Raw genomic sequence first — 115062 nt, forward strand, 5'->3', positions numbered from 1 at the left:
ATGACGAGCGAGATCCCGCCGAGCTTCACCGTCGTCCAGATGACGGAGCCGATGTCGGGGCGGGAGTACTGCGCGTCGTAGCCGCGGGCGCCGTCCTCGAAGGCGAGCGCCTGCAGCCGGTAGAGCGGCAGCACGACGAGGTAGCCGAGGAACAGGACCAGCGCGAGGTAGCCCAGCCGGGCTCCCCAGCCGCGCCGGTCGGTGAGGCGGTCGATCGAGGTGCGCAGGCGACCGGGCACCGGCGGCGGTGCCGGGCGGGACGCGGTGGGCGGCGGGGGCGCGACGGTGGTCGACATGGCTCAGACCCCCGTCGTCACGGCGCGCGCGCCGTCGGTCGTCGTGGGTCCGGTGGACCCGGGCGCGCCGGCCGCACCGGCGCCGGCGAGCGCCAGTCCCGTGCGGGGCCGGTCGTCCAGGTCGGGCGCGAAGAGGCGCACGTCGGACGGCGCGAAGCCGACCTGCACCGGGGCACCCTCCGCGGCGTCGCGGAGCCAGGCACCGTGCTCCCGCGTGTCGGCCTCCAGGCTGAGCTGCTGGCCGGCGACGTCGACGAGGACGTCGTAGTGCCGACCGCCGAACTCGGTGGTGACGAGCGTGGCGCCCAGCACCACGTGGTGGGCGGGGGCGTGGTCGGCCGACCGGAGGAGGTGCAGGTCCTGCTTGCGCAGCCGGGCCACCACCCGGTCGCCCGCGCCGCGCTCCGGGGTGCGGTCGCCGAGGGCGACGACCTCGCCCGAGGAGGTGCTCCAGCCGGCCTCGCCGCGGGTCAGCTCGAGGCGGTTGCCCATGCCGATGAAGGCCGCGACGTACTCGGAGCCGGGCTCGTCGAAGACCCGCTGGGGCGTGTCGAGCTGCTCCAGCCGGCCGGCCTTCATGATGGCCAGGCGGTCGCCGAGCGCGAACGCCTCGGACTGGTCGTGGGTCACGAAGACCGCGCTGAAGCCGAGGCGCTGGTGCAGCTGGTGGATCTGCGTGCGCACCTGGTCGCGCAGGCGCGCGTCGAGGTTGCTGAGGGGCTCGTCGAAGAGCACCAGGTCGGGTTCCGCGACGAGGCCGCGGGCCACGGCGACGCGCTGCTGCTGCCCACCGCTCAGCTGGGCCGGGTAGCGGTCGAGCAGCATCTGCGTGTCCACCATCTCGGCCGCGCGCTCGACGGCGCCGCCCTTGAGGGCGTCCTTGCGGCCCCGCACCTTGAGCGGGTAGCCGATGTTCTTGCGCACCGTCAGGTGCGGCCACAGCGCGTAGGACTGGAACACCATCCCGATGTTGCGCTTGTGGGTGGCCACGTCGACGTGCTTGCCGCTGTCGAACACGGTGCGGTCACCGAAGGAGATGTGGCCCGCCTCGGGGCGCTCGAGACCCGCGAGGCAGCGGAGCGTCGTCGTCTTGCCGCAGCCGCTCGGCCCGAGCAGCACGACGAACTCGCCGTCCTCCACGCTCAGGTCGAGGTCGTCGACGACCGTGGTCGCGCCGAAGCGCTTCGTCAGGCCCTGCACGTTGAATCCGGACACGGGGGGTCACCTCATCGTCGGGGTCGGGCGGTCGGCCCGCTGGTCGGGGGTGTCGTCGCGGCCGAGCCGCGGCGTGGTGCGGCCGGCGGCGGTGCCGCCGTCCACCAGGAGGTCGGTGCCGGTGACGTACGACGCGTCGTCACCGACGAGGAAGGCGATGGCGCGGGCGACCTCGTCGGGGTCCCCCTGGCGCTGCATCGGGATGCTGCTGAGGTAGGCGTCCACGTCGACCTCGTCGAAGCCGCCGCCCCGGGTGATGCCGGTGGCGATGCTCCCGGGGCAGACCGAGTTGCAGCGCACGCCGCGCTCGGCCAGCTCGAGGGCCGCCACGCGCGTCAGCGCGCGGACGCCGAACTTCGACGCGCCGTACGCCCCGAGGCCGGCCGTGGCGAGCACACCGCGCAGGGACGACACGGTGACGACCGCGCCGCCCCGGCCCATCGTCCGGGCGGCCGCACGCAGGGCGAGGAAGGTGCCGACGAGGTTGACGTCGACGATGCGTCGGAAGTCGTCCAGCGTCGCCGACGCCAGCTCCGCGCGCTGCGCGATCCCGGCGGAGTGGACGAGCACGTCGAGCCCGTCGGGCGCCCAACGCTCGGTCAGGCGGTCCCATGCCGTCTCGTCGGCGACGTCGAGGGGGACGGCGGACGCCCCCGCGCCCAGCGCGGCGGCCAGCGCGGCGGCGCCGTCGACGTCCACGTCCCCGAGCACGACTGTCGCGCCCCGGGCGTGGAGCAGCCGCGCGGTCGCGGCACCGATGCCGCTGGCGGCACCGGTGACGAGCGCGGTGCGGCCTTCGAGGACGCCGGCGCCGGCGAGCCCGGTGTGCCCGGTGCGCCCGGTGTGCTGAGCCTCGTTCATGGGCGGGTCACCTCGCTCTCGGGTCGGGCGGGTCGGGACGGGGGTCGGGGGAGCGGGAACGCGACGGGGCGGCGACCGGCCGGAGCCGGTCGCCGCCGTCGCTCACTGCAGGAAGAGGGACTCCCACTCCTGCTGGTAGGCCTGCACCTGCTCGGGCGTCAGCGCGTCCGGGTCGGGCAGCTCGATGCTGCTGGCGTCCGCCACCGCGCCGTCGCCCTCACCGAGGACGGAGGCGTAGCCGGTGTTGAGCGCGGCCTGGCCCTCGGCGCTGACCATGAAGTCGGCGAGCACCTGCGCGGCGTTGGGGTGCGGCGCGACCTTGAGGATGTGGGAGTACCAGGGGGTGCCCCACGCCGGGTCGGGCAGCTTCCAGTCGACCGGCGCGCCGGCCTCGACCTCGGCGACGAGCGGCTGCACGCCCGGCGCGGCGACGATCTCGCCGGAGGTCAGCGCCTGGGCGATGCCCAGCGCGCTCGGGTAGATGCGGGGCTCGAGCTCGGCGAGCTGCTCGACGAAGTCGGGGCCGAAGTTCTCCTCGTAGAACGAGTAGAAGTCGACGTAGGCGGCGATGCCCTGCGGGTTGACGATGCCGATCTTGCCGGCGTACTCGTCGTCGAGCATGTCCTGCGGCTCCTCGAAGCCGTCCGGCACCGCGTCGGTGTTCCAGCCCATCGCGAAGACGGCGGCGCTGGTGAGGAAGAACGAGTCCGCGATGACGTTCTCGTCGCGGTTGAACGCCGGGTCGTCGAACGACGGCCCCCGCAGGTCGGCGACGGAGTACTGACCGGACTCGGACACCGTCGTGATCCAGGCCGCGTCCGTGACCATGTGGACGTCCGCGGTGCCGCGCCCGGTCTGGTTCTCCACCTCGACCTTGGGGTTCATCTCGGCGTCCGTGCCGCGCACGAACTTCATGTCGATGTCGGGGTAGGCGTCCTCGAAGGCGGCCTCGAGGGCCTCGAGGCGCGTGGGGTTCTGGCTCGAGTAGAGCAGCACCTCGCCCTCCTCGTTCGCCGCGGTCACGACGGCGTCCCAGTCGCCCTCGACGGCCTCGCCGCCGCTGCTGCCGCCGTCGCTGCCGCACCCGGCGAGCACGACTGCCAACGCCGACACCACCACGCCGGTCCGGATCACTGTGGTCCTCATGCCGTTCCTCCAGCTGAAGTTGAACTGATATCGGTTCAAGGTAGTGGGGCGAGCCTGTGGCGTCAATCACTAGATCGACCTGACTGGACATGGGCCCGCGACCGGTCGCGTGCAGCGCTCCGGGCATGCACGGGCACGCCGAACCACCCCGTCCGCGCGAGCGGACGGGGTGGGGGGAGGACGGTCAGGCGGTGGCGTCCGCCGCGGCCACCATGGCGCGCTCCTCGCCCATCACGGCGATCCGGCGACCACGCATCTTCCCGACGTGCCGCACGGCGGCCTTCCACTCGTCGCTGGCCAGCGCGGCCTCGAGTGCGGCGCGGTCGTCGAAGCTGAGGATGGAGATGCCGTCCCACCCCTCGGAGCGCTCCTCGAAGGCGCCCTGGACGTCGGTGTGGAGCCAGCGACGCAGGCCGGGCAGGCCGTAGGTGACCTCGGCGTGCTCGCCGCGCCACCAGTCGATGAACTGCTCGTGGGTCCAGTCGTCGGGCTTCGAGGCCATCAGGACGAGGTTGTACATGGGGTCACTCCTGGTCGGTGTCGGGGTCGGGGCCCACCAGGCGCACGCAGGCGCCGGTGATGAACTCCGCGATGTCGTCGAGGCTCTGCCGACCGCCGGGGCGGTACCAGCGCCAGACGCTGACGATGAGGGCGAGCAGGGCGAGGCCGGTCTGCCGCGGGTCACGCGCCACGAACGCACCGGACTCCATGCCCTGCTCGATGAGACGGGACCACTCGTCCTCGATCGCACGCACGAGGACGCGGGCCCGCTGCCGCTCCGCCTCCTCGCGCTCCGAGGCGCGGGCGGTGGTGAGCAGGTCCATGTGCGCGAGCAGGATCCGCGCCGAGAGCGTCTCCCGCTCGGTGAGGTCGTAGGCGCTGCCGACCGCGGCGCGCAACCGCGCTAGGTCGTCCGGCTGGTCGGCCACCGCCTCCTGGAACTGCTCCAGCGAGCGCTCCAGCTCGGCGCTCATGATGGTGAGCAGGCAGTGCACCTTCGACTCGAAGTAGTGGTAGAGGGCGGTCTGCCCGATGCCCACCTGGTCGGCGATCGAGGCCCACTTGGTCTGCTCGAAGCCGTCCTGCCCGAAGCTGTCGACGGCGGCCTGCAGGATCACGCCGCGCTTCGAGCGCGGCCCGTCCTTGCGGCGGGGGACGACCGGCTCCGTCCCGGGGTCGGACACGGCGGCTGCGCTGGTGCTGGTCATGGTGGACCTTCCTCGACCGGTGGCGACGTCCGCACAGCGTACTGAAGTGAAGTCGGGTTCATCGCGGTACCGCCTGGTCCGCGACCAGCCGCGCCGCGAGCGCGACCGCCTCGGTGCGGTTCAGCTTGCCCACGCGGTTCTGCGGGAGGTCGGGCACGACGTGGACGACCTCGGGCCACTTGGCCTTGGGGAAGCCGGCGGCCGCCAGGCCCTGCTGCACCCCGGCGAGGTCGAGCGGCTCCAGCGTCACCAGCAGCGCGGCGACGCGCTCCCCGAGCAGGTCGTCCGGCACGGGCACGACGCAGACCTGCGCGACCTGCGGCAGGTCGGCGAGCGCCGCCTCGACCTCGTTGACGTCGATGTTGCGGCCTCCGCGGATGATCACCTGCTTCTCGCGCCCGGAGACCAGGAGGAACCCGTCGGCGTCGATCCGGCCGAGGTCGCCGGTCGGCAGGAACCCGTCGTCGGTGAGGTCGGGCCGCTGCGGCCGCCCCTCCCGTGCGTACCCCAGGAACAGCGACGGTCCGCTGACCTGGAGCCGCCCCTCCCGGCCGGACGCCACCGGTCGCCCGTCCTGGTCGACGACGCGCACCTCGGTTCCCGGGAACGGGCGACCGTCACGCCCGAGCCGCACCGTCGCGTCGTCCTCGGGACGGGGCGAGGTGTGGCCGAGGCACTCGGACATCCCGAACACGCGGAGGAACCGGGTGCCCAGCGCGCGCTCGGCGCGCTCGAGGGCCACGGCGTTCATGGGTCCGCCGCCGACCGTCATCGCCCGCAGGGAGGACAGGCGCCCGTCGCTGCCGGGGACGAGGGAGAGCTGCAGCGCCATCGTCGGCACGAGCATCGTCCACGCGACGCGCCGCGACTCCATGAGGTCGAGCGCCTCGGCGGGGTTCCACTTCTCGAGGCAGACCTGGCTGCCCCCCAGCATCGCGGGCAGGTAGAGACCGAAGCAGAAGGCGGCGACCGAGGAGAGCGGCACGAGCGCCGCGACCGGGTCGCCCGGGCGCAGGCCGACGAGGTCGATGGTGGTCTGCGCGGCGTACCGCAGCGCGTCCTCGGACTGCACGACGCACTTCGGTCGCCCGGTGGAGCCCGACGTCATCGCGATCGCGACGCCGCCGCCCCAGCGCTCGACCCCGGCCGTCGCGCCCGGGCGGGCCCGCAGGACCCACCCCCCGAGCACCTCCCGGTACGCCGCGAGGTCGCCCCCGTCGACCTCCCAGCGCTCGATGATCTCGGGCGATGCGACGACCGCGTCGGGCGCGACGTCCTCGAGCGCCAGCTCGAACTCGCCCGGGGTCGCGTGGTGGCTCATCACGGTGACGAGCCCGCCCCGCATGCCGACCGCGAGCGCGGTGGCCATCGTGCGCCAGGTGTTGTCGGCCTGCAGCAGCACCGTGGGCGCGCCGTCGACGACCTCGGCGAGGGCGTCCGCGAGCCGGCGGGCGGCGGTGACGACCTCGCCGAGGGTGTGCGCGCCCGCGCCGTCGACGACGAGCACCGCGTCCGGATCGGTCGCCGCGCGGTCCTCGAGCTCCTGCGCCAGCTTCCTCATGGCGACTGCCTCCTGGGGGTGGTGGGTGGTGCGGACGGATGGGGGTCGTGCGTCACGTGTCTCCGGGGACGACGACGGCCCGCCCCTGCACCCGACCGGCCCGGAGGTCGTCGAGGGCCGTGAGGGCGTCCGCGAGCGGATAGGTGTGCACCTCGGCCGTCACGGTGCCCCGCTGGGCGAGCGCGACGACGTCGACGAGGTCGGAGTGGTGGCCCCAGAAGGGCGCGTCGACGGTCCAACCGTTGGCGAGGCGGCCCTTGGCCACCCCGACCTGGCCGCCGCCGCTGCCGACGACCACGACGGTGCCGCCGGGGGCGAGCAGCTCGGGTGCCGCCGCGAGCGTGGTCGGCGACCCGACGAAGTCGAGCACGAGGTCGGCGCCGGGGCCCCGCCCCAGGGCGGGCAGCTCGGCGGCGACGTCCGCGACGTCGGCCACCGCGGCCCGGGCGCCCAGGCGGAGCGCGAGGTCCCGCGCCGCCGGCCGGGGCTCGACGGCGACGACCGCGGTGTCGGGCAGGGCCCGGAGGACCTGCAGCGCGAGGTGCCCGAGACCGCCCACGCCGATGAGGACGGTCGTGCCGCCCTCGGCCTGCGCGCGGTGGCGGCGCACGGCGTGCTGGGCCGTCAGGCCCGCGTCGGTGAGGGGCGCGGCGGCCGTGGCGGCCAGCCCGTCGGTCGGCACCAGGTGGCGGACGTCCGGCACCAGCACGAAGTCGGCCAGCCCCCCGTCGCGCCCCAGGCCCCCGCCGACGGGGCCGTCAGCGAGCTCGAGGCAGTAGCTCTCGCGGCCGCGCCGGCAGTTGCGGCAGGTCCCGCAGCCCCAGACGCCGTGGACGACGACCGTCGTGCCGAGCACCGCGGGGTCCACGTCGTCCCCCGCCGCCGCGACGGTGCCGGCGATCTCGTGGCCCAGCGTGAACGGCGCCTCGTAGGGCAGCGCACCGGCGGGCGCGTCCACGATGTGGAGGTCGGACTGGCAGAGGCCGGCGGCCTCGACCCGCACGAGCACCTCGCGGCCCTCGGGGACGGGCACGTCGACCTCGACGAGCTGCGGCCGCGCGGCCCACTCGACCAGTCGCAGCGCGCGCATCCGCGCGGGCAGCTCGGCGGTGCCGGCGCTCATCGCGCCGTCCACCCGCCGTCGACGACCAGGCACTGGCCGGTGACGTACGTCGACGCGTCGGACGCCAGGAACAGCAGGGCCCCGTCGACCTCGCCCTCGCGGCCGCCCCGGCCGAGCATCGTGCCGCGGCGCACCCAGTTGGCCGACGCCTCGTTCGTGAACAGCCCGTCCGTCATCTCGGTATCGAACCAGCCGGGGACGAGGGTGTTGACCCGCACCCCACGACGCCCCCACTGGCCGGCCAGCTCGCGCGAGAGTCCCGTGATGGCCGCCTTCGACGCGGCGTAGCTCGCTCCGCCGACCGGGGCCGTGGAGACGAGGCCGATGACGGAGCCGATGTTGACCACCGACAGGGGCGTGCCCTCGGGCACGGCGCCGACGACGGCGACGGCGAGGTGGAAGCCGGCGGTGAGGTTGAGGCCGAGCACGCTGTCGAAGACCTCGGGCGTGTCGTCGGTCGCGGCGGGCGGGCCGGGCCGGCCCGCGTTGTTGACGAGCACGTCGATGCGCCCGGAGCCGGCGACCACCCGCTCCACGAGGGCGTCGCGGTCGGCGGCGACCGTGACGTCGCAGCGCACGGGGACGATGCGGGGCACCTCCCGGGCGAGCTCCTCGAGGCGGTCGAGGCGTCGCGCCGCGGCGTACACGGTCGCGCCGGCCTCGGCGAGCGTGCGCGCGAAGCCGGCGCCGAGCCCGGAGGAGGCGCCGGTGACGACGGCGACGCGGCCCGTGAGGTCGAACAGGTCGAGCGCACCCATCAGTAGACCGCCGTCCGGCCGCCGTCGACGGGGATGAGGGCACCGGTCAGGTAGCCGGGCGCGTCGGAGGCCAGGTGCACCACGAGCGCCGCGAGCTCCTCGGGCTGGCCCAGCCGCCTGGCCGGGAGCCGGTCGGTGACGAGGCCGAGGAACGCGTCGTCCCACGACTCGCTCATGTCGGTCGCGAAGGCGCCCGGCATCAGGCAGTTCACGCGGACCGTCGGGGCGTACTCCTGCGCGAACGCGCGGGTGAGGGCGTTGAGACCGTTCTTCGCGGCCGCGTAGACCGCCTCCGGCGGGCTCGGCCGCTCGGCGCCGATGCTCGAGATGTTGATGATCGACCCGCTGCCCGCGGCGTGCATGTGCGCGCCCGCGGTGGCCATGAGGCGGAACGGGCCCTTGACGTTGACCTCCATGGTCTTGTCGAAGAGGCCCTCGCCCAGCTCCAGCAGCGACGGGGCGAGCGGGGCGATCCCGGCGTTGTTGACGAGCACGTCGATCCGGCCGTGGTCGGCGACGACGGAGTCGACCGCGGGGCCGATCGCGTCCCAGTCGCCGACGTGCAGCCGCAGGGGGTACGCCGCGCGCCCGGTCCGCTCGGTGATCGCGGCGGCCGTCTCCTCGCAGGCCTCGAGCTTGCGGCTCGAGACGACCACGGTGGCGCCCGCCTCGGCCAGGGCGAACGCGATCGCGCGCCCCAGGCCGCGGGTGGCGCCGGTGACGAGGGCGACCTTGCCCTCGAGCAGCAGGTCGCTCACGCCTCCTCCTTGTAGCGCTCGAGCTCGAGGCGCGCCATGGTGCGCAGGTGCACCTCGGTCGGGCCGTCGGCGATCTGGAGGGCACGGGTGATGGCGAAGAGGCGGCTCAGCACGGTGTCGTCGCTGACGCCGGCCGCGCCGAACGTCTGCACCGCGCGGTTGACGACGTCGTGGGCGGTCTCCATCGCGGCGACCTTGATCGCGGCGACCTCGGAGCGCGCCGCGGCGTTGCCGCGGGTGTCCATCAGCCACGCCGCCTTGAAGGTGAGCAGGCGGATCTGGTCGATCTCCATGCGGCTGCGCGCGATCCACTCGCGCACGACGCCGCGCTTGGCCAGGGGCTCCCCGAAGGCGACGCGGCTGGTGGCCCGCCGGCACATCAGCTCGAGGGCCCGCTCCGCCATGCCGATGGCCCGCATCGCGTAGTGCATGCGACCGGGACCGAGGCGACCCTGGGCGATGGCGAAGCCGTCGCCCTCGCTGCCGAGCATGTTCGTGACGGGCACGCGCACGTCGGTGAACTGCACCTCGCCGTGCCCGAGACGGTCGCGGTAGCCGAACATCGGCAGGTCCCGCAGCACCTCGATCCCGGGGGCGTCGGCGGGCACGAGCACCATGCTCTGCTGCCGGTACGTCGGCCCGTCCGGGTCGGACTTGCCCATGAAGATCACCAGGCGGCAGTCGGGGTCGAGGACCCCGGACGTGTACCACTTGCGGCCGTTGAGGACGTACTCGTCCCCGTCCCGCCGGATGGTGGAGGTGATGTTGCGGGCGTCGGAGCTCGCCACGTCCGGCTCGGTCATCGCGAAGGCCGAGCGGATCTCGCAGCGCAGCAGCGGGTCCAGCCACTGCTCCTGCTGCTCGGGCGTGCCGTACATGGCCAGGATCTCCATGTTGCCGGTGTCGGGCGCCGAGCAGTTGGCGGCCTCGTTGCCGATCATGGAGCGACCGAGCTCCTCGGCCAGCGGGGCGTACTCGAGGTTGGTCAGCCCGGCGCCGCGGTCGCCGTGGGTCATGAACAGGTTCCAGACGCCGAGCTCGCGCGCGGTGGCCTGCAGCTCGAGCATGACCGCGGGCTGCTGGTGCGGGTTCTCCGCCGCGGCCACCTGGGCGTCGTAGACCGGCTCGGCCGGGATGACGTGCTCGTCCATGAACGTGCGCACGGTGCCGAGCAGGGCGGTCGTGCGCGGGCTGTGGTCGAAGTCCACGGGGTGCCTTCCTAGTCGCGGGCGATCCGGCTCGGAGCGCCGATCAGAGCCTGTCGAGCCCGGTCTCGATGAGCCGGGCGATGGTCGCGGGGAGCTTCTCCTGGGCGGGGTCGTGGTGCCGGCCCTCGCGGTGGCGACGCAGGTTGTGGCCCATGATCGCGGCCATCTTGAAGCGCCCGAGGGCGTTGAACCACGCCTGGTCGGGACGCTCGGCGCCGCCGGCGAGCGCCAGCAGCTCGTCCTCCCCGGGCAGCCCGGGGACCTCGCGCCCCACACCGGGGAAGTTGCTCCCGTCGGCGAAGACGAGGAACCAGCCGAGCTCGACGCGCGGGTCGCCGAGGCTCCAGATCTCCCAGTCGATGAGCGCCACGGGGTGCTCGCCACGGCTGAGCAGGTTGCCGAGCCGGTAGTCGCCGTGCACGAGCACGGGGTCGAGCGCCGCGGGCACCGCGGCGGCCAGCCGCTCGCCCAGCAGGTCGCCCCGGGGCACGAGCTCCGGCGGGACCGCGCCCATGGTGCGCACCCAGCGGGCGAGCTCGTCCGCCGGCGTCAGCACCGGGCCCGGGTCGGGCACGTCGGCGATCGGCACGCCGTGGAGCGCGGTCAGGGCCGCCGCCGCGTGGCGCATGCGGGTGGCGGCGAGCTCGGCGGGCACCGCCGGGTCGTCGAGCACGGGCTCGAGCGACTCGCCCTCGACCAGCTCCATCGCGAACCACGCCGGCTCCGTGTCGTCGACGGCGCGCACCGCGGGGACGGCGACCGGCGTGTCCGCGAGCGCCTGCAGGATCCGCGCCTGGCGCAGCATGTCGTGGCGCCCGATGGAGCGCTGGCCCGGCGGCACGGCCTTGACGACGAAGGCCCCCTCGCCGGTGTCGAGGCGGTAGGTGAGGCCCGAGTGGCCGCCCGGCATGACCTCGAGCGGGCCGACGTCGAGCCCCGGCGCGGTGGCGCGGAGCACCGCGGCGACGCGGGGTCCGAGGTCGCGGGCGTGCTGCTCCGCCGTGCCGGTCACGCCGGCTCCCGCGGCAGGCCGAGCACGCGCTCGGCGAGGATGTTGTGCTGGATCTCGTCGGTGCCGCCGGCGATGCGGTAGCCCGGGGCCCCGAGCACGTGCTCGAGCCAGGCGTGCTCGCCCCAGCGGCCCGAGTCGACGGTCAGGTCGGCTCCGAGCAGCAGCCGTGCCACCTCGGAGGTGCGCGCCATGGTGTCGGTGGCGAGCAGCTTGCCGACGGACGCCTCGGCGCCCGGGTCCTGCCCGGCGACGACCGCGGCCGCGACCCGGATGCCGGTCAGGCGCTGCACGTAGGCCCGCGTGACGAGGTCGGCGACGCGGTCCACCTCGAGGGCGTCGAGCGGGGTCGTGCGGTGGCGCGCCAGCTCGACGGCACGGTCCGCGTTGTCCAGGCCGAGACCGCCGGAGTCGAGGCGCTCGGAGGCGAGCACGGTCAGCGCGACCTTCCAGCCCTGCCCCTCCGGGCCGAGCCGCTGCTCGTCGCCGACGACGACGCCGTCGAGGTAGACCTCGTTGAACGAGGCGCCGCCCGTCATCTGCCGGATGGGCCGCACGGTCACGCCGGGGGCGTCCATCGGCACGAGGAACACGGTGAGCCCGCGGTGCTTGGGGGCCGACGGGTCGGTGCGGCAGACCGCGATGCCCACGTCGGAGACGGTGGCCCCCGACGTCCAGACCTTGTGGCCGTCGATGCGCCACCCGCCGTCGTCGGTGCGCACCGCGCGGGTGCGGACCGCCGCGAGGTCGGAACCGGCCTCGGTCTCGGAGAAGAGCTGGCAGGCGATGACGTCCGTGCGGAGCATGGCGCGCAGGTAGCGCTCCTTCTGCTCCGGCGTGCCCCACTGGAGCACGGTCGGCGCGACCAGCTGCTGGGTGACGGGGAACATCTCGGTGCGCTTCGGCACCGCGAACTCCTCCTCGACCCGGCGGAACGCGACGGCGTACGACGCGGGGAGCGACCGCCCGCCGTGCTCCGCGGGCCACGTGAGCGGGCCCCAGCCCGCGTCGAAGCGCGCCTGCTCGTAGGCCCGGATGCGGTCCGTCTCGGCGCGCTCCTCCTCCGGGGTCCAGCTCTCGAAGACGGCGACGGAGTCGCTGCTCTCGCCCCACGCCTCCGCGGTGCGGGGCGGGGCGACGGTGGCCAGCCAGGCGCGGGCGTCGGCCACGAAGGTGTCGAAGTCGGGCAGTATCACGGTGGCCTCCCTCAGACGCCGAGGACGGTGCAGGCGCTGATGCCGGGCGCGCCGTACACGTGGGTGAATCCCAGCCGCGGGGCCGGGGCGACCTGGCGCTCCCCCGCCTCGCCGCGGAGCTGGGTGACGATCTCGTGGACCTGGCGGAGGCCCGAGGCACCGATCGGCTCGCCGTTGGCGATGCAACCGCCGTCGGTGTTCACCGGCAGCCGGCCACCGATCTCGGTGAGGCCCTCGGCGAGCCACTTCTCCTGCTCGCCGTGCTCGCAGAAGCCGCACTCGGCGAGGTGCATGATCTCGGCGCCGCTCTCGGTGTCCTGCAGCTGCGCCACGTCGATGTCGGACGGCGCGACGCCCGCCATCTCGAAGGCGGCGCGGGCCGCGTCGGCGCTGACGCTCGACGGTTCGCCCGTGCCCTGCACCGCGGGGCTGAAGACCTCGAAGGAGCCGAAGGACCGGGTGCGCGCCGCGACGGCCAGCACCCGGACGGGGCGTCCGCCGAGCCGACGGGCGGCGGCCTCGCTGGCGACCACGATCGCGGCGCCACCCTCGCCGGGCGAGCAGAACATGTAGCGCGTCAGCGGGTCGTTGACCATGTCGGCGGAGGCGATGACCTCCTCGTCCATGGCTTCGCGACGCCACGCGTTGGGGTTGAGCGCACCGTTGCGGTAGGCCTTCGCCGCCACCCGCGCGAGCGACTGCCGCGAGATGCCGTGCTGCTCCATGTAGCGCGCGATCTTGATCGCGAAGAACTGGGTGGTGACCATGAGCCCCGCCTCGCCGTAGCCGGCGGGCAGGCCCCACTCCTCGGGGCGCGGGTCGAACGCTCCCCGGGGGTGCTTGTCGAAGCCGACGGCGAGGGCGATCTCGGCGCGACCGGACTCGATGGCGTCGATCGCCGCCACCAGCGCGCTGCCCCCGGTGGCACACCCGTTCTTCACGTTGGTGAAGGGGATGCCGGTGAGGCCGAGGTCGCTGACGAGCGTGTCGGCCAGGCCCGAGCCGTCGCTGCCGCCGAAGGCGACCTGCACGTCGGGCCAGGCGATGCCGGCGTCGGTCAGGGCGGCCCGCACGGCCTGGAGGGCGAGCGCGCGTCCGGACACGCCGGGCTGGCGGCCGAAGCGGGAGAGACCCGCGCCGATAATCGAGACGGTCATCGGGCACCCCCGTCGACGACGGCGAAGCACGGCACGGGCTCGGTCGCGACGAGGGCGACCTGCGCCCCCGAGAGCGTCGCGAAGTCCGCTCCGCGGGGGTCGAGGACCGCTTCGACCTTGACCCCCTCGGGCAGCTCGACGTACCCCACGGCGAAGGGGCGGAACCCCTCCGCCGGGGGCACGTACGGCGGCGACTTCGGCGCGAACCGCTGCACCGTCCACCCCCAGACCGTGCCCCGGCTCGACAGCGGCAGCACGGCCGTGTCGTCCGATCCGCAGCGCTGGCAGCCGGTGGCGACCGGGAAGGCGACGTTCCCGCAGACGGTGCAGCGGCTGCCCTCGAGGGCGGCGGGTGCGGCTGGTGCGGTGGTCACGGTTCTCCTCGGTCGACGTCGGTGTCGGGCTGGGCTCGGTCTAGGGGGTGGGGGTGGTGACCCGTCGGGTCAGCGACCGACCCACTTGGGCTCGCGCTTGCCGAGGAAGGCCTGCACGCCCTCCTTGGCGTCCTCCGACTGCAGCGCGTTGCCCACGGCGAGGTGCTCCATGACCATGAGCGAGCGGACGTCGGCGTCGAGGCCCTGGTTGATCGTCATCTTGGTGAGACGCATCGCGAAGGGGCTCTTGTCGACGATCGGCGCGATGAAGTCGGCGACGAGCTGGTCGAGCTCCTCGGCGGGGGCCGACGCGTTGATGAGGTCGAAGTCGACGGCCTCGGTGCCCGACAGCAGCTTGCCGGTGAGCATGAGCTCCTTGGTCTTGCGGAGGCCGATCATGCGCGGGAGGCGGTAGATCGGGCCGGCGCCGCCGAAGAGCGCGCGGCGGATGTGGAAGTCGCCGATGTTGGCGTCGTCCGCCGCGACCGCGAAGTCGCACGAGATCATCAGCTCGAAGCCGCCGGCGGTGACGTAGCCCTCGAGCACGGCCACGGAGGGCGTGTTCATCTGGTAGAGGCGGTCACAGACCTGGGCCGAGAGCACCGCGACCTCCATGGCCATGGTGTTGCCGACGTAGTTCTCGAGGAGCTCGTCGAGGTCGAAGCCCGAGCAGAACGTGCCGCCCTTGCCGCGGAGCACCAGGACGTGGAGGTCGGGGTCCGCGTCGACCTCCTTGATGATCTCGTCGAGGCGGTGAAGCAGCTCCACCGTGACGGCGTTCTTCTTGTGCGGCCGGTTGAGCCAGACGCGGGCGACGTTGCCGTCCTTCTCGAGCAGGACGTGGTCGGTGTCGATCACAGTGGGTCCTTTCAGAATGAACTGGATTCACTTCAGTATGCGCATCTGTGGCAGTGCCGGTCAATCCCTGAACTGAAGTTAGTTCAGGAAACTTCGCGTGGAGCGGCACCCGGGACGGCGAGGAGCGCCGCGAGGTGTGCGCGGTGGTCCCGTGCCGAGCCGAACTGGGCCTCGTCCCCGAGCGCCCGCCGCAGGTAGCGGTGCGCCGGGTGCTCCCACGTGAAGCCGATGCCACCGTGCAGCTGGACGGCCTCGTGCGCCGCCGCCAGGACCGCCTCGGTCCCGACGGCGGCGGCGACGGCCGCCGCCACCTCGGCACCGGCCAGGTCCGTCCCGGCCGCGACGTCGTCGTCGAAGCGCGCCGCGGCGTACCGCACCGCGGAGCGGCAGCGCTCCCGGGCGACGAGCACGTCGGCGAGGCGGTGCTTGACGGCCTGGAAGGAACCGATGGGCCGGCCGAACTGGTGGCGGGTCGTCACGTGCGCGACCGTCATGTCGAGCAACCGGGACACCATGCCCGCGTGCTCCGCCGCCACCGCGACCCGACGCAGGACCGCGAGGCGCCGCAGCGCGGCGGACACTCCTGCTCCACCCACGACGACCCGGGCAGGTGCGCCCGCCAGGGCGACGTCGGCCAGCCGGCGCGTCACGTCCACGTGCTCGAGCGGGGCCACGTCCGCGGCGGCGAGGTCGACCAGGACGAGCACCTGCCCGTCGGGACCTGCGGCGGGAGCCACCAGGTGCGTGGCGCCGACGGCGTCGAGCACCCGGTGCAGACGACCGCTGACCGCGTCACCCTCCAGCCGCAGGGACTCGGCAGGACCCCAGGCGTAGGTGACGAGGGCAGACCCCGTCAGGGCGTCGGCGACGACCTCGGCCACGGCCGCCGGGTCGTCGGCCAGGAGCAGGGCCTGCAGGCCGAGCACGGCGGACGACACCACGGGGTCGGGCACGAGCGCGGCGCCCGTCTCCTCGATCACGACGGCCAGCTCGCGCAGGCCGAAGCCGGCGCCACCCCGGTCCTCGGGCACGGCGATCGCGGCGAGGTCGAGCTCGGCAGTGAGCCGTCGCCACACCTCGGTCGGCACCTGGCCGACCTCGACCGCGCCGAGGAGCTGCTCGAGGTCGCCGTGCTTCTCGACGATCGATCGGGCGACGGCGCGCAGGTCCTCGTGCTCGGGCACGGGCGCGAGGACCGCGGGATCCGAGTCGGGCCAGAGCGGGGGCAGACGGTCGGGTGCGCTCACGGTCGTCTCCTAAACTGAAGTGACATCAGTTCAAGATAGGACCGCGGGACCCTCGACGCAACGGTTGGCGCCGGGGCAAACCTGAACTAGGTTCAGTTCATGGCCACACCCCATCACCTCTCGAGCTACTACGCCGACGTCGACGCCGGCGACTTCGACGCCGCCCAGGCCCGTCTCCACCCGGACCTCTCGTTCGCCATCCACCTCCCCGCCGGAGCGAGGCGGGGGACGACGAGCGAGGAGATGGTGGGATACCTCCGCGACCGCGGACCCGTCGACCGCGTCCACCGGCTGCTCCGCACCGGGGTGGACGGCGACCTCGAGTTCGTCTACGGCGCGGTCGTCGAGGACGGCGACACCACGACCGGGCACTTCCTGGGGTCCGCGCGCGTCGTGGACGGGCTCATCACCCGCTACCACGTCTCCTTCGACGTGGAGCTCGCCCTGCTGGAGGTCGACTTATGAGCACGACGCCGTTCCTCCGACAGTGGTTCACCTTCATGGACTCCGACGACCCGGACCGCGTGCTCGGCCTCATCACCGACGACTTCGTGATGTCCGTGCTCTTCTCCCGCGGGACCGACCAGGCGGCGGAGTTCACCGGTGACCGCGCGGGCCTCGTCGGCTACCTCGCCCAGCGCGAGAAGAGCACCCTCGTGCACGAGGTGATCGCCGGCAGCACCGTCGGCGACACCGAGCTCGTCCTCGGCCGCACGACGCGCGCCGGGGCCTTCGAGGCCAGCTTCAACGCGTCGGCCCAGCTCGTCGACGGGAAGGTCCGTCGGCTCCTGATGTCCCGCACCCCCGCCCTGGAGTTCGAGGTCTAGCCCGTCACGACCATGCACTTGCCGCGGGTGCGTCCCGTGAGCAGGTCGACGACGGCCTGGGGCGCCTGCTCCAGGCCGTCGTACGTCGCCGTGTCGAGCCGCATCCGACCCGAGCGCCACAGGGCCGCGAGCTCGACGCGCACCGCGTCGGCGTGCTCGGCGAACGCGCCGGCGCGGAAGCCGCGGAGCGTGAGGTTCTTGCTGGTCGCGAGGAACAGGTTGTCGATCCCGGGGACCGGCGTGCCGTCGTACCCCGCGACGGCGCCGCAGAGCGCCGCCCGGCCGAAGGGCCGCAGGTGGTCGAGCGCCGCCACGAGGTGCCCGCCGCCGACGTTGTCGAAGTAGACGTCGATGCCCTCGGGGGCGGCCGCGGCGAGACCCTCCACGACGCCCGCGCGGTGGTCGAAGGCGGCGTCGAAGCCGAGCTCGACGAGCAGGTACGCCACCTTGTCGGGCCCCCCGGCACTGCCGACCACGCGGCACCCCCGGGCCCGCGCGAGCTGGCCGGCCACGCTGCCGACCGCGCCGGCCGCCGCCGACACCCACACCGTCTCGCCCTCGGCAGCGCGGCCGACGGGCACGATGCCCGACCACGCCGTCAGCCCCGTGCCACCCAGCAGACCGAGGTGGACCTCCGGGGGCGCCAGGTCGGGGTCGAGCCGGGTCAGCGCGCCCGCGCCGCCCAGCGCACCCGCAGCCGCGTCCACGACGGCGATCTCGCGGTAGCCCCGGGCGTGCTGCACGAGGTCGCCGACCGCGAACCCGCGGGCCCGCGACTCCAGCACCGTGCCGACCGCCAGACCCTCGATGCCTTCACCGACACCGAAGGCGGGGAGGTAGCCGGGCGGGCTCACGGGGTCCATCCGCAGCCGCACGGCCGCGTCGACGGAGTGGTGGCTGGTGGCGACGAGCACCTGGCCGTCCGCGAGGGCCGGCACCTCGACCTCGACCACCTCGAGGTCGGTGGGCCGCAGCGTGCCGGAGGGGCGGCGTACCAGGCGCAGCTCGCGGGTCCTCACGCTGCCGCCTCCCCGCCGTAGAAGCGGCACAGGACCGTCGCGATGCAGGCCGGCTTGGCACCGTGCTCGACCTCCACGGTCACGTCGAACCGCGCCTGGACGCCGCCTCCCACCGGCTGGACCTCCGCGAGCACGGCGCCGGCGCGCACGCGGCTGCCCGCGGTGACGGGCGCCGGGAAGCGCACCCGGTCGAGCCCGTAGTTGACACCCATCGCGGCGCCGTCCACGACGACGAGCGCGTCGAGCAGGGGCGCCACGAGGGACAGCGTCAGGTAGCCGTGGGCGACGGTGGCACCGAACGGCCCCTGCGCCGCTCGCTCGGGATCCGTGTGGATCCACTGGTGGTCGTCGGTGGCGTCGGCGAACGTGTCGATCCGGTGCTGGTCGACCTGCAACCACGCTCCGGGGCCCAGCGTGGAGCCGACGGCGTCGGCGAGGGTGGGCAACGGGATGTGGACGGCGGGCATGGAGCGCTCCTCACGGGAAGGGGGTGGCAAACTGACCTGAGTTCACTTCATACTGGACCACGAGGGCTGCCTGCACCAGGCGCCAGACGAGGAGGGCGGGCGATGGAGCTCGCAACGGCGACGCCGCGGTTCGCGGAGCGCACCGTGCTGGTCACGGGGGCCACCGGCGGCCTGGGGACCGAGATCTGCCGACGCATCGCCGGCGAGGCCGGACGGCTCGTCGTCACCGACCTCGACGACGCACCCTGCCACGAGCTCGTCCGCTCCCTGCCCGGCGACGGCCACCGGGCGATCCGTCTGGACGTGGCCGACGAGGGCTCCTGGGTCGCGGCCCTCGACCAGGTCGCCGCCGACCAGGGGCTCCACGCCCTGGTCAACAACGCGGCCCTCGGCAGCCTCGCCACGGTCGAGGACGAGTCGGTCGAGCACTGGGAGGAGGTCGTCCGCGTCGACCAGACCGGCACCTTCCTCGGCATGAAGCACGGCGGCCCGCTCATCGAGGCGTCCGGCGGCGGGGCCATCGTCAACCTCTGCTCGATCCTCGGCACGGTCGGTGGCTTCGGCAACTCGTTCGCCTACCACGCCGCCAAGGGCGCGGTGCGCACCATGACCAAGAATGCGGCACTGCACTGGGCCACCCGGGGCGTGCGGGTCAACTCGCTCCACCCGGGGTTCATCGGCACCCCGCCGCTGCTCGAGCGCTTCGAGGGGACGGAGCGGCACGCGGCGATGCTCGCGGGCACGCCGATGGGGCGCCTCGGCACGCCCGCGGAGATCGCGGCCGTCGTCGCCTTCCTGGCGAGCGACGACGCGGCGTACATGACCGGCTCGGAGGTCTACGCGGACGGCGGCTGGACCGCCCGCTGACCCGCACCACACCCACTCACTGGTCAAAGGAGACCGCCATGTACGTCCTCGTCCACGGCGCCGGCATGGGCGCCAGCTGCTGGGAGCCGCTGCTCCCCCACCTCGACGGCCCCGCCCTCGCGGTCGACCTGCCCGGCCGCGGCGCGCGGTCCGACGTGCCGCTGACCTCCGTCACCCTCGACGCCTGCGCACAGGCCCTGCTGGACGACGTCGCCGGGATCGAGGGGGACGACCTCGTGCTGGTCGCCCACTCGTTCGCCGGCGTCACGGTGCCCCGCGTCATGGCGACCCTCGCCCCGCGGCTGCGCCACGTCGTCTTCCTGTCGGCGGTCGTGCCGCCCGACGGGTCCGCCGTCCTCGACCAGATCGACCCGGGCGTGCGCGAGGCGGTGCGGGCCTCGACGGGCGACGGCATCTACCACCAGGACCCGGCCGGCGCGCAGGCCATGCTCTGCAACGACATGGACGAGGCGCAGACCGCGTGGACCCTCGCGCAGGTCACCGACGACGCAGCGGCGCTGCTGACGGAGCCGGTCGACCTGTCCGGGCTGGCCGCCGACGTGCCCCGCACCTACGTGCGCCTGACGAACGACGTCTGCTACACGCCGGCCCTGCAGGAGGCCTCCGCGCGGCGCGTGGGTGGCGACGAGGTCTTCCTCGACGCCGGCCACATGGCCATGGTGACGATCCCGGAGCAGGTCGCGGGGGTGCTGCGGGACACGCGCTGACGAGGACGGTCAGCGGCGTCAGCCCAACGGCGACGCGCTCCCGTCGGGAACGTGTCCGCTCGTGACCTCCACGTCGCTCAGGAGGCGTGCCATCGCGGCGAACGCCTCGATGGTGCCGGCGTCCGCGTTGGCGGCCTCCGCGGCCGCCTCGTCCTCGTAGATCCACACGTCGGTCCAGGTCCCCACCTCGTCGCGGCTGATGAGGGGCATTGCGTGGAGCCGGGGGTGGGCGGCCTTCACCGCGAGGATGGCCTCGCGGCGACGGTCGAGGAACGACGGGTCGTCGGCCGTGAAACGGACGAACTCGGCGAACAGGGGCATGGCAGACCTCTCTCGGGTGCTGGATGGGGATGCGCCGGCGGTGCGGGACGGTCGGTGCGGGTCGGTCAGTGCGGGACGGGGACCCGCGGCGGGCGACCGAGCAGCCCGTCGACGCGACGAGCGGCGGTCAGGCCGCTCTCGATGGCGCCGTCGATGAAGCCGGCCCAGCCGTTGGCGTAGCCGGAGCCGGCCAGGTGCACCCGGCCCTCTGGCTCCTGCAGGGCCGCGAGCTGTCCCGTCAGCTGTCCGGGTCGTTGCATCGGCCAGGTCTCGCGCGCCAGGGGGTCGGCCACCCAGTCGTGGGCGGCAACCGCGAGGACCTCGAGGTCGGGCCGGTAGCGGTGCAGGGCCGCCTCGACGGACCGCACGTCGGTGACGTCGAGGGCCGCGGCGCTGGGCCCGAAGGCGACGAGGTGGGAGGTTTTGGCGGCGTACTCGAGCGAACCGAAGGTGAGGGGCTCCGTCGGGTCGCCCAGGAAGACGAAGGGACGGTGCTCGCCGCGCACCTCGATCCAGACCTTGACGCCCGCCGTCGCCTGCCCCTCCCGGGCCGCCTGCTGCTTCGCGGGCGACAAGGGCGGCGCCACGTCCACCGAGCCGAGGACCCCCTGCGGGAGGGTCAGGACGACCTGCCGGGCGTGCACCTCCTCCCCCGACGCGAGGACGACGCGGGCGCCGTCGTCGTCGTGCTCGACGCGCACGACCGTCGCACCGAGGACGATCTCAGCGGTGGTGTCCGCGACGATCGCGTCCACCAGGGCGGCGGTGCCGCCCACCAGCTTGTAGGTCCCGCAGACCTCGAGCAACCGGTTCCAGTCGCCACCGGCTGCGGCCCCCCAGCGGAGGGCCTGGGTGAGGGCGCCGTGCTCGATCGGGCCGTGGAAGTTGACGGCCCACATGCCCCGCACCAGGGCGTCCTCGACCTCCGGGAGGGTCAGCTCGTCGATGCGGTCGGCGATGGAGCGGCGGTCGAGCTCCGCCACCGCGTCCACGCCGGAGCCCAGCGGTCGCCACGGCAGGGGGAAGTGTGCGGTGGCGTCGGCGATGGTGCGCTGCATGCCCGGGTCGAGGAGTCCCCGGAACTCCTCGACCGAGCCGTGGTGGCGCTCCCCGCCGGCACGCCAGACGGCGGACTCCGGTGCCGGGCTGGCCACGACCTCCAGGCCGTAGCGCTGCATCTCCGCCCACACCATCGGCTGGGCCCAGTGCACCCACGTGCCACCGAGCTCGAGGCACCGGCCGAGGCGCGGCTCCACCAGGGTGCGTCCGCCCAGCCGGTCCCGTGCCTCTAGCACCGTGACGCCGTGGCCCCGCTGGCTCAGCTCCCGCGCTGCCGTCAGGCCGGCGAAGCCGCCGCCCACCACGACCACGTCACGCACGTCGTCCACCTGCTGCCACCTCGCTGCTCCGCCCGCCGACCGACCCACCTCGGGTGGTCCGTGCCGGGCACAGGACGATTCTGGGGCCGCCGGCCGGCGCCGGTGTGGCATCCTGTGCACCAGGTGCCGCCATCGCGTGCACCACGCCCGGCGTCCGTCCCGAGGTGCCCCCATGCAGACGATCTCGACCCAGCACGTGGACGAGCCGGCACGCTTCGACTTCTGGGTCTCCGAGATCGACCGGATCATGCCGATGTCCCTGGACACCCGGCCCGGCGTGACGCGGTCGTTCCACGGGCGGGCCAGCGTCCACGAGCTGGGTCCGATGCAGCTCAGCCGTCTGAGCGCCGGGCCGATGCGGGTCCGTCACAGCCGGCCCACCGACGACGGGTCCGACTGCTACAAGCTCATGCTCCAGCTCGCGGGCGAGGCGCGCGTCGACCACGCCGGCGCCACGAGGCGGCTCGCCGCGGGCAACCTCGTCCTGTGCGACACGTCCCGGCCCTACACCCTCACCTACGACGACGACTTCCTGGCCGCGGTCGTGCTCCTGCCGCGCCCCACCATCCACCTGCCGGCGCCGTCCCTGCAGCCCCTCATCGGTCGCCCCCTCACGGCCGACTCGATCACCGGCGCGGCCGTCGCCTCCCTGGTGCGCTCCCTCACCGAGGACGACCGGGGCGACGTCGGCGACCCCGCGGCCGCCCGGCTGGTCGACGGCACGCTCTCGCTGGTCACGGCGCTCCTCCTCGAGGAGATCGAGGCGGCGGGCCCACCGTCGGGTCCGGCGATGCTGCTGCGGGCCCGGGAGCACGTCGAGCGTCACCTCGCCGACCCGCGGCTCGCGCCCGACACGCTCGCGTCGGCGCTCGGCATCTCGCGCCGCTACCTCTTCAAGGTCTTCGCGGAGGAGGGCACGACGGTGGCGGGCTGGATCCGCGACCGGCGGCTGGAGCGGTGCGCCCGCGACCTCGCCGACCCCGCGCTGGCCGGCCAGCCCATCGCGCTCGTCGGCGCCCGGTGGGGTCTCGGCGACCCGCGGCACCTGGCGCGCGTCTTCCGGGCGAGGTACGGCTGCACCCCGACGGAGTACCGCCGCGGCGTGCGCTGACACCCCACCACGCAGAACGACGCCGGCACCCGGTCCCGAGGGGGACGGGGCGCCGACGCCGGGGTCGGTACGACCGGGGTTCAGTACAGCTCGATGACCAGCCGGTCCGTCTTCGCCCGCGACACGCACAGGGCGATCTCGGTGCCCGCGGCCTTGTCCGCCGCGGAGATGCACTGGTCGCGGTGGTCGGCGACGCCCTCGAGCAGGCCCGAGACGCAGGACCCGCAGATCCCCTCGGTGCACGACTTGAAGACCTCGATGCCGTTGTCCTCGAGCACCGAGAGGATCGACCGGTCGGCCGGCACCTCGAACTCCTCGCCGGTGTCGAGGGCGACGGTGAACGCGGTGTCGGCGCTCGTGTCGACCGCCTCGGCCACGAAGTGCTCGACGTGGACGGCGTCGGCGCCGACGACCGGGGACGCCACCGCGACGACCTGGTCCATGAACGGCGCGGGACCGCACGTGTAGACGTGCGCCCCGGCGGGGGCCTCCGCCACCGCCGCGCGCAGGACCTGCTCCTGCGTCGCCAGGTCGACCCCGACGTGCAGGCGCACGCGGTCGCGGAACCCGGCGCGCTCCTCCAGCAGCTCGCGGAACGCCATCTCCTCGCGCGAGCGCGCGAAGTAGTGCAGCGTGAACTCGCCACCCCGCTTGTCGAGGGCGTAGGCCATCGACAGCAGCGGCGTCACCCCGATCCCCCCGGCGACGAGCACGTGGTGGGTGGCGTCGGCCGCCAGGCCCAGGAGGTTGCGGGGCCGGCCGACCTGCAGGACGTCCCCGACCTGCAGCTCGTGCAGCGCCACCGAGCCGCCCCGCGAGGCGGGCTCGCGCTTGACCGCGATGAGGATGCTCGTGGACTCCTCCGGCGGGCTGCACAGCGAGTACTGCCGCAGGATCCCGGTGGGGCCCGTCACGTCGACGTGGGCACCCGCCTCGTAGCCCGCGAACGGCGCACCGTCGAGCTTCTCCAGGCGGAGCGTGCGCACCGCCGGCGTCTCGGCCACGATCTCCGCGACGCGCACCTCCTGGGTGCCGTCGGTCCGGGTGTCGGTCATCGTCATCACCTCACGTAGAGCCCGCCGTTGGCGTCCCAGCAGGCACCCGTCACCGAGGCCGCGCCCGGCGAGGCGAGCAGCGCGACCATCTCGGCGACGAAGCCCATGTCCCCGAGGCGCCCCACGGGGATCGCCTTCAGGTAGGAGTCGAGGTCGTCCCCGACGATCGACCGCACCATCGGCGAGTCGAGCGGCCCCGGCGACACGGCGTTGACCGTGACTCCCCGACCGGCGAGCTCCCGGGCGAACACCTTCGTCGCCGAGAGGATCGCGCCCTTCGACGACGCGTAGTGCCCGCCCGTGGCGGTGCCGCCGTTCTGTGCGGCGAGGGACCCCATGTTGACGATGCGGCCGTAGCCGTTCGCCGCCATGTGCGCGCCGAACACCTGGCACGCCTGGAACGTGCCGCCGACGTTGACGGCCAGCACGGACTCGAGCTCCGCGGCCGTGATGTCCATGACGGGCCGCGCCTGGGTGCGGGCGGCGTTGTTGACGAGCACCCGTACGTCGCCGAGCTCGTCCACCACAGCCGTGAGCAGCCGCTCGAGCGCGGCGCGGTCGGTGACGTCCACGGCGTAGGCGCGGGCCGTGGCGCCGTCGGTGTCCAGGTCCTCCGCGACCTGCTGCGCGGCCGCCGCGTCGACGTCGACGACCGCCACCGCGTGGCCCTGGGCGTGCAGGTGCCGCACGATGACCTCGCCGAGGCCGTGCCCGGCGCCGGTCACCACGGCACTCACAGCAGGAACCCGGCGGCCGGGGTGGCCGCGTCGGCGTCGACGAGCCGCACGACCTTGCGCACGAAGCGGTCCTCGGCGCGGTCGGCGCCGAGGCGGATGCGGTAGTCGACGTCGCCGGCCCACAGGTCGTGGGTGCCGCGCTTGAACGCCACGAGCACCTGCGCCGCGCGGAGGGAGACGACGGAGTCCTCGACACCGGTCACCACGAAGCGCGAGACCGTGCGAACCGTGACGGCGGCATCCACGGCGGCGATGGCGTGGCCCTCCGTCATGCGGGTGACCCGCATGGCCCGCATCCGCTGGTCGTCGTAGACCATGTTGAGGATGTCGTCGAAGTCCTCGGCGTCACGCTCGATCGGGATCACGTAGATCGCGTCGTCGGCGTAGAGCGCCTGCCACGCGTCGTACTCCTTGCGGTCCAGCAGGTCCGCCTCGTGCCAGACGAGCTCGATCGCGCGGCGTACCCGCGGGTCGTCGATCGCCACGGCCGACCGGGCGGGTGCGGGGGTCAGGGTGTCAGTCATCGCTCATCATCTGCTTCCAGTGGGCGTACGCCGCGCGCATGCCCGTCTCGTCGGTGATGTGGGAGGTGGCCCAGCCCTCGGGGCTCGGCTTCTCGCGGGCGAGACCGCGGTTGACCATGATCGGGAGCTCCGGGGCGCCGGCGGCACCGCGCTGCACGCGGTCCCAGCCCTCGGCGTCGTCGGGGGTGCCGAACCCGAAGGGGCCCTGGAAGTGCTCGTGCACCCGGAGCCGCTCGCGGTTCACCTCGTCGACGATCTCCGGCGGCCCGTCGGGGCCGATGGCGACGTGCTCGATCACGGTCTCGTCGACGCTGATCGGGCGCAGCGTGCGGAAGAACGCGCTCGAGAGCGAGACGTTGGGGAACAGGTTGAGGTTGAACCCCGTGCCGTGCATCGAGCGCACCAGCTTCCGGATCGCGGCGTCGTCGAGGCCGTGGCCGCGCAGGCGCTCCACGAGCGGGGCGAAGCGCGCCTGCAGCGGCTCGGTGCCGTCGTCGTCGTCGAGGTCGGAGTGCTCGGGCACCATCTGGCCCACACTGTGGCCGTTGCCCAGGTCGTGGGTGACCGCCTCGGGGTCGGTCATGAACGACATCATGTCGGCCGTCTCGGCGTCGACGGAGGCCATCCACGAGCGGTGCACGATCGGGAAGTGGTAGCCGTCGGTGGTGTTCTCCAGCTGGATCTTCCAGTTGCCCTTGAAGCGGAACTGGTGGGTGCCGAGCACCTTGATCGGGTAGCCGCCGCCCTGCTTCATGAAGCGGTCGATCCACGTCTTCACGTCACCGAGGAAGTCCTCCAGCGGCTCGATGTCGTCGGCCAGGGTCGCGAAGATCATCCCGCCGTAGGACTCGGTGCGGAGCTTCTTCAGCCCCATGCCCTCCTTCGACATGACACCCTCGTAGCCGTCGGGGTACGGGATGCCGCGCAGCTTGCCGTCCAGCCCGTAGGACCACGCGTGGTAGGGACACGTGAAGCCGTTGGCCTCCCCCGTCCGCTTCTCGCACACGCTCGCACCACGGTGGCGGCACCGGTTGACGAGGGTGTGCACCACGCCCTTGCGGTCGCGGCTGACGATCACGGGGTGGCGGCCGACGAAGGTCGACTTGAAGGAGCCCGGCTTGGGCAGCTCGGAGTCGTGGGCGACCCAGATCCACGTGGACTCGAAGATCTTGACCATCTCGAGCTCAAAGATCGCGGGGTCGGTGTAGACCCGGCCGGCGACGCGGTCCTCCTGGACGAGGTCGGCCGGCGCCACGTCGTACACGTTCTGCGGGGTCAGCTCAATGGTCATCGCGGTCGTGCTCCTCGTTCGTGGCGCGGTGGGCGCGGGGCTCGTCGGGGTGCAGGAAGTCGGGGTAGATGCCGTCGTCCGCGAGGGTCTCCCGCAGGTACGACGCGGTCTCGGCGATGCGGCCCATCAGTAGCTCCGCGGGGTCAGCGGCCGACCCATGCGGGCCTCCACCTTCATGAAGCGCCACAGCTGGTGGGTGCCGCCGACCCGGATCGTGCGCAGCAGGTTGCAGGCCGCCTTGACGACACCCTGGTCCGCGGCGTCGGCGAGCACGTAGAAGGTCCACGGCCAGCCGTCGGACGGACCGACCATGTGGGCGTCGTCGTCGATGTCGGCGATGACGTCCAGGCCGGGGAGGTCGCGGAGCCCCGCGAGGAGCTCCAGCGTCGCCGTCCACACGTCACCGCTGGTCAGCTCGCCCGTGGGCAGGTCGAAGAAGTTCTGGTTGATGCCGAAGCAGAAGAGCACGCGGAGCGGCTCGGCGGGCGGGGACGAGGTCGTCATCGGGGTCTCCTCGGAGGGGGCGGCTCGGTCGGGGCTCGGTCGGGCTCAGGCGAAGCCGGGGACGGTCGGGGGCTGGCCGAGCAGCACGGAGCCGCCCGCGTCGTACCAGGACTGCCCGAGGAAGGCGTGCAGCTGCGGGACGCTCACGTCCTGGCGCATGACCTGGAGCGGGTGCTGGTTGTTGGAGGTCGCCGAGCCCGAGATGGCGCAGAGGTCGGCGACGACCCGCGCCGCGACGTCGGCCATGTGGGCCGCCGAGACGCGGATGTCGGCGTGCTGCTCCGGGGACACCTCGTCCCCGGCGAGGACCGTCTGCCAGACCTGGTCGGCGACCTCGAGGAACCAGGCGCGGGCGGAGCGCAGCGCGGCGGTCGCGTGCGCGAACTGCGTGCGGTAGTAGGCCCGGGTGGCGAGCGGCGGAGCGCCGGTGATGCCGGTGCGGGACCCGGCCTCGCGCACGTACTCCAGCGCGGCCCCGGCGACACCGAGGGCGACGGCGGCGAAGACCTGGGCCTGGTAGCCGATCGCGGGGTAGCGGTGCAGGGGCTCGTCGATGTGGGAGGCGCCGCCGCGCACGAAGGTCCACTCGCGCGGCACCTCGACGTCCTCCACCACGACGTCGAACGACCCGGAGGCCTTCAGCCCCGTGACGTCCCACTCCTGGATGATCCGGACCTGCTCGGGGCGCAGCACCACGGCCCGCGGCTTGCCGCCGCTCGACTCGTCACCGGGGATGCCGACGCCGATCCAGTCGGCGCCCATGCAGCCGCTCGCGAACTTCCACCGGCCGTTGACGATGTAGCCGTCGGCGGTCTCCTTCACGGGGTGGACCGGGAAGAGCCCGCCGGCGTAGGCCACGTCCGGGCCGTCGCGGTAGATCTCTGCCTGCGTCTCGAGGGGGAGGCTGCCGAGGTAGGTCAGCGCCGACCCGAAGGTGGCGACCCAGCCGGTCGAGCCGTCGACCGCCGCGATGCGCTCGATCATCTGGAGGAACTCGGCCGGCGGGACCGGCTCGCCACCGAACTGCTGGGGCGCCGAGGCCCGGTAGATGCCGAGCTCCTTGAGGCGGGCGACGAAGTCGCGCGGCACGTAGGACTGCGCGTGGAACTCGCCCCGGCGCTCGGCCAGCTCCGCGAGCACGGTGTCCCACGTGGCGGTGGGTCGGGCTGCGGTGAGGGTCATGGTCATCTCCCTGCGGTCGAGGCGGCCGTCGTCGGCCGTGGGATCCGCCGTCCGGAGGGCCGGACGACGAGAACGACGTTAGGAACGTCACCCGGCCCGGCGACATTGGGAATGACCGGCCTCGCCTAGGGGAATCCCTCAGCGGCTCCTGTCGACCCTCCGCCAGCGCTTACCGTGGGCGGATGGTCGTCGACCCGCAGGCCCCCGAGCTCACCCTGGGCGACTTCCGCTCGCTGGCGATGGCGACGAACACCTGCCTGCTGCTGCACGACGCGGAGACGAAACGCATCCTGTGGGCCAACCCGGCGGCCAGCGAACTGCTCGGCTGGAGCGTCACCGAGCTCCGCCCGCTGACGGCCTCCGACATGAGCAGCTCGGCGCAGCAGTACGACCGCGTCCTCGGCCGCGCCTGGCTCCAGGTCGCCGCCGAGACCGGCGTCAACCGCATCGAGTGGCACTACCGCACCCGCGACGGGCGTGTGATCCCGACGGAGGCCGTCGCCGTGCGCGTGGAGCTCGACCAGGGCCCCGCCCTCCTCGTGCACTTCCGCGACATCGAGCGCGAGCAGGCGATCGAGCGCCAGCTGCGGCTCACCACGTCGTACGTCGAGTCCCTGGCCCAGCACACGTCCACGATCGCCGTCATGCTCGATCCCGACGGCGTCGTGCGGTTCGCGACGGACACGGCGCTCGCGGCGCTCGGGGCACCGGCCGAGCGGGAGCCGGGCCGGATCGAGGAGCTGGCCCGGATCACGGTGGGGGGCACCACCGACAGCCCGGTCGGCTGGGTCGAGGCGGCGGCCGCGGCCGTTCCCGTGACCCACGTGCAGCTCGACGTCACGCGGCCGGGCGGCGAGCGGGCGTGGCTCGAGGGCACGCTCGAGGCGGTGCAGGGCGGCGACGAGCAGGACGGCTTCCTCATGATCCTGCACGACGTCTCCGACCGGGTGCACGGCCAGCTGCGCCGCCAGCGGGAGCTGCACCAGGAGAACTACCTGGCGCGCTACAACGCGATGGGCGACATGGCGATGGCCATCGCGCACGAGCTGGGGCAGCCGCTCGCCGCGGCGTACAACTTCCTCGCCGGCGCCGCCGCCCGGGCGAGGGCTGCGGGCGCGCCCGCGGCCACGCCGCAGGAAGACCCGGTCGCCTACGGCATCGCGAGCGCCACGACGCAGATCGAGCGCGCCCGGGCGATCGTCAACGCGCTGCGGTCGTTCGTCGGCCACCTCGAGCAGATCGAGCGCGAGGAGGACCTCAACGAGATCGTCGACGAGTGCCTCCACTTCGTGCAGCTCCGGGCCGCGGACGCCGGCGTCGAGGTGCGGCTCGACCTCGCCCCCGCGCCGGTGCACGTGCGCTGCGAGCGGGTGCTGACCGGCCAGGTCCTGCTCAACCTCTGCTTCAACGCCGTCGACGCGCTCGCCGGGGTGCCGCCCGCGCAGCGCCGGCTCACCATCACGACGCGCGACGAGGGCGGCTCGGGCCTCCTCACCGTGGACGACGCCGGGCCCGGGCTGACGCGCGACCCGTTCGAGGAGTCCTTCACCTCGAAGGAGCACGGCAGCGGCATCGGCCTCGCCCTCAGCTACCGCATCGTCACGCGCCAGCACGGCACCATCTGGGCCGAGCGGAGTCCCGACGGGGGCTCGCGCTTCGCCGTACGGCTGCCGCGGACGGCGCCGCCGCGGTGAGGGGGCGGAGCCCTGGTCACGACCGCCGCGGGGCGTCAGACTAAAGAAATCCCTACAGGTGGGCCGGGGAATCAGTGATACGACCGGCTGAGAACCTTCCCTAGCATCGCTGCTCACTGGCCCGCCCGCACCTCAGCCGGCGGACGCGACCGTGACGCACCCGGCATCGGAGGCCCTCACCGTGACCGAGACCCGCAAGATGACGCTGACCTGCTACAACGACACGCACGGCTACGGCTGGCGTCACGTCGACCTCTTCACGCACGACGAGGAGGGCCGGGAGCTCAACTGGGTCCACTGGCAGGTGCCGGGCGACGGTCCCGAGGTCGCCGACGACGTGACCGCCCGCGTGGAGCCGCTGCTCCGCCGCACCTCCGACTGGCGCCACGACGTGAGCGCGAGCGGCATGGACTACTGGGTCGCCGACGCCGCCTGGGCCGATCCCACCGGGGCCGACGCGTGAACGAGCACGACGCTCTCGGCGCGTGGCGACCCTGGTCGCTGCGCGACCACCTGGCCGCGGGCGATCCTGCGGCGTCCCGCGCGCGGGCCGAGCAGCGCTACCGCGAGGTCGATCCCCAGGTGCTGGCCTGGGTGGAGCGCACGCCCGTCACCGAGCCCGAGCCCGCCGGCCCCCTCGCCGGCGCTCCCCTCGGCGTCAAGGACGTCGTCGACCTCGCCGGGGTGCCGACGCGCTGCGGCTCGGCCCTGCGGGCGGACGCCCCGCCCGCCACCGAGGACGCCGCGATCGTCGCCGCGTGGCGCAAGGCCGGCGCCGTCCCCGTCGGCAAGACCGTCACGACCGAGTTCGCCTACTTCTCCCCCGGCCCGACCCGCAACCCCGCCCGCCTCGGCCACACGCCCGGCGGCTCGTCGAGCGGGTCCGCAGCAGCGGTCGCGTCCGGGCAGGTGCCCGTCGCCATCGGCGCGCAGACGGCGGGCTCGGTGACCCGGCCCGCGGCGTACTGCGGCGTCGCCTCGCTCGTCATGACCCCCGGGCGGTTCCCCACCCGCGGCGTCGTCGGCCTCAGCCCGACGCTCGACGCCCATGGCGTCTTCACCGCCACGGTCGCCGACCTCGCCCACGCCTTCGCCGCCCTCGACGGCCGGCCTGACGGCCCCCCGGTCCCCGCCCTGCCGCGGCGGGTGCTGCTGTGGCACCCGCACGGCATCGGCGACGTCGACGTCGAGATGACCGCCGCGGTGGACCGCGTGGCACACCTCCTCACCGAGCGCGGCGTCGAGGTCGACGCGCTGCACGCCGGCGACCGCGACCGCGAGCTCGTCGCGGCCCACCTCACGGTGATGGCCTTCGAGGCCGCCCGTGAGCGCCCGGCCGAGGTCGCGGCGACCGACCGCCTGAGCGAACCGCTCGCGGCGCTCCTGCGCCGCGGTGCCGGCCTGCACGACGAGGAGCACCTCGCCGCCCTTGCCGCGGCCGACCGGCACCGGAGGGACCTGCTGGACCTGCTCGCGACGTACGACGCGGTCATCGGCCCGGCCGCCCTGGGCCCCGCGCCCGCCGGGCTCCGTGCCACCGGCGACCCCGTCCTCAGCCGCCCCTGGCAGGTGCTCGGGCTGCCGACGGTCGGGATCCCCGGCCTGCGCAGCGCCGAGGGCCTACCGCTGGGCCTGCAGGCGGTGGGCGCCCCCGGTCGCGAGGAGCGGCTGCTCGCGACCGCCGGCGGCGTGGAGTCCGTCGTTCAGGCGCACGCCCGTCCCGCCCACCCCGAACCGGCCCGAGGCGGCGCGCGATGACGTCCGTCGTGGTCCACATCGTCGACGACGACGAAGACCTGCGCCGCTCGCTCGTCTTCCTGCTCGAGTCGATCGGGCTCCAGGCGCTGACCTACCCCGACGCGGCGTCCTTCCTCGACGAGCACGACCCCGAGGAGCCCGCCGTGCTCATCGTCGACGTGCGCATGCCGACGATGAACGGCTTCCAGCTGCTCGAGCGCCTGCTCGCCGACGGCTACCCGGCGCCGGTCGTCTTCTGCTCCGCCCACGGCGACATCGCGATGTCGGTGCGTGCCCTGCGCGGCGGGGCGGTGCACTTCCTCGAGAAGCCCTACGACCCCCAGCAGATGATCGACGTCGTGCAGGAGAACCTCGTCGAGGCGGAGGAACGCTTCGCCGCCCGGGCGTCGCGCCGCGACGTCGCCGTGCGACTCGAGCCGCTGACGCCCCGCGAGCGCGACGTGCTCCGCCTCGTCATCGACGGCCTCCCGAGCCAGCTCATCGCCCGCGAGCTGGGCATGAGCGTCAAGACCGTGGACGTGCACCGCGCCCGCATCAAGGCCAAGACCGAGGCCGACAGCCTCGGCGCCCTGGTGCGCGACGTGCTGCAGCACCAGGTCCCCTTCTAGACCCGCTCCCTACCCCCCCACCGACGACGGGTCCGGCCCGTCCCCCGGCACGCCGCGACGAGCCCGCGTGCCGGTCCTCCGCATGCCACCACCACCGGGAAGGACCCCGATGACGACCACCGCCGACCCGTCCGCCGCGCGGGAGGAGGAGCTCACGCAACGCGTGGTCGACTCCTTCTCCGGCTGCCCGGACGACCGCCTGCGCACCGTGATGACCTCCCTGGTGCGCCACCTCCACGCCTTCGTGCGCGACGTGCGCCTCCGTGAGGAGGAGTGGGGCGCCGCCATCGACTTCCTCACCCGCTGCGGCCACATCACCGACGACGAGCGGCAGGAGTTCATCCTGCTCTCCGACGTGCTCGGCGCCTCCATGCAGACCATCACGGTCAACGACACGGCGGAGGCCGGGGCGACGGAGGCGACGGTCTTCGGCCCGTTCTTCGTCGACGGCGCGCCGGAGGTCCCGCACGGCGGCGACATCTCGTTCGGCGCGTCCGGCGAGCCGTGCTGGGTCGAGGGCACCGTCACCGACACCACCGGCCGCCCCGTGCCCGGGGCACGCCTCGAGGTCTGGGAGGCCGACGAGGACGGGTTCTACGACGTCCAGTACGGCGACGGTCGCACCGCCGCCCGGGCCCACCTGTTCACCGACGAGAACGGCCGCTACGCCTTCTGGGGCGTCACCCCGACGCCGTACCCCATCCCCGCCGACGGACCCGTCGGCGAGCTGCTCGCCGCGACGGGGCGCACCCCGATGCGCGCCTCCCACCTGCACTTCATGGTCACGGCGCCCGGCCTGCGGCGCCTCGTGACCCACATCTTCGTGCGCGGCGACGCCCACCTCGCCTCCGACTCCGTCTTCGGCGTCAAGGAGTCGCTCGTCACCGACTTCACGCCCCAGCCCGCCGGCACGCCGACCCCCGACGGCCGTGCCGTCGACAGCACCTGGAGCCGCGCGCGCTTCGACATCGTGCTCGCCCCCACCCACCGAGAGGACCGACCGTGACCACCACCCCGACCACCCCGTCGACCGAGGCGCTGCTGCGCTCCCTGCAGGAGCGCGTCGACGTGCTCGAGGCCGAGGCCGCGGTACGCCGCGTGCAGGCCCGCTACATGTTCCTGTGCGACACCCCGTGCCCGGAGCCGGGCGTGCGGGACGACCAGCACCGCATCGACCTGATCATGGAGCTCTACACCGAGGACGCGGTCTGGGAGGGCGTCGGGGAGTACTACGACAACCAGTTCGGCAGGGCCGTCGGCGCCGACGCCATCCGCAGGCACTTCCAGGGCTTCTGGGGCGAGAAGCAGGACCCCGCGCTGCTGCTCAACGCGCACTACCTGACGTCCGAGCACATCGAGGTCGACGGCGACACCGCCCGCGGCCTGTGGATCCACATGCAGCCCTGGCTGTTCTCCGACGGCCGCTCGCTGCTCCGCTCCAGCCGCCTCAACAACACCTTCCGCCGCACCGCGGACGGCACCTGGAAGATCACCCGCACGCGCACCGAGAACGTGTTCGTGGCGCCCCTGCCGCAGGAGTTCGCCGAGGCCTACCCGTCGACGTCGGTGCTGCTGACGGAGTGAGCCCCGCACACGACGAGGGCGCCGGACCCAGCGGTCCGGCGCCCTCGTCGTACGTGCGGGGGACTCACGTGGGGAGCGGGTGGAAGGTCCGCTGGTAGTAGACGAGCCCGCCGCTGGTCTCGCTGCGCAGGATCTCGTCGACCTCGACGAACATCACCGTGTGGGAGCCGTGCACGGTCTCGCTGACGACCCGGCCGATGATGGACGCGGCCGCGTCGGCGAGCACGGGCTGTCCCCGGTGCTCCGACCAGCCGTTGCGGGCGAAGCGTTCGTCCATCGTGGCGCCGGTGGCACCGGCGAAGTCGAGGGCGACGTCCTCGTGGCCCGCGCCGAGCACGTTGATGCACACGGCCCGGTTCTGCCGGAACACGTCGTGGGTGTAGCTCGACTGGTTGACGCACACCAGGAGCGTGGGCGGGCGGTCCGTGACGGAGCAGACCGCGCTGATGGTCAGGCCGACCCGCCCTCCGGGGCCGTCGGACGTCACCACGTTGACGGCCGCGGAGAGCTGGCTCATCGCGCCGCGGAACTCGACCTGCTGGGTCGTGAGCGAGGTGGTCATGCCCCGACGCTAGGAGCCGGTCGAGCGCCGCGACATCGAGACTTTCTCCGCCGGGGCTGAGGGTTCTCCCTACGCGGGGGCGCCCCAGGCGGCCCGCAGCAGCCCGTCGAGCCGCGCGGCGGTCAGCGGGACGGGGTTGCCCGTGAGCCCGCTCGCCAGCACGGCCTCGACGACGGCGGGCACGGCGTCCGCCGGCATCCCGAGGTCGCGCAGCGCGCGCGTCGGGCGGAGCCGGGCATAGAGCGCCTCCAGCTCGTCGAGGGCACGGCGCGTGGTCGAGCCCCCCGGGACGCCGCCCGCGAGCGCGGTCGCCAGGCGAGCGTCCAGCTCGGGCACCGCGGGCGCGTTGAACGCGAGCACGTGCGGCAGCACCGCCGCGTGGGTCTCCGCGTGGGGCAGGTCGAGGAGCCCGCCCAGCACGTGGCAGATCTTGTGGTGCAGGCCCGAGCCGGCGTCGGCGAACACGGCACCCGCGAGGTGCGTGGCCCGCAGCAGGTCCTCGCGGGCCGGCAGGTCGGTGCCGTCCTCCGCGACGCGCGGCAGGGTCCGGGCGAGGAGGGCGGCACCCTCGAGCGCCCGCGTCGTGGTCTCCGGCGTCGCGCGGGGGGCCCACAGGCTGTCGACGCAGTGGGCGAGGGCGTTGAGGCCCGAGGCCACGCCGTAGGCGGCGGGCAGCGTGAGGGTCAGGGCCGCGTCGTACACCACGGTGCGCGGCAGCGCGCGCGGGTCGCTGGCCGTGTGCTTGCCCCCGGCGTCGGTGATGCCCCAGACGGGGGTGGCCTCCGAGCCGGCGTACGTCGTGGGCACCGCCACGATCGGCAGCCCGGTGCGCACCGCCACGGCCTTGGCGAGGCCCGTCGCGGAGCCGCCGCCGATGCAGACGATGCCGTCGACGGAGCGCCGGAGCGCCAGGGCCTCGGCCCGGTCGACGACCCCGGCGGGCACGTGCATCGCCACGTCGTGGAAGCAGGCGGCGACCGGCAGGCCGGCGGTGAGCTCGTCGACGAGCCGGCGCGAACCGGCGACGAGGAGCAGGCGACCGAGCCCGAGGCGCCGCACCGCGGCGGCGAGCTCCTCGGCGGCGCGGCCGGTGGCGAGGTGGACGTCCTGGGTGGGGGACTGCTGGGGCACGGCGACCTCCGTCGGGGGCGGGCAGGGAGTGGACGCGGCCCATCGGAGCACGGAAGCCGGGCGGTGAACCACCTCGGGTCCCTACGGGATTTCCTACGAACTTGGCGCTTGACAAGTTTTGTGCGGCGGGGGGACGGTGGTGCACCTCACACCCGGTGCCGCCGTTGTCACCCCTCTCGGGTCCGCCACCGTCCCCGCCCTCCTCGAGGAGCCCCGGAATGACCGACACCTCAGCGAGCCAGTCCGCCCTGGCTCCCCAGACGCAGCTCAAGCGCGACGCTTTCGGCGTGCCGAGCATCCTGTTCATCGTCCTGTCCGCCCAAGCCCCCCTCACCAGCATCGTCGGCGCCGCTGGCGTCGCCGTCGCTCTGGGGAACGGTCCGGGCCTGCCCGGGGCCTATGTCGCGGTCGGCGCCGTGATCCTCCTGTTCTCGGTCGGCTTCACCACCATGACCCGCCACGTCGACAGTCGCGGCGGGTTCTACGCGCTGATCCGGGCCGGGCTCGGCGAACGGGCCAGCGCGGGCGGCACCCTCGTGGGGCTGCTGTCCTACAGCGCGGTGCAGCTCGCGATGTACGCGCTCATGGGCGCCAGCCTCGGCAACCTGCTCGGTCGTCACTTCGGCTTCTCGTCGCCCTGGTGGCTGTGGGCCCTGGTCGCGATCGCGCTCGTCTGGGGGCTCGGCAGCCGCCAGGTCGAGCTGGGCGCCAAGGTGCTCGCCGTGCTGGTGGGCCTCGAGATCGCGATCCTCACCGCCTTCGCCCTGGTGCTGGTCGCGACCCGGGGCATCGGCTCCTTCGACGTCGCCGCCAGCTTCTCGCCGTCCGCCGTCATGGCCGGCGCCCCCGGCGTCGCCGTGATGTTCGCGGTCGCCTGCATGTTCGGCTTCGAGTCCACCGCCATCTACTCCGCCGAGGCGCGCGACCCCCGCCGCACCGTGCCGCGCGCGACCTACATTGCCGTGGTCGTAATCGCCGTCTTCCTCGCGGGCACCAGCTGGGCCGTCGTGAGCTACTACGGAGCGGCCGACGCCCAGGGAGCCGCGCTGGAGGCGCTCGGCACCGACGCGGCGCTCTTCGCGCTCAACCCGATCAACGACGTGCTCGGGAGCTGGGCGGGCGCCGCGGCCGACGTGCTCCTCGTGACCTCGCTGTTCGCGGGCGTGCTGGCGTTCCACAACATGATCACGCGCTACTTCCACGCCCTCGCCGGACGCGGCCTGCTGCCCGCCGTGCTCGAGCGCACCAACAAGCACCGCGCCCCGGCGAACGCCTCCCTGGCGCAGACCGTGCTGGCCGCAGCGCTCGTGGTGGTCGTGACCCTGGCCGGGCTCGACCCGATCGCCGACGTGTTCAGCTGGTTCAGCGGGCTCGCGGTCGCCGCCCTCGTCGTGCTCTACCTGCTCACCTCCGTCTCGGCGGTCGCCTTCTTCCGGCGGGAGCCCGTCGAGGAGAACCCCGTCAGCACGCTCGTGGCCCCCATCGCCGCCGCTGCCCTCATGGCCGTCGTCCTCGCCATGGTGGTGCGCAACTTCGGCGTGCTGACCGGCGGGAGCTCGCTGACCGTCGCGCTGCTGCTCGGCTCGGTCCCCGTCGTGTTCGCCCTCGGGGTCGCCGGTGCCCGGCGCGCCGCCGTCCTCCGCTCCTGATCCCCTGCTCCCGACCCTGGAGACCTCACCATGACCACGACCGCCGACCGCGCGGACGCCTCCGTCCCCTCCTCCGACACGGATCCGGCCACCGACGTCCGGCACCCCCTCGCCCCGCTGGCCGCCGACGAGGTGCGCGCGACGCGCCGGATCCTCGACGACGCCGGTCTGATGACGCCGTCGACCCGGGCGGCCTACGTGATGCTCCGGGAGCCCGACAAGGCCGAGGTGCTCGCCTGGTCGCCGGGGCAGCCGGCACCGGCCCGCGAGGTGAGCCTCCTGCTCAGCGACGAGCAGGACATGGCGCTCAGCGCCGTGGTCGTCGACCTCACGGCCGACCGCGTGGCGTCCCTGGAGCCGCTGGATGCGGCGGAGGTCGGCCTCGGCCCCTGCCTCGACGAGGACTACGAGATCGTCGGCAGCATCGTGAAGAACGACCCGGAGTGGGTCGCGGCCATCGCCCGGCGCGGGGTCACCGACCTCGACAAGGTGCGGCCCGTGCCCCTGTCGGCGGGCGTGTTCGGGTACGACGACGAGGTCGGCTCGCGGGTCTACCGCGTGCTCTCGTTCTTCCAGCCCAGCCCGACGGACTTCGCGTGGGGACACCCGATCGGCGGCGTCATCGCCCACGTCGACGTCACCCACCGCACGATCCTCCGCATCGTCGAGACCCACGTCGAGCACACCCCCGAGGAGTCGGCGAACTACCTCGACCCGGCACTCCGCGGCCCGGAGCGCGAGGACCTCAAGCCCATCTCCATCACGCAGCCCGAGGGCGTGTCCTTCACGCTCGCCGACGGCGTGCTGTCGTGGCAGAACTGGCAGGTGCGGCTGGGCTTCAACGGCCGCGAGGGACTCACCCTCCACCAGCTGTCCTACACCGACGCGGGCGAGCTGCGCCCGATCCTCTACCGGGCGTCGGTCGGCGAGATGGTCGTCAACTACGGCGATCCGGGTCCGACCCACGGCTGGCAGAACTACTTCGACATCGGCGAGTACCAGTTCGGCCGCCTCGCCAACTCCCTCGAGCTCGGCTGCGACTGCCTCGGCGACATCACCTACGTCGATGCCGTCGTGGTCGACGACTTCTGCGAACCGGTCACCATCCGCAACGCGATCTGCATCCACGAGGAGGACTACGGGATCCTCTGGAAGCACAACGACATCTTCAACGGCACCAACGAGACCCGCCGGCAGCGTCGCCTGGTGATGTCGTTCTTCGGCACGGTCGGCAACTACGACTACGGCTTCTACTGGTCGCTCTACCTCGACGGCACCATCGAGCTGGAGGTCAAGGCGACCGGCATCCCCTTCCCGTCGGGGTACGACGGCGTCGACCCCTACTTCGCCGAGCTGGCCCCCGGCGTCGGCGCGCCCGTCCACCAGCACCTGTTCTCGGCGCGGCTCGACTTCACCGTCGACGGGGTGCGCAACCACGTCGACGAGCACGACGCCGTCACCGTGCCCACCGGCCCCGACAACCCGTGGGGCAACGCGATCGGGCGCACCACGACCCGTCTGGCGACGGAGCAGGGCGCGAAGCGCCGCGCGGCGTCCGAGCGCAACCGCGTGTGGGTCGTCGGCAGCGACGAGCGCACCAACCGGTTGGGGCGGCCGACGGGCTACGTGCTGCTGCCCGAGGGCCACCCGACGCTGCTCGCCGACGAGGGCTCCTCCATCTCCCGCCGCGCCGAGTTCGCCCGCCACCACCTGTGGGTGACCCACTACGACCGCGACCAGCTGTGGCCGTCCGGCTACACCGTCAACCAGAACCCGGGCGGCGACGGGCTGCCGGCGTACGCCGCGGGCGACCTGTCCGTCGACGGCGAGGACCTCGTCGTGTGGCACACCTTCGGGCTGACCCACTTCGTGCGGCCCGAGGACTGGCCGATCATGCCGGTCGACTACACGGGCTTCAAGCTCAAGCCGCACGGCTTCTTCGACCGCAACCCCACCCTCGACGTACCCGACCTGACGAAGCGCTCCGGGGGCCACGCGCCCGCCGGGGGGTCCGACGGCCACTGCGCGTGCTGACGATGTCGACCACCGTCGTCGAGCGGCCGCAGGACCGGCAGCGCCCCGGCCCCGATCCCGTCGCGATCCGACGCGTCGCGGCCGGTGGTGCGCTCCTCGCCGCCGCCGGGCACCTCGGGGTCGCCGCCGTGGCCCCGGGGGCCGGCACCCTCGTCATGCTGCTCATGGCGGCGGCGTGCCTGCCCTGCGCCCTCCACCTCTGGACGCACGGCGACCGCCGCACCTGGTGGACCCTCGGGGCGTGCGCGGGCCTCATGGTCCTCGTCCACTCCGTGCTGATGGCCGGGCACGCGCACGGCGGCCACGACCCGGCCGCCGTGGGCGCCGGCGCGGCCACCGCCCACGCCCTCATGTGGGCCCTGACCTGGCTGGAGACCGCGGTCGCCGCGGTCTGCCTGGTCGCCCCCGCTGCCGACGCCGGCACCACCACCTCGACCCGATCCACCACCTGGGAGACCTCATGACCACCGCACCCGAGCTCGACCGGCCCACCGTCCCGAGCGACCTGACGACCGACCTCCTCGTCGCCGGGACGTGGACCTCCGGCGGCGCCGGCATCCTCCCCACGCTGAACCCGGCGACCGGCGAGGTGCTGGCCGAGGTGGCGGCCGCGGACACCGACGACGTCGACCGCGCCGTCGCCGCGGCCGAGGAGGCGTTCCGCACGACGTGGGCCGCCGTCCCGCCCCACGAGCGGGCCGCGCTGCTGCACCGCCTCGCCGACCTCGTGGAGCGCGACGCCCAGCACCTCGCGACGCTGGAGGCGCTCGACGTCGGGTCCTCGTTCGGCTTCGCCCAGATGCTGTTCGTGCCGAACCTCGTGCGCTCGCTGCGCTACTACGCGGGCTGGGCCGACAAGCTCGAGGGCCAGCTCGTGCCCGCCGACGCCTTCATGGGGCGTCCCGTCCACGCGTACACGAAGCGCGAGCCCCTCGGCGTGGTCGCCGCGATCGTGCCGTGGAACTCGCCGCTGATGATCCTGGGCTGGAAGCTGGCGCCCGCGCTGGCCACCGGCAACGTCGTCATCGTGAAGCCCTCGGAGGAGGCGCCGCTCTCTTGCCTGCACGTGGTGCGCCTGGCCGCCGAGGCCGGCTTCCCGGCCGGCACCGTCCAGGTGCTGCCGGGCGCCGGCGCGGTCGTCGGCGAGGCCCTCTCCCTGCACGCCGGTGTGCAGAAGGTGAGCTTCACCGGCTCGACCCCCGTCGGCCGCCGCATCGCCCAGAACGCGACGCACACCTTCAAGCGAACCACCCTCGAGCTGGGCGGCAAGTCGGCGCAGCTCGTCTTCGCCGACGCCGACGTGGAGCGCACCGTGCCGGGCATCGCGATGGGCCTCTTCGCCAACCAGGGCGAGTCGTGCGCCATCGGCTCGCGCGTGCTCGTGCACCGTTCCCTGCACGACCAGGTCGTGGAGGGGCTGCGCGAGGCGCAGCGCGCCCAGGTCGTCGGCGACCCGTTCGACCCGAGCACCACCGTCGGCCCCCTCATCAGCGCGCGCCACCGCGACCGGGTGATGGGGTACGTCGAGAGCGGCCGCACCGAGGGCGCGACCCTGGTCGCGGGCGGCGCGGCCGTGGACCGGCCGGGCTTCTTCGTGGAGCCGACCGTCTTCGCCGGGGACCACGACCTGACGATCGCCCGCGAGGAGATCTTCGGGCCCGTCGGCGTCGTCATCCCGTTCGACGACGAGGACGACGCCATCCGCCTGGCGAACTCCACGGAGTACGGCCTCGCCGCCACCGTCTGGACGGGCGACGTCACCCGCGCCCACTCCGTCGCGGACCGGCTCCGCGCCGGGGCCGTGGCGGTCAACGGCTGGTCGCCGCTCGCCCCGCAGCTGCCGTGGGGCGGCGTCGGCGCCAGCGGCGTGGGCCGCGAGCTCGGCGTCGAGGGCATCCTCGAGAACACGGAGACGAAGACCGTCACCGTCGTGCTGTGAGACCTCCGGGGACCGGCCCCGGCCGGTCCCCGGACCGGGTCCCTAGGATGAGCGGCGGGAGGGGGCGACCATGGGCGTGGCGTACGGCGCGGGGCGACAGGCGCTGCTGGAGGCGGCGATCCACGTCGTCTCCCGCAAGGGGCTGCGGGGGCTGACCTACCGCAGCGTCGCGGCGGAGGCGGGCGTGACCCACGGGTCCGTCGCCTACCACTTCGGCGACCGCGACACCCTGATCCGCGAGGCCCTCGTGCTGAGCGCCCGCGCGAGCATCGAGGACATCGTGCTCACGTCCGACGGCCCGGACTTCGACGGGTTCGCCCGCGGGCTCGTCGACATGGTCTCCACCGATCCCGACCTGCAGGTGTTCCAGTACGAGCTGAGCCTCGAGGCGCGGCGCCGCCCGGAGCTCCTGGGGATCCTGGCCGAGGTCAACGATATCTACCGCGACGCGGTGCGGCGGGAGCTGGAGCGCAACGGTCTCGACGACCCGCAGCTGGCCCACGTCGTCTTCGTGCTCCTCGACGGCCTCGTGTTCCACGAGACCGTGACCGGCGACCACGAGCGCACGCGACGGTCGCTGTCGACCGTGCGCGACCTCCTGCGGGCCTACGCGGCCCGCGTCGGCGCCTGACCCCCGCCTCCCCCGGGGATTTTCCTTACCCCGCGACAGGTTTCTCGGGTGGGGAGGGGTGACCCACCTCTCCTAGCGTCGCCGCACTGTTCCCGACTCGAGGACGTGCGAACACATGACCCCTGCCGCGCCTTCCGGCTCCCCCGCTTCCGTGACCGCCACCGCGTCACCCGACACGCCGCAGAAGAGCAGCACGCTCCGCGTGGGGCTCGCCGCCGGCGTGGGCACCTCGCTGGAGTTCTACGACTTCGCCATCTACGGCACCGCCGCCGCCCTCGTCTTCGGCGAGGTGTTCTTCCAGACCGGCGACCCCTGGTTCGGCACCTTCATGAGCCTGACCACGTTCGCGATCGGCTTCCTCATGGCACCGGTCGGCGCGGCGGTCTTCGGTTGGATCGGCGACCGGCGCGGCCGCCGGGCGGCGCTGCTCGCCGCGTTCGTCACGATGGGCGTCTCGACCCTGCTGATGGGTCTCCTGCCGTCGTACGCCGTCATCGGGGTCGCCGCCCCGATCCTCCTGGTGCTCCTGCGGCTCTGCCACGGCGCCGCCCGCGGCGGCGAGAACCAGAGCGCCGCCGTGTTCGCGATGGAGCACGCCCCGGAGCACCGCCGCGGCCTGTTCGGGTCGTTCGTGGCCGTCGGGTCGCCGATCGGGTCGATGCTCGCCAACCTGGCGTTCGCGCTCGTGCTCTTCCTGCCCGAGGACGCGGTGCAGAGCTGGGGCTGGCGCATCCCCTTCCTCGTGGGCGGCGGCGTGCTGGCCATCGGCCTCTGGATCCGGCACGGCGTCGACGAGACGCCCGAGTTCGAGCAGGTCGTGCGGCAGCGCGTCGACGAGGACACCCGCTCGCCGCTCGCCGAGGCGGTGCGCACCGGGTGGCGCCGCATCCTGCTGGTCGCCGGCGTCAACATCGGGCTCAACGCGAGCACGTTCACGCTCGCGACGTTCATGCTGTCGTTCGGCTCGGCGGAGGCACCGCTGGGGCTCGGGCTGCCCCGGCAGCAGATCCTGCTCGGCACGCTCCTCGGCCTGGCGTGCCACGCCGTCGCGAACGTGCTCGCCGCGATGGTCTCCGACCGGGTCGGACGACGCCCGGTCATGGCGGTCGGCGCGGTCGCGTCGCTGGCGTCGGCGCTCACGATGTTCCACCTCACCGCCGTGGGCACGGTCGCGGCGACGAACCTCGCGATCGTCATCGGCTTCATCTGCACGGGCGTGCTCTTCGGTCCGATGTACACCTTCTTCGGCGAGCTGTTCCCGGCCGAGCAGCGGGCCTCCGCCGCGGGCGTGGGCTTCCACATCGGCGCCGTGCTGGGCGGCGGCATCGCGCCCCTCGTCGCCAACCGCATCATCGCGGGCACGCAGCAACCGCACTACGTGGGCTACTACCTGGCCACCCTGCTCGTCGTGACGCTGCTCTGCCTCCGGGCACTGCCCGAGACGGCGCCCTGCCGGATCGGGCGCGCCGCTGCGCCGGAGCCGCTCGCGACCCGCTGACCCCCCGGCGTGCCGCCCGTCTGGCACGCTGTGGCCACCATGCCGACCGATCCGCCGACCGATCCGCCGACCGCACCGGCCCCGCCCGAGCCGATCCAGTCGCTCGTGCGCGGGCTGGCGGTCGTGCGGGCCTTCGACGGCGAGCACCCGCGGCTGACGCTGTCGGACGCCGCCCGGCGCTCCGGCCTGTCCCGGGCGACCGCGCGGCGGGTGCTCCACACGCTCGTCACGGAGGGGTACGCCGCCACCGACGGCCGCACCTTCCGCCTGACGCCCCGCATCCTGGAGCTGGGGTTCGCCTACCTGTCCGCGCTCGGCCTGCCGGCCGTCGCGCAGCCCCACCTCGAGGCCCTCTCCGCCCAGGTGGGCGAGTCGACCTCGCTGGCGGTCCTCGACGGCGACCAGGTCGTGTACGTCGCGCGCGTCGCCACCCGCCGCATCATGAGCGTCGGGATCACGGTGGGCACCCGGTTCCCGGCGTACGCGACCTCGATGGGACGGGTGCTGCTCGCCGGGCTCGAGGACGCGGCGGTCGACGAGGTCCTCGCGGGCGAGCTCGTCGCGTGGACGCCGCGCACCCTGACGGACCCCGCCGCCCTGCGGGCGGAGGTCGAGCGGGCGCGGAGCCGCGGCTGGGCCGCCGTCGAGGAGGAGCTCGAGCGCGGGCTGCGCTCGATCGCGGCTCCGGTGCGGGACGCGGCGGGCGCGGTCGTGGCGGCCGTCAACGTGTCGACGTCCGCGCTCGACGACCGCGACCTCGAGCGGGAGGTGCTCGAGCCGCTGCTCGCGTGTACGGCCGCGATCGGCGCCGACCTGGACCGCACCGGGCACTGACCGCTCCATCTCCGACGCCCTTGGCAGGCGCGGGCCGGCGGCGTACAGTCAGTTCGTACAGCGAACGTTTGTTCGCTAGGCGAACAAGGAGTCTTCGGTGGACCAGCTCGACACCTACCTGTACGCAGCCACCCGCACGCCGTTCGGCCGGTTCAACGGGGCGCTCGCGTCGGTGCGACCCGACGACCTCGCGGCCGGGGTCCTCACGGACCTGCTGGCCCGCACCCCCGGCCTCGACACCGCGAGCCTCGCCGAACGCACCGAGGTGTTCTTCGGCAACGCGAACGGCGCCGGCGAGGACAACCGCAACGTCGGGCGCATGGCCTGGCTGCTCGCCGGCCTGCCCGTCGCGACGCCCGCGACCACGATCAACCGGCTGTGCGGCTCCAGTCTCGACGCGGCGATCCAGGCCTCCCGCGCGCTGGCGTCGGGCGACCTCGGCGACGACGGCATTGCCGTCGTCGGGGGCGTCGAGTCGATGACGCGCGCGCCCTGGGTGCTGCCCAAGTCCGACCGCCCGTTCCCGGCGGGCGACGTCACCGCGGTCTCCACCACGCTCGGCTGGCGGCTCGTCAACCGGCGGATGCCGCAGGAGTGGACGGTCTCGCTGGGCGAGGCGAACGAGCAGCTCCAGGAGCGCTTCGGCATCAGCCGCGAGCGGCAGGACGCGTTCGCCGCGCGGTCGCACGCGCTCGCCACCCAGGCGTGGGCGGACGGCTTCTACGACACCCTCGTCGCACCCGTCGAGGTCCCCGGCCGCGCGGGCACGACGACCGTGTCCCGGGACGAGGGCATCCGCCCCGACACGACCGTCGACACGCTCGCCGGGTTGAAGCCCTCGTTCCGCGCCGACGGCACCATCACCGCCGGCAACGCCTCCCCGCTCTCGGACGGTGCCTCGGCCCTCCTGCTCGGTACGGCGGGGGCCGCGGCCCGCGTGGGCGCCGAGCCGATCGCGCGGATCGCGGGCCGGGCGGCGAGCGCGCTGGAGCCGCAGGCCTTCGGGTTCGCCCCCGTCGAGGCGGCCGACCGGGCCCTGGCGCTGGCCGGCATCGGCTGGGACCAGGTCGGCGCGGTCGAGCTGAACGAGGCGTTCGCGGTCCAGTCCCTGGCCTGCGTCGACGCCTGGCTGCCCCAGGGGCTTCGCGACCCCGAGATCGTCAACACGCGGGGCGGCGCGATCGCGCTGGGCCACCCCCTCGGTGCGTCCGGCGGGCGTGTCCTCGGCACCCTCGCCGCCGTGCTCCGCGAGCGCGGCGAGCGCTGGGGCGTCGCGGCCATCTGCATCGGCGTGGGCCAGGCGCTCGCGGTCGTGCTCGAGAACCCGCAGGCCTCCACGGCGGGAGCGGGCCGATGACCACGTTCCACACCGACCCGGCCGAGGCGGTCGCCGGCATCGCCGACGGGTCCACCGTGCTCGTCGGCGGCTTCGGCATGGCCGGCATGCCGGTGACCCTGGTCGACGCCCTCATCGACTCCGGCGCCCGCGACCTCACGGTCGTGTCCAACAACGCCGGCAACGGAGACACCGGCCTGGCTGCGCTGCTGGCCGCGAAGCGGGTCCGCAAGATCATCTGCTCGTTCCCGCGCCAGTCCGACTCGTGGGTGTTCGACGGGCTCTACCGCGCCGGCGAGCTCGAGCTCGAGGTCGTGCCGCAGGGCAACCTCGCCGAGCGGATGCGCGCGGCGGGCGCGGGCATCGGTGCCTTCTTCTCCCCCACCGGCGTCGGCACGCTGCTCGCCGAGGGCAAGGAGGAGCGCACGATCGACGGTCGTCGCTACGTGCTCGAGATGCCGATCCGGGGCGACGTGGCACTGATCGGCGCCCACCGCGCCGACCCCGTGGGCAACCTCGTGTTCCGCAAGACGGCTCGGAACTTCGGGCCCGTCATGGCGACGGCCGCCACCACGACGATCGTCGAGGTGCGCGAGGTCGTCGGGCTCGGCGAGCTCGACCCCGAGGCGATCGTCACGCCCGGCATCTACGTCGACCGGGTGCTGGACCTGTCCGCCATCCCCGTCGCCATCCCCGCCGCCACCGACCCGGAGGCCACCGCGTGAGCACCCTCGCCCTGCCGTCCGCGACCACCGAGCACACCGACCGCGGCACCCTCGACAAGCACGAGCTCGCCGCGGTGATCGCGCGGGACATCCCGCGGGGGTCCTACGTGAACCTCGGCATCGGGCAGCCGACGCTCGTGGCCGACCACCTCGACCCGGGATCGGGCGTCGTGCTGCACACCGAGAACGGCATGCTCAACATGGGTCCGGCCGCTCACGGCGACGAGGTCGACCCCGACCTCACCAACGCGGGGAAGGTGCCGGTGACGGAGCTGCCGGGCGCGGCGTACTTCCACCAGGCCGACTCGTTCGCCATGATGCGCGGCGGCCACCTCGACGTGTGCGTGCTGGGGGCCTACCAGGTCGCCGCCAACGGCGACCTCGCCAACTGGCACACCGGCGCGCCCGACGCGATCCCCGCAGTGGGCGGGGCGATGGACCTCGCCATCGGGGCCAAGGACGTGCTCGTGATGATGACGCTGTTCTCCAAGGACGGCACGTCGAAGCTCGTCGAGGCGTGCACCTACCCGCTGACCGGGGCGGCCTGCGTGAGCCGGGTCTACACCGACCACGGCGTCTTCGCCGTGGGGGCCGCCGACGGCGTGGTGACCGTGCTGGAGACCTACGGCACGTCGGTCGACGAGCTCGTGTCGCGCACCGGGCTGCCGTTGCGCCGGCTCTGACCCGCTGAGAGGCTCCGGCCATGGAGCTGCGCCACCTGCGGTACTTCGTCGCGGTCGCCGAGGAGTGCCACTTCGGGCGGGCGGCGGAGCGGCTGCACATCGCGCAGCCGCCGCTCAGCCAGCAGATCAAGCAGCTCGAGGCGCACCTCGGCGTCACCCTGCTCACCCGGTCGACACGGCGCGTGGAGCTCACGGCCGCGGGCGCGGCGTACCTCGACCACGCCCGCGCCATCCTCGCGTCCGTCGACCGGGCGGCCGACGACGCGCGGCGGGTCGCCGACGGCCGCACCGGGCGGGTGGCGATCGGGTTCACGGGGTCGGCGACCTACGAGCTGCTGCCCCGCCTCGCCCGCGTGCTGCGCGCCGAGCTGCCGGACGTGGAGGTCGAGCTCCACGGCGAGATCCTCACCCCGGGCCAGGTCGCCCGCCTCCACGACGGCTCGCTCGACGTCGGCGTGCTGCGGCCGCCCGTCGACGACGACGCGCTCGAGCTCCACGTGCTGCGACACGAGCCGCTGGTCGCGGTGCTGCCCGACGCCCACCCCCTCGTCGCGGCCCCGGGGATCTCCGCGGTGCGCCTCGCGGACCTCGCGGGCGAGTCGTTCGTGACCTACCCGTCGGGCCACCGGTCGGTGGTGCACGAGGCCGTGCTGGCCGCCTGTCGTACGGCGGGGTTCGAGCCCCAGCCCGTCGCCGAGGTCGCGGAGACCTCCACCCTCGTGTCGTTCGTGGCCGCGGGGCTGGGCGTGGCGCTGGTGCCGGAGTCGGTCCAGCACCTGCGCATCACGGGGGCCGCCTACCGCCCGCTGGCGGGCGAGGCCCCGACCGTCGACCTCGGCGTGGCCACCCGGCGCAGCGAGGACGCCCCCGTCGTACGCCGCGTGCTCGACCTCCTCCGCGCTGTCGCCACCCCCAGCCGTGATTAGGTCGTCGGATGTCTTGATCCAGATGAACTGAGTCCTTCACGCGACACGATCCTCGTGTGATCGTCGTCGCATGAAGATCAGCCGGGTCGAGGCGATCCCCTACGCGATCCCCTACCGCAAGCCGCTGGCGTTCGCCAGCGGTGCGGTGACGACGGCCGACCACGTGCTCGTGCGCGTGCACACCGACGACGGGATCGTGGGACAGGCCGACGCCCCGCCGCGGCCGTACACGTACGGCGAGACCCAGACCTCCATCCGCAGCGTCGTCACCGAGCTGTTCGCACCGGCGATCGAGGGTCTCTCGATCCTGGACCGCGAGCAGGTGCGGAGCCGCCTGGAGCGCACCGTGGGCAACCCGGTCGCCAAGGCCGCGGTCGACATGGCGATCTGGGACGCGATCGGCCAGACCCTCGGCGTCTCCGTCTCGGAGCTGCTCGGCGGCTTCACCGACCGGGTCCGGGTCTCCCACATGGTCGGCTTCGCCGAGCCGGCGGCCATGGTCGCCGAGGCGGAGCGGATCCGGGAGACCTACGGCATCACCGTCTTCAAGGTGAAGGTCGGCCGCCGGCCCTACCGCCTCGACGTCGACGTCTGCCGCGCCCTGCGCGCCGGGCTCGGCGACGACGTGGAGCTCTACGTCGACGGCAACCGCGGCTGGACCGCCTCGGAGTCGGCCCGGGCTCTCGCCGAGATGGCCGACCTCGGGCTCACCATGGCGGAGGAGCTCTGCCCGGCGGACGACGTGCTCGGCCGTCGCTGGCTCGTGCAGCAGTCGACCATCCCGTGCTTCGCCGACGAGTCCGTCGCGCGGCCCGGCGAGGTGACCCGCGAGCTGCTCGCCGGCGCGGCCACCGGCATCTCGCTCAAGACGTCCCGCACCGGGTTCACCACCAGCCAGCGTCTCGTCGGGCTCTGCGAGGGCCTCGGGGTGGAGGTCGTGGTGGGCAACCAGATCGACACGCAGGTCGGCTCGCTGTGCTCGGCGGCGTTCGCCGCGGCGTACGAGCTCACGTCGCGCCGCGCGGCCGAGCTCTCCAACTTCCTCGACATGACCGACGACCTCCTCGCCGACCCGCTCGTCATCGAGCACGGCGAGCTCAAGGTGCGCGAGGGCCCGGGCCTCGGCATCGCCGTCGACCCGGAGCGCCTCGAGCGCTACCGGCTCGACACCTGAACCCGCTCCGTCCCTCCCGCTCTCGTCCCGCACCACCACACCGAGGAGTCACCGATGACCCAGCAGCTCGCCCCCGACACCGACCTCCACGACGCCGCCGTCGCCCGCGCCGCCGACTCGGGCGCCAACGCGACCGCCCAGTTCCAGGCGAAGCAGAAGGCCGCCGTCGCGGTGTCGAAGGAGCGCGTCAGCGAGGTGGCCACCGCCGCCCTCACCGCCCTCCACGAGGTGATCCGGGACAAGCAGGTGACCTACCAGGAGTACGACGCCCTCAAGGCCTGGATGATCGCCGTCGGCCAGGACGGCGAGTGGCCGCTCTTCCTCGACGTGTGGATCGAGCACGTCGTCGAGGAGGTCGCCAACGCCGACCGCGAGGGCTCGAAGGGCTCCATCGAGGGCCCGTACTACGTCCCGGGCGCACCCGCGCTCCCCGCCCGGGCCACGCTCCCCCAGCGCGACGACGAGGTCGGCTCGCCGCTCCGCTTCCAGGGCCAGGTGCGCGCCGTCGACGGCACGCCGCTGGGCGGCGCCCTCGTCGAGCTGTGGCACGCGGACGACGCAGGCTTCTACTCGCAGTTCGCCCCCGGCATCCCCGAGTGGAACCTCCGCGGCTCGATCACGGCCGACGACGAGGGGCGCTTCTGGATCGACACCATCCAGCCCGCGCCGTACCAGATCCCCACCGACGGCTCCTGCGGCCGCCTCATCGACGCGGCCGGCTGGTCGGCCTGGCGTCCCGCGCACCTGCACCTCAAGGTGTCGGCGCCCGGCCACCGGCTCATCACGACGCAGCTCTACTTCGAGGGCGGGGAGTACGTCGCCAACGACATCGCCTCCGCCGTGAAGCTCGAGCTCGTGCTGGCCCCGACCCCGCGCGCCGACGGCCAGGGTGACGAGGTCACCTACGACTTCGTGCTCGACCCCGCCTGAGCCCGTGCTGTTCTCCGTCCGGATGGACGTCGACCTCCCCCGCGACCTCGACCCCGCGGTGCGCGCCGACACGCTCGCCCGGGAGAAGGCCTACAGCCAGGAGCTGCAGCGCTCCGGGAAGTGGCCGCACATCTGGCGGGTCGTGGGGGCCTACTCGAACATCTCCGTGTTCGACGTCGACTCCACCGAGGAGCTGCACGACCTCCTGTGGAACCTGCCCCTCTTCCCCTACATGACCATCGACGTCACGCCGCTCGCGCCCCACCCGTCGGCGATCTGACCAGCGTCGTGGCCCCAGCGCGCTGTTCTTCGGCGGGGAGGAGAAAACGCGGACCGGACGGCCCGTCGGAGCGGTCCGGCAGCCCGTCCGGTCCGCGTTTTCTTCCTCCGCACGACGACGACCGGCCTCATGCGGCCGGCGCGGCGAGCAGCGTGGCCACGCACGCCGCGTAGTCCTCGCCCATCCAGCCACCGGAGTTCGACGCGAGGCCGAGGCGTGCGCCCGGGACCTGGCGTGGCCCGGCGGTCCCGCTCAGCTGGCGCACCAGCTCGACCACCTGCGCGACACCGGTGGCGCCGAGCGCGTGGCCCCGGCTCATCAGCCCGCCGTCGGTGTTGACCGGCCGGTCACCCCCGAGCGCGGTCCGGCCGTCGAGCGCGAGGGCGCGTCCGCCGCCTGCGGGCGCGAGGCCGACGTGCTCGTACTGGACCAGCTCCGCGATGGCGCTGGCGTCGTGCAGCTGCAGGACGTCGACGTCGGCAGGGTCCACCTGGGTGTCGCGGTACAGCGCGCGGGTGGTCGCGCGGACGACGGAGTCGCCCCGGCGGACACTGCCGACCCGCGTGCCGAGGACCTCCACGGCGGTGCGGCCGCGCTCGCCCGCCGTGCTGTCCGACTGCAGGACGACCGCGGCCGCTCCGTCGGTGAGCGGTGAGCACATGAGCAGCCGCAACGGGTCGGCGACCATGCGACTGGCGCGCACCGTGGCGGTGTCGATCGGGCTGCGGAACTGCGCGAAGTCGGTGCGGGCCGCGAACTCCCGGTTCTTCACGGCGATCCGTGCCAGCGCCTCGTCGACGGGGCCGTGCTCCGCGGCGTACGCCCGTGCCTCGGCGGCGTAGGCAGCCATCATGACGGAGCCCCGGACCCCCGTGTCGAGCGTGAGCGAGCGGTCCGCCCCCGACTCGATGGCGTCGAACGAGCGCTGCTTGTCGGGGTGGACCAGCTTCTCCGCGCCCACCACCAGGACGGTGTCGGCCTGTCCGGCGAGCAGCAGCGCCCGCCCCAGGTGGAGGGCGGCGCTGCCGGAGGCGCAGGCGTTCTCCGTGTTGATCATCGCGGCGCCCTCCAGCCCGCTGCCCTTGAGGGCGACCTGGGCGCGGATCATCTCCTGGCCGCGCAGCACGCCTTCGGCGGCGTTGCCGAACACGACGGCGTCGACGTCGGCGGCGACCAGCGCGGCACTGGCGATCGCGGCGGCGGCCGCGTCCCCGGCCAGGTCGCCCAGGGAGCGGTCGGTGTGCGTGGCGAACGTCGTGGTGGCGCTGCCGGTGACGAGGGTGCGGACCATCGAGGTCTCCGTTCGGTGGGGGTGGTGAGCGCCGTCAGGCGCCGAGGGCGGTCGGGGCCAGGCGGTCGCGCACCGCTCGCTTGTCGATCTTCCCGACGGGGGTGTGGGGCAGCTCGGCGACGACGTGCACCCGCTTGGGTGCCTTGACCGACCCCAACCTGGTCCTGGTCGCGGCGATCAACCGGGCCGGGTCGACCTCCCGCTGGTCGGCGGCCACCACGAACGCCACGACCGCCTCGCCCCAGCGCTCGTCCGGCACGCCGACGACCGCGCAGGTCCCCACCTCGGGCAGGGCCAGCAGGGCGCTCTCGACCTCCGCGGCGTACACGTTGAAGCCGCCGGTGATGATCATGTCCTTGAGACGGTCGACGACGTAGACGTACCCGCCCTCGTCGATGAACCCGACGTCGCCGGTGTGGTGCCAGCCCGAGCGCCTCATCTCGCGGGTGTCCTGCTCGCGGTCGAGGTACCCGGGGGTCACGAGCGCTCCCCGCGCCACGAGCTCCCCGCGTTCCCCGGGCGGCAGGAGCGCGCCGTCCGGACCCATCACGGCCACCAGCGACGAGAACGTGGCCCGGCCGCAGCTCGCCAGGCGTTCCGGCCGTGTGCCGGCGGCAGCCTCGGCGACGTCCTCCGGCGTGAGGAAGGTCAGGAGGAACGGGGCCTCGGCCTGGCCCCAGCTCTGCGCGACGCACGGGCCGAACAGCTCCACGCCCTCCCCGAGCCGCTCGGGCGACACCGGCGCGGCGCTCAGGAGCAGCATGTCCAGGCTCCCGCAGTCCCGCGGCCGTTCCCGCTGGGCGCGGCACAGGTCGTAGTACGCCGTCGGCGGGAGGAAGAGATGGGTGACCCGGTGTGCCTCGATCTGGTCGAGGACGTCGTCGGCGTCGAACCGCTGTCGGACGACGATCGTCGCACCGAGGGCCGCGTAGAGGACGGCCATCACGCCGGCGGCGTGGGTCATCGGCGCCACTGCCAGGTTGACCATCTCCCCCCGCGCGGGCCAGTGGCGGCTCGCCGTCTCGAGGAGGCGTGCGAACACGGCGTTGGTCCACACGACGGCCTTCGACCGACCGGTCGTCCCGCCGGTGGGCCAGTAGACGCAGACCTGGTCGGCGCCCCCGGTGGGGTCGCTCCCGTCGCCGAGGTCGACGGACACCCCGGCCGCGAGGAGCTCGTCCATCGCCAGCCCGCCGTCGAAGGGCCGGTCCAGGCACACGACGAGCTCGAGCGACGGCACGTCCTCCAGGAGCGTGGCCGCGGCGTCGGCGAAGGTCGAGTGGAGGAAGAGCCAGCGGCAGCCCGTCGTGACGAGGAACTGGCGCGTGGCGTCCAGCGCGTTGTACGGGTTCAGGGGCGCCAAGACGCCCCCCGCCCGCCACACGCCGAACATGGCGAGCAGCCCGTCCGGACCGTTGGGCGCGAGGATGCCGACGGTGTCCCCGGCGCGCATGCCCGCCGCCCGCAGCCCGGCGGCCACGGCGTGAGAGCGCGCCTGGCCCTCGGCGTGCGTGATGACGACGTCGTCCGCCACGAGGAGCGCCCGGTCGGGATCGAGCGAGGCGCCCTTGTCGAGGTGATCGATGATGCGCACGGCCCTCAGCCCTCCTGGCCCACGGTGGCGGTGACACGCTCGGCCGGGGCCGGCAGCGCGAGGGCGGCCGTGAGCCCGATGAGCGCGGTGCCGACGAGGTAGAACGCGGGCGCGAGCGACGACCCCGTGCGCTCGACCAGCCAGGTCGCGATGAAGGGCGCGGTGCCACCGAAGACCATCACGCCGAGGGTGTAGGCCAGGGAGTTGCCGGCCGACCGGACCCGGGCGGGGAAGATCTCGGCCATCGCGACGATGGAGGTGGAGATCAGCGATCCCAGCAGGAGACCGAGGACCGCCTGACCCACGAACGCTCCCGTGGTCCCCGAGCGGATCAGCGCGAATACCGGTACGACGAGGAGGGCCAGCCCGGCACTCGACACGACCAGGATCGGGCGCCGTCCGACGCGGTCCGAGAGGGACGACATGCCCGGGATGAGCGCCAGCGCGGCGGCGCCGGCGGTGAGGCAGGTCAGGAGGCCGGTCGTCGTCCCCAGACCCGCGGTGATGCTGACGTAGCTCAGGAGGTACGTCAGCACCATGTAGAACGCCGAGCCGTGCAGGGCCGCGATGCCGAACGTGACGAGGAGCTGCCGGGGCAGCGCGAGCGCCTCCCGCAGCGGCGCGGCGGCGACGTCGCCCACCGCCTGCAGGGAGCGGTACTCCGGGGTGTCCTCCAGCTTGACCCGGATGTAGAGACCCACGGCGCCGAGCGGGAACGCGAGCAGGAACGGGACCCGCCATCCCCACGCCTGCATCGTCTCCTCGCCCAGGCCCAGCTGGAGGAGGAGGACCAGCAGACCGGCCGCCATGAAGCCGACGACCGCCGAGAACATCATCCACCCCGTGCCCGCGCCGCGGCGGCCCGGCGCCGCGTACTCCACGAGGAAGCTCGTCGCGCTGCCGTACTCACCACCGGCCGAGAAGGCCTGGAGCGACCGCAGCACCACCAGCAGCACGGGGGCCGCGACGCCGATCGTCGCGTACGTCGGCAGCACGCCCACCAGCCCCGTGGCGACCGCCATGAGCAGGAGCACGGCGACGAGCACCCGCTGCCGCCCGACCCGGTCCGCGAGCGGGCCGAAGTAGAGGCCCCCGAGCGGGCGGACGACGAAGGTGAGCCCGTACACCGCGAACGTCGCGAGCAGCTGTGTCGTCGGGTCCGAGGTCGAGAAGAAGGCCGCGCCGATGTAGACCGCGACGAATCCGTAGGCCGCGAAGTCGAACCACTCGATACCGTTCCCGATCGCCGCCGCCAGCAGCGCGCGCCGGCGGGTGGTCGGTCGTCCGGGGTCGGTGCCAGCCAGATCGTCGGTCTCGTGGGCGAGCGTGCGCTGCATGGGTCCTCCTGTGGACGGGCGAGATGCCTCATTCCACGCGTCGTGTGGGGTGCGCCACAATGGACCGGCCTGCAACGAAGAAGCGCCTGCTTTCGTACGTTCCTACAAACCTCGGAGGTCGGCTCATGACCGACGCACCCGCCGCGGAGGCGTGGTCGGCCATGGTCGACGGCATGCTCGCGGCAGCCGACGAGCTGGTCGAGCGCCAGTGCGACGCCGTCGGCGCGATCGCCGTCTACCGGGCGCTCGACCGCGCCGACGTGGCGACGTCCGCGCGCCGCAACGTGCTCCGCGCAGCGGCCGTGCTGCGCGGCGACGACCGCATCGAGGACGACGTGGCCGAGGCGGAGGAGGACACCGCCCGACGGCGCGCGCTCCAGGGGGTTCCCAGTGCCGACATGCTCGCCGCCTACCGTCGCGGGTTCGCCGTCATCCGCGACGTCCTCTTCCGTGAGTGCCGGCGCGCGGGGCTGTCCACCGAGCTGACCGTGCGCGCGGCAGAGCTGCTCTGGGAGTGCGCCGACCGGTACAGCTCGATCTTCGTCGCCGCACAGCACGAGGTCGAGATGGACCTCGCGCGACGCGAGGAGAGCCGCCGCGCCACCTTCCTCAGCCAGCTCCTCGTCGGAGCCCTGACGGCCGAGGAGGCCGCGGCCTCCGGAGCCGCCTACGGCCTCGGGCTCGACGGGTCCTACTGGGTCCTGAGGATCCACGGCGCGAGCGATCGCGTCCCGCGTCGCGCGTTCTCGGTGCCGGAGCGGGCGCAGCCGCTGCTCGTCGGCTCGCTCGACGAGGACGTCGTCGCCGTCGTCGGCCGGCGCCCTCCCGCCGTGCCGACGGGCACGACGGCGGGCGTCGACGGCCCGGCCTCGCTCGCCGACATCCCCGAGGCGTTCCGGCGGGCGAGCCACGCCCTGACGACCGCGCGCGCCTTCGGCCTCGAGGGCCTGTACGACGAGGGACGCCTCGCCGTCCGCGCCGCCGTCCTCGACCAGCCGCGCCTGAGCCGGATGCTGCTCGAGCGGTACGTCGTGCCCGTCGAGGCCGAGAGCGCGATGGCCGCGACCCTCCTGAGCAGCGTCGACGCCTACCTCGAGCACGGACGTTCGCTGCCGCGGGCCGCCCGCGCGCTCTCGGTGCACCTGAACTCGCTGCGCTACCGGATCGAGCGGTTCACGCACCTGACCGGCGCCGACTTCGACGGCGTCGAGTGCGTCATCGAGGTGTGGTGGGCCCTGCGTGCGCGGGAGCTGCGCGTGTGATCGACACCGGCCCCGGCGGGCGCGCGCCGACCGTCCGCTCCCTCGCCGAGCGTCCAGGCGAGCGCATCGGGACGAGGCCCGCCCCGCCCCCCGGAACGACTCAGCCCCTGACCCGCATCTCTGCAGGTCAGGGGCTGTCCGTCGGAGCCGCCTGTCAGAATCGAACTGACGACCTAATCATTACGAGTGATTCGCTCTACCGACTGAGCTAAGGCGGCGCGCTGACCGCCGGAACGGACAGCGAGGAGAGCATAGCGACCGGGGAAGAGCCACGCGAATCGGGCCCTCCCCGGTCAGTGCGCTCAGGCCGCGAGCGTCAGCGCCGCGACGCGCGCGCCCTCGCTGGCGTGCTCCTGCGTGGCACCGCACCAGCAGGTGAAGGTCGCGACCCAGCCGCCCTCGACGGCGCGGACCGCGGTGAACTGGGTGTCGAAGATGAGCTGGCGCTTCTCGCAGCTGCTGCAGCGGTGGACGAACACGGTGGCCTCCTCAGGAGTCAGATCGGGGACGAGTCCCATCCTCTCGACGTCGAGACTCCAGGGGTAGCCTCACTTTCCAGCGCGATCCCTAGGTGATTCCTATGATGTGACCGTGCTCTCCCTCCACCAGCTCCGGTGCTTCCTCGCGACGTACGAGCACGGATCCCTGACCGCGGCGGCGACCGAGCTGGGCTACGCCCAGCCGAGCGTCTCCGAGCAGATCCGCGCGCTCGAGAAGTCGCTCGGGGTGCAGCTGTTCCGCCGCGTCGGGCGCGGCGTCGTCCCCACCACCGTCGCCGACGAGCTGCGACCCCACGCCGAGCGCACGCTGGCCGCCGCCGAGGAGGCGCGCCGTGCCGTGACCAGCGCCAAGGCGCTGCAGACGGGCACCATCCGGTTCGGGATGTTCGGCGCGGCGCGCCTGTACGCCGGAGCCGGGCTGGTCGCGGACGTGCTCGCCCGCTATCCCGGCGTCCGCGTGGAGCTCATCGGCCAGAACTCCAACGAGGTGCAGGAGGACCTGCGACGCGGCCGGCTCGAGGCCGCGATGATCGCGGTGCCCGCCGCCACGAGCGAGGGCATGACGGTCACCCCCGTGGCCAAGGACGAGCTGGTCTACATCAGCGCCGACCCGGAACGCCTCGCGTCGCCCGTCACGCCGCAGCGCTTCGCGCAGGCACAGCTGGTCATGCCGGAGACGACGTGGCGCGCGGTCGACTCGACCCGCATCGTGCTGCGCCAGATGCTGCACGAGACGGGTCGCAACCCGACGACGCGCATCGAGGTGGAGGACATCGAGACCGCCGTCGAGCTCGTCGGGATGGGCCTCGCCGACAGCGTCATCCCCAAGGGCGCCGCGCTCCAGCTGCTGCCCCGGCTGGCGCCGTCCGCGGGCTACGTCTCGCTGCGGCCGCGGCAGTACGACACCCTCGCCGTCGTGCACCGCTCCGGAGCGACCCTGTCCCCCGCCGCGCAGCTCATGATCGAGCTCGCGACGCGGCGGATCCGCCAGATCGCCGAGCCCTACTCCCCCCGTTGACCGGGGCGGGCGCGGCTAGCTGCAGACCAGCCCGTCCTCGGGCACCTCGCCGTCGACGAGGAACGCCTCGACGGCCTCGTCGATGCAGCTGTTCCCCGAGCCGTACGCCGTGTGCCCCTCGCCCTCGCGCGTCACGAGCACGCCCGACTCGAGCGTCTCGGCCATCGCGACGGCCTCCTCGTACGGCGTCGCGGGGTCGCCCGTCGTGCCGATGACGACGATCGGCGCAGCGCCGGCGCCCGTGACCTCGCGCGGCTCCTCCGCCTGGCGGCCCGGGTAGGCGCTGCACCAGCCGAGACCGAGCTCGCCGCCGTCGCCGAAGGTGGGCGCCGCCTCGTCGAAGTCGTCGGCGTACTGCGCCGCCTCCTCCGGCGAGAGGCTCGTGGGGTCGTCGAGGCAGGAGATCGCGTAGAACGCCTCCATGAGGTTCGACGCGTAGCCGCCGCTGAAGTCGCGGTCGGCGTAGAAGTCCGCCAGCAGCAGGAGCGTGTCGCCCGTGCCGTCCAGGGCCTCCTCGAGGCCGTCGGTGAGGTAGGGCCAGTTCTGCTCGTTGTAGAGCGCCGCCTGGATGCCGGTCGTGCCGAGCGCCTGCGTGAGGACCCGGTCGGGGTCGTTCGTCGGCAGGGGCTCCTCGAGCAGCGAGTCGAGCAGGCCCTGCACCGTCTCGAGCCCCTCGTCGACCGAGTCGCCCACGGGGCAGTCGCCGTCGTCGACGCACGCCTGGAGGTAGTTGCGGAACGCCAGCTCGAAGCCCGCGGTCTGGCTCAGCGAGCCCTCGACCCGGTCCAGGTTGGGGTCCGTCGCGCCGTCGAGCACGAGCCGCTCCGAGCGCTCGGGGAAGTACGTCGCGTAGACCGCGCCGAGCGTCGTGCCGTAGGAGAAGCCCAGGTAGTGCATCTGGTCGTCGCCGAGCACGGCGCGCAGCACGTCCATGTCCTTCGCCGTCTCCACGGTCGAGATGTGGTCGACGAGGTCGGGCGAGAGGTCCTCGCAGCCGTCGCCGAGCCGCTGCTGCCACTCCTCCGCCAGCGCCACGCCCTCCGGTGTGTTCGGGTCACCGGACGCCGCCAGGTAGTCGTCGAGGTCGGCGTCGCTGAGGCAGTCGATGGGCGAGCTCTGGCCGGTGCCGCGCGGGTCCCAGCCGACGATGTCGAACGACTCGAGCAGCGCGTCGCCGTAGGCGTCCTCGCGGGCCGCCAGCTCCGTGCCGCCCGAGCCGGGGCCGCCCGGGTTGACCAGCAGCGATCCCACCCGCTCGTCCGCCGGGCCGTCGGCCGCGCGGCGCAGCACGCGCAGGTCGAGGGTGTCGCCGTCGGGCTCGTCGTAGTCCAGCGGCACCTCGAGCCACGTGCACTCGAAGTCGCCGCGGCCGTCCTCGGCCGCCTCGTCGCACTCGTCCCACGAGAGCGACTGCGTGTAGAAGGGCTCCAGCTCGGGGCTGGGCGACTCCCCGGTGGGGCCGCGCTCGTCGCCGCGCTCCGCCCGCTCCGTCGTCTCCTCGCGCGACTCGTCCGACCCGTCGTCGTCCCCGCCGATGAGCACGAACGCGACCGAGGCCGCCGCCCCCACCGTCACGACGAGCGCGACCACGAGGCCGACCACCAACCACACCACCGAGCTGCGCTTCACCGCACGTTCCTCCCCGTCGGGGCCCCGGCGCCGTCGCGGCGCGGGAGGAGCCCCACCATCATCGACTCGAGCGCGAGCATGACAGGAACGTTGAACTCCAGCATCTGCTCACGCGCGGCGAACACCACCTCGATGCGCGCCAGGTTCGCCTCCGGGCCACCGGCCTCCGCCAGCGCCTCGACCTGCTCCCGGAGCTCCTCGTTGACGAGCTCCGTGCCCACCCCGAGACCCACCGCCACGGCGTCGCGGTAGACCGAGACGAGGTCGGTCAGGGCCCGGTCGACCACGTCGAGGTGGCGCCGCTTCGCGCGCGACTTCTGCTCGCGCTCGAGGGCGGCCCGGGCCGGCGCGTACTCCCGCGGCTTCCGCCCGCGCTCCACCACGCCGTACGCCGCGTCCAGGTCCGCCCGCTCCACCGCGTCGAGCTCCACGGTGATGGCGTCGGCCTCGGCCTTCGTCGTCTCGCTCAGCATCGTCGCCGCCGTCATCGCCGCGCCCAACGAGCGGAGCCGCCCCGGCAGGGCGACCACCTCGGCGCGCCGCTGCCGGGTGTCGGGGTCGGTCGCGAGGGCCTTGGCGCGGCCGATGTGGCCCTGGCTGGCGCGCGCGGCGCGCAGCGCGAGCGTCGGCTCGACCGCCGCCGTGCGCTCGAGGAAGGCCGCGACGTCCGCCGTAGCCGGGGTGCTCAGCGTGACGAGGCGGCAGCGCGAGCGGATCGTGGGCAGCACGTCCTCGACCGTGGGCGCGCAGAGCATCCACACCGTGCGCTCGGTGGGCTCCTCGATCGCCTTGAGCAGCGCGTTGAACGCCTGGTCGGTGAGCCGGTCGGCGTCCTCGACCACCAGGATCTGCCAGCGTCGCCCGACGGGAGCGAGGGCCGAGCGGCGCACGAGGTCGCGCACCTGGTCGACGCCGATGGAGAGCCGCTGGGTGCGGATGACGGCCACGTCGGCATGGGACCCCGCCAGCACCGTGCGGCAGGCGTGGCAGGTGCCGCAGCCGCCCTCCTCGCACTGGAGCGCCGCCGCGAAGGCGATCGCCGCGTTGGAGCGACCCGAGCCGGGGGGGCCGGTGAAGAGCCAGGCGTGGGTCATGCCCTGCGGCCGCGCACCCCCGGTGCCCGCCGCCTGGGCGAGCGCGGCGACGGCCGGCCGCTGGCCGACCAGGTGGTCCCAGACCGTCATCGTGCCTCCCGGCGTGCCTGCCCCAGCAGGGGCGCGACCCGGGACCACACGGCCTCCGCGATCTCCTCGCGCGTGCCCGTGGCGTCGACCACTAGGTAGTGCGTCGGGTCGGCCTCCGCGAGCGCGAGGAACTCCGCCCGCACCCGCTCGTGGAAATCGACGGACTCGGCCTCGATCCGGTCCCGGCCGGTGAGGCGCGCCAGCCCGGCACCGGGCCGCACGTCGAGCACCACCGTCAGGTGGGGCCGCAGGTCGCCGGTCGCCCAGCGCGCCACGTGCTCCAGGCCGGCGACGGCGTCCCCCAGCGCGCGGCCCGCCCCCTGGTAGGCCAACGTGGAGTCGACGTACCGGTCCGTCACGACCACGGCACCGCGGTCGAGGGCGGGCCGGACGACCTCGGCGACGTGCTCGGCCTTGTCCGCGACGTACAGCAACGCCTCCGTGCGCGCCGCGAGGTGACCGGTGGCGGGGTCGAGCACGATGCGCCGGAGCTCGCGCCCCACGGGCGTGTCGCCGGGCTCGAAGGTGGGGACCGCGTCGTACCCCTCCCGCCGCAGGCGCTCGACCAGCAGGCGCGACTGCGTCGACTTGCCGCCGCCGTCGCCGCCCTCGAAGCACACGAAGACACCGGTGGCGGCGCGGACCCCGGGGGCGGGGCCGGGATCGGGGTCGGGGGACGTCACGCAGGCGAACCTACGAGGTCGCGGCGACAGTTATCCACCGCGGGTGTCGGGTTTGGCCGCACCACCCGGCGGGGTAACGACCGCGCCGGACATCTCGGAGGAGGCACATCGTGGGTTGGGTCATCGCGCTGCTCGTCGTGGCGGCGGCCGTCGCGGCCGCCGTCGTCATCGTGCGCACGCGCACGTCGAAGCCGGCCGGAGCGTCGAGCCGCGGTCCGAGCGACGTCATCGCCGAGTCCGACCTCGCGTCGGTCGAGCCGCTGCGGCGGCTGCAGGTGGGCGACGTCGTGGGCTACGAGGGCGCCATGCTGTTCGTCCGGGGCCGTCTCGACTTCGACGAGGAGGGCTACCGGTGGACGGAGCACTTCCTCGACGATGACACCACCCGCCGCTGGCTGACCGTCGAGGAGGACGAGGGCTTCGAGGTGTCCCTGTGGCGCAGCATCCCCGCGGGCGACGTCGAGCAGGGCGGCGCGGGCGACCGCGACGTCATCGTCGGCGGGGTGGCCTACCGCCTGCAGGAGAAGGGCTCCGCGTCGTTCCGCGCCTCGGGCGCGACCGGCACCGCACCCCAGGGCACGGCGGAGTACGCCGACTACGCCAGCGCCGACGGGAAGCACCTCCTGGGCTTCGAGAAGTTCGGCAGCACCTGGGAGGCGTCCCTCGGGGAGCCCCTCCAGCCGTGGGAGCTGACCGTCTACCCTGGATCGGACGGGCCGGCGACCGGCACCGGTCCGGCGGGACGCTGAGGGGGTCGCCATGAGCTCACGCGCGAAGGGCCTCCTCGTCATCGGGGCGCTCCTGCTGGTCGGCATCCTCGTCGTGCCGTTCGCCTTCGGCGGGTTCGGCAACGGCCCGAAGGGCTGGCTCGACGACCACTACACCCACGTGTCGGGCTCCGATCCCGACGACGAGACGGTCACCTGGCACTCCGACGACGACGTCGCGACGACCGCCGCGGCCATCGCGTCGGGCACCGACGACTCCGACCGTCGCGAGGCCGACGGACGGGCCTTCCTCCGCTACAGCGACGACTGGATGGTCACGGTCGCGGAGGACGGTGACGGGTCGCGCATCACGCTCGACGAGTTCGACCGCGGCTACTCCTCCAACAGCACGTACGTCGGTTACTGGGGCGGGTACTACGGCGGCGGTGGCGGCGGCAGCAGCTACCGCGGCGGCGGCTCCGGCTCCGGCAAGTAGCCCGCCGAGCCACCGGCCGACCCCGCCCACCCCGCACCGCCCACTCCTGAAAGGCACGACATGCCCGAGCTCCTCGACGAGTCCCTGGCCACGCTGGCGTTCGCCGGCGTGGGCATCGTCCTCCTCCTCGTCGGCTACTTCATGGTCGACCTGCTGACCCCCGGTCGCCTCGGCCAGCAGGTGTTCGTCGAGCACAAGCGCGACGCCGCGCTCGTGCTCGCCTCGACGCAGATCTCCCTCGGCATCATCGTGGCGACGGCGTTCTACACGGCGCAGGGCGACACGTGGGACACGCTGCTCGAGGCGACCGTGTTCGGGATCATCGGCGTCGCGCTGCTCGGCATCTCGTTCTTCCTCCTCGACCTGCTGACGCCCGGTAGCCTCGCCGAGCTCGTGGTCGACGAGTCCGACGACCCGGCCGTCTACGTGGCCGTGGCCCTCCAGCTGGCGGTCGGCCTCGTGGTCGCCGCCTCGATCACCTGACGACCACGTCCGCCACCGCGGCCCCGGTCGGGGTCCCCCACCACCGGGCGCTGCGCACGATCGTGCTCGCGGCCGTGTTCGTGTGCGCGGCCTGCGGCCTGGTCTACGAGCTGGCCCTGGTGACGCTGGGCAGCTACCTCCTCGGCAACACGATCACCCAGACGTCGCTGGTGCTCGCGGTGACGATGTTCGCGATGGGCGTCGGCGCCGTCGCGGCGAAGCCGCTGCTCGGCCGGCCGCTGCGCGCCTTCGTGGCGATCGAGCTGGCCCTCGCCGTCGTGGGCGGCTTCGCGGTGCCGGTGCTCTACGCGGCGTTCGCGTGGCTGTCGGTCTACACACCGGCGATGGTCGTGGTGACGTTCGCGATCGGGCTCCTCGTCGGCGCCGAGATCCCGCTGCTCATGGCCCTCCTTCAGCGCCTGCGGCGCCAGGACGCGGCCCACGCCGTGGCCGACATCAACGCGGTGGACTACGTGGGCGCCCTGGTCGGCGGTCTCGCGTTCCCGTTCGTGCTCCTCCCGACCCTCGGGCTGCTCGAGGGCACCCTCGCGGTCGCGGCGCTCAACGTGGTCGCCGCCGGCGTGGTGGCCGTCGTGCTCGGGCGGCGCGGTCCGCGGCGTACTCCGGTGGTCACCGCGCTCGCCCTCTGCCTCGTCACCGCCCTCGGGCTGGGACTGATGGCGTGGCGGGCCTCGGCCTTCGAGGCCACCGCGCTGCAGGCGCTCTACCGCGACCCGATCGTCCACGCCGAGCGTTCCGACTACCAGTCGATCGTCGTCACCCGCGGCTGGTTCGAGGGCGCGGAGTACGACGACGTGCGGCTCTACCTCGACGGCGACCTGCAGTTCTCCTCCGTGGACGAGTACCGCTACCACGAGATGCTCGTGCACCCCGCCATGGCGGGCGAGCACGCCCGCGTGCTGGTGCTCGGCGGCGGCGACGGGCTCGCGCTCCGCGAGATCCTCGGCTACGACGACGTCGAGCAGGTCACGCTCGTCGACCTGGACCCCGCCGTCGTGGACCTGGCGCGCACCTACGAGCCGATCCGCGACCTCAACGACGACGCCTGGGAGGACCCCCGGGTCGAGTACGTCGCGGCCGACGCCTTCGGGTGGGCGCGCGAGCAGCCGCTCGACTCCTACGACGTGATCGTCGTCGACTACCCCGACCCGGACTCGCCGGCCCTCGCGAAGCTCTACTCCCGGGAGCACTACGCCGCGCTGTCGGGCCTCCTGGCTGACGGGGGCCGCCTGGTCGTGCAGTCGGGCTCGCCCTTCTTCGCGCCCGACGCGTTCTGGTGCATCCGCCGGACCCTGGAGGCCGCCGGGCTCGCCACCACGCCGTACCACGCCGACGTGCCCTCCTTCGGCGACTGGGGCTGGGTGCTCGCCCAGGCCCCCAGCGGCGACAGGCCCACCGCCGGCGACGCGCCTCCCCTGACCCTCGACCCGGAGGCGCCGACGCTGCGCTTCGCGTCGCCCTCGATGCTGGCCGCCGCCGCGGTCTTCCCGCCCGACCGCGACGACCCCGGCGGGGAGGTCTCGACGCTGCTCGACCCGGCGATCCTGAGCTACTCCGAGCACGCCTGGGTCGGGTACTGAGGCGGCGTCGTGGTCTTCGTCCTCGCCCGCCTCTGGGCCCGCCTGACCTCCGCCGTCACGTGGCGGACCCCGCTGCTCGTGCTGCTGACCGTCTTCGTCACCAGCTGGGCCGCCATGGCCCTGCTCGACCGCGACAGCGGCATCGCCGACCCGGGCCACTACTGGTGGTGGTTCCTCGTGACGGCCTCGACGGTCGGCTACGGCGACTTCTTCCCCACGACGACCGGCGGCCGCATCGTCGGTGCCTACGTCGTGCTCGGCGGCGTCGTCACCCTCACCACGTTCTTCACCCACCTCGCCGCGACCCTGGCGACCGCGAAGGGACGACGCATGCACGGCCTGCTCGACCACGACCTCGCCGACCACCTCGTGCTCGTGGGCTGGACCCCGGGCCGCACCGACCGGCTGGTCGCCGACCTGCGCAGCGACGGTCCCGTCCCCATCGTCGTGTGCGCGTGGGAGGACCAGCTCGAGCAGCACCCGCTGCCCGAGACCGCGGACGTGCACTTCGTGCGCGGCGACCTCACCGACCTCGCGGTCCTGCGTCGGGCCCACCCGGAGCGGGCGCGCGCCGTGCTCGTCGACGCACGCGACGACAACGAGGCGGTGACCCTCACGGTGGCGGCGGAGGAGGCGGCGCCCGGCGTGCACACCGTGGTGACGCTCCGCGACGTGGCGCGGCGACGCACGATCCGACGCATCGACGCCACCGTCCACTGCGTGCAGTGGCACGCCCTCGGCCTCGTCTTCGACGAGCTGGCCGACCCGGGCATCGCCGAGGTGTACGACGCACTGATGACCCCCGGCGGCCCCAGCACGTGGTCGACGGTGGTGCCCGAGGGCGCCACCGCGACGTACGGCGGGTGGCAGCAGGCGCTCGGGCCCACGCGGAGCACGACGCTGCTGGCCGTCGCGGTCGACGGGGACGTGCGGGTCAGCCCGGCGTGGGACACGCCGGTGCCGGCCGGGGCGGTCCTCTACTACGTCGGACCGGCCCGGCTCGGGCCCGCCGACCTGCGCGCGGCGCTGGCGTAGCCGGAGAGCCGCCGCCGGCCCGCACCACCCGTTCGTGGGGTCGTCCGTCATGATGGCTCGAGCGGGCGTCCACGAGGACCGGCCCGGGCAGCCAGGAGGGGGACCGTGCTCGACACACCGCCGGGCTCCCGCGCCGTCCGTCCGCACGCCGTCGCGGGCGCATCCCGTGACACCGCCCTGGACGCTCCCGACCGTCTCGCCGCGCTCCGCGCGACCGGGTCGGGCCCGACCGCCGACCCCGACCTGCAGCGCTTCGCCCGGCTCGTGGCGACCACCCTGCGGGTGCCGGTGGCGCTCGTGTCGCTGGTGGAGCCCGACCGGCAGGTCTTCCCCGGTCAGGTGGGTCTGCCCGAGCCGTGGGCGTCTGCCCGCTGCACGCCCCTGTCGCACTCGTTCTGCCAGTACGTGGCGGCGACGGCCGAGCCGCTCGTGGTCAGTGACGCGCGCACGGTGGACCTGCTGAAGCACAACCTGGCGATCCCCGACCTGGGTGTCGTCGCCTACGCGGGGATGCCCCTCACGGCCGAGGGCGGCGAGGTGCTCGGCTCCCTGTGCGCGATCGACCACGAGCCGCGCGTGTGGACCCCCACCGAGCTCGAGGTGCTCGCCGACCTCGCCGCGGCCTGCAGCGCGGCGCTGCGGCTGAAGGTCTCCGGCGTCCGCACCGCGGACGCCCGCAAGGAGGTCGACCGGGGCCGGGAGCGGGCCGAGCTGATGCTCCAGGCCGCCGTGGAGCTGGGCGAGGTGTGGTCGCTGACCGACCTGCTCCGACGGGTGCGCGAGCTGGTCACCGGACCGCTCCACCCCGTCTACGTCGGCCTGTCGCTCGTCGACGGCGAGCACGTGGTGCGGGTGCGGGTCGACGAGCCCACGGGGGACGAGGCCCCGCCGGCCCTCCCCGACAGCGTCGGGATCGACGCGTCCTGGCCGGAGGCCCGCTGCGTCGCGGAGCAGCGCCGCATCATCGTCGCCGGTGAGGGGCAGCTGGCGGCGGACGGCTACAGCGCCGACGCCGTGGCGGCCTGGCGGCAGCTGGGCCTCCGCGCGGTCGAGTGCGTGCCGATCGTGGGCAGCGGGCGGGTGCTCGGCGCGCTCACCTTCGCCTGGGACGCCCCCCACGCGTGGGAGCTGACCGAGGACGCCGTGCTCACGGCCATCGCGGCGTACACGGCGACGGCGGTCGAGCGCATCCTCCAGCTCGAGCGGCGCGTGACCACGGCCACCGAGCTGCAGGAGGCGATGCTGAGCGAGCCGCCGAGCGTGGCCGGGCTCGAGATCGCCACGCTCTACCGGCCCTCGGCGACGGCCGACATGGTCGGCGGCGACTGGTTCGACGTGCACGAGCTCCCGGCCACCACGCCCGGCGGTCCCCGACCGGTCGCGGTCACGGTCGGCGACATCACCGGCCACGACACCCGCGCGGCGGCGGTCATGGGCCAGGTGCGCAGCATGCTGCGGCAGGCCCGGGCCGACGCTCCCGCGGCTGGCCCGGCACGGGCGGTCCTGGCCGTCGAGAACGCCGCGCGCATGCTCGACCTGGAGGCGCACGGCACGGTGGTGCACGGCGACCTGACCCCGGACCCCGAGGTCGCGGGCGGCTGGGTGCTGACCTGGACGAACGCCGGCCACCCGCCGCCGCTCGTGCTCGCCGCCGACGGCTCCGCGCGGGTGCTCCTCGAGGGCGACCCGATGATGTATCCCGACCTCGAGGTCGAGGAGCGCCACGACCACCGGGTGCACCTCCCGCCCGGGACGCTGCTGCTGGTGCACACCGACGGCCTGCTCGACGAGCGCCGCGCCGACCTCGCCGCGATGGTCGAGGACGTGCGGGCCGTGACGGCGCGCCTCGTCCACGAGGAGGGCCGGCCGCTGGCCGAGGCCGTCCGACTGCTCGCCGACGAGCTGCTCGACGGCCGCGCCGAGGACGACGCCGCGATCCTCGCCGTCCGCGTGCACTGACCTCGCGGGCGCCCCTCGACTGTCCCCGCGGCGACCGGGATGGCATATTGGCCAGTCCAATGAGCCTCCGGGCTCGCACCGACTGACCCGCGAGAGGACACCGTGACCCACGACCCCACCGCCCCGTCCCCCGAGCGCCCGACCGAGGCCACCGGCGGCACCGGCAGCGGCCCCCTCGGCGACGTCGTCGTCGTCGACCTCTCCCGCGCGCTCGCCGGCCCGCACGCCACGATGATGCTGGGCGACCTCGGCGCCCGGGTCATCAAGGTCGAGGCGCCGGGCACCGGCGACGACACCCGCGGCTGGGGCCCGCCCTTCGTGACCCCGGAGGACGGTGGGGACCGGCAGTCGACGTACTTCCTCTCCGCCAACCGCAACAAGGAGTCCATCGCCCTCGACCTGAAGGACGCCGCGGACCGCGACGTCCTGCTCGGCCTGGTCGACCGCGCCGACGTGCTCGTCGAGAACTTCCGCACCGGCGTCCTCGAGCGCCTGGGGCTCGGCATCGAGTCGCTCATGGAGCGCAACCCGCGCCTCGTGGTCCTCTCCATCACCGGCTTCGGCCACGACGGCCCCGAGGGCGGGCGCGCCGGCTACGACCAGATCGCCCAGGGCGAGGCCGGCCTCATGTCCCTCACCGGCTCCGGACCCGACGACCCGCAGCGCGTCGGGGTGCCGATCGCGGACCTCCTGTCGGGCATGTACGGCGCGTACGGCGTGCTCGCCGCCCTCCACGAGCGCACCGTGACCGGCGTCGGCCAGGTCGTGCGCACCTCGCTCCTCGCCGCCGTCGTCGGCGTGCACGCCTTCCAGGGCACGCGGTGGACCGTCGCCGGCGAGGTCGGTCGCGCCCAGGGCAACCACCACCCGTCGATCGCGCCGTACGGGCTCTTCCGCTGCCGCGACGGTGCGGTGCAGATCGCGCTCGGCAGCGAGAGCCTCTGGAAGCGCTTCTGCGCGGGCTTCGACCTCGACCCCGAGGCCGAGGGCCTGGCCACCAACGCCGAGCGGGTGGCCGCGCGCGAGCGCGTGATCGGCGTGGTCGAGGAGGTGTTCGCGACCTGGGACTCCGCTCCCCTGCTCGAGCGTCTCGCCGAGGTCGGCGTGCCGGCCGGCAAGGTGCGCACGCTCGACGAGGTCTACGCGTGGGACCAGACGCGCAGCCAGGGCCTGCTCCTCGACGTGGAGCACCCCACGCTCGGGCGCATCTCGCTGCCCGGCCCGCCGTTGCGGTTCTTCGACGGCGCCGGCGCGGAGACCACCCGCACCGGCCACCGTCCGCCGCCGCTGCTCGACGGGGACGCCGCGGCGATCCGCGCCTGGGCCACGGGCGACGAGCCGGCCTGATCCCTCACTGACCCTTCACCGACACCGACCGCTGCGGCGGCCCGGCGGGCTCAGTCCCCCGGGCCGCCCAGCAGTCCCTGGCACGCGGTGGCCGCGGCCGCCGCGTCGCCCGCGACGATGGCGTCGGCCACGACGTCGAGGCGGTGGCGGAGTCCCGGGTCCACGTCGACCGCGGGCGCCGGGGCGTGCGCGGCGAGCACGTCGTCGAGGTCCGCCAGCAGCGGTGCCGCGGACAGGCGCCGCACGCAGCGCCAGGTGTGCTCGAAGTCCCGCGCCCGGCCGTCGGGCGCCAGCATCGCCACGCGCAGGGAGCTGTCCGCGTTGCTCGCGGCAGCCCGCGCCAGGCCCGCCAGCACCGCCTCGCGCGCCACCACGACCTCCGACCGCGGGCTCTCGGCGACCCGCCGGTCCCACCCGTCGCTCCCGGCCTGAGCGCCGGCTCCTCCCGCGCCGTCAGGTGCGTCGGCCTCGCGCACGAGCGCACCGACGCCGTGGCGCACCTCGATGCGCCCCTTCGTCTCGAGTGCCGCCAGCGCGCGCGAGAGCGTCGCCCGACTCACCCCCAGCTCGGCCGCCAGCTGCCGCTCCGACGGCAGCCGGTCGCCGCCCACCAGGCCCTGCGCCTCGATGAAGTCGGAGATGTGCGCCGCGAGGCTCTCGTAGAGGCGCTCGCGCCGCAGCGGCTGGAGGCGGCGGGGGGCGTCACCGGACATGGCGGCATCCTACCCAGACGTGGTCCGGTTGCCAGGTGGCTGAGCCACTGACATGATCCGTCGGTCAGCACATGACGTGCATCACAATCCGAGAGGGAACTCCATGCCCACCGAACTGGTCTCGTTGGCGGTCCTCGTCATCGTCTTCCTGGTCGCGACGGTCCGAGGCGTCAACATGGGCGCCCTCGCCCTCGTGGCCGCCTTCGTCGTCGGACTCAGCGTCTACGACCTCGATGCGGACGGCGTGCTGGGCGGCTTCCCCAGCGACCTCTTCGTCATCCTCGTCGGCGTCACCTACCTCTTCGCGCTGGCGAAGAACAACGGCACCGTCGACTGGATCGTGCACGCCGCCGTGCGCGCGGTCGGGGGGCGCGTGGCGCTCGTGCCGTGGGCGATGTTCCTCGTCTGCGCGGCCGTGACGTCGATCGGTGCGGTCAGCCCCGCCGCGGTCGCGATCGTCGCCCCGGTCGCCATGGGCTTCGCGCTCCGCTACCGGATCCACCCCGTGATGATGGGCATGATGGTCGTCCAGGGCGCGACGGCCGGCAGCTTCTCCCCCATCGGCATCTTCGGCAGCATCACCAACGGCGTCGTCGAGCAGAACGACCTCCCCGGCAACCAGGCCGTGCTCTTCGCGACCACCTTCGCGGCCGCCGCCCTCATCGCCGCGGTCACCTACATCGCCTTCGGCGGTCGTGCGCTCCTCGCCCGCGGCAAGGAGACCGACGCGGTGCAGGAGATGGGCGCCGAGGCGGAGGCCGTCGCCCACGCCGCCACCCGCGCCGGTGGCCCGGGCACCCCGCACTCCGCCGTCGAGGCGGCCCGCGGCAGCCGCGGCGCCGAGGACGAGCCCGCCGCGCAGCACACGCTCGACGCCCAGCGGATCGTCACGCTCCTCGGCCTGGTCGCCCTCATGATCGGCGCCCTCGGCTTCGACCTCGACGTCGGCTTCACCGCCCTCACGATCGCCGTCGCGCTCACGCTGGCCTTCCCCGCCTCGGCCAAGGGTGCCGTCGAGAAGATCAGCTGGGGCACCGTGCTGCTCATCGGCGGCATCGTCACCTACGTGAACCTGCTGCAGAACCAGGGCGTCGTCGACTGGGTCGGCGAGCGCGTCGCCGAGGTGGGCGCGCCGCTCGTGGCCGCCCTGCTCATCTGCTTCATCGCCGCCGTCGTCTCGGCGTTCGCCTCCACCACCGGCATCATCGGTGCGCTCATCCCCCTCGCCGTACCGTTCCTGCTCACCGGCCAGGTCAACGCCATCGGCCTCATCGCGGCCCTCGCGATCTCGAGCTCGGTGGTCGACTGCAGCCCGTTCTCCACCAACGGCGCGCTCGTCGTCGCGAACGCCGACGCCAAGGAGCGCGAGATGGTGTTCAAGCGGCTCATGCAGTGGGGCATGTCGATCGTCGTGATCGCTCCGCTCGTCGCCTGGGTGCTGCTGGTGGTGCCGACCGCCTGAGCCCCGCGCTCACCCCGCCACGCCGGCGGCCTCCTCCACCGCACGGAGGAGGTCGCCGGCGTCCGTCACCTCGACGGGCGGAGGCGGGCCGGCGGGGTCGAGCACGTGGCCCGGCCGCACCAGCCGGACGGTGGCGAGGCCCGCCTCCAGCGCACCGCGTACGTCGCGGCCCGAGGCCGCCACGTGCACGAGGCGCTCGGGAGCGACGGCGGCCGCGGCCGCGACGTACAGCTCCGGGCTCGGCTTGTAGGCCCCCAGCTGCTGGGAGGTGAGCACGAGCGTGGGGTCGACCAGCGCGTGGGCCCGCGTGGTGCGGGCGAGGTCGTCGTCGACGTTGGACAGGATGCCGACGCGGTGCCGGGCGGCCACCGCGGCCACGCCCGCGGCGACGTCGGGCCACAGCGGCCAGTCGGCGACCGAGGCCTGGAGGGCCGTGAGGTCGGCGTCGACGTCGGCCTGCAGCCCCAGCTCCTCGTAGGCGCGCGCCAACGACGACCCGGACAGGTCGCGGAACGTCACCGGCGGCCGGGCCGTCCGCTGGGCGGCCTTGTTGTGGCCGTCCCAGCGGTCGTAGAGCTCGGGGCCGGACACCGCCCACCCGCGCTCGGCGGCGAGGCCGCCGAGGAAGGCGGACGCGCCGGAGCGGCTGTCGGTGAGGGCGCTGAACAGGTCGAAGGTGACGATCACCCCTCGAACGTAACCCCTCTACCGTCTCGTTGATCGAGATAGCGATTTCACATGACGGACACCCCGGGCTTCACTGGACCCGTGACCGCCACCGACCTGCCCGCCCACGAACGCATCAGCACGGCGCGTCGCTGGGGCATGCTCGCGGCCGGCACGGGCGCGCAGGCGTCGTCGTCGGTGATGGTGCACGGCCCGGCGTTCCTCATCCCGGCCCTCCACACCCAGGCGGGGCTCCCGCTCGCCCAGGCGGGGCTCGTCGCCTCGGCGCCGCTCGCCGGGATCATGGTCGCGCTGCTCGCCTGGGGCGCGGTCGTCGACCGCCGCGGCGAGCGGTTCGCGCTGCTGAGCGGCCTCGGCCTCGCGGCGGCGGGCGGTCTCGTGGCGACCCAGACGACGGGGCTCGTCCCCCTCGCGGCCGCCCTCTTCGTCGCGGGCGTCGGCGGTGCCGCCACCAACTCGGCCTCGGGCCGGGTCGTCGTCGGCTGGTTCCCCCCGGAGCGCCGCGGCCTCGCGATGGGGCTGCGGCAGACGGCGCAACCGCTCGGCGTGGGTCTCGCGGCGGCGACGATGGCGGTGGTCGCGCAGCGCCACGGCGTCGCCACGGCCCTCTGGATCCCCACCGCCGCCACGGTGGTGGCGCTCGTGGTGGTCGCGCTCGTCGTGCTCGACCCGCCGCGGCCGCCGGCCGCCGAGCGCGCGGACGCCCCCAACCCGTACCGCACCGACCGCTACCTGGCCCGGATCCACGGCGTCTCCGTGCTGCTCGTCGTGCCGCAGTTCGTCGTGTGGACCTTCGCCCTGACCTGGATGGTCACCGACCTCGGCTGGTCCGTCGGCGCGGCAGGCGGCGTCGTCGCTGCCACCCAGGTCGCCGGGGCCGTCGCCCGCGTGGGAGCCGGGTGGCTCTCCGACGTCGTCGGCTCGCGGATGCGCCCCCTGAGGTGGGTCGCGGTCGTCGCGGCCCTGACCATGGGCCTGCTGGGGGTCACCGCGGAGTGGGTGCCGGGCGTGGCCGTCGCGCTCATGGTGCTCGCCTCGGCCGTCACCGTCGCGGACAACGGCCTCGCCTTCACGGCCGTGGCGGAGCGGGCCGGGCCGTTCTGGTCGGGCCGAGCGCTCGGCATGCAGAACACGGCCCAGAACCTCGTGGCCTCCGCGGTGCCGCCCGTCGCCGGGCTCGCGGTGACGGCGTGGGGCTACCCCGCGACGTACGCGCTCGTCGCCCTGCTCCCCCTCCTCGCCGCCCCGCTCGTGCCGGTGCGCGGGGAGCGCTAGGAGACTTTTCTCGCTCAGGCCCTCCCGCCGTCACCACGCTCGGTGTACAACTGGCCACTGAACGTCGTGACCCGCATCACCCGACCCCTCCGGGAGCGCCCATGGCCGTCCGCACCGCCGTCCGCGAGCTGAGCCCCACGCGGCGACGCCGCGACTGGTTCGCCGTCCGTTCGCTGGCCGAGGGGCTGACGACCCCGCTCCATCCCGACGACTACCTCCGCTACGTGAACCCCCTGTGGACCTCGCGCGAGCTGCGCGGCCGGGTCGAGTCGGTGGTGCGCGAGACGGAGGACGCCGCGACGCTCGTCATCCGGCCCGGGTGGGGGTGGCGCTTCGACCACAAGGCGGGGCAGTACGTCGGCATCGGCGTGCCGATCGAGGGCCGCTACCAGTGGCGCTCCTACTCGCTGACGAGCACGCCGCGACGCCGCGGGCGCCGCATCACCATCACGATCCGGGCCATGCCCGAGGGCAAGCTGTCGGGGCACCTCATCGAGGGCCTCGCGCCGGGCACCGTCGTGCGGCTCGCCGCCCCGGCGGGCGACTTCGTGCTCCCCGACCCGCCGCCGGAGCGCATCCTCTTCCTCGTCGGCGGCTCCGGGATCACGCCGATCATGGCGATGCTCAAGACGCTCGTGCGCCGCGCGGGCGAGGGGCGCTGGCCGCTCCCCGACATCCACCTCGTCTACTCGTCGCCGACGCCCGAGCGGATGATCTTCCGCGAGCGCCTCAGCCGCCTCGCCGCCAACCACGAGTCGCTGACGTTCACGCCGATCTTCACGGACACCGACGGGATGCTCACGTTCGACAGGCTCGACGAGGTGGTGCCCGACTGGCGCGAGCGGCAGACCTGGGCCTGCGGCCCCGCGCCGATGCTCGACGCGGCCACCGAGCACTGGCAGGACGCCGACCTCGAGGACGCGCTGCACCTCGAGCGCTTCACCCTCGAGCGCGGCGGCGACGCCGGCGAGGGCGGCACGGTCTCCTTCCAGAACTCCGGCAAGGAGCACGAGGCCGAGCCCGGCACCACGGTGCTCGAGGCGGGCGAGGCGGCCGGCGTCGGCATGCCCTACGGCTGCCGCATGGGCATCTGCCACACCTGCACGCTCACGCTCGTCAAGGGCTCGGTCACCGACGTCCGCAACGGCGACCGCTTCGACCAGCCCAACGAGCAGATCCAGACCTGCGTCACCGTCCCCGACGGCGACTGCACCATCGCCATCTGACCCGTCCCCCGCACCGTCCCCCGCACCCCCGACCCGTCCCTGACTGGAGGCCCCCATGGCCATCGCCGACGTGAAGGAATACACCCACCTCACCGCCGAGGAGGTCGAGGACATCGGGCGCCGCCTCGACGAGCTCCGCGCCCGCATCGAGGCGTCGCGCAACGCCGAGGACGCGGCGTACATCCACCGCCTGATCCGCGTGCAGCGCGGCCTCGCCTTCGCCGGCCGGGTCGCGATGACGGTGGGCGCCTACGTGCCGAAGGAGCGCAAGGCGGTACGCCGCGGCGCGGTCATCGGCGGCACCGCACTGCTCGGCGTGGCCAAGATCCTCGAGAACATGGAGATCGGCCACAACGTCATGCACGGGCAGTGGGACTGGATGAACGACCCGGAGATCCACTCCTCGACGTGGGAGTGGGACACCGCGCAGCCGGCCGAGCAGTGGAAGCACAGCCACAACTACGTGCACCACCAGTTCACCAACGTGCTGGGCTACGACAACGACATCGGCTACGGCATCCTGCGGATGGCGCGCGAGCAGAAGTGGCACCCGGCGAACCTCGGCCAGCCGGTCTACAACGCCCTGCTCGCGACGCTGTTCGAGTGGGGCGTGGCGCTCCACGACCTCGACATCGAGCGCATCCGCAAGCTCGAGAAGGACCCCGTCGAGATGAAGCGGCAGCTCAAGCAGATCTTCCGCAAGGGCCGCAACCAGATCCTCAAGGACTACATCGTCTACCCGGCCCTGTCGGGCCCGGGCTGGAAGCAGACGCTGCAGGCCAACGTCGCCGCGAACATCACGCGCAACCTGTGGGCCTACGTCATCATCTTCTGCGGCCACTTCCCCGACGGTGCCCTGCACTTCACGGAGGAGGAGGTCGAGGACGAGACGCGCGCCGAGTGGTACCTGCGTCAGATGCTCGGCTCGGCCAACTTCGACGGCGGCCGCCTGCTGCACATCCTGTCGGGCAGCCTCGGCTACCAGATCGAGCACCACGTCTTCCCCGACCTGCCGAGCAACCGCTACCCGGAGATCGCCGTCGAGGTGCGCAAGATCTGCGCCGAGCACGGCATCCCCTACACGACGGGCCCGCTCTACAAGCAGTACGGCCAGGCGTTGCGCACCATCACGCTGCTCTCGCTGCCGAACTCGTGGACGAAGCACGCGAGCGAGAAGTACGGCGCGGTCCAGCCCCCCACGCGCAAGGTGACCGACCGCGGACGCAAGAGCGACGCGGAGCGGCCCTCGCGCCGTACCGAGCTGGGGGGCTGGTCGCGGGCCAGCGCCTCGGCCCGCGCGTGAGCGTCGGGCTGCGGCTGTCGCGCCTGGGTCTCGGTGGGGACCCGGCGCGATCGCCGCACCTGGCGGCCGTGCCGTTCGTCGCCACCGACCCCGGCGGCGCGGGCGACGTGGCGGTGCTGCAGCGCGCCCGGGTGGTGCAGTGCGCGCTCAGCCGGGTGTGCGGCGTGTGCGCGCAGACGCTGGACCGTCCGCTGCACCTCCTCGGCACGGCGGCGGAGGCGGACGACAACGCGTTCCGCCTCCCGCCCGTGCACGCAGCCTGCGTCGACGACCTGCTCGCCGTGCTGGTGGCGGCGGGCGATGGCGCGGTGCTCGGCCACGAGGCGGCACCGGGCCGCCGCTGGACGCTGGTGACCACGGGCGGGTTCGACCTCGTGCGGCCGACGGCCCGCGACGGCCTGCACCTGTTCCGGCCCAACGCGGTGGTGGAGCGACGAGAGGTCTGAGCGGGTAACCTCGGGGCCGGTGTGCCGGGAAGTCTGGTCGGCGGTCGCCCCGGGCCCACCGGGGTCGACGCGGCCTACCCGAGGAGACCCATGAGCCTGACCCCCGAGCCCCGCACGTCCCGCGCCACCCGCCTCGCGCAGTGGACCCGACGTGAGACCACCGGCGGCATCCTGCTGATGATCGCCGCCGTGGTCGCGCTCGTCTGGGCGAACTCGCCCTGGCGGGAGGCCTACCAGTCACTGTCCGCGTTCACCGTCGGACCGTCGGCGCTCCACCTCGACCTGTCGCTGTCCACGTGGGCGGCCGACGCCGTGCTGGCGGTGTTCTTCTTCGTGGTCGGCCTCGAGCTCAAGCACGAGCTCGTCGCCGGGTCGCTGCGCAACCCGCGCGAGGCCGCGGTCCCGGTCTGCGCCGCCGTCGGCGGCGTGGTCCTTCCCTCGGCGATCTACCTCGCGGTGGTCGTCGGCAGCGGCGACGCGGGCCACCGCGACGGCTGGGCGATCCCGGCCGCCACCGACATCGCCTTCGCGCTGGCGGTGCTGGCGGTGCTCGGTCGCGGCCTGCCGGTCGCGCTCCGGATCTTCCTGCTGACGCTCGCCGTCGTGGACGACCTCATCGCCATCACGATCATCGCCGTCTTCTACACGTCGGGCCTCCAGCCGCTGTGGCTCGTGCCCGCCCTCGCCCTGATCGTCCTCTTCGGCGTGCTCCTGCGACGTCCTCGGCCGCCGGTCTGGGCGCTCGTGCCGATCGCCGTCGTCACCTGGGTGCTCGTGCACGAGTCGGGCGTCCACGCGACCGTGGCCGGCGTGCTGCTCGGCCTCGTCGCCCCGGCGCTGCCGCTCCACGGCGAGGCCCACGGCCGGGCGCACCACGTCGCGGACGCGTTCAACCCCTGGTCCTCCGCCCTGGCGCTCCCCGTCTTCGCGTTCTTCGCCGCCGGCGTCACCGTCGTCGACGACGGGCTCGGCAGCGTGCTCAGCGAGGAGGTCGCGCTCGGCGTCATGGCCGGTCTCGTCGTTGGCAAGGTCGTCGGCGTGCTCGGCACGACGGCGCTCGTCACCAGGCTCACCCCGTTCCGACTGCCCCAGGGCATCGGCGTGCGCGACCTGCTGCCCATCGGCTTCCTGACCGGCATCGGCTTCACCGTGGCCCTGCTCGTGGCGGAGCTGTCGTTCGACGACGAGCACTTCGTCGCGGCCGGCAAGGCCGCCGTGCTCGTGGCCTCGCTCGCCTGTGCGGTGATCGGTGGCCTCCTGCTCCGCTGGGACGCCCGCCAGGCCCGCACCCGCGACATGAACCTCGACGGCGTCGACGACGGCGAGGTGCCGCTCATCGGGGGGTGATCGGTGGAGGGGGCGGTCGGTCCGGACCCCCGCCGGTGTAACGCGGTGTCCGGGCTACTCCACACGTGGTCGACCACCACACAAGTAGCACCTACACCGCACAAGTGGTCCTAGGGCTTCCACGGACGCTCGGACACCGCGTTACACGACGAGCCGCCACCCCCACCCCCGCGAGATGATCGCGGCGTGAGCCAGGTCCCCGCCGCGACGCGCACCCTCAAGGTGCTGCGCTTCCTCGCCGAGCAGCCCGGCCCCGTGCCGCTCGACCGCATCGCCCGGGCGTGCGACCTCCCGCGGAGCACGGCGTACCACCTCCTCGGCGCCATGGTCGCCGAGGGCTTCGTGGTGCACCTGGCCGACGAGCGGCGCTACGGCCTCGGGGTCGCGGCGTTCGAGGTCGGCAGCGGCTACGTGCGGCAGGGCGCGCTCGCCCGGATCGCCCGCCGCCCTCTCGCCTCCCTCGTCGACGAGGTCGGGCAGAGCGCGCACCTGGCGGTCGCGCACGGGCGGGACGTGCTGTACGTCGTGGAGGAGCGCGCCCCAGGCCGACCGCCGCTCGTAACGGACGTCGGCGTGCGGCTGCCGGCCCACCTCACGGCCAGCGGTCGCGCGATCCTCGCGGCCCTGCCGGCCGCCCAGGTGCGGGCCCTCTTCCCCGACCGGGAGGCCTTCGTCGACCGGCACGGCACCGGCCCCCGCACGCTGACGGCGCTGCGGGAGGTGCTGAGCGCGACGCGTCGCCGCGGGTGGGCCGAGGAGGACGGCGAGGTCACGCCCGGCCTGGCCAGCGTGGCCGCGCCCGTGCTCGACCACAACGACCACCCCGTCGCGGGCCTCGCCGTGACCTACCCGACGGAGCCGGGGCCCTCCCCCGTCGCAGACCCCGCGGCGTTGGCGGCGGCGGTGCGCCGTACGGCTGCCCTGCTCACCCGCCGCCTGCGCTGACGCTCAGAGCTCGGCGTCGCCCGTCAGCACCGTCGTCGTCACGCCCCCGACCCAGGTGCGGCCGTCGTCGGCCGTGGTGACCGTGACGCGGCCGTCGCGGCCGACGGCGGTGCCCTGGCGGGCGACGTACGACGCGGGCAGCACTCCGCTCGCCGTGAGCCACAGGGCGAGCCCGGCGTTGAGCGACCCGGTCACGGGGTCCTCCGGAACGCCGAGCCCGGGCACGAACGCGCGGACCTCGACGTCGGCGCCCAGGGCCTCCCGATCGGCGTCCGTGTGGGGGCCGACGACGCCCACCTTGAGGTCGCCCATCACCGCGAGGTCGGGGCGGATCGCGAGGACCGTGGCGGCGCTGTCGACCCGGAGGCCCACCCAGCCCGGTCCGTTGTCGACCCAGGCGGCGTCGACCACCTGCTCCGGAGCGACACCGAGGGCGGCCGTGGCCTGCTCGCGCACGTCCGACGCCACGTCGCCCGACCGGAGCAGCGGCGGGGCCGCGAAGGCGAGGGGGCCGGCGTCGCGGCTTACCTCCACGAGCCCCACCCCGCACTCCTGCACCACGACGTCGTCCCGCGCGGGTTCACCGCCGGCCTCGAGCCAGGCGTGGGCGCTGCCGAGCGTGGGGTGGCCGGCGAACGGCAGCTCGCCGCCCGGGGTGAAGATGCGCAGCCGGTAGTCCGCCCCCGCCGCCCGCCCCTCGTCGGTCGGGGCGAGCAGGAAGGTGGTCTCGGAGAGGTTGGTCCAGCGGGCGAACGCCGCCATCCGGTCCTGGTCGAGCCCGTCGGCGTCGTGCACGACCGCGACGGGGTTGCCGGTCAGGGGACCGGGCGCGAAGACGTCGACCTGGCGGAAGGAGAAGCGCGTCACGCGGCCACCGTACGGCGCGGGTGCGAGCGGGGCGGGCGGGGTCGGGACCGGCCGGCGCCGACCCGCGAAATGTGCGCCTGGGGCAGTCCACGTCGCCCGGGAGCTGTCGTAGGCGCACTCTTCCGGCCGCTGCTAGGCGCGGGGCCTCAGGGTTCGGGCGAGGTCGCCCCCGCGAAGCTGGAGGCCACGGCCGGAAAGGGGCACGGACGCCAGCCGACCGCCGCCAGAGCCTGTCGTTCGTGGCCCTTTCCACGACAGGCCTGCATCGACGGTACGGCGCAGGTGCGGCGTAGGTGCGAGGCAGGTGCGAGGCAGGACCGGCCGAGCCCGAGCCTGCGGAGGATGCGACCCACCCGGTGCTCCCGATCGTCCGACGGGACCGCCGAGGGGACCTCCGCTCGTCCCCGGGGCCACCGGAACTGTTCACCTGCGACGGCTCCCGGTCGCTGCGAACTGCCGCAGGCGCCCATTTCTCTGCCCCGCCCAGCCAGCCCAGCCCAACCCAACCCAACCCAGCCCGGCCGACATGAAGACCGCCGCCGGCCGGGGTCAGGCCCGGCCGGCGGCGGTGTCGGAGGGAGGTCAGCCCACGCAGCCCGACGTCGGCAGCGAGGCCGGGTCGGGGGGCGCGACGCCGTCGTACAGCGCCGTCGCCAGCGCCTGGGGGCAGCGGAGCGAGCCGCCGACGGTCACCTGGAAGTGCAGGTGGGGGCCGGTCGAGTTGCCGGTGTTGCCCGTGCGACCGAGCAGGTCACCGGCGTTGACGGTGCGGGTGCCGGAGAAGGCGTGGCTGGAGAAGTGGCAGTAGAGGTAGGTCGCCCCACCGGCCGTCAGGCTCACGCCGTTGCCGCAGCGGTCGTTGTAGGTGGCCGTGGCGGTGCCGCCGGTGACGGCGTAGGCCGGGGTCCCCGTCGGCGTCGGCAGGTCGAGCGCCGGGTAGGTGTGGTGGGGGTCGTCGTAGTAGCCGCGGCCGAGGGTCTCCCGCGGGATGAGCGGCGACCAGCCGGCGGTGCCGCCCCCGCCGCCCGAGCCGGCGAGCGCCTCCCAGGTGGCCGGGCCGACGATGCCGTCGACCGCGAGGCCGCGCGCGGACTGGAAGCTGCGCACGGCTCCGGCGGTACCGGGCCCGAAGGCGCCGTCGACGCCGATGCCGGCGCCGTGCTTGTTGAGCAGGGTCTGGGCGGCGGACACGGCGGAGCCGTTGTCGCCCTCGCGCACGGTGACGACGAGCGCGCCCCAGGTCTGCGCGCCGACGATGCCGTCCGCGGCCAGGCCGGCGCCGCCCTGGAACGCGCGCACCGAGCTCGCGGTGCCCGGACCGAAGGCGCCGTCGGCGTCGGTCGCGTGCCCGCGAGCGGTGAGCAGGTGCTGCACCGCGGCCACGTCGGGTCCGCTGGAGCCCTGCTGCAGCACGGGCCAGGCGGCCTGGGCGGGTGACGCGGTCGCCACGAGCGACAGGCCGAGCGCCGCGGCGAGCGCCACGAGCACGCCGGCCAGGCGGCGGAGCGGTGGATGGGTGGGGCGGTCGTGCATGACGGGTCCTCCCGAGAACGTCGCGGCCCGACGCCCGAGTGCGTCGGCCCTCGCGCCTTCACCCTCGCCGTACCGGACCCCTCCTCGCAAGGTCGCCTCCCCCACGACGGAACCTTCCGACGCGCCGGGAGTGACCTCGATCACCCTCGATCGTTGCACCCCGCAACCGCCCCAGGAGGTCACCCGTGCGCCCTGCCCCCACGGACCAGCGCAGCGCCCGGCTGCACGTCCTCCTCGCGCTCGTCACCGCGGTCGTGACCGCGGCGGCGCTGCTGAACGGCCCCCGCCTCCTCGGGGGTGAGGCGGGGGTCGGGGACAGCACGGCCGCACCGGCCGACCGCACCGGCGGCGCGATCCACGACCTGGCCGACCAGTCGGAGGCGTACGCCGCGGGGCTCGGCACCACGGACGTCGAGGGCGTCCACACCCACGCGGACGGCAGCTCCCACGACCACGCCGACCCCGCCACCCGCAACGACGTGTCCCGCAGCGGCGAGGCCGCCACCGACCCCACGACGCCCGAGCGGGCGGCCGCGAACCGCGCGGGGGTCGAGGAGGGCCGTGCGGCACCCGAGCCCGCGACCACCACCGTCGACCTCGAGCGCCCGCGACTCCCCGTGCCGGAGGACGTCTGGGCGATGGCCCGCGGGTGCTACACGCTCCAGGCACCGGACGGCCGGTACGTCGTCACGGGGACGTCCCGCGGCACGGGGGTGTCCGCTGGCACGACGCGGGCGAGCGACGCGACGCCGTTCCGGTTCCAGGCCACCGACCTGGGCGTCTACCTCCTCTACACGCTCGACGAGCGCTTCGCCGCGGCCGCGACGAACGGCGGGGTGCGCATCGCCGACGCCCCGTCGCAGCAGGCGGAGTGGGTGGCCGAGCGCGGCACCGACGGGCGGTTCACCTTCACCAACCTCGCGCTCGACCGGCGGCTGGCCGTCACGCCGACCGGCGCGTCGCTGACCGAGCCCGGGACGCGCTTCGCGCTGCGGACGGCGACCGGGTGCGCGACGTACCCCGAGGCGGAGGTGAACGTCGACGGCGACCCGCTGGCCGGGGTGACGCCCTACCAGGAGGTGCGGGGCTACATCGACGCCCACACCCACGGGATGGCGTTCGAGTTCCTCGGCGGTGCGGCGCACTGCGGGCGACCGTGGCACCGCTACGGGATCGCGTACGCGACCCGCGACTGCCCCGACCACGAGGCGACGCTCGGTATCGCGACCCCGCTCGAGACCGTGCTGAGCGGCCGACCGACGCATGACACCACCGGCTGGCCGACCTACCGCGACTTCCCGGCGCCCGACTCGCTCACCCACGGCGGCACCTACATGACGTGGATGGAGCGCAACTGGCGCGGCGGGCAGCGCGTCCTCGTCAACCTGCTGGTGGAGAACGGCCAGCTGTGCGAGATCTACCCGATCCGCAAGCCCGGCTACAACTGCGACGACATGGACACCATCCGCCGCCAGGCCCAGCGGATGGTCGAGTTCGAGCGCTACGTCGACGCGCAGCACGGCGGCCCCGGACGCGGCTGGTACCGCATCGTGCGCACCCCCGCCGAGGCACGCGCCGTCATCAACGGCGGCCGCCTCGCCGTCGTCATGGGCATCGAGACGTCCGTGCCGTTCGGCTGCTCCATGACCCTCGACGTGCCCCACTGCGACACCGCGGCGATCGACGCGCAGCTCGACGAGATGTATGCGCTGGGCGTGCGCCAGATGGAGATCGTCAACAAGTTCGACAACGCGCTCTCGGGCGTCGCGGGCGACGAGGGCGCGATCGGCGTCGCGGTCAACCTCGGCAACTTCCTCGAGACCGGCACGTTCTGGAACATGGAGCACTGCGAGCCCGCCGACGGCGAGTCCGCGGACCGCACGCAGTCGACGGCCCTCCCGCCCCAGGCGGACGGCCCCCAGCAGGACGCCATCTTCGGCGCCGTGCTCGAGGCCAGCGGCCTGCTCAGCCTCCCGGCCCTGCCGATCTATCCCAGCCCGCTGCACTGCAACCGGCGGGGGCTCACCGACCTCGGCGCGCACCTCGTGGACGCCATGGCCGACCGCGGGATGCTCATCGACCCCGACCACATGTCCGTCGTGGGCCGGTCCGCGCTGCTCGACCAGCTCGAGGCCCGCGCCTACCCCGGGGTGATCTCGAGCCACTCCTGGTCGACGCCCGACGCGTACCCGCGCATCTACGCCCTCGGGGGCTTCGTCGCGCCGTACGCCGGCGACTCCGTCGGCTTCTACGAGAAGTGGCAGCGGCACCTGGGCTGGGCGGACCCGCGCTACTACTTCGGCTTCGGGTACGGCGCGGACATCAACGGCCTCGGCGCCCAGGGCAACCCGCGCGGCGCGGACGTCGACAACCCGGTGACGTACCCCTTCGCCGGCTTCGGCGGCACCGTCGTCGACCAGCAGGTCTCGGGCGAGCGGGTGTACGACCTCAACGTGGACGGCGTCGCGCACTACGGGCTCTACCCCGACTGGATCGAGGACCTGCGGCTCGTCGCGACCGCGGACGCCGGCCCCGACCAGGCCGCGGCGCTGCTGGAGGACATGGCCCGCGGCCCGGAGGCCTACCTGCAGACGTGGGAGCGGGCGACCGGCATCGCGCCCGACTCCTGCCGCAACCCCGAGCTGCGCCTCAGCGTGCCCGAGCTGCTCAACGTCGCGCACCGCGGCGCGTCCACGCAGCAGGTGCTGGAGGGGGCCGGGCAGCCCTACCTGCGGCCCGGCCGCACCTTCGTCTACTGCACCGAGCCCGTCCGCGGCCTCGACCGCGTGCGGGTCACGTTCGGCCCCGACGGGCGCGTGGTGGCGACCCAGCAGGTGCGGGAGTCCTGAGCCCGCACCATCTTTCTGCAATGCACGAACCTGGGGCAGGCACGGCCCCCCGCCGGGTCCCGCGGGCCCTTACGTTCATCCCCCCGTCGTCGAGATCCGACGACGCAGCAGGGAGGACGCACGATGAGATCTCGGGCAGGAGCAGCGGGCACGCTGCTCGTCATCGCCGCGATGGGCGCCGTCATGACCCCGGCCGGCGCCGCACCCGCGGAGGTCGTGCCGCTGGTGTCCGGCAGCACCGGAACCGGCACCGACGGGGACGTCCCCGCCGGCGCGACCGCCATGACGGACCCCACGTACGACGCGGAGGTCGTCGCCCTGATGGCCGCCACCAGCGGTCGCTCGGTCGCGGCCCAGGAGCAACGTCTCGAGCGCCAGGCCGCCTCCAACACGACCCTCGCCGCGCTGCAGCGGGCCGGTCACGACTTCGACGGCGCCTTCCTGGCCGACGACGGCCGCCTCGTCGTGCGGGCGACCCCCGGCACGAGCGACGCCCGCGCCGCCGCGGCGGCAGGCGCCACGGTCGCGCCCGCCCGGTTCGGCGAGGCCGAGCTCGTGGCCCTCGCCGACGAGCTGACCGCCCTCGACCCGGCCGGCGTCTCCACGGTGCAGGTCGACGTCGCCGGCGACCGGCTGCTCGTCGGCACCGCGGGCGAGCTCTCGACGGAGGCGGCGGCGTTCCTCGCCGAGCACGACGAGGCCGTCGCCGCGGTCGACACGCCGGCGTACTCCACCAACGCCGCCACCGTGCGCGGCGGCGACGCCGTCTACGCACCGAACGGCGGCCGCTGCTCCGCCGGCTTCCCGGCGCGCGACCGGGCCGGGGCGCGCTACATGATCTGGGCCGGCCACTGCAACGAGGGGGGCGGCACGTTCACCTCGAGCGGCGAGCGCATCGGTACGTCGGCGGGCTCGGCCTTCACGAGCTACGACGGCACCCCGGACCGTGACATCGGGGCCCTGCGGATCGACGCCGACGACACCGTCGTCACCCGGGTGAACCCCTACGGCACCTCGGGCTACAACCTTGACGCGCCGCTGGGCGCCTCGCGTCCCGCCGTCGGCACGGAGCTGTGCAAGTCGGGCTCGACGACCGGCATCACCTGCGGACGGATCACCGCCTACGACGTGTCGGTCAACTACACCGACGCGCAGGGCCGCCAGGTGGCGCAGGTCAGCGGGCTCATGAGGACGACGGTCTGCACCCAGGGCGGCGACTCGGGCGGCGCCTACACCACGGGCGGGTACGCCGTCGGCCTCACCTCCGGCGGCCCCAGCACGCAGCGCTGCACCTACAACGGCGGGTTCGAGAGCGGGAAGTCCTCCCTCGTGCAGCCCGTCACCGACGCGCTGTCCTACTACGGGCTGACGTACGGCTGACCCCGGCCGGCCCCGGTCGACGCCGGGCCGGGTCGTCAGCGCACGACGATCCGGCCCGGCATGGTCAGCGCGCCGTACGCCGGCAGCCCGGCCTGCTCGACCAGCAGCCGGAGCACCCGGTCGACGACGCCCACGCCCTCGCCGGGCAGGAGCGCCGCGGCCGGGGTCTCGCTGTTCTCCGGCGGGTTGAACGCGGCGAGCGGGTTGGGCTTCGGCCAGGCGCGGACGTCGACGTCGGCCCGGCTCGTGCCGGCGATCGCCACCGCCCGGTCGACAGCGAGGCTGAGCCCGCCGAGGTGGTCGACCAGACCCCGCTCGGCGGCGTCGGCGCCGGTCCACACCCGACCGCGGGCGAGCGGCTCGAGCTCGTCGAGGGGCATGCCGCGATCGGCGGCGGCCTTGCTGGTGAAGTCGGCGTAGATGTCGTCGAGCCAGCCCTCGACGCGGGCCCACTCCTCCTCGTCGAAGGGGCGGTCGGAGGAGAACATGTCGCTGAACCGTCCGGCGCGGACGGTCTCGCGGTCCACGCCGATCCGGCCGAGCGTCTCGCGGAGCACCTGCTTGCCGCCGAGCACGCCGATGGAGCCGGTGAGGGTCGCGGCCCCGGCGACGATCTCGTCGCACGGCATGGCGATGAAGTAGCCGCCCGAGCCGGCGACCGCACCCATGGAGGCCACCACGGGCGTGCCGTCGGCCCGCACCTGCTGGACGGCGCGGCGTACCGCGTCGGAGGCCACGGCGGAGCCGCCCGGGCTGTCGATGCGGAGCACGACCGCGCGGACCGACGGGTCCGTGCCGGCGGTGCGCAGCGCCGAGGCGAGCGAGTCGGAGCCGATGCTGGGGCCGCCGAACGGGTTCGGACCGCCGTTGCGGCCGAGGTGGATGGGCCCGTGCGCGCCGACGACGGCGACCACGCCCTTGCCCCGGGGGCTCGGGAGCTGGTCCTTGAGGCCCGCGAGGGGACCGCCGGGCTTGGCGTAGCGCTCGACGTACCGCAGCGTCGGCTCCCCGCCGACCGCCAGCTCGGACCGCAGCGCCGCGTAGACGTCCTCGCGGTAGCCGATCCGGTCCACGAGGCCGCGCGCCACCGCGTCGTCCGGCGACAACGGGCCGACCTCGAGGGCGGCGCGCACCGCGGCGGGCTCCAGGCCACGGCCGGAGGCCACGTCGGCGACGAGCGTGTCGGTGATCGAGTCGACGATGCGCGTCATCATCTTGCGGTGCGGCTCGGTCATGCTGCGCTCGAGGTAGGTGTTCGCGGCCGACTTGTACTCGTGCCGCTGCCCCAGCTGCGTCTCCACCCCGAGCTTGTCGAGCGTGCCGCGCAGGAAGGTCACCTCGGCGTGCGCGCCGACGAGCCCGACCTGGCCGGTGGGCTGCACCCAGACCTCCTCGAAGGCGCTGGCGAGGTGGTACGCCGCGTTGCCGCCCCCCATCTCGCCGTAGGTCTCCGACCAGGCGACGGCCCGCTTGCCCGCCGCGCGGAACGTGGCCACGGCCGCCCGGATCTCCGCCGTGGCGGTCAGGCCGAGCGAGCCGCCGACGTGGGCCACGACGCCCACGACGGCGTCGTCCTCCGCGGCCTTCTCCAGCGCGGTGACGACGCCGCGGAGCGTGGGGGTCTGCAGCGCCCGGAACGCCGCGAGGGGCGACGTGGGCGGCGCCTCGAGGAGACCGCGGGTGAGGTCGAGCTCGAGCAGCAGGCGCTCGGTCTCCCCCCGGTTCGCGACCCGCCCGGCGACGGTGCGCACGGAGGCGACCACCGGGTCGAGGTAGGGACGGAGCTGGTCGGGAAAGCGTCGCGCGGCCATGGGACGACCCTACGGAACCGGTCTACGGGAGGGACACCACCAGCTCGGCCCGGTCCCGGCCCGCGCCCACGAGCCGCGCGTTGGGCTCGTCGACCTCGTCGACCCAGGCGGCGGCGGCCGCGGGAGTCTTGCCGAACCGGACGTGCCGCGCGACGAGCCGCTCGCGGCGCAGGTGGTCGGGCACCTCGACGTACCAGGTCTCGTCGAGCAGCGCCCGCACCTCGCCCCAGCCCTGCGCGAGGTGGTCCGGGTCGCCGTCGGCGCCGAGCAGCAGGTAGTTGCCCTCGGTGAGCACGAGCCGGGCCTCCGGCGGTACGGCGAGGGCCGCCGCGATCGGCTGCTCCAGCTCGCGCTCGAAGCCGGGCACGAAGACGGTGTGGTCCTGCTCGGTGCGCGCGCGGCGCAGGAACGCGGCGTACCCGCGCGCGTCGAACGTGTCGGGCGCGCCCTTGCGGTCGCGCCGGCCGAGGCGGTCGAGCTGGGCGTCGGCGAGGTGGAAGCCGTCCATGGGCAGGTGCGCGACCCAGTCGGCGTCGGCCCCCGCGGGCGGTGCCGCGGCCAGGGCCGCGAGGAGCGCGTCGACGAGCGTCGACTTCCCCGCGCCCGGTGCCCCGACGACGCCGATCACCGCCCGCTCGCCCGCGAGCTCGGCCTGCCGGAGCAGGTCGTGCGCGCGGGCGACCAGGCCGGCGAGGTCGACGGTGGCGGTCTCGGTGGAGGACACGGTCACGCGTGCTTGGCGAGCTGCGCCGCCATGTACTCGCGGGCGTGCGTCGCGAGGTCCATGCCGTCGTCCCACAGGTTGCGCCAGACGGCGAGGTCGTTCGACAGCGTCGGGGAGACCACCGCGGAGGAGAACGACTCGAACGTGATCGGGCCGGTGTAGCCGATCTCCGCCAGCGCCGCGAAGAACCCGTCGAAGTCGATGTGGCCCTGGCCGAGGTAGCCGCGGTGGTTCTCGCCGATGTGCACGTAGCCGAGACGGTCGCCGACGAGCCGCACGGGGGCGTCGAGCGAGTCCTCCTCGATGTTCATGTGGTAGGTGTCGAGGTGGATCGTCACGTTGTCGGCGCCGATGTCGTCGGCCAGCCGCAGCGCGTCCGCGGCCGTGTTGATCACGTTGGTCTCGTAGCGGTTGCAGATCTCGAGACCGAGCGTCATGTCGAGGCCGGCGGCCTCGGCGGCGAGGTCCCGCAGCACCCGCACGACGTTGGCGCGGCCCGCGGTGCTCAGCGGGGCGGAGTACTTGCCCAGCGCCGAGTAGAGCGCGCCCGTGAAGTGGGTGCCGCCCAGCGCGTGGGTGATCTGCAGCGAGTCCTGGAGCAGCTTCTCGCCGCGGGCGACGACGGCGGTGTCCGCGCTGGAGACGTCGGCGTCGAAGGCCAGGCCGCGCGAGCAGGCGATGCCGAGGCCCTCGGCCTCGAGCACCGCGCGGGCGGCGGCCGCGTCGAGGTTGACGGCGTCGTGGAGCGAGAGCTCGAGCAGGTCGTAGCCCGCTGCCTTGGTCTGGCGCACCGCCGTCTCCACGTCGGCCGGCGTGGTGCCGCCGACCCAGACGAGGGCGTGGACACCGAGGGGGTTGGTCATCGAGAGGGGCCTTTCGTGGGGAAGGGGAGGTCAGCCGGGGATGGCGCCGGTGATGAGGCCGACGATCTCCTGGCCGGTGGTCGCGTCGGTGCGGCGACCGGCGACGCAGCGGCCGGCGCGCATGACCCAGACCTGCTGGCTCAGGCGCATGACCTGGTCGAAGTTGTGGCTGATGAGGAGCACGGCGTGGCCCTCGTCGCGGAGCTTGAGGATGAGCTGCTCGACGCGGGCGGTCTCCTGCACGCCGAGGGCGGCGGTCGGCTCGTCCATGATCACGAGCCGCGAGGAGAAGCCGGCGGCGCGGCAGATCGAGACCGCCTGGCGCTGGCCGCCGGAGAGGCGGCGGACCCGGGCGGTGACCTCGGGGACGTTCACGGCGAGCTCCGAGACCATCTTCTGCGCCTCGGTGCGCATCCGCTTCCGGTCGAGCATCCCGAAGCGGGTGAGCTCGCGGTTGAGGAAGAGGTTCTGCCAGACGGTGAGGTCCTCGACGAGCGCCAGGTTCTGGTGCACCGTCTCGATGCCGGCCGCCCGGGCCGCCTCGGGCGTGCCGAAGGAGACCGGCTCGCCGTCGAGCAGGATCTCGCCCGCCTGCGGCTTGTGCACGCCGGAGAAGCAGCGCACCAGCGTCGACTTGCCGGCGCCGTTGTCGCCGACGAGCGCGGTGATCTCGCCCGCCGCGACCGTCACGTCGACGTCGCGGAGCGCGCGCACGCTGCCGAACGACAGCGAGACGTTGCGGGCCTCGAGGATGGGGCGGGTGGCGGTGGCGGTCCCGCTGGCGGGGTCCTTCTCGAGCGACGTCACTTCTGGAACCTCATCAGGAAGGCCGCCGCGACGACGACGACACCGACGGACAGGGGCTGGTAGTACTGCGAGACGCCCAGCGTCGTGAGGCCGTTGAGCAGCACCGTGAGGAGCAGCGCTCCGAAGACCGGGCCGAGGATGCTGGCGCGGCCACCGAAGAGGCTGACCCCGCCGAGCACCACCGCGGCGACCGAGTTGAGCAGGTACGACGTGTTCGCGGCCGGCGGCGTGGACCCGAGGCGGGCCACGATGATGATGGCCGCGATGCCGGCGAGGAGACCCGCGATCGTGTAGACCGCGATCTTGACCCGCGCCGTGGAGATGCCGGTCGCCGTGGCCGCCTCGGGCGAGCCGCCCGTCGCGAGCACGTGGGTGCCGAACCGCGTGTGGTAGAGCACGACGTGGGCGAGGACGGCCACGACCGCGGCGATGACGACGATCCAGCTGACCATCTCCACCGGACCGTCGAGGGAGATGTCGAAGAAGAAGCCCTCGGTCACCGTGACGGGCTGGCCGTCGGAGAGCACGAGCGCCAGGCCCGACGCGGCCGAGAGCATGCCGAGGGTGACGACGAAGTCGGTGATCTTCGCCTTCGCCACCAGCAGGCCGTTGACCAGGCCGGCGAGGAGCGAGGCGAGCACGGCGCCGACGAAGCAGACCCACAGGGGCTGGTCCGCGACGTACAGCTGCCCGAGGACCACGATGCCCAGCGTCGTCACGGAGGCGATCGACAGGTCGATGCCCGCCGTGGCGACGACGAAGGTCTGCGCGACGGCCAGGATCACCAGCGCCGCGGAGGCCGAGAGCATGCCGGTGACGTTGCCGGAGCTCAGGAAGGACGGGTCGAGGACCGTGAAGACGACGACCAGGGCGACGAGGCCGACGAGCGCGGCCCAGTCGGCCCAGAAGCCGACGTCGGTCAGGCGGGCGACGACCGGGTTGCGGCCTCGTCCGGGCGCGTCGCCGGGCTCGGGGGTCGAGCCCTTCGACAACGCGGTGGTACCGGCCGGCGTACCGGTGGCGGCGGTGGACATCGTGGCTCCTCGGGGTGCTGTCGTGCGGGGGTGGGGCGGGCCGTCAGCCGGACGGGTCAGTTGAGGAGGTCGGCGAACGGGTCCTCGTAGTCCTCGAACGGCGCCGGGGCCGCCTCGAGCGCCTGGTCGACGTTATCGGCGGTGACGAGCGCGATGGGCGCCGTCACGTTCTCGGGCAGGTCCTGGCCGTCCATGGCGGCGCGGCAGGCGTTCACGCCCATCTCGCCGATGGCGTAGGGGTACTGCGCCACGACCGCCGAGATGCCGCCGTCCTTGACGCCGTTGAGGCCGTCCTCGACGCCGTCGACGCTGATGATCTCGACCTCGCCGGTGCGGCCGACGTCGGAGACGGCGCGGGCGACGCCGAGGGCCATGTCGTCGTTGGCGACGAAGAAGCCGGCCAGGTCCTCGTTGGCGCGGAGCAGGGTGGTGGCCTGGGTGAGGGCCTCGTCGCGCGACCAGTTGGCGGAGACCGTCTGCACGATCTCGACGCCGTCGCCGACGGCCTCCGTGAAGCCGTCGAGGCGGGCGTTGCTCGTGACGTCGCCGGCGATGCCGCCGACGAGCGCGACCTTGCCGCCGTCGGGGAGCAGCGTCAGCATGTGCTCGCCGCCCAGGCGGCCGGCCTCGGTGTTGTCGGTGCCGATGTACGTCGCGGGGGTGGCGTCCGCCTCCGCCGCGGCGTCCGCGTCGACCGGGCTGTCGATGTTGACGATCGGCACGTCCTTGGCTGCCAGCTGGGCGAGGCCCTGCACGAGGTTGGTGCCGTCGATCGGGTTGACGATCACGCAGCCCGGGTCCTTGCCCGCCACGACGTTGAGCTTGTCGAGCTGGCCGGTGGTGTCGGTGATGTCGGCGGCCGCCTGCACGTCGACGGAGAAGCCACCCTCCTCGGCGCCCGCGTCGATGCCCGCCTCCATCTGCTGGAAGAACGGGTTGTCGAGACCCTTGATGACGGCGGCGACGTCGCCGTCGCTGCCACCCGAGGAGGACGAGTCGTCGCTGCACGCGGAGGCGACGAGGCAGAGGCTGGCCGCGACCGCGGCGGCAGCCAGGCGGCGAGAGGGGACACGACGCATTCGGGTAGTCCTTCGATCGGTGCTCCGGCAGCCCTGCCGGGGCAAAACCTGTGACCGCCGTCATGCGGTCGTGGAGCATCGAACCGCGAATAATGACTTCTGTCAATCATTAATCGGGGTCTTTCCGTTTGCCGTCATCGTTTAATAGGGTGCAGGGCATGTCGACCACGCCTGCCGGGCTCCCGGGTGCGCCGCTGGACGGTGCTCCGGTCCCCACCGCCGGCATCGTCGGCCCCGGCGAGCTCCTCGCCCTCTTCCGCGCCCGCCCCGCCCTGACCCGTGCGGAGGTCATGACGCTCACGGGCCTGTCCCGCTCCACGGTCAACCAGCGCATCGACCTCCTGCAGGACGCCGGGCTCCTCGTGGCCCGCGAGCCCGACGTCGTGCCGGGCCGCGGCCGCGGCCGCCCGTCGGCCTCCTTCGCCTTCAACGAGGAGCAGGGCGTGCTGCTCGTCTGCGACATCGGCGCCACCGCGCTGCGGGCCGCCATCTGCGACCTCAGCGGGCGGGTGCTGCGCGACCTGCCGCTCACCAGCGACGTGACCGAGGGCCCCGAGGCGGTGCTGTCCCGCGTCGACCCCCTCTTCGCCGAGCTGCTGCGCGGCGCCGGACGCGGCCCCGAGGACGTGCGCGGCATCGCGCTGTCCGTGCCCGGCCCCGTCGACCACGAGCAGGCCACCGTCGTGAGCCCGCCGATCATGACCGGCTGGGACCGCTACGACATCCGCGGCCGGTTCGCCCGGACCTACGCGTGCCCCCTGCTGCTCGAGAAGGACGCCACGGCGATGGCCTGGGGCGAGTACCGCACCCACTACCCCGACGCCGACACCCTCCTCATGCTCAAGCTCGGCACGGGCGTGGGCGCCGGCATCATCGCCGGCGGCCGCATCCACCGCGGCGCCGACGGCGCCGCGGGCGACATCGGGCACACCCAGACCGCCGGAGCCGAGGACGACGCGGGGCCGCTCTGCCGGTGCGGCAACCACGGCTGCGTCGAGGCCCGCGCGGGCGGGTGGGCCATGCTGCGCGACCTCGCGGCCGCCGGCCGCGACCTCAGCACCGTCGACGAGGTCGTCGAGCGGATCCGCACGGCCGACCCCGTGGCCGTCGGCCTCGCGCGCGCCGCCGGCCGCGTCCTCGGTACGGCGCTGGCCGAGACCGTCAACATCCTCAACCCCCGCGTGGTGGTCGTCGGGGGCCAGCTGGCCGAGGCCGAGGAGCAGATCTTCGCGGGGCTCCGCGAGATGGTCTACTCCCGCTCGCTGCCCCTGGCGACGCGGCGGCTCGAGCTCCACCGGAGCCGCCTCGACGTGCGGGCCGGCTCCGTCGGCCTGGCGCTCCTGCTGGCCGACCACATCTTCGCGCCCGCGACCGTCGACGCCGCACTGGCCGATCCCGCCTCGTGACCGGCCGGCTCGGGGACGGCGCCGCGGCGTACCCCCGGGGTGGTCTGGGCTAGGCTCCCGTCGTTGGTTACCCGCCAGTAGGACAAGTGTCACACGGACTGGTGTGACGCAGCGAACGTCCCGACACTAAGGTCGGACGACGCGCGCGTTCCGAGTGGCCGGGACGCGCGCACGTAGGGACGAGGAGCTCTTCGCTGATGAGTGCTATCCAGATCTTCGCCATCGTCGTGTCGCTGGCGGTCACCGCGGTGGCCGTCACGATGACGACGATGGCGGTCCGTTCGATCGTCGCGACGGTCAAGGTCGGTCAACCGACCTCCGGACGCACCGACCAGCCGGTGCGACGCACCCTCACGATGGTCAAGGAGACGTTCCTCCACACGCGGATGCTCCAGTGGCACTGGGTCGGCATCATGCACTGGTTCGTCTACGCCGCGTTCATCCTGCTGTCGACCGCGGTGATGACGGGCTACGTGCAGCTCTTCAAGCCCGACTTCGCGCTGCCGATCATCGGCCACTTCTTCCTCTTCGAGTGGGCCAGCGAGGGCCTCGGCCTGCTCGGCACGATCGGCATCGTCTTCCTCATCGTCTACCGCCAGCTGCACCACCCGCGGCGCGAGGGGCGGCGCAGCCGGTTCTACGGCTCCAACCAGTGGCAGGCCTACTTCGTCGAGGCGATGGCGCTGCTCGAGGGCTCCGCGATCCTGTTCATCCGTGGTGCGGAGTACAACCTCGGCCAGATCGCCAGCGACCACCCCGAGGACTTCAACCGCTTCCACTTCCCGATCAGCTCCCACGTCGGTACGGCGCTGTTCCCGACCAGCGCGGGCTCCGAGGGCACGCTGGAGAACATCATCGTCGTCATCGCGATGATCAAGATCCTGCTCGCGATGGTCTGGCTGATCGTCATCTCCTCGAACCTCAACATGGGCGTCGCCTGGCACCGGTTCACCGCCTGGCCCAACATCTGGTTCAAGCGCGAGGGGTCGGGCCGCACCGCGCTCGGCGCGCTCAAGCCGCTGACGTCGGGCGGCAAGCCGATCACCCTCGACGACATCGACGAGCTCGACGAGGAGTCGACGCTCGGCGTCGGCAAGATCGAGGACTTCTCGTGGAAGGGCATCCTCGACTTCACGACCTGCACCGAGTGCGGTCGCTGCCAGAGCCAGTGCCCCGCCTGGAACACCGAGAAGCCGCTGTCGCCCAAGCTGCTCATCATGGGTCTGCGCGACCACGCCTACGCGAAGGGTCCGTACTCCCGCGCCGGCGGCGAGGAGAGCGAGGCGGCCACCGCCCTGCTCGAGGGCAACGAGGTGCTCCAGCGCGAGGCCGAGCGCCCGCTGGTCGGCGACACGGGCGACGACTGGTTCTACATGCCGGAGAACGGCGCGGCCGTGATCGACCCCGACGTGCTGTGGTCGTGCACCTCCTGCGGCGCCTGCGTCCAGCAGTGCCCGGTCGACATCGAGCACGTGGACCACATCGTCGACATGCGCCGCTACCAGGTGCTCGTCGAGTCCAACTTCCCCGCCGAGCTCAACGGCCTCTTCAAGCGCCTCGAGAGCAAGGGCAACCCGTGGGGCATGTCCCCCAACGACCGCCTCGACTGGGCCAAGGGCCTCGACTTCGAGGTGCCCGTCGTCGGCGAGACCATCGAGTCGCTCGACGAGGTCGACTGGCTGTTCTGGGTGGGCTGCGCCGGGGCGTACGAGGACCGTGCGAAGAAGACCACCCGCGCCACCGCGGAGCTGCTCAACATGGCCGGCATCAGCTTCGGCGTGCTGGGCAACGGCGAGACCTGCACCGGTGACTCGGCACGCCGCGCGGGCAACGAGTTCGTCTTCCAGGGCCTCGCGGCGCAGAACGTGGAGACCCTCAAGGAGTTCAAGGCCAAGAAGGTCGTCTCCACCTGCCCGCACTGCATGAACACGCTGAAGAACGAGTACAAGTCGTTCGGCATCGAGCTCGAGGTCATCCACCACACCCAGCTGCTCAACCGCCTCGTGCGCGACGGCAAGCTGACCCCGGTCGCGACCGGTGCGGGTGCCCACCAGCGCACGATCACCTACCACGACCCTTGCTACCTGGGTCGCCACAACCAGGTCTACACGCCCCCGCGCGAGCTGCTCCAGATCATGCCGGGCGCCGAGGTCAAGGAGATGGAGCGCAACTCCGAGCGTTCCTTCTGCTGCGGCGCCGGTGGTGCCCGCATGTGGATGGAGGAGAACATCGGGGAGCGGATCAACGTCAACCGCACCCAGGAGGCGGTCGGCACCGGTGCTGACCAGATCGCCGTCGGCTGCCCCTTCTGCCGCGTGATGATCTCCGACGGCCTCACCGCCGAGCAGTCCGGTGGACGGGCGCGCGAGGAGGTCGAGGTCCTCGACGTCGCGCAGATGCTGCTCGCGTCGGTCAAGGGTGAGCAGGCCACCAAGCTGCTGCCGGGCGAGGGCGCGAAGGCCGCTCCCGCGAAGGCGAAGCCCGCCGCGAAGAAGAAGGACGAGGCGCTCAAGGCCGAGCCGGAGGACGGCGACGTCACCGTCACCGACTCGACCGTCACCGAGACCGCCGACGTCGGCCCGCTGGCCAAGGCCTCGGGCGGCGACTCGCTCTTCGACACCCCGGAGTCGAAGAAGGAGGAGCCGAAGAAGGAGGGCACCGGCGGCTCGCTGTTCGACGACGACGCCTCGTCGCTCTTCGACACGCCGGCCAAGCCCGCGGCGAAGGCGGAGCCCGCGGAGAAGCCCGCCGAGAAGCCGGCGGAGAAGCCGGCCGCCGACCTCGGCGCCGGCGGGTCGCTGTTCGACCTGGGTGGCGACGCCCCGGAGAAGGCCCCGGAGAAGGCGCCGGAGAAGGCGCCGGAGAAGCCAGCCGCGAAGCCGGCCGAGGAGCCCGCTGCGGAGAAGCCCGCTGCGGAGAAGCCGGCCGGGAAGCCCGCCGCGAAGCCGGCGGTCGACCTCGGCGCCGGTGGGTCGCTCTTCGACATCCCGGCCCAGGAGTCGGCTCCGGCTGCTCCGAAGGCCGAGCCCGCTGAGGCGAAGGCCGAGCCGGCCGAGCCGCAGGCGGAGCCCGCCGCGTCGGGCGGTGGGGCGACGAGCACCCCGCGCACCGACGTCGACCTGAGCGCCGGCGGTTCGCTGTTCGACATCGCGGCTCCCGAGACCGGTACGGCGCCCGCCCGCGCGGCGGAGCCTGCCCCGGCGGCGGAGCCGGAGTCGGAGCCTGCGGCCGCCGAGCCCGAGCCGGCTTCGGCGGCGGCGACGCCGGCGGCGGCGACCGGCGGGGGTGCCACCAGTGCCCCGCGCACGGACGTCGACATCAGCGCCGCTGGTTCCCTGTTCGACATCGCGGCTCCCGAGACCGGCACGGCCCCCGCCCGCTCGGCGGAGCCCGACCCCGTGGCGGAGCCCGAGCCCGTCGCCGAGGAGCCCGTCGCCGAGGAGCCTGCGGCGCCGGTCGAGGTCACGCCGGAGGCCGAGCCCGAGCCCGCCCCTGCGGCCCCGGCGGCCCCGGTGGCTTCCGGTGGGGGCGCGACGAGCACTCCGCGCACCGACGTCGACATCCACGCGACGAGCTCGCTGTTCGACATCGAGGCGCCGGAGACGGGTACGGCCCCCGCGCCCGCCACGCCGGCAGCCCCAGCACCGGCCCCGGCGGCCGAGGCACCCGTCGTGGAGGTGGAGCCGGAGGCAGCCGCGGAGCCCGAGCCGGAGCCCGAGCCGGAGCCCGAGCCGGAGCCCGAGCCGGAGCCCGAGCCGGAGCCGGAGCCGGAGGCAGCTGCCGAGCCCGAGCAGGAGCCCGCGGAGAAGCCGCGCTCCAGCGGGGCGACGCACACGCCGCGCACGGATGCGGACATCCACGGCGCGGGCTCGCTCTTCGACCTCTGACCGGAGCCGCGACGTACGAACGGGGCGGGACCCACGCGGGTCCCGCCCCGTTCGTCGTTTCCCGGCCCTCCCGCCCCTATCCGGGAGGTCATGCGGAGCGGCGGCCCCGACGACCGACACGCATGACGTCCGCAGGGGGACCTGCACCCGGGCGGACGTCATGCAAAGCGGCCCCGCCCCTACTTGTGCGGTGCTAGTGCGTCCTGTGCGGTGGTCGACCGCGTGTGAAGTAGCTCGGACACCGCGTTACACGGGGGAAGGCCAGCCAGCCAGGCAGAGCCGACCCTCAGCGCGTACGGCGCGCGACGACCCACCCGCAGGCCATGGCGAGACCGACGAGCGCGGCGACCCAGGTGACGACGCCGGTCCAGCCGAAGCCGCTCCAGGCGACGCCGATCCACGCCCCGAAGATGCTGGAGCCCGCGTAGTAGCCGAAGACGTAGAGCGCGCTGGCCTGCGTGCCGTGCGCGCCGGCGACAGCGGGGGCCCACCCGCTCGCGACGGCGTGGGCGGCGAAGAAGCCCGCGGTGAGCACGACGAGGCCGAGGACGACGGTGGGCAGCCAGGCGGGCAGCGTGAGCAGGAGCCCGCCGAGCATGAGGCCGAGCGCGAGGGCGAGCACGACCGGACGTCCGACGCGGTCGGCCGCGCGGCCGGCGAGCGCGGACGACGTCGTGCCGGCGAGGTAGGCCAGGAACACGAGGCCCACGACGGCGACGGGCAACGAGAAGGGCGGCGCGACGAGCCGGAACGTCAGGTAGTTGTAGACCGCGACGAACCCACCCATGAGCAGGAACGGGATCGCCACCAGCGCCAGCACCGCGGGGTCGCGCAGGAGGGACCGGAAGGCACGGGGCGAGGTCCGCGGCCCCACGGACTCGTTGGTCGCGGGCGGCAGCAGCCACCAGAAGACCGCGGTCGCGGCGAGCGCCGCGAGGGCGAGGAGCGCCAACGCGATCCGCCAGCTGCCGAGGTCGACGGCGGCGGCGGTGATCAGCCGGCCCCCGACGCCGCCGAGGGAGTTGCCGGCGACGTACAGGCCCATGGCCGCCCCCAGGCCGCTCGGGTGCACCTCGGTGCCCACGTGTCCCATCGCGACGCCGACGATCCCGGCGAGCACCAGGCCCAGGAGGCCGCGGAGCCCGACGAGCACCTCCAGGGTGGGTGCGGCGGCGCAGGCGAGCGCGAGGGCGACGGCGAGGAGGAGCCCGATCCGCATGGTGCGCACGCGGCCCCAGCGGATGGCCAGCGCGGTGACCGGCACGACGGCGAGCGCGAGGGCCCCGGTGCTGGCCGACACGGTGAGGCTGGCGCGGGCGGCGGTCGCGCCGTAGGCGTCCGCGATCTCCGGAAGCAGCGGCTGGGTCGCGTAGAGCAGCCCGAACGCCGCGAGCCCGGCGCAGGCCATGGCGAGGTTCAGCCGGCGGTACCCCTCCGACCCGGGCCGGTGGCGGTCGCTGGGGTCGGGCACCCGGCCAGCATCGCAGGTAACCCGCCGGTAACCCGGTGCCGGCGTCGTCGTTACCCAGGTCACACCGCCCCCAGGAGTGACCCCATGCAGCTCGCCCGCCGCACCGCCCGCCGCACCGCCGCGTACGTCGCCACGCTCGCCCTCGTCGCCTCCGCGGCCGCGCTCGTCCCGAGCCCGGCCCCCGCCGAGAGCATCCGGACGAGCGCCCCCACGAGCAGTGCGCCCGCGAGTGCTGCTGCCCTCCCCAGCGGCTGGACGCCCCGCCCGGCCGACTACCCCGGCACGGTGACGCAGCGCGACCTGCAGATCCCGATGTCGGACGGCACGGTGCTGCGCGGTGACCTCGTGCTGCCCGCGGACGCCGACGGCGTCGCCGTGGCCGGCCGCTTCCCGGTGGTCGTCACCATCACGGCCTACAACAAGTCCGCCCAGGGGGCGACGGGCCTGACGGGCGGCGGCGCGGACTACCTCGTGCAGCGCGGCTACGCGCAGCTCACCGTCGACGCCCGCGGCACCGGTTCGTCGCAGGGCTCGTGGGCCGCGTTCAGCGCTCGCGAGAACACCGACGCGGGCGAGATCATCACGTGGGCGACCTCGTCGGCGCGGCCGTGGAGCAACGGCTCCGCGGCGATGCGCGGGCCGTCGTACATGGGCATCAACCAGATCTTCGCCGCCGCGCAGAGGCCGCCGGGGCTCAAGGCGCTCTTCCCGCAGGTGCCCGCCGCGGACGTCTACCGCGACGTCGTCGCCTCGGGCGGCCAGATCGACGTCGGGTTCATCCCGCTGTGGCTCGGCCTGGTCACCACGACGGGCGTCGTGCCGCCGGCGTACGGCGCGACCGACCCCGCCGCGGCCCTCACCACCCTCTTCCAGCACCTCAGCGGTGCCCTCACCTTCACGGCGCCGCTGGTGCTGGCGGCCGTGCTGGGCGGCGACCCGGCGTACGACGGCGCGTTCTACCGCGAGCGCTCCCCCATCGAGGTCGTCGACGACGTCGACGTGCCGACCTTCCTCGTCGGCGGTCAGTACGACCTGTTCCAGCGAGGCACTCCCCTGCTGTTCGAGAACCTGCGCTCCCGGGGCGTGCCGACGAAGCTGATCGTCGGCCCGTGGAACCACCTGGAGGGCTCGTCGGGCGAGGGCGTCGCCGACGCCGGCTACGGCACCCTCGAGGAGCTGCAGCTGCGCTGGTTCGATCACTACGTGAGGGGCGTGCCCGACCCGGGCCTCGACACGGACATCGCCCCGCTCACCTACTACGAGCAGAACGCCGACACCTGGCGGCAGGCCAACGACTGGATCGGCGACAACCTGAGCGCCACCACGTTCCGCCTCTCCGGCCCCGCCACCGCGGGCGGCGTGCGCAACGGCAGCCTCACCACGGGCGCCGCGACCGCGGGTACGGCGACGGTGCCGCCCGTCCCGGTCGCCGGCCTCTGCACGCGCTCGACCGACCAGTGGACGGCCGGGCTGCCCACCGCCGTGCTCGCCGACCTGCCGTGCTGGAGCGACAACCGCGGCAACGACCTGGCGGGCGTGGTCTACGAGACGGGGGCGCTCTCCGCGCCGCTCCGCTTCCAGGGACCGCTCAACGCGCGGCTCTACACCTCGACCCCGACCGGCGACGGCCTGCTCTCGGTCGCCGTCTCCTCGGTGGCCCCGGACGGCACCGTCCACCGCATCACGGGGGGCTGGCAGACCGTCGCCCACCGGGCGCTCGACCCGGGCCGCAGCCGCTACCTGGACGGACAGCTCATCCAGCCGTACCACCCGTTCACCCGGGAGGCGAAGGCCCCCGCGGCCGGCAGTGCGGTCGTGCCGGTCGACGTCGAGATCTTCCCGACCGGCGCCCAGGTGCCGGCGGGCCACCGGCTGCGGGTGGCGGTGCAGGCGTACGACGTGCCCCACCTCCTGCCCACCGTGCCGGACCTCCCGGCCACGCTGGCGCCGCTGACCATCCACACCTCGGAGCAGTACCCCTCGGCGCTGACCCTCCCCAGCGTCCAACGGTTCGCGACGACGACCTACACCCGCCTCGGCGCCGACTCGACCGCGGCGGGGGCGACGAACACGCTGGGCATCCAGGTGACGACGACCGGCTTCGGCCGCCCGACCGGGACGGTGCGCGTCGCGATCGACGGCCGCACCCTCCGGGACGTGCCGCTGGTGCGCGGCAGTGCCACGACCAGCCTGCCGGCCGGCACGGCGGGCAACCGGACGGTCACCGCGACGTACCTCGGCAACGACACCTCCGCGCCCTCGCAGCGCACCCGCACCTGGGTGGTGCGCCCACCGGCGGTGCTCGGCACGACGACGTACGTGCGGATGCTCGACGGGGCGACGACCCGGGTCGGGCAGGGCAACCGCGTCGGGTTCTCGGTCGTGCGCGCCGACGGCACCCCGGCCGCGGGACGCGTGCGGGTGCTCGTCGACGGGCGCCGCGTCACGGAGGTGCCGCTCGTGCGGGGCCTCGGGACGCTGACCCTGCCGGCGGCGACGCGGGCGGGGACCCGGACGGTGACGGCGAGCTACATCGGGCAGCCGACCTCGCGGCCCTCGAGCCGCTCGACGACGTGGGTGGTGCGCTGAGCGGCCGCCGGGAGGCGGGTCAGGCCTTCATGGCGACGCCCTCGCGCCAGTAGCCCATGAAGGAGACCTGACCGCGGTCGACGCCGAGGTCCTTGACGAGGGCCCGGCGCAGGCCGGTCACGACCTTCGACTCGCCGGCGATCCACGCGTAGAGGCCGGCGTAGGGACCGTCGACGGCGCCCGCCGTCGAGACGTCCTCGCCCAGGCCGGAGAAGACGGGCGTCTCCCACAGGAGGTCACCTTCGGGGTCCGGCTCCACGAGGGCGGCAGCCGAGGCGGCCGCGGCGGCGGCTTCGGCGTGGTCGACGGCCGTCCGGTCGAGGTGCGCGAGCACGCGGGCACGCAGCTCCTCGCCGCGCGGCGCTCCCTCGCGGGGCAGCCAGACCACCTCGACCCCGGCGGGGCCGACGACGTCCTCGAGCACGTCGTCGCGGTGCGGGACCTCCGCGAAGACCGTGCCGGTGGCGTCCGCCGGCAGGTCGCGCAGGATGCCGTAGATCGCCGGGAGCGCGGTCTCGTCGCCGACGACGAGCAGGTCCGTCGCGTCACCCGGGAGCCACTCGACGCCCCCGAAGTCGTGGCCCCGGCGGGGCGCGATCACGAGCACGCTGTCGCCGACCGTCGCGCTGCGGGCCCAGTCGTTGCCGGGCCCGGTGCAGGCGCCGTCGTCCCCGGGCTCGTGCACGACGATGTCGACGACGAGGAGCGTGTCGACGCCCTCGCCGACGACGTCGCGCACCGTGTAGGTCCGCATGCAGCCGCGCTCGTCCTCGGGGAGGGCGAGCCACGGCGTGTACCAGTCACCGCCCACCGGCTCGACCCGCGGCAGCACGCCGCCCGCCGGCGGGAACAGGAACTTGATGCGCTGGTCGAGCCAGGGCTCCTCGCGGCCCAGCTCCGCGAACTCGTCGCAGCCGAGCTCGACGCGCACGAACGACGACGACACGCGACGCACGGCGCGCACCTCCGCCTCGGCGAAGATCACGGACAGCTCGCTCACGGGCGCTCCTTCGTCAGGGGGTCGTCGATCGTCGCGCCGGGTCGGCCGAGGTGTCGGCCGACGGGGACGACCAGCGGGGTGTGGGAGACCGGGTCGGGGATGACGCGGCTCTCGAGGCCGAAGACGTCGCGCACGTTGTCCTCCGTGACGACCTCGGCGGGCGTGCCCTCGGCGACGACGCGGCCCTCCTTCATCGCGACGAGGCGGTCGGCGTAGCGCGCCGACAGGTTGAGGTCGTGCAGCACCATGACGATCGTCGTGCCGGCCCGCAGGTTGAGCTCGGCCAGCAGGTCGAGCATCTCGACCTGGTGGGCGACGTCGAGGTACGTCGTCGGCTCGTCCAGGAGCAGCAGGTCGGTGCCCTGGGCGAGCGCCATGGCGATCCAGACGCGCTGGCGCTGGCCGCCGGACAGCTCGTCGACCACCCGCTCGGCGAGCTCGGTCGTGTCGGTGAGCGCGAGCGCCTCGGCCACCGCCCGGTCGTCGTCGCGGCTCCAGCGGCGCAGGGCGCTCTGGTGCGGGTGGCGACCGCGGCCGACGAGGTCGACGACGGTGACGCCCTCGGGCGCGATCGGGTTCTGCGGCAGGAGACCCAGGCGGCGGGCGACCTGCTTGGTCGGCATCGTGTGGACGGCCTCGCCGTCGAGGAGCACCGCGCCGCCGCGGGGGCGCAGCAGGCGCGCCATGCCGCGCAGCAGCGTGGACTTGCCACACCCGTTGCCGCCGACGATCACGGTCACCTTCCCGTCGGGGATGGCGACGGTGAGGTCGTCGACGACGGTGCGGTCGTCGTAGCCGAGCGAGACGCCCTCGGCGTACAGGCGCGTGGGAGCGGTCGTGCTCACCGCGGGCTCCTTCCGGTGGCGCCCCTGGCCATGAGCCAGAGGAGGAACGGGGCGCCGACGGCGCCGGTGATGATGCCCGCGGGCATCTTGACGTCGCCGATGTAGTTGGCGCCGACGTGGTCGGCGGCCAGCAGGATGCAGGCGCCCACGAGGGCGGCGCCGGCGATGCTCGTGCGGCCCTTGTTGAGGCCGCGCGCGATCGGCGCAGACAGGAACGCGAGGAACGCGACCGGCCCGGCGCCGGCGACGCCGGCGGCCACGAGCAGCACCGCCACGAGCATGAGCAGGTCGGGACGACGACGCGGTACGCCGAGCCCCACCGCCGCGTCCTCCCCCAGCTCGTTGACGCGCAGGTCCCGGCTCGAGAACCAGACGAGCGGGAGCAGCACGACGAGCGCCAGGGCGAGCACCTGCACCTTCTGCCAGTCGGCGTCGGAGAGGCTGCCCGTGATCCAGCGCAGCGCCAGCTGGACGTCCCAGACGGCGGCGCGGGTGAAGAGGTACTGCGTGACCGAGAGGAGCGCCGCGGCGACGCCCACGCCGACGAGCACGAGGCGGTAGCCGCCCAGGCCACCCGCGACCCACCGCACGAGCAGGGCGGTCGTGACCGCACCGGCCGCCGACGCGAGGGCCACGGCGTCCCCGCGCAGGCCGAAGGTGAGGAGGGCGAGCACGGCCGCGGTGCTCGCGCCCGTGCTGATCCCGATGATGTCGGGGCTGGCCAGCGGGTTGCGCAGCGTGGTCTGGAAGACGGCGCCGCCGATGCCGAAGCAGGCACCGACCCCGACGGCCGTCAGGGCGCGCGGGAGCTTCGACTCCATCATGATGAACTCGGCGGTCGGGCGGCCGATGCCGTCGCCGACGATGATGCGGACCGCGTCGGGGAACGTGAACGTGTAGCCGCCGAGCAGCAGGTGCACGCAGAACAGCGTGAAGGTGAGGGCCCCGAGACCGCCGAGCACGAGGGCGTGCCGACGGCGCGGGACGCGACGGGCACGACGCACGCGCTCGACGTCCGCGGCGACGACGTGGGTGAGCACCTCGGAGGGGCGCTCGCTGAGGACGGTCACAGGCTTCCCAACCTCCCGCGGCGGATCATCACGAGGAAGACCGGCGCACCGATGACGGCGATCATGACGCCGACCTGGATCTCGCTCGGGGGGAGCACGAAGCGTCCCACCGTGTCGGCACCGACCATGAGCACGGCCCCCCAGGCGGCGCTGAAGGGCAGCACCTTGGCGTAGTCGCCGCCCACCTGCATCCGCACGAGGTGCGGCACGAGCAGGCCGAGGAAGGCGATCGGGCCGGCGAGCGCGACCGAGGCCCCGACGAGCAGCACGAGGCCGAGGCCCACCACGGCCCGGTCCCGGGTGGTGTTGCGGCCGAGGCCGCGCGCCAGGTCGTCGCCGAGCGCGAGCGCGTTGAGCGTCCGGGCGCTCGCGAGGACGAGCACGAAGCCCACGAGGATGAACGGGAGCGCCGTGAGCAGCGCGTCGGCCTGCTTGCCCGCGACGCTGCCGACCTGCCAGCGCCGCGTGGCGTCGATGGTCTCGCGGCTCATGAGCAGGATGGCCGTGGTCCAGCTGGAGAGGGCCGCGGTGACCGCGGCGCCGGCGATGACGAGCTTCGCCGGGGTCGCCCCGCCGCGCCCGAGGCTGGCGATGAGGTGCACGGCGACCGCCGCGACCCCCGCCCCGATGAAGCCGAACCAGATGTAGCCGCCGATGGTGCCGGCGCCCACGTAGGTGATGCCGGCGACCATCGCGAACGCGGCGCCCGCGTTGACGCCCAGCAGGCCGGTGTCGGCCAGCGGGTTCCGGGTCAGGCCCTGCATGGCCGCGCCCGCGACGCCGAAGGCAGCCCCGAGAAGGGCCCCGACGCCGGTGCGGAGCAGACGCGCGTCCATGAAGACGTGGTCGGGGTGGTTCGCGTCGAGGAGCGCGAGCGGGTCGACCCACCGGTTGCCGATGCAGAGGGAGGCCAGACCGGCGCCGACGAGCGCCGCGATGCAGATCGCGACGCTCGCCGGCACGCTCCGGCGTGGCGTCCGTGCCCGGCCGGCTGTGGCGGTCCGGCCGGGCAGGTCGGGGGAGGTCTCCGTGGTGGTGGTCACGGATGCGCTCGACTCGGGAGGTCGCTCAGTAGACCTGGGGCTCGCCACCGATGGCGGCCGCGACCTCGGGGATGAAGTGGTCGAGCGCGTAGGGGATGCCCAGGACGGACGGGAACGAGAAGCCCAGGGTGTCGTTCGGCTCGAGCGTGATCACGTAGTTGCCGTTCGCGATCGGCGGGATCTGCTGGAGCACGGGCTCCTGGAGGAGCTGCTCCGACTCCTCGACGGTCGTGCCGTAGGCCAGGATCACGTCGGCGTCGAGCTCGGCCGCGCGCTCGGCGGAGACGTTGAAGTAGAACGCCTCGGTGCCGCCGTCCTCCACGACGGGCGGGGAGACCATGCCCAGCTCCTCGAGGATCGCCGGACGGTTGTCGACCGTCGTGTAGACGCCGACGTTGGAGAGGTCGGTCGGGTCGAAGAACGCCCAGATGAACGAGGCGCCGACGATCTCCGGGTTCTCCTCGGCCGTGGCCTCGAGGTCCGCCTTCGTCTCGGCGATGATCTCGTCGGCCGCCTCGGAGCGACCGAGCGCCTCGCCCGTCATCTCCATCGACTGCTCCCACGTGGTGCCCCACTGGACGCCCGGGTGCGCGACGACCGGGATGCCGGCGTCGCTGAGCTTGTCGAAGTCCTCCTGCGTCAGGCCGGAGTTGGTCGCGATGACCACGTCGGGCTCGAGACCGATGATCTGGTCGGTCGGCACGGCGTCGGTGACGTCGAGCAGCTCGGGGGCCTCGGCGCCGTCGATCTCGGCCAGCGCGTCGTCGAACCAGTCCGTCGTGCCCGCGGCGTTGCCGCCCCACGTCATCTTCTGCACCGCGATCGGCGCGACGCCGAGCGCCGCTACGTTGTCGCCGTCCACGCCGAGCGTGACGATGCGCTCGGGCTCCTCCTCGATCGTGGCCTCGCCGTAGGTCGACTCGATGGTCACGGGGAACGCGTCGGTGTCGGCGCTGGAGTTCGCCGCGGGGGCCGCGCCCTCCTCGTCGGACGAGCCGGTGGCGCAGGCGCTGAGGCCGAGCATGGCGACGCTGGTCGCCGCGGCGAGCGCCGAGGCGCGACGCAGGGTGGTGAGCTGCACGGGGATTCCTTGGGAGAGCGGGGGGATGACGACCGGGCGGACGCTACTAAGGTCAGCCTTACCTTGGCAACTCCCCGTGGCGTGCATCTCACCGCGCCCCGACGCCGCCAGGATGTTCAGGTTTCAACCGTCCGGCCGTACGGTGACGCCCGGCGCCCTCGGGCCGGCGCTCCCCCCTCGCCGTACCGGAACGCACCTGGAGCCCGCATGTCCCACGACACCGTGACCACCCCTCGCCTCGACCAGCAGCTGTGCGCGGACCTCGTCGCGGCCTCGCGCGCGGTCGTCACGGCGTACGACGCGACCCTGGGCCGGCTGGGCGTCGACTACCCGCAGTACCTGGTCCTGCTCGTGCTGTGGGAGGCCGACGGCCCGGTCGGTGTCTCGCACCTGGCGGACCGGCTGCAGCTGCCCGTCGAGCAGGTGCAGCCCACCGTGCGGTCGATGGTGGTCGCACGCACGGCGACGCGCACCCCCGACCCCACGGACCCGGCCGGCTGGGCGGTCGCGGCGGGTCCCCGCGCCGACGAACTGCGCGACGGGGTCACGCAGGTGCACTGCGACATCAAGGCCCGGCTGGGCATGGGCGCGCACGACTTCCGCGCGCTCCAGGAGACGCTGCGCGCCGTCACGCGCGCCATGTCCTGACGGCGGGCGCCTCCTGACGGCGGGCGCCTCCTGACGGCGGGCGCCGAGCCGCCGCTAGATCGTCGTGCGGTGGAAGTTCAGGTAGGACCGGGACGGGGTCGGTCCCCGCTGGCCCTGGTAGCGCGAGCCGTAGCGCTCCGAGCCGTAGGGGTGCTCGGCCGCGGAACTCAGCCGGAAGAAGCAGAGCTGCCCGATCTTCATCCCCGGCCACAGCTTGATCGGCAGGTTCGCGACGTTGGCGAGCTCCAGCGTCACGTGCCCGGAGAACCCGGGGTCGATGAACCCGGCCGTGGAGTGGGTCAGCAGCCCGAGGCGCCCGAGCGACGACTTGCCCTCGAGACGGGCCGCGATGTCGTCCGGCAGGCCGACGACCTCATAGGTCGACCCCAGCACGAACTCCCCGGGGTGCAGGATGAACGGCTCGTCGCGTCCCGTCTCGACCTCGCGCGTGAGGTCCGCCTGGTCCTCGGCGGGGTCGATGTGGGCGTGCAGGTGGTTGTCGAAGACCCGGAAGAACTTGTCGAGCCGCACGTCGACCGACGACGGCTGCACCATCTCGGGCGCGTAGGGCTCGAGGGAGACCCGGCCGGTGTCGATCTCGGCCTTGATGTCGCGGTCGGAGAGAAGCACGGGGGTCAACCTAGCGGCCCGGGGCCCGGATGTGCGTCGTGCCCGCAACCGGTTGCACACTGAACGTATGTCTGCCACGCCGCCGTACCGCCGCTACGTCGCCCTCGGGGACTCCTTCACCGAGGGCGTGGGTGACCACGACCCCGACCGCCCCAACGGCGTCCGCGGCTGGGCGGACCGGGTCGCCGAGGTGCTCGCGGCCCGCGCCGCAGCCGCCGGCGAGGACTTCGGCTACGCCAACCTCGCGATCCGCGGCCGCAAGCTCGTGCCCGTCCTCGAGGAGCAGGTCGACCCCGCCATCGCGCTCGACCCCGACCTCGTGACCCTGTACGCCGGGGCCAACGACATCGTGCGCCCCAAGGTCGACCTCGACGCCCTCGCCGTGGCGTACGACGAGGGCGTGGAGCGCCTCGCCGCCACCGGCGCGCGGATCGTGCTGTTCACGGCGTTCGACCCGGGCCAGGGCGGGCTGTACGCGCCGATCCGGGGCCGCTTCGCGCTCTACAACGAGCACGTCCGCGAGATCGCCGACCGGCACGGGGCCGTGGTGGCCGACTCCTGGCGCATCGCGCACCGGCTGCCCGGCGGCCTCGTCGCCTCCGACGCGCGCCTGTGGGACGTCGACCGGATGCACCTCGGGCCCGCCGGGCACCAGTTCGTCGCCATGATGGTCCTCGACGCCCTCGGGCTCGCCGACCACGGCCTGGAGCCCGTCCCGCTGGCGGAGGCCCTCGCCGTACCGCGGCTGCAGCGTGCGCGCGCCGACCTCGACTGGGCGCGCACGCACCTGGCGCCGTGGGTGCAGCGACGCCTCACCGGCCGCTCGTCGGGCGACACGATCACCCCGCGTCGTCCGGGTCTCGCGCCGATCGAGTAGCATCGGGCCCGGCCGTGCCACCCGCGGCGGCCGTGCGGACGTAGCTCAGTTGGTAGAGCGCGACCTTCCCAAGGTCGATGTCGCGAGTTCGAGTCTCGTCGTCCGCTCCATGTCTGCCACGACTCGCCCCTTCGAGGGCTTCGGCGAGGCCGCGCTCGACTTCTACGACGACCTCGAGCTCGACAACACCCGCTCCTTCTGGCTGGCCCACAAGGAGCAGTACGACGCGGCCGTCCGCGCCCCGATGCTGGCCCTCACCGCCGCGCTCGAGGCCGAGTTCGGCGCGGCGAAGGTGTTCCGGCCCTACCGGGACGTGCGCTTCCGCACCGACAAGACGCCCTACAAGACCCACCAAGGCGCGTTCGTGGCCGTCGGCCCCTCCTGCGGCTTCTACGTGCAGGTCTCGGCCGCCGGCGTGCGCACGGGCGGGGGCTTCTACCGCGCGGAGGCGGACGCGCTCGCGCGCTTCCGGGCGTACGTCGCGGACGACGCCACCGGCCCGACGCTCGTCGACGACGTGGCCGCGGTCGAGCGCCGCGGCTGGACGGTCGGCGGCGACACGCTGAGGACGGCCCCCCGCGGGTTCGCGAAGGACCACCCCCGCATCGCGCTGCTGCGCCACCGCTCGCTCACCTTCGGGCGCGACCACGGCTTCGCGCCCGAGGTCATCGGCGTACCGGGGTTCGCGGAGCGCGTGCGCGCCGACTGGCGGGAGCTGCGGCCCGTGGTGGAGACGCTCGCCGAGGTGCTGACCGACCCGTTCGGCGACCAGCCCGAGGTCTAGCCGCTCAGCGCGTCTGCCAGGCGTCCTCGTCGGCGGTCCGCCGCGTGACCACCTCGGGCATGTCGCCCGACGACAGGTGCGCGATGGTGACGTTCTCGAAGACGTCGCGGAGCGACGAGCGCGCTGCGATCCAGACGTGCTGGAGCACCGCGGCCGCGTCGTTGTAGGTCACCGACTCGGGGCGCAGGCCGTAGACGGAGACGAGCGGGCCGTCGACCGCGCGGATGACGTCCGCCACCGAGATCTCGTCAGCGGGACGCTGGAGCCGCCACCCGCCGTACTGCCCGCGCTGCGACACGACGATGCCCGCGCGCCGCAGGTCGGCGAGGATCGCCTGCAGGAAGCCGTGGGGGATCTCCTGGAGCCGACCCAGCTCCTCCGCGCTCACCGGGCGCCCGTCCTCGCGCTCGACGGCCATCTCGAGGAGGGCTCGCAGGGCGTAGTCGGACTTCGCGGAGACGCGCATGCCGCGATTCTGTCAGAAGCGCGCCGCCGGCACGCGTCGCGCTCAGGCGGGCTGCAGGTCCGCGGCCGACTCCGCCGCCGCGGCCTCGGCGCGGCGGGTGGCCACCTCGTCGCGGACGGCCCAGACGATCCCCGCGATCCAGAGCGCCCCCACGACCGCGGCCAGCGCGCCCACCTGGGCGCCGACGAGCCCGAGGGTGCCGCCGATGGTCGTGGAGTTGGTGAGCACGATGAGGCCGCCCGCCGCTACGCCGAGGACCCGCGCGGGCAGGATCTTGACGAGGTACGCCGCGATCGGCGCCGCGACGACGCCGCCGGCGAGGAGTGCGAGGGCGTAGCCCCAGTCGATGCCTGCGGCTCCCAGCCCCACGAGGAAGCCGAGGGAGCCGCCGACGGCGACCACGAACTCCGACGTGTCGATGGAGCCGACGACCTTGCGCGGCTCGAGACGGCCCGAGGAGAGGAGCGTGGTCGTGCCCACCGGGCCCCAGCCGCCTCCGCCGATCGCGTCGAGGGCGCCGCCGAAGAGGCCCATCGGCGCGAGGAAGCGCGCGCTCGGACGACCCCGGAACTGGGGACGCTGCCCGCGGAGCACGAGGAAGCGGTAGACGACGTAGAGCCCGAGCACGAGCAGGATGCCGGCGACCCACGGCTTCGCGGTGTCCGCCGGCAGGCTGACGAGGAAGGTCGCGCCGACGAAGGCCCCGACGAAACCGGGCCCGGCCAGGATGGCGACGGTGCGCCAGTCCACGTTGCCGAGCTTGTGGTGGGAGATGCCCGAGACCAGCGACGTACCGATCTCGGAGAAGTGCACGGCGGCCGAGGCGGCGGCCGGGGCGACACCCGCGGCGAGGAGGAGGGTCGACGAGGTCACGCCGTACGCCATCCCGAGGGAACCGTCGACGAGCTGGGCGAGGAACCCCACCACGCCCAGCACGATCAGCTGCTTCATCCCGCTCCTCCATCTCGACCCGGCCACCCAAGTCGACAAGAAAACCTAGGTTAGGCGTCTCGATCGTGCCGGGGGCATCCACTTCGTGGAACCGCCCCCGCCTGCACGTGATCCGCGGAACGAATCGGCGCGACGACTTGAATCCACGACGGGTCTGGCGGATCATTCAAGTTACTTGCCAGTAGCGATCGCCGCTGGCGCCCAACCGACCGCACGAAGGTGGAGTTCCGTGAGCCACTACAAGACCAACCTGCGTGACATCGAGTTCAACCTCTTCGAGGTGCTCGGGCGCGACGAGATCCTGGGCACCGGCCCGTTCGCGGAGCTCGACGGCGAGACCGCGCGCGAGATCCTGCGCGAGGTCGAGCGCCTCAGCCGCGAGGACCTCGCCGCGTCCTACGAGGACGCCGACCGCAACCCCCCGGTCTTCGACCCCGAGACCCACACCGCCCCGATCCCGGAGTCGTTCAAGAAGAGCTACGACGCCTGGATGGACTCCGAGTGGTGGCGCCTCCAGATCGTCGAGGACCTCGGCGGCCAGCAGGCGCCGTCCAGCATCGTCTGGGCGCTCGGCGAGTTCGTGCTCGGCGCGAACGCCCCGGTGTGGATGTACGCCGCGGGCCCGGCCTTCGCCGGCGTGGTGCACCGCAACGGCACCGAGCGCGACAAGCGCATCGCGCAGCTGATGGTGGAGAAGAAGTGGGGCGCCACCATGGTTCTGACCGAGCCCGACGCGGGCTCCGACGTCGGCGCCGGCCGCTCCAAGGCCACGCCCAACGAGGACGGCTCGTGGAACATCACGGGCGTCAAGCGCTTCATCACGTCGGCCGAGTCCGACCTGCAGGACAACATCATCCACCTCGTGCTCGCCCGCCCGGCCGGCGTCGAGGGCGTCGGCGGCCCCGGCACGAAGGGCCTCAGCCTCTTCGTCGTGCCGAAGTACCACTTCGACCACGAGACCGGCGAGCTCACCGGCGAGCGCAACGGCGTCTACGTGACGAACGTCGAGCACAAGATGGGCATCAAGGTCTCCAACACCTGCGAGGTCACCTTCGGCGACCCGCAGGTCGGCGGCGGCGAGCCGGCGAAGGGCTGGCTGCTCGGCGAGGTGCACGACGGCATCGCGCAGATGTTCCAGGTCATCGAGAACGCCCGCATGATGGTCGGCACCAAGGCCATCGCCACGCTCTCGACCGGCTACCTGAACGCGCTGGACTACGCGAAGAGCCGCGTGCAGGGCGCCGACCTCACCAACTCGGCGAAGACCGCTCCCCGCGTCACCATCACCCACCACCCGGACGTGCGCCGCTCGCTGATGACGCAGAAGGCGTCGGCGGAGGCCATGCGCTCGCTCGTGCTCTACACGGCGTCGTGGCAGGACAAGGTGCAGATCGCGGAGGCCGCCGGCGAGCGCGACGAGCTGGCCGAGGCGGTCAACGACCTGCTCCTGCCGATCGTGAAGGGCTACGGCTCGGAGCGCTCCTGGGTGCTGCTGGGCACGGAGTCGCTGCAGACCTTCGGCGGCTCGGGCTTCCTGCAGGAGTACCCGATCGAGCAGTACGTGCGCGACGCCAAGATCGACACGCTCTACGAGGGCACCACGGCGATCCAGGGCCAGGACTTCTTCTTCCGCAAGATCGTCAAGGACCAGGGCCGCGCCCTCGGCCACCTGGCGAACGAGATCAAGGGTTTCATCGAGTCCGAGGCCGGCAACGGCCGCCTCAAGAACGAGCGCGAGCTGCTCGCCACCGCCCTCGACGACGCCAACGCCCTGGTCGGCCTCATGATCAACGACCTCATGTCGGCGGACGCGTCCTCGGGCGGCGACATCCGCAACGTCTACAAGGTCGCGCTCAACACCAGCCGCCTGCTCATGGCGCTCGGCGACGTGGTCTGCGGCTGGCTGCTGCTCCGCGGTGCCGAGGTCGCGATCGCGAAGCTGGACGGCGACCCGGGCAAGGACAAGGCGTTCTACGAGGGCAAGGTCGCCGCCGCGCAGTTCTTCGCGCAGCAGAACCTCCCCCGCATCTCCGCCGAGCGGAAGATCGCCGAGTCGACCGACCTCGCGATCATGGACCTCGACGAGGCCGCGTTCTGATCCGCGCCTGACGTTCCACGGCAACGGCCCCCGGGATCCCCGGGGGCCGTCGTCGTTCCCGGGTACGGCGCGCGTTCAGCCCCCGAGGCCGTGGCGGTGCGCCCACACGACGGTCTGCACGCGGTCGCGCGTGCCGATCTTCGTCATCGCCCGCCCGAGGTGGGACTTCACCGTGGTCACCTCGACGACGAGCGCCGCGGCGATCTCCGCGTTGGACATGCCCTGGGCCAGCAGCCGCACCACCTCGGTCTCGCGCTCCGTCAGCGGCTCGGGCAGGTCCGGGGCGGCCGCGCTGCCCCGCCGACGCGCGAACTCCTCGATGACCCGTCGGGTGATGCCCGACTGCAGCAGGCCCTCCCCCGCGGCCAGGCGCCGCACGGCGTCGACGAGCTCCTCGGGCTCGCAGTCCTTGAGCACGAACCCGCTGGCCCCGGCCTCGAGCGCCCCGAACACGTAGTCGTCGACGTCGAAGGTGGTGACGACGAGCACCGCGGGCGCGGCGTCGCCGTGCTCCGCCACGATCGTGCGGGTCGCGGCCAGCCCGTCGCCGCCCGGCATCCGCACGTCCATGCAGACGACGTCGGGACGGGTGCGGCGGACAGCGGCGACCGCCTCCGGCCCCGTGCCGGCCTCGCCGACGACCTCGAGGTCGGGCTGCTCCGCGAGGATCACCCCGAACCCGGCCCGCACCACGGCCTGGTCGTCGACCAGCAGCACCCGGATCACCGCTCCCCCTCCTGATCCACCGGAACCTCCACCGGGACCTCCACCGGGACCTCCACCGGCAGCCCCACCCGCACCCGCCATCCTCCGGCGGGGGTCGGGCCGACGTCGAGCCGGCCGCCGACGAGCTGCACCCGCTCCCGCATCCCGAGCAGCCCGACGCCCTCGCCGGCGCGGCGTCCGGCGAGCGGCGGGGCGGGAGCCGGTCCGTTCTCCACGGTCACGACGACCCGGTCGCCGTCGCGCACGACCTCGACCACCACGGGAGCGCCCGGCGCGTGCTGCCGCGCGTTGGAGAGCGCCTCCTGCACCGCCCGGTAGGCCGTCACGTCCGCGAGCGGGCCGAGCCCCACCGCGTCCTCGGCGTGCCCCGTCCGGTGGACGACCACGTCGTCCCCCAGCGCCCGCGCCTGCTCGACGAGGCCGTCGAGCACACCGAGCCCCGGCACCGGGGCGCCGTCCTCGGCGCCGTCCGGGTCGCGCAGCACGCCGACGAGCATCCGCAGGTCCTCGAGCGTGCGGCGCCCCTGGGCGCGGATCGCGAGCAGCCCCTCCCGGGCGGCGGCCGGGTCGCGCTCGACCAACCGGGACGCGGCCGTCGCCTGCACGACCATCGCGGAGAGGTGGTGGGCGGCGATGTCGTGGAGCTCGCGCGCCATCCCGGCCCGCACCTCGGCGACGGCCGAGCGCACCCGGTCCTCCTGCGCCGCGACCGCCTCTGCGGCGCGGCGGCGCTCGAGCTCGGCGTACCGGCGACGGGTCGCCACGTGCGCCCCCACGAGCGCGGCGGCGACGTAGGTGACCGTCCCGCCCACCACGCCCACGAGGCCGGTGACGACCCCGCCGGTGCCCACCGTGACGGCGAGCGTGCCGACGAGCTCGACGAGCACCGCGGCCAGCACGGCGCGCGCGGCGACCCGCTCGGGGAGCAGGGACCCGACGGCGTACGCCGCGAGCAGCGGCGCCGCGCCCCGGGCCCCGACGTCGTCCGGGCTGGCCGCTACGACGGCCACCTGGAGCGCCGCCACGAGGAGCAGGCAGGCCCGGGGATGGCTGCGTCGGACGAGCAGCGGCAGGCACTGCACCACGCACACCGCTGTGAGCACCGCGGTCGCGCCCGCGCCCGGGACCGTCTCCCCGGAGGCCGCCCCCAGGAGGACCACGGCGGGCAGCGCGACCGCGGTGAGCGCGGCGACGGCCGCGGTGAGCAGGGCGTCGCGGGCGGTGGTCGTCATGGGGCGGTCCTCCTGGGTCGGGTCCGAGGCTAGGGCTGTTGCGATCGGGCGGGCTCAGTAGGTGATGTCGGGCGCGAGGAGCCGCAGCGACACCGCCACCCAGCCCAGGCCGACCAGGGCCAGCGTCACGGCGATCGGGCCGAGCACCCGGAGCAGGCCGCGCCGGCGGCGTACGGCGTCGACGGCCCGCCACGCCGCGGGGACCACCGCGAGCAGGGCGAGGAGCTGGAGCAGCTGCACGCCCCGGATGACACCCGTCGACGGCGGGGCGAAGCCCATCACCCCGGTGACCACCACGACCCAGCCCACGGCCGCGAGCACGGCGCTCGCGACGCCGGCGCCCGTGAGCAGGCGCAGGACGCGCTCGGTGCGGGTGCGGGCCGGCGCCTCCGCGCCGCGGCGTCGGCGGACCCACCGCACGACCGCGGCCACGGCCCCGGTGAGGCCGGCGGCGACGAGCACGAGCAGCGAGGCCCCGAGCACCGGCACGGCGGCCGCGCGGTCGGCGGGGACGGGCAGGAAGGCGAACGCGGAGTCGTAGCCGACCGCCTCGACCTCGCCGTCCACGACGCGGGCCGCGATGGTGCTGCTGCCGCCGACCTCGCGCCACGTCCAGTCGTCGACCGGCTCGAAGAGCACCGGCTCCGCCGCGTTCGGGCCCGGGGAGACGAGCACGCGCCCGTCCTCCTCGGCGGTGATGGTCGTGCTGCCGGTGGCGTACGCCGCGGCGAGGAAGTTGCTGCGGATCGTGCGCGACGGCTCCCAGCTCCCCGCCAGGGCCTCCGCCTGCTCGGCGGCACGGTCCGGGTCGAGGTCGTCGGCGGGCGCCGGCTCGTCACCCGGGTGGTAGCGGTCGGCGAACCCCTCGAGCAGGCCCTGCCGCAGCTCGAGCGTCGACGTCGCCTCACGGCCCGTGCCGTTCATCGCGACGAAGATCCCCGAGCCGTCCTCGGGCCACAGGGCCAGGTCGGTGTGGAAGACGATCGTGTCGCCGCCGTGCTCGACGACCCGGTGGCCGCCCCGGCTGCGGTCGAACCAGCCGAGCGTCATGCGGTTCGCCCGCGCGAGACCGCCGAGCTCGTCCTCGCCGAGGGCGGGCGCGAACATCTCGGCGCGCGTGGCCTCCTCGAGCAGCGGGCCGTCGTCGTCGAGCTGGGCCACCATGTAGCGGGCCATGTCGCTCGCCGAGGCCGTCATCGCCCCGGCCGGCGCCGTGCCGACCGTCTCGAACTCGCTCGCCGGGCCGGTGGGCGCGGCGTACCCCGCCGCGAGGCGGTCCGCGAGGTCTGCCGGCAGCGGCTGGGCGAAGGTCGACGACGTCATGCCGGCGGGGGCGAGCACGTGGTCGGCGACGTAGTCCTCGAACGGCTCGCCGCTCACCTCCTCCACGACGAGGCCGGCGAGGGAGTTGCCGTAGTTGGAGTACGCCGGCGTGGTGCCCGGCTCGTAGACCTGCTCCGGCGGGTCCGTCGTCATCGCCTCCCGCAGGTCGACCGAGGCGTCCGGGCCCGCGATGAGGCCGGCGACCCGCTCCTCGAAGCCGCCGGTGTGGGTGAGGAGGTGACGCAGGGTGACGGGTCGCTCGAGGTCGACGTCGACGTAGGTCGCGACGTCGGTGTCGAGGTCCACCTCGCCGGCCTCGACGAGCTGCATCACGGCCGTCGCGGTGACCGTCTTGGAGATCGAGCCCATGCGGAAGAGCGTGGCGTCGGGGTCGACCGGCACGCGGTCGTCGCGGTCGGCCCAGCCGAAGCCCCGGGCGCTGACCACCTCGCCGTCGTGCACGACCGCGACGGCGGCGCCGGGGATGCCCTCGCG

The 115062-nt window shown here is 73.8% G+C and carries 109 protein-coding genes and 2 tRNA genes (2 of these 111 cut by a window edge); 51 read left to right on the top strand and 60 right to left on the bottom strand.

Translation table 11 applies throughout. The features are described from left to right. The 17 genes from PIR53_14350 to PIR53_14430 form a co-directional block, all read right to left on the bottom strand. Nucleotides 1–296, bottom strand: partial view of an iron ABC transporter permease gene (locus PIR53_14350; GenBank protein ID WZH51191.1) — the beginning only. The gene continues 1459 nt to the left of window position 1, outside the view; only the first 296 of its 1755 coding nucleotides appear in the window; the start codon lies at nucleotides 294–296; its stop codon lies beyond the left edge, outside the window. A 3-nt stretch (nucleotides 297–299) separates the two neighbouring features. Further along, the gene (locus PIR53_14355) at nucleotides 300–1511 is read right to left on the bottom strand and encodes an ABC transporter ATP-binding protein (protein ID WZH51192.1); all 1212 of its coding nucleotides are present in this window, start codon (nucleotides 1509–1511) and stop codon (nucleotides 300–302) included. Between the two features lie 6 nt (nucleotides 1512–1517). Then, nucleotides 1518–2372: an SDR family NAD(P)-dependent oxidoreductase gene (locus PIR53_14360; GenBank protein WZH51193.1), complete on the bottom strand. Its 855-nt coding sequence runs from the start codon at nucleotides 2370–2372 to the stop codon at nucleotides 1518–1520. 102 nt (nucleotides 2373–2474) lie between these two features. Next, on the bottom strand, nucleotides 2475–3518 hold the full coding sequence (locus PIR53_14365; protein ID WZH51194.1) for an extracellular solute-binding protein: 1044 nt from the start codon (nucleotides 3516–3518) through the stop codon (nucleotides 2475–2477). 184 nt (nucleotides 3519–3702) lie between these two features. Beyond that, nucleotides 3703–4038, bottom strand: coding sequence for an EthD domain-containing protein (locus tag PIR53_14370; GenBank protein WZH51195.1), 336 nt, complete (start codon nucleotides 4036–4038; stop codon nucleotides 3703–3705). A gap of 4 nt (nucleotides 4039–4042) precedes the next feature. After that, nucleotides 4043–4726, bottom strand: a complete 684-nt coding sequence (locus PIR53_14375; protein ID WZH51196.1) for a TetR/AcrR family transcriptional regulator — start codon at nucleotides 4724–4726, stop codon at nucleotides 4043–4045. A 58-nt stretch (nucleotides 4727–4784) separates the two neighbouring features. Then, nucleotides 4785–6287 (bottom strand): fatty acid--CoA ligase family protein, encoded by a 1503-nt coding sequence (locus PIR53_14380; GenBank protein WZH51197.1) that lies wholly within the window; start codon nucleotides 6285–6287, stop codon nucleotides 4785–4787. A 52-nt stretch (nucleotides 6288–6339) separates the two neighbouring features. Further along, nucleotides 6340–7410 carry an alcohol dehydrogenase catalytic domain-containing protein gene (locus PIR53_14385; protein WZH51198.1) on the bottom strand — a complete coding sequence of 357 codons (1071 nt, stop codon included), beginning with the start codon at nucleotides 7408–7410 and terminating at the stop codon, nucleotides 6340–6342. Continuing rightward, entirely contained in the window at nucleotides 7407–8168 is a 762-nt protein-coding gene (locus PIR53_14390; protein ID WZH51199.1) for an SDR family oxidoreductase, read from the bottom strand. The genes PIR53_14385 and PIR53_14390 overlap by 4 nt, the downstream gene beginning before the upstream one ends. Then, complete coding sequence (locus PIR53_14395) at nucleotides 8168–8926, bottom strand: glucose 1-dehydrogenase (protein WZH51200.1); 759 nt, start codon at nucleotides 8924–8926, stop codon at nucleotides 8168–8170. The genes PIR53_14390 and PIR53_14395 overlap by 1 nt, the downstream gene beginning before the upstream one ends. After that, nucleotides 8923–10134 (bottom strand): acyl-CoA dehydrogenase family protein, encoded by a 1212-nt coding sequence (locus PIR53_14400; GenBank protein ID WZH51201.1) that lies wholly within the window; start codon nucleotides 10132–10134, stop codon nucleotides 8923–8925. Before PIR53_14400 ends, PIR53_14395 begins: the two co-directional genes overlap by 4 nt. Nucleotides 10135–10177: 43 nt before the next feature. Next, nucleotides 10178–11146: a phosphotransferase family protein gene (locus tag PIR53_14405; protein ID WZH51202.1), complete on the bottom strand. Its 969-nt coding sequence runs from the start codon at nucleotides 11144–11146 to the stop codon at nucleotides 10178–10180. Continuing rightward, nucleotides 11143–12339 carry an acyl-CoA dehydrogenase family protein gene (locus PIR53_14410; GenBank protein WZH51203.1) on the bottom strand — a complete coding sequence of 399 codons (1197 nt, stop codon included), beginning with the start codon at nucleotides 12337–12339 and terminating at the stop codon, nucleotides 11143–11145. Before PIR53_14410 ends, PIR53_14405 begins: the two co-directional genes overlap by 4 nt. Nucleotides 12340–12350: 11 nt before the next feature. Next, nucleotides 12351–13496, bottom strand: a complete 1146-nt coding sequence (locus PIR53_14415) for a thiolase family protein (GenBank protein ID WZH51204.1) — start codon at nucleotides 13494–13496, stop codon at nucleotides 12351–12353. Further along, complete coding sequence (locus PIR53_14420; GenBank protein WZH51205.1) at nucleotides 13493–13870, bottom strand: OB-fold domain-containing protein; 378 nt, start codon at nucleotides 13868–13870, stop codon at nucleotides 13493–13495. Before PIR53_14420 ends, PIR53_14415 begins: the two co-directional genes overlap by 4 nt. Before the next feature lie 69 nt (nucleotides 13871–13939). After that, nucleotides 13940–14728 (bottom strand): enoyl-CoA hydratase/isomerase family protein, encoded by a 789-nt coding sequence (locus PIR53_14425; GenBank protein WZH51206.1) that lies wholly within the window; start codon nucleotides 14726–14728, stop codon nucleotides 13940–13942. Nucleotides 14729–14811: 83 nt separating this feature from the next. Next, nucleotides 14812–15975 carry an acyl-CoA/acyl-ACP dehydrogenase gene (locus tag PIR53_14430; GenBank protein WZH51207.1) on the bottom strand — a complete coding sequence of 388 codons (1164 nt, stop codon included), beginning with the start codon at nucleotides 15973–15975 and terminating at the stop codon, nucleotides 14812–14814. Between the two features lie 99 nt (nucleotides 15976–16074). Here PIR53_14430 and PIR53_14435 point away from each other — a divergent pair, with 99 nt between their 5' ends. Then, on the top strand, nucleotides 16075–16440 hold the full coding sequence (locus PIR53_14435) for a nuclear transport factor 2 family protein (GenBank protein WZH51208.1): 366 nt from the start codon (nucleotides 16075–16077) through the stop codon (nucleotides 16438–16440). After that, nucleotides 16437–16802, top strand: coding sequence for a hypothetical protein (locus PIR53_14440; GenBank protein ID WZH51209.1), 366 nt, complete (start codon nucleotides 16437–16439; stop codon nucleotides 16800–16802). The genes PIR53_14435 and PIR53_14440 overlap by 4 nt, the downstream gene beginning before the upstream one ends. Here PIR53_14440 and PIR53_14445 read toward each other — a convergent pair. Further along, nucleotides 16799–17821, bottom strand: coding sequence for an NADP-dependent oxidoreductase (locus PIR53_14445; GenBank protein ID WZH51210.1), 1023 nt, complete (start codon nucleotides 17819–17821; stop codon nucleotides 16799–16801). The two genes, PIR53_14440 and PIR53_14445, sit on opposite strands and share 4 nt — an antisense overlap. After that, a complete protein-coding gene (locus PIR53_14450; protein WZH51211.1) occupies nucleotides 17818–18288 on the bottom strand; it encodes a MaoC family dehydratase in 471 nt (156 codons plus the stop codon). The genes PIR53_14445 and PIR53_14450 overlap by 4 nt, the downstream gene beginning before the upstream one ends. A gap of 102 nt (nucleotides 18289–18390) precedes the next feature. Between PIR53_14450 and PIR53_14455 the strand changes: the two genes are divergently transcribed. Then, the gene (locus PIR53_14455; GenBank protein ID WZH51212.1) at nucleotides 18391–19155 is read left to right on the top strand and encodes an SDR family oxidoreductase; all 765 of its coding nucleotides are present in this window, start codon (nucleotides 18391–18393) and stop codon (nucleotides 19153–19155) included. 38 nt (nucleotides 19156–19193) lie between these two features. Then, nucleotides 19194–19883, top strand: a complete 690-nt coding sequence (locus tag PIR53_14460; protein WZH51213.1) for an alpha/beta hydrolase — start codon at nucleotides 19194–19196, stop codon at nucleotides 19881–19883. Nucleotides 19884–19901: 18 nt separating this feature from the next. Here the strand turns inward: PIR53_14460 and PIR53_14465 are convergent, their stop codons facing one another. Further along, a complete protein-coding gene (locus tag PIR53_14465) occupies nucleotides 19902–20204 on the bottom strand; it encodes a hypothetical protein (protein ID WZH51214.1) in 303 nt (100 codons plus the stop codon). Between the two features lie 65 nt (nucleotides 20205–20269). Beyond that, a complete protein-coding gene (locus tag PIR53_14470) occupies nucleotides 20270–21592 on the bottom strand; it encodes an NAD(P)/FAD-dependent oxidoreductase (GenBank protein WZH51215.1) in 1323 nt (440 codons plus the stop codon). A gap of 163 nt (nucleotides 21593–21755) precedes the next feature. Here PIR53_14470 and PIR53_14475 point away from each other — a divergent pair, with 163 nt between their 5' ends. Further along, nucleotides 21756–22694: a helix-turn-helix domain-containing protein gene (locus PIR53_14475; GenBank protein ID WZH51216.1), complete on the top strand. Its 939-nt coding sequence runs from the start codon at nucleotides 21756–21758 to the stop codon at nucleotides 22692–22694. An 80-nt stretch (nucleotides 22695–22774) separates the two neighbouring features. On the opposite strand, the gene PIR53_14480 is transcribed toward PIR53_14475, so the two are convergent. From PIR53_14480 to PIR53_14510, 7 genes are read right to left on the bottom strand one after another with little or no spacing between them, the layout of a single operon-like run. Beyond that, nucleotides 22775–23749, bottom strand: a complete 975-nt coding sequence (locus tag PIR53_14480) for a PDR/VanB family oxidoreductase (GenBank protein WZH51217.1) — start codon at nucleotides 23747–23749, stop codon at nucleotides 22775–22777. A 5-nt stretch (nucleotides 23750–23754) separates the two neighbouring features. Then, complete coding sequence (locus tag PIR53_14485) at nucleotides 23755–24486, bottom strand: SDR family oxidoreductase (protein WZH51218.1); 732 nt, start codon at nucleotides 24484–24486, stop codon at nucleotides 23755–23757. Beyond that, entirely contained in the window at nucleotides 24483–25010 is a 528-nt protein-coding gene (locus PIR53_14490) for an aromatic-ring-hydroxylating dioxygenase subunit beta (protein WZH51219.1), read from the bottom strand. The genes PIR53_14485 and PIR53_14490 overlap by 4 nt, the downstream gene beginning before the upstream one ends. After that, a complete protein-coding gene (locus PIR53_14495; GenBank protein ID WZH51220.1) occupies nucleotides 25003–26301 on the bottom strand; it encodes an aromatic ring-hydroxylating dioxygenase subunit alpha in 1299 nt (432 codons plus the stop codon). The genes PIR53_14490 and PIR53_14495 overlap by 8 nt, the downstream gene beginning before the upstream one ends. Next, nucleotides 26291–26428, bottom strand: a complete 138-nt coding sequence (locus PIR53_14500; GenBank protein WZH51221.1) for a hypothetical protein — start codon at nucleotides 26426–26428, stop codon at nucleotides 26291–26293. The genes PIR53_14495 and PIR53_14500 overlap by 11 nt, the downstream gene beginning before the upstream one ends. After that, nucleotides 26428–26805: a hypothetical protein gene (locus PIR53_14505; protein WZH51222.1), complete on the bottom strand. Its 378-nt coding sequence runs from the start codon at nucleotides 26803–26805 to the stop codon at nucleotides 26428–26430. Before PIR53_14505 ends, PIR53_14500 begins: the two co-directional genes overlap by 1 nt. A 45-nt stretch (nucleotides 26806–26850) precedes the next feature. Beyond that, nucleotides 26851–27987: an acyl-CoA dehydrogenase family protein gene (locus PIR53_14510; protein WZH51223.1), complete on the bottom strand. Its 1137-nt coding sequence runs from the start codon at nucleotides 27985–27987 to the stop codon at nucleotides 26851–26853. 182 nt (nucleotides 27988–28169) lie between these two features. On the opposite strand from PIR53_14510, the gene PIR53_14515 reads away from it, so the two are divergent. The 6 genes from PIR53_14515 to PIR53_14540 all read left to right on the top strand — a co-directional run bounded on the left by PIR53_14515 (nucleotide 28170) and on the right by PIR53_14540 (nucleotide 33631). After that, a complete protein-coding gene (locus PIR53_14515; GenBank protein ID WZH51224.1) occupies nucleotides 28170–29681 on the top strand; it encodes a PAS domain S-box protein in 1512 nt (503 codons plus the stop codon). 181 nt (nucleotides 29682–29862) lie between these two features. After that, complete coding sequence (locus tag PIR53_14520; GenBank protein ID WZH51225.1) at nucleotides 29863–30144, top strand: hypothetical protein; 282 nt, start codon at nucleotides 29863–29865, stop codon at nucleotides 30142–30144. After that, the gene (locus PIR53_14525; protein WZH51226.1) at nucleotides 30141–31439 is read left to right on the top strand and encodes an amidase; all 1299 of its coding nucleotides are present in this window, start codon (nucleotides 30141–30143) and stop codon (nucleotides 31437–31439) included. The genes PIR53_14520 and PIR53_14525 overlap by 4 nt, the downstream gene beginning before the upstream one ends. Then, the gene (locus PIR53_14530; GenBank protein ID WZH51227.1) at nucleotides 31436–32047 is read left to right on the top strand and encodes a response regulator; all 612 of its coding nucleotides are present in this window, start codon (nucleotides 31436–31438) and stop codon (nucleotides 32045–32047) included. The genes PIR53_14525 and PIR53_14530 overlap by 4 nt, the downstream gene beginning before the upstream one ends. 109 nt (nucleotides 32048–32156) lie before the next feature. After that, nucleotides 32157–33053: a dioxygenase gene (locus PIR53_14535; GenBank protein ID WZH51228.1), complete on the top strand. Its 897-nt coding sequence runs from the start codon at nucleotides 32157–32159 to the stop codon at nucleotides 33051–33053. Continuing rightward, entirely contained in the window at nucleotides 33050–33631 is a 582-nt protein-coding gene (locus PIR53_14540) for a nuclear transport factor 2 family protein (protein WZH51229.1), read from the top strand. The genes PIR53_14535 and PIR53_14540 overlap by 4 nt, the downstream gene beginning before the upstream one ends. A 64-nt stretch (nucleotides 33632–33695) precedes the next feature. Here the strand turns inward: PIR53_14540 and PIR53_14545 are convergent, their stop codons facing one another. Next, nucleotides 33696–34193, bottom strand: a complete 498-nt coding sequence (locus tag PIR53_14545; GenBank protein WZH51230.1) for a flavin reductase — start codon at nucleotides 34191–34193, stop codon at nucleotides 33696–33698. Nucleotides 34194–34262: 69 nt separating this feature from the next. Further along, complete coding sequence (locus PIR53_14550; protein ID WZH51231.1) at nucleotides 34263–35324, bottom strand: maleylacetate reductase; 1062 nt, start codon at nucleotides 35322–35324, stop codon at nucleotides 34263–34265. A gap of 218 nt (nucleotides 35325–35542) precedes the next feature. On the opposite strand from PIR53_14550, the gene PIR53_14555 reads away from it, so the two are divergent. The 14 genes from PIR53_14555 to catC all read left to right on the top strand — a co-directional run bounded on the left by PIR53_14555 (nucleotide 35543) and on the right by catC (nucleotide 49963). Continuing rightward, nucleotides 35543–36973: an APC family permease gene (locus tag PIR53_14555; GenBank protein WZH51232.1), complete on the top strand. Its 1431-nt coding sequence runs from the start codon at nucleotides 35543–35545 to the stop codon at nucleotides 36971–36973. A gap of 30 nt (nucleotides 36974–37003) precedes the next feature. Continuing rightward, nucleotides 37004–39007, top strand: coding sequence for a primary-amine oxidase (locus PIR53_14560; protein WZH51233.1), 2004 nt, complete (start codon nucleotides 37004–37006; stop codon nucleotides 39005–39007). Nucleotides 39008–39009: 2 nt separating this feature from the next. Continuing rightward, nucleotides 39010–39471 carry a hypothetical protein gene (locus PIR53_14565; GenBank protein WZH51234.1) on the top strand — a complete coding sequence of 154 codons (462 nt, stop codon included), beginning with the start codon at nucleotides 39010–39012 and terminating at the stop codon, nucleotides 39469–39471. Further along, a complete protein-coding gene (locus PIR53_14570; GenBank protein WZH51235.1) occupies nucleotides 39468–40946 on the top strand; it encodes an aldehyde dehydrogenase family protein in 1479 nt (492 codons plus the stop codon). The genes PIR53_14565 and PIR53_14570 overlap by 4 nt, the downstream gene beginning before the upstream one ends. 70 nt (nucleotides 40947–41016) lie before the next feature. Continuing rightward, nucleotides 41017–41577 carry a TetR family transcriptional regulator gene (locus PIR53_14575; GenBank protein WZH51236.1) on the top strand — a complete coding sequence of 187 codons (561 nt, stop codon included), beginning with the start codon at nucleotides 41017–41019 and terminating at the stop codon, nucleotides 41575–41577. Between the two features lie 151 nt (nucleotides 41578–41728). After that, the gene (locus tag PIR53_14580) at nucleotides 41729–43075 is read left to right on the top strand and encodes an MFS transporter (protein ID WZH51237.1); all 1347 of its coding nucleotides are present in this window, start codon (nucleotides 41729–41731) and stop codon (nucleotides 43073–43075) included. Between the two features lie 39 nt (nucleotides 43076–43114). After that, entirely contained in the window at nucleotides 43115–43909 is a 795-nt protein-coding gene (locus PIR53_14585; protein ID WZH51238.1) for an IclR family transcriptional regulator C-terminal domain-containing protein, read from the top strand. A gap of 97 nt (nucleotides 43910–44006) precedes the next feature. After that, a complete protein-coding gene (locus PIR53_14590; GenBank protein ID WZH51239.1) occupies nucleotides 44007–45266 on the top strand; it encodes a thiolase family protein in 1260 nt (419 codons plus the stop codon). Beyond that, nucleotides 45263–45970, top strand: a complete 708-nt coding sequence (locus tag PIR53_14595; protein ID WZH51240.1) for a 3-oxoacid CoA-transferase subunit A — start codon at nucleotides 45263–45265, stop codon at nucleotides 45968–45970. The genes PIR53_14590 and PIR53_14595 overlap by 4 nt, the downstream gene beginning before the upstream one ends. Continuing rightward, the gene (locus PIR53_14600) at nucleotides 45967–46653 is read left to right on the top strand and encodes a 3-oxoacid CoA-transferase subunit B (GenBank protein WZH51241.1); all 687 of its coding nucleotides are present in this window, start codon (nucleotides 45967–45969) and stop codon (nucleotides 46651–46653) included. The genes PIR53_14595 and PIR53_14600 overlap by 4 nt, the downstream gene beginning before the upstream one ends. 20 nt (nucleotides 46654–46673) lie before the next feature. Beyond that, complete coding sequence (locus tag PIR53_14605) at nucleotides 46674–47579, top strand: LysR substrate-binding domain-containing protein (protein WZH51242.1); 906 nt, start codon at nucleotides 46674–46676, stop codon at nucleotides 47577–47579. Nucleotides 47580–47649: 70 nt separating this feature from the next. Then, nucleotides 47650–48753, top strand: a complete 1104-nt coding sequence (locus tag PIR53_14610; protein WZH51243.1) for an enolase C-terminal domain-like protein — start codon at nucleotides 47650–47652, stop codon at nucleotides 48751–48753. Nucleotides 48754–48807: 54 nt separating this feature from the next. Further along, nucleotides 48808–49683: a catechol 1,2-dioxygenase gene (gene catA / locus PIR53_14615; GenBank protein WZH51244.1), complete on the top strand. Its 876-nt coding sequence runs from the start codon at nucleotides 48808–48810 to the stop codon at nucleotides 49681–49683. A 4-nt stretch (nucleotides 49684–49687) separates the two neighbouring features. Next, a complete protein-coding gene (catC, locus tag PIR53_14620; GenBank protein WZH51245.1) occupies nucleotides 49688–49963 on the top strand; it encodes a muconolactone Delta-isomerase in 276 nt (91 codons plus the stop codon). A 127-nt stretch (nucleotides 49964–50090) separates the two neighbouring features. Here catC and PIR53_14625 read toward each other — a convergent pair whose 3' ends face one another. The 3 genes from PIR53_14625 to PIR53_14635 are packed head-to-tail and all read right to left on the bottom strand — an operon-like array spanning nucleotide 50091 to nucleotide 54185. Then, nucleotides 50091–51254: a thiolase family protein gene (locus tag PIR53_14625; GenBank protein WZH51246.1), complete on the bottom strand. Its 1164-nt coding sequence runs from the start codon at nucleotides 51252–51254 to the stop codon at nucleotides 50091–50093. A 34-nt stretch (nucleotides 51255–51288) separates the two neighbouring features. Continuing rightward, nucleotides 51289–52848 (bottom strand): AMP-binding protein, encoded by a 1560-nt coding sequence (locus tag PIR53_14630; GenBank protein ID WZH51247.1) that lies wholly within the window; start codon nucleotides 52846–52848, stop codon nucleotides 51289–51291. A 5-nt stretch (nucleotides 52849–52853) separates the two neighbouring features. Continuing rightward, entirely contained in the window at nucleotides 52854–54185 is a 1332-nt protein-coding gene (locus tag PIR53_14635; GenBank protein WZH51248.1) for an MFS transporter, read from the bottom strand. Nucleotides 54186–54310: 125 nt separating this feature from the next. On the opposite strand from PIR53_14635, the gene PIR53_14640 reads away from it, so the two are divergent. Continuing rightward, nucleotides 54311–55447: a helix-turn-helix domain-containing protein gene (locus PIR53_14640; GenBank protein ID WZH51249.1), complete on the top strand. Its 1137-nt coding sequence runs from the start codon at nucleotides 54311–54313 to the stop codon at nucleotides 55445–55447. A 145-nt stretch (nucleotides 55448–55592) separates the two neighbouring features. Here the strand turns inward: PIR53_14640 and PIR53_14645 are convergent. Next, nucleotides 55593–55665 (bottom strand) — tRNA-Thr (locus tag PIR53_14645). A gap of 84 nt (nucleotides 55666–55749) precedes the next feature. Next, entirely contained in the window at nucleotides 55750–55926 is a 177-nt protein-coding gene (locus tag PIR53_14650) for a hypothetical protein (GenBank protein ID WZH51250.1), read from the bottom strand. A 112-nt stretch (nucleotides 55927–56038) separates the two neighbouring features. Between PIR53_14650 and PIR53_14655 the strand changes: the two genes are divergently transcribed. Then, nucleotides 56039–56965, top strand: coding sequence for a LysR family transcriptional regulator (locus PIR53_14655; GenBank protein WZH51251.1), 927 nt, complete (start codon nucleotides 56039–56041; stop codon nucleotides 56963–56965). A 15-nt stretch (nucleotides 56966–56980) separates the two neighbouring features. Here PIR53_14655 and PIR53_14660 read toward each other — a convergent pair whose 3' ends face one another. From PIR53_14660 to tmk, 3 genes are read right to left on the bottom strand one after another with little or no spacing between them, the layout of a single operon-like run. Next, complete coding sequence (locus tag PIR53_14660; GenBank protein ID WZH51252.1) at nucleotides 56981–58594, bottom strand: alpha/beta hydrolase; 1614 nt, start codon at nucleotides 58592–58594, stop codon at nucleotides 56981–56983. Further along, complete coding sequence (locus PIR53_14665; protein WZH51253.1) at nucleotides 58591–59778, bottom strand: DNA polymerase III subunit delta'; 1188 nt, start codon at nucleotides 59776–59778, stop codon at nucleotides 58591–58593. Before PIR53_14665 ends, PIR53_14660 begins: the two co-directional genes overlap by 4 nt. Beyond that, nucleotides 59775–60461, bottom strand: coding sequence for a dTMP kinase (tmk, locus tag PIR53_14670; GenBank protein WZH51254.1), 687 nt, complete (start codon nucleotides 60459–60461; stop codon nucleotides 59775–59777). Before tmk ends, PIR53_14665 begins: the two co-directional genes overlap by 4 nt. A 110-nt stretch (nucleotides 60462–60571) precedes the next feature. Here tmk and PIR53_14675 point away from each other — a divergent pair, with 110 nt between their 5' ends. The 7 genes from PIR53_14675 to PIR53_14705 all read left to right on the top strand — a co-directional run bounded on the left by PIR53_14675 (nucleotide 60572) and on the right by PIR53_14705 (nucleotide 68089). Further along, nucleotides 60572–61210 carry a DUF4178 domain-containing protein gene (locus PIR53_14675; GenBank protein ID WZH51255.1) on the top strand — a complete coding sequence of 213 codons (639 nt, stop codon included), beginning with the start codon at nucleotides 60572–60574 and terminating at the stop codon, nucleotides 61208–61210. A gap of 10 nt (nucleotides 61211–61220) precedes the next feature. Continuing rightward, nucleotides 61221–61664: a DUF4247 domain-containing protein gene (locus PIR53_14680; GenBank protein WZH51256.1), complete on the top strand. Its 444-nt coding sequence runs from the start codon at nucleotides 61221–61223 to the stop codon at nucleotides 61662–61664. A 60-nt stretch (nucleotides 61665–61724) separates the two neighbouring features. After that, on the top strand, nucleotides 61725–62147 hold the full coding sequence (locus PIR53_14685) for a DUF350 domain-containing protein (GenBank protein WZH51257.1): 423 nt from the start codon (nucleotides 61725–61727) through the stop codon (nucleotides 62145–62147). 50 nt (nucleotides 62148–62197) lie between these two features. Next, the gene (locus PIR53_14690; protein ID WZH54464.1) at nucleotides 62198–63748 is read left to right on the top strand and encodes a polyamine aminopropyltransferase; all 1551 of its coding nucleotides are present in this window, start codon (nucleotides 62198–62200) and stop codon (nucleotides 63746–63748) included. Between the two features lie 9 nt (nucleotides 63749–63757). Further along, on the top strand, nucleotides 63758–64783 hold the full coding sequence (locus PIR53_14695) for an NAD-binding protein (GenBank protein WZH51258.1): 1026 nt from the start codon (nucleotides 63758–63760) through the stop codon (nucleotides 64781–64783). A gap of 105 nt (nucleotides 64784–64888) precedes the next feature. Beyond that, nucleotides 64889–66742, top strand: coding sequence for a SpoIIE family protein phosphatase (locus tag PIR53_14700; GenBank protein ID WZH51259.1), 1854 nt, complete (start codon nucleotides 64889–64891; stop codon nucleotides 66740–66742). Between the two features lie 102 nt (nucleotides 66743–66844). Next, on the top strand, nucleotides 66845–68089 hold the full coding sequence (locus tag PIR53_14705; GenBank protein WZH51260.1) for a CoA transferase: 1245 nt from the start codon (nucleotides 66845–66847) through the stop codon (nucleotides 68087–68089). 50 nt (nucleotides 68090–68139) lie between these two features. Here the strand turns inward: PIR53_14705 and PIR53_14710 are convergent, their stop codons facing one another. After that, complete coding sequence (locus PIR53_14710) at nucleotides 68140–68802, bottom strand: GntR family transcriptional regulator (GenBank protein WZH51261.1); 663 nt, start codon at nucleotides 68800–68802, stop codon at nucleotides 68140–68142. A gap of 103 nt (nucleotides 68803–68905) precedes the next feature. On the opposite strand from PIR53_14710, the gene PIR53_14715 reads away from it, so the two are divergent. Beyond that, nucleotides 68906–70264 carry an SLC13 family permease gene (locus PIR53_14715; protein ID WZH51262.1) on the top strand — a complete coding sequence of 453 codons (1359 nt, stop codon included), beginning with the start codon at nucleotides 68906–68908 and terminating at the stop codon, nucleotides 70262–70264. 9 nt (nucleotides 70265–70273) lie between these two features. Here the strand turns inward: PIR53_14715 and PIR53_14720 are convergent, their stop codons facing one another. Continuing rightward, nucleotides 70274–70951 carry an HAD-IA family hydrolase gene (locus PIR53_14720; protein ID WZH51263.1) on the bottom strand — a complete coding sequence of 226 codons (678 nt, stop codon included), beginning with the start codon at nucleotides 70949–70951 and terminating at the stop codon, nucleotides 70274–70276. A gap of 81 nt (nucleotides 70952–71032) precedes the next feature. Between PIR53_14720 and PIR53_14725 the strand changes: the two genes are divergently transcribed. The 6 genes from PIR53_14725 (at nucleotide 71033) to PIR53_14750 (ending at nucleotide 77493) form a co-directional block, all read left to right on the top strand. Then, nucleotides 71033–72226 (top strand): MFS transporter, encoded by a 1194-nt coding sequence (locus PIR53_14725; GenBank protein ID WZH51264.1) that lies wholly within the window; start codon nucleotides 71033–71035, stop codon nucleotides 72224–72226. A 101-nt stretch (nucleotides 72227–72327) separates the two neighbouring features. After that, nucleotides 72328–73452, top strand: coding sequence for a ferredoxin reductase (locus PIR53_14730; GenBank protein ID WZH51265.1), 1125 nt, complete (start codon nucleotides 72328–72330; stop codon nucleotides 73450–73452). Nucleotides 73453–73507: 55 nt separating this feature from the next. Further along, on the top strand, nucleotides 73508–74755 hold the full coding sequence (locus PIR53_14735; GenBank protein ID WZH51266.1) for an acyl-CoA desaturase: 1248 nt from the start codon (nucleotides 73508–73510) through the stop codon (nucleotides 74753–74755). Next, on the top strand, nucleotides 74752–75201 hold the full coding sequence (locus PIR53_14740; GenBank protein WZH51267.1) for a hypothetical protein: 450 nt from the start codon (nucleotides 74752–74754) through the stop codon (nucleotides 75199–75201). The genes PIR53_14735 and PIR53_14740 overlap by 4 nt, the downstream gene beginning before the upstream one ends. Before the next feature lie 90 nt (nucleotides 75202–75291). Then, nucleotides 75292–76548, top strand: coding sequence for a Na+/H+ antiporter NhaA (gene nhaA, locus PIR53_14745; protein ID WZH51268.1), 1257 nt, complete (start codon nucleotides 75292–75294; stop codon nucleotides 76546–76548). Between the two features lie 186 nt (nucleotides 76549–76734). Continuing rightward, nucleotides 76735–77493, top strand: coding sequence for an IclR family transcriptional regulator (locus PIR53_14750; GenBank protein ID WZH51269.1), 759 nt, complete (start codon nucleotides 76735–76737; stop codon nucleotides 77491–77493). Between the two features lie 3 nt (nucleotides 77494–77496). Here PIR53_14750 and PIR53_14755 read toward each other — a convergent pair whose 3' ends face one another. Next, a complete protein-coding gene (locus PIR53_14755) occupies nucleotides 77497–78360 on the bottom strand; it encodes a PhzF family phenazine biosynthesis protein (protein WZH51270.1) in 864 nt (287 codons plus the stop codon). Nucleotides 78361–78942: 582 nt separating this feature from the next. Then, nucleotides 78943–79893: a peptidoglycan-binding protein gene (locus tag PIR53_14760; GenBank protein WZH51271.1), complete on the bottom strand. Its 951-nt coding sequence runs from the start codon at nucleotides 79891–79893 to the stop codon at nucleotides 78943–78945. A 185-nt stretch (nucleotides 79894–80078) separates the two neighbouring features. Between PIR53_14760 and PIR53_14765 the strand changes: the two genes are divergently transcribed. Together PIR53_14765 and PIR53_14770 are read left to right on the top strand one after the other, a co-directional pair. Further along, nucleotides 80079–82742 (top strand): hypothetical protein, encoded by a 2664-nt coding sequence (locus PIR53_14765; protein WZH51272.1) that lies wholly within the window; start codon nucleotides 80079–80081, stop codon nucleotides 82740–82742. Nucleotides 82743–82865: 123 nt separating this feature from the next. After that, the gene (locus PIR53_14770; GenBank protein ID WZH51273.1) at nucleotides 82866–84122 is read left to right on the top strand and encodes a S1 family peptidase; all 1257 of its coding nucleotides are present in this window, start codon (nucleotides 82866–82868) and stop codon (nucleotides 84120–84122) included. 35 nt (nucleotides 84123–84157) lie between these two features. On the opposite strand, the gene sppA is transcribed toward PIR53_14770, so the two are convergent. Genes sppA through PIR53_14800 form a run of 6 tightly spaced genes read right to left on the bottom strand, consistent with a single transcriptional unit; the run spans nucleotide 84158 to nucleotide 90440 of the window. After that, nucleotides 84158–85933 (bottom strand): signal peptide peptidase SppA, encoded by a 1776-nt coding sequence (gene sppA, locus PIR53_14775; protein ID WZH51274.1) that lies wholly within the window; start codon nucleotides 85931–85933, stop codon nucleotides 84158–84160. Nucleotides 85934–85955: 22 nt separating this feature from the next. After that, entirely contained in the window at nucleotides 85956–86657 is a 702-nt protein-coding gene (locus tag PIR53_14780) for a nucleoside/nucleotide kinase family protein (GenBank protein WZH51275.1), read from the bottom strand. 2 nt (nucleotides 86658–86659) lie between these two features. Continuing rightward, nucleotides 86660–87520: a sugar phosphate isomerase/epimerase gene (locus tag PIR53_14785; GenBank protein ID WZH51276.1), complete on the bottom strand. Its 861-nt coding sequence runs from the start codon at nucleotides 87518–87520 to the stop codon at nucleotides 86660–86662. 30 nt (nucleotides 87521–87550) lie between these two features. Continuing rightward, on the bottom strand, nucleotides 87551–88327 hold the full coding sequence (locus PIR53_14790; protein WZH51277.1) for an ATP-binding cassette domain-containing protein: 777 nt from the start codon (nucleotides 88325–88327) through the stop codon (nucleotides 87551–87553). Next, the gene (locus PIR53_14795) at nucleotides 88324–89361 is read right to left on the bottom strand and encodes an ABC transporter permease (GenBank protein ID WZH51278.1); all 1038 of its coding nucleotides are present in this window, start codon (nucleotides 89359–89361) and stop codon (nucleotides 88324–88326) included. The genes PIR53_14790 and PIR53_14795 overlap by 4 nt, the downstream gene beginning before the upstream one ends. A gap of 56 nt (nucleotides 89362–89417) precedes the next feature. Next, the gene (locus PIR53_14800) at nucleotides 89418–90440 is read right to left on the bottom strand and encodes a substrate-binding domain-containing protein (GenBank protein ID WZH51279.1); all 1023 of its coding nucleotides are present in this window, start codon (nucleotides 90438–90440) and stop codon (nucleotides 89418–89420) included. 158 nt (nucleotides 90441–90598) lie between these two features. Between PIR53_14800 and PIR53_14805 the strand changes: the two genes are divergently transcribed. Together PIR53_14805 and PIR53_14810 are read left to right on the top strand one after the other, a co-directional pair. Then, the gene (locus PIR53_14805) at nucleotides 90599–91846 is read left to right on the top strand and encodes an ROK family transcriptional regulator (protein WZH51280.1); all 1248 of its coding nucleotides are present in this window, start codon (nucleotides 90599–90601) and stop codon (nucleotides 91844–91846) included. 197 nt (nucleotides 91847–92043) lie between these two features. Beyond that, nucleotides 92044–95733, top strand: a complete 3690-nt coding sequence (locus PIR53_14810; protein ID WZH51281.1) for a (Fe-S)-binding protein — start codon at nucleotides 92044–92046, stop codon at nucleotides 95731–95733. A 286-nt stretch (nucleotides 95734–96019) separates the two neighbouring features. On the opposite strand, the gene PIR53_14815 is transcribed toward PIR53_14810, so the two are convergent. Continuing rightward, on the bottom strand, nucleotides 96020–97204 hold the full coding sequence (locus PIR53_14815; GenBank protein ID WZH51282.1) for an MFS transporter: 1185 nt from the start codon (nucleotides 97202–97204) through the stop codon (nucleotides 96020–96022). Nucleotides 97205–97288: 84 nt separating this feature from the next. On the opposite strand from PIR53_14815, the gene PIR53_14820 reads away from it, so the two are divergent. Beyond that, nucleotides 97289–99793: a CocE/NonD family hydrolase gene (locus PIR53_14820; GenBank protein WZH51283.1), complete on the top strand. Its 2505-nt coding sequence runs from the start codon at nucleotides 97289–97291 to the stop codon at nucleotides 99791–99793. A gap of 19 nt (nucleotides 99794–99812) precedes the next feature. Here PIR53_14820 and PIR53_14825 read toward each other — a convergent pair whose 3' ends face one another. From PIR53_14825 to PIR53_14845, 5 genes are read right to left on the bottom strand one after another with little or no spacing between them, the layout of a single operon-like run. Then, nucleotides 99813–100793 carry a siderophore-interacting protein gene (locus PIR53_14825; GenBank protein WZH51284.1) on the bottom strand — a complete coding sequence of 327 codons (981 nt, stop codon included), beginning with the start codon at nucleotides 100791–100793 and terminating at the stop codon, nucleotides 99813–99815. Continuing rightward, nucleotides 100790–101638: an ABC transporter ATP-binding protein gene (locus PIR53_14830; GenBank protein WZH51285.1), complete on the bottom strand. Its 849-nt coding sequence runs from the start codon at nucleotides 101636–101638 to the stop codon at nucleotides 100790–100792. The genes PIR53_14825 and PIR53_14830 overlap by 4 nt, the downstream gene beginning before the upstream one ends. Further along, nucleotides 101635–102708: an iron chelate uptake ABC transporter family permease subunit gene (locus PIR53_14835; protein WZH51286.1), complete on the bottom strand. Its 1074-nt coding sequence runs from the start codon at nucleotides 102706–102708 to the stop codon at nucleotides 101635–101637. Before PIR53_14835 ends, PIR53_14830 begins: the two co-directional genes overlap by 4 nt. Then, a complete protein-coding gene (locus PIR53_14840; GenBank protein WZH51287.1) occupies nucleotides 102705–103751 on the bottom strand; it encodes an iron ABC transporter permease in 1047 nt (348 codons plus the stop codon). Before PIR53_14840 ends, PIR53_14835 begins: the two co-directional genes overlap by 4 nt. Nucleotides 103752–103776: 25 nt before the next feature. After that, nucleotides 103777–104832: an ABC transporter substrate-binding protein gene (locus tag PIR53_14845; GenBank protein WZH51288.1), complete on the bottom strand. Its 1056-nt coding sequence runs from the start codon at nucleotides 104830–104832 to the stop codon at nucleotides 103777–103779. A gap of 207 nt (nucleotides 104833–105039) precedes the next feature. On the opposite strand from PIR53_14845, the gene PIR53_14850 reads away from it, so the two are divergent. Next, a complete protein-coding gene (locus tag PIR53_14850) occupies nucleotides 105040–105480 on the top strand; it encodes a MarR family transcriptional regulator (GenBank protein WZH51289.1) in 441 nt (146 codons plus the stop codon). Between the two features lie 54 nt (nucleotides 105481–105534). On the opposite strand, the gene dcd is transcribed toward PIR53_14850, so the two are convergent. Next, the gene (gene dcd, locus PIR53_14855; GenBank protein ID WZH51290.1) at nucleotides 105535–106110 is read right to left on the bottom strand and encodes a dCTP deaminase; all 576 of its coding nucleotides are present in this window, start codon (nucleotides 106108–106110) and stop codon (nucleotides 105535–105537) included. A gap of 67 nt (nucleotides 106111–106177) precedes the next feature. Here dcd and PIR53_14860 point away from each other — a divergent pair, with 67 nt between their 5' ends. From PIR53_14860 to PIR53_14870, 3 genes are all read left to right on the top strand, one after another. Beyond that, a complete protein-coding gene (locus tag PIR53_14860) occupies nucleotides 106178–106987 on the top strand; it encodes an SGNH/GDSL hydrolase family protein (protein ID WZH51291.1) in 810 nt (269 codons plus the stop codon). A gap of 34 nt (nucleotides 106988–107021) precedes the next feature. Further along, a tRNA-Gly gene (locus PIR53_14865) sits at nucleotides 107022–107097 on the top strand. Next, a complete protein-coding gene (locus tag PIR53_14870) occupies nucleotides 107097–107771 on the top strand; it encodes a DUF2461 domain-containing protein (GenBank protein WZH51292.1) in 675 nt (224 codons plus the stop codon). Before PIR53_14865 ends, PIR53_14870 begins: the two co-directional genes overlap by 1 nt. A gap of 4 nt (nucleotides 107772–107775) precedes the next feature. Here PIR53_14870 and PIR53_14875 read toward each other — a convergent pair whose 3' ends face one another. Together PIR53_14875 and PIR53_14880 are read right to left on the bottom strand one after the other, a co-directional pair. After that, nucleotides 107776–108237, bottom strand: a complete 462-nt coding sequence (locus tag PIR53_14875; protein WZH51293.1) for an Rrf2 family transcriptional regulator — start codon at nucleotides 108235–108237, stop codon at nucleotides 107776–107778. Between the two features lie 42 nt (nucleotides 108238–108279). Then, entirely contained in the window at nucleotides 108280–109188 is a 909-nt protein-coding gene (locus PIR53_14880) for a sulfite exporter TauE/SafE family protein (protein WZH51294.1), read from the bottom strand. A gap of 229 nt (nucleotides 109189–109417) precedes the next feature. Between PIR53_14880 and PIR53_14885 the strand changes: the two genes are divergently transcribed. Beyond that, nucleotides 109418–111286, top strand: coding sequence for an acyl-CoA dehydrogenase (locus PIR53_14885; GenBank protein ID WZH51295.1), 1869 nt, complete (start codon nucleotides 109418–109420; stop codon nucleotides 111284–111286). Between the two features lie 75 nt (nucleotides 111287–111361). On the opposite strand, the gene PIR53_14890 is transcribed toward PIR53_14885, so the two are convergent. The 3 genes in view from PIR53_14890 to PIR53_14900 are tightly spaced (at most 54 nt apart) and all read right to left on the bottom strand, a layout consistent with a single transcriptional unit that may run on beyond the window. Next, nucleotides 111362–112012, bottom strand: coding sequence for a response regulator transcription factor (locus tag PIR53_14890; GenBank protein WZH51296.1), 651 nt, complete (start codon nucleotides 112010–112012; stop codon nucleotides 111362–111364). Continuing rightward, the gene (locus PIR53_14895; GenBank protein ID WZH51297.1) at nucleotides 112009–113244 is read right to left on the bottom strand and encodes a histidine kinase; all 1236 of its coding nucleotides are present in this window, start codon (nucleotides 113242–113244) and stop codon (nucleotides 112009–112011) included. The genes PIR53_14890 and PIR53_14895 overlap by 4 nt, the downstream gene beginning before the upstream one ends. 54 nt (nucleotides 113245–113298) lie before the next feature. Next, a protein-coding gene (locus PIR53_14900) for a serine hydrolase (protein ID WZH51298.1) crosses the window boundary here: on the bottom strand, nucleotides 113299–115062 show its 3' portion. It continues 216 nt past the right edge of the window; only the last 1764 of its 1980 coding nucleotides appear in the window; its start codon lies off the right edge, out of view — the gene reads right to left on this strand; it ends in the stop codon at nucleotides 113299–113301.

Source organism: Nocardioides alkalitolerans, from assembly GCA_038184435.1.
Lineage (GTDB): Bacteria > Actinomycetota > Actinomycetes > Propionibacteriales > Nocardioidaceae > Nocardioides > Nocardioides alkalitolerans_A.

Coding starts and splice junctions, on each gene's coding strand:
- PIR53_14635 (WZH51248.1), bottom strand. CDS start 54,185: ATGCAGCGCACGCTCGCCCACGAGACCGACGATCTGGCTGGCACCGAC.
- PIR53_14730 (WZH51265.1), top strand. CDS start 72,328: ATGGCCGTCCGCACCGCCGTCCGCGAGCTGAGCCCCACGCGGCGACGC.
- PIR53_14735 (WZH51266.1), top strand. CDS start 73,508: ATGGCCATCGCCGACGTGAAGGAATACACCCACCTCACCGCCGAGGAG.
- PIR53_14475 (WZH51216.1), top strand. CDS start 21,756: ATGCAGACGATCTCGACCCAGCACGTGGACGAGCCGGCACGCTTCGAC.
- PIR53_14435 (WZH51208.1), top strand. CDS start 16,075: ATGGCCACACCCCATCACCTCTCGAGCTACTACGCCGACGTCGACGCC.
- PIR53_14800 (WZH51279.1), bottom strand. CDS start 90,440: ATGCGTCGTGTCCCCTCTCGCCGCCTGGCTGCCGCCGCGGTCGCGGCC.
- PIR53_14770 (WZH51273.1), top strand. CDS start 82,866: ATGAGATCTCGGGCAGGAGCAGCGGGCACGCTGCTCGTCATCGCCGCG.
- PIR53_14560 (WZH51233.1), top strand. CDS start 37,004: ATGACCACGACCGCCGACCGCGCGGACGCCTCCGTCCCCTCCTCCGAC.
- PIR53_14850 (WZH51289.1), top strand. CDS start 105,040: ATGTCCCACGACACCGTGACCACCCCTCGCCTCGACCAGCAGCTGTGC.
- PIR53_14545 (WZH51230.1), bottom strand. CDS start 34,193: ATGACCACCTCGCTCACGACCCAGCAGGTCGAGTTCCGCGGCGCGATG.
- PIR53_14640 (WZH51249.1), top strand. CDS start 54,311: ATGACCGACGCACCCGCCGCGGAGGCGTGGTCGGCCATGGTCGACGGC.
- PIR53_14805 (WZH51280.1), top strand. CDS start 90,599: ATGTCGACCACGCCTGCCGGGCTCCCGGGTGCGCCGCTGGACGGTGCT.
- PIR53_14785 (WZH51276.1), bottom strand. CDS start 87,520: ATGACCAACCCCCTCGGTGTCCACGCCCTCGTCTGGGTCGGCGGCACC.
- PIR53_14710 (WZH51261.1), bottom strand. CDS start 68,802: ATGTCCGGTGACGCCCCCCGCCGCCTCCAGCCGCTGCGGCGCGAGCGC.
- PIR53_14820 (WZH51283.1), top strand. CDS start 97,289: ATGCAGCTCGCCCGCCGCACCGCCCGCCGCACCGCCGCGTACGTCGCC.
- PIR53_14665 (WZH51253.1), bottom strand. CDS start 59,778: ATGACGGTCTGGGACCACCTGGTCGGCCAGCGGCCGGCCGTCGCCGCG.
- PIR53_14870 (WZH51292.1), top strand. CDS start 107,097: ATGTCTGCCACGACTCGCCCCTTCGAGGGCTTCGGCGAGGCCGCGCTC.
- PIR53_14480 (WZH51217.1), bottom strand. CDS start 23,749: ATGACCGACACCCGGACCGACGGCACCCAGGAGGTGCGCGTCGCGGAG.
- PIR53_14575 (WZH51236.1), top strand. CDS start 41,017: ATGGGCGTGGCGTACGGCGCGGGGCGACAGGCGCTGCTGGAGGCGGCG.
- nhaA (WZH51268.1), top strand. CDS start 75,292: ATGAGCCTGACCCCCGAGCCCCGCACGTCCCGCGCCACCCGCCTCGCG.
- PIR53_14760 (WZH51271.1), bottom strand. CDS start 79,893: ATGCACGACCGCCCCACCCATCCACCGCTCCGCCGCCTGGCCGGCGTG.
- PIR53_14460 (WZH51213.1), top strand. CDS start 19,194: ATGTACGTCCTCGTCCACGGCGCCGGCATGGGCGCCAGCTGCTGGGAG.
- PIR53_14595 (WZH51240.1), top strand. CDS start 45,263: ATGACCACGTTCCACACCGACCCGGCCGAGGCGGTCGCCGGCATCGCC.
- PIR53_14455 (WZH51212.1), top strand. CDS start 18,391: ATGGAGCTCGCAACGGCGACGCCGCGGTTCGCGGAGCGCACCGTGCTG.
- PIR53_14440 (WZH51209.1), top strand. CDS start 16,437: ATGAGCACGACGCCGTTCCTCCGACAGTGGTTCACCTTCATGGACTCC.
- PIR53_14555 (WZH51232.1), top strand. CDS start 35,543: ATGACCGACACCTCAGCGAGCCAGTCCGCCCTGGCTCCCCAGACGCAG.
- PIR53_14375 (WZH51196.1), bottom strand. CDS start 4,726: ATGACCAGCACCAGCGCAGCCGCCGTGTCCGACCCCGGGACGGAGCCG.
- PIR53_14510 (WZH51223.1), bottom strand. CDS start 27,987: ATGACCCTCACCGCAGCCCGACCCACCGCCACGTGGGACACCGTGCTC.
- PIR53_14390 (WZH51199.1), bottom strand. CDS start 8,168: ATGGGTGCGCTCGACCTGTTCGACCTCACGGGCCGCGTCGCCGTCGTC.
- PIR53_14680 (WZH51256.1), top strand. CDS start 61,221: ATGAGCTCACGCGCGAAGGGCCTCCTCGTCATCGGGGCGCTCCTGCTG.
- PIR53_14450 (WZH51211.1), bottom strand. CDS start 18,288: ATGCCCGCCGTCCACATCCCGTTGCCCACCCTCGCCGACGCCGTCGGC.
- PIR53_14365 (WZH51194.1), bottom strand. CDS start 3,518: ATGAGGACCACAGTGATCCGGACCGGCGTGGTGGTGTCGGCGTTGGCA.
- PIR53_14715 (WZH51262.1), top strand. CDS start 68,906: ATGCCCACCGAACTGGTCTCGTTGGCGGTCCTCGTCATCGTCTTCCTG.
- PIR53_14535 (WZH51228.1), top strand. CDS start 32,157: ATGACGACCACCGCCGACCCGTCCGCCGCGCGGGAGGAGGAGCTCACG.
- PIR53_14500 (WZH51221.1), bottom strand. CDS start 26,428: ATGGGCCGCATCGCCGAGACCGCGTCGTACCTGCGGGAGACCCTCGCG.
- PIR53_14570 (WZH51235.1), top strand. CDS start 39,468: ATGACCACCGCACCCGAGCTCGACCGGCCCACCGTCCCGAGCGACCTG.
- PIR53_14505 (WZH51222.1), bottom strand. CDS start 26,805: ATGACGACCTCGTCCCCGCCCGCCGAGCCGCTCCGCGTGCTCTTCTGC.
- PIR53_14810 (WZH51281.1), top strand. CDS start 92,044: ATGAGTGCTATCCAGATCTTCGCCATCGTCGTGTCGCTGGCGGTCACC.
- PIR53_14585 (WZH51238.1), top strand. CDS start 43,115: ATGCCGACCGATCCGCCGACCGATCCGCCGACCGCACCGGCCCCGCCC.
- PIR53_14625 (WZH51246.1), bottom strand. CDS start 51,254: ATGGTCCGCACCCTCGTCACCGGCAGCGCCACCACGACGTTCGCCACG.
- PIR53_14795 (WZH51278.1), bottom strand. CDS start 89,361: ATGTCCACCGCCGCCACCGGTACGCCGGCCGGTACCACCGCGTTGTCG.
- PIR53_14360 (WZH51193.1), bottom strand. CDS start 2,372: ATGAACGAGGCTCAGCACACCGGGCGCACCGGGCACACCGGGCTCGCC.
- PIR53_14880 (WZH51294.1), bottom strand. CDS start 109,188: ATGAAGCAGCTGATCGTGCTGGGCGTGGTGGGGTTCCTCGCCCAGCTC.
- PIR53_14605 (WZH51242.1), top strand. CDS start 46,674: ATGGAGCTGCGCCACCTGCGGTACTTCGTCGCGGTCGCCGAGGAGTGC.
- sppA (WZH51274.1), bottom strand. CDS start 85,933: ATGGCCGCGCGACGCTTTCCCGACCAGCTCCGTCCCTACCTCGACCCG.
- PIR53_14415 (WZH51204.1), bottom strand. CDS start 13,496: ATGACCGTCTCGATTATCGGCGCGGGTCTCTCCCGCTTCGGCCGCCAG.
- PIR53_14610 (WZH51243.1), top strand. CDS start 47,650: ATGAAGATCAGCCGGGTCGAGGCGATCCCCTACGCGATCCCCTACCGC.
- PIR53_14490 (WZH51219.1), bottom strand. CDS start 25,010: ATGACTGACACCCTGACCCCCGCACCCGCCCGGTCGGCCGTGGCGATC.
- PIR53_14385 (WZH51198.1), bottom strand. CDS start 7,410: ATGAGCGCCGGCACCGCCGAGCTGCCCGCGCGGATGCGCGCGCTGCGA.
- PIR53_14515 (WZH51224.1), top strand. CDS start 28,170: ATGGTCGTCGACCCGCAGGCCCCCGAGCTCACCCTGGGCGACTTCCGC.
- PIR53_14875 (WZH51293.1), bottom strand. CDS start 108,237: ATGCGCGTCTCCGCGAAGTCCGACTACGCCCTGCGAGCCCTCCTCGAG.
- PIR53_14380 (WZH51197.1), bottom strand. CDS start 6,287: ATGAGGAAGCTGGCGCAGGAGCTCGAGGACCGCGCGGCGACCGATCCG.
- PIR53_14565 (WZH51234.1), top strand. CDS start 39,010: ATGTCGACCACCGTCGTCGAGCGGCCGCAGGACCGGCAGCGCCCCGGC.
- PIR53_14465 (WZH51214.1), bottom strand. CDS start 20,204: ATGCCCCTGTTCGCCGAGTTCGTCCGTTTCACGGCCGACGACCCGTCG.
- catA (WZH51244.1), top strand. CDS start 48,808: ATGACCCAGCAGCTCGCCCCCGACACCGACCTCCACGACGCCGCCGTC.
- PIR53_14530 (WZH51227.1), top strand. CDS start 31,436: ATGACGTCCGTCGTGGTCCACATCGTCGACGACGACGAAGACCTGCGC.
- PIR53_14495 (WZH51220.1), bottom strand. CDS start 26,301: ATGACCATTGAGCTGACCCCGCAGAACGTGTACGACGTGGCGCCGGCC.
- PIR53_14370 (WZH51195.1), bottom strand. CDS start 4,038: ATGTACAACCTCGTCCTGATGGCCTCGAAGCCCGACGACTGGACCCAC.
- PIR53_14860 (WZH51291.1), top strand. CDS start 106,178: ATGTCTGCCACGCCGCCGTACCGCCGCTACGTCGCCCTCGGGGACTCC.
- PIR53_14685 (WZH51257.1), top strand. CDS start 61,725: ATGCCCGAGCTCCTCGACGAGTCCCTGGCCACGCTGGCGTTCGCCGGC.
- PIR53_14895 (WZH51297.1), bottom strand. CDS start 113,244: ATGACGACCACCGCCCGCGACGCCCTGCTCACCGCGGCCGTCGCCGCG.